Source organism: Enterobacter cloacae complex sp. 2024EL-00227 (assembly GCF_043945315.1).
Classification (GTDB): domain Bacteria; phylum Pseudomonadota; class Gammaproteobacteria; order Enterobacterales; family Enterobacteriaceae; genus Enterobacter; species Enterobacter roggenkampii.
Map to the genome: position 1 here is coordinate 1 of NZ_JBIMQP010000015.1, position 93,707 is coordinate 93,707.

The following is a 93,707-nucleotide window of genomic DNA, read 5'->3' on the forward strand; positions in this document are numbered from 1 at the left end:
TGCCGAACTCAGAAGTGAAACGCCGTAGCGCCGATGGTAGTGTGGGGTCTCCCCATGTGAGAGTAGGGAACTGCCAGGCATCAATTAGAAGAACCCCGTACCGAAAGGTGCGGGGTTTTTTGCTTTTATCTCCATCCTGGCCTTTCTCTTAATCCCTTATCCTGCTAATGGAATGTGTGATCCCTGTCGCAATGTTATTTATAACAAAATTATAACATTTCATTTACGAAGTTATTGAGCCTTCTGGCTCAATACGCCGCAGTTTATGGCAGGAGAATAATCACAATGACAGAAAGCATGACATCACACGGGACGCTGGCTCACAGTGATACCCGAAGAAGGGTATGGGCAATCATCAGCGCCTCTTCAGGGAATCTGGTTGAATGGTTCGACTTTTACGTCTACTCATTCTGTTCACTCTACTTCGCACATATTTTCTTCCCATCCGGCAACACCACTACACAGCTGCTACAAACGGCTGGGGTTTTTGCCGCAGGATTTTTAATGCGACCCATCGGGGGCTGGCTGTTCGGCCGTATTGCGGATCGTCGAGGGCGTAAGGCCTCGATGCTGATCTCGGTGTGTATGATGTGCTTTGGCTCGCTGGTGATCGCCTGCTTACCGGGATATGAATCGATTGGCACCTGGGCACCGGCGCTACTTTTGCTGGCACGCTTATTTCAGGGATTATCGGTGGGCGGTGAATACGGTACCAGTGCGACCTACATGAGCGAAATTGCACTGGAAGGCCGTAAAGGTTTTTACGCCTCATTCCAGTACGTCACGCTGATTGGCGGTCAACTGCTGGCCATTCTAGTGGTGGTGATCCTGCAGCAGATTTTGACGGACGAACAACTTCATGCCTGGGGATGGCGAATTCCTTTCGCAATGGGGGCAGTGCTGGCGATTGTCGCACTTTGGCTACGCCGTCAGTTAGATGAAACCTCTCAGAAAGAGGTCCGGATGCTGAAGGAGGCGGGAACATTCAAAGGGTTATGGCGTAACCGCAAAGCTTTCCTCATGGTGCTGGGCTTCACTGCGGGCGGCTCTCTCAGTTTTTATACTTTCACCACCTATATGCAAAAGTACCTGGTGAATACCACCGGCATGCACGCAAACGTCGCCAGTGTGGTCATGACCGCGGCGCTGTTTGTCTTTATGCTCATACAGCCGATCGTCGGTGCGCTCTCGGACAAAATTGGCCGACGTACCTCAATGCTCATTTTTGGCGGATTATCGGCATTATGTACCGTTCCCATTCTGACAGCGCTTCAGCATGTCTCTTCACCGTATGCCGCCTTTGCGCTGGTGATGGTGGCGATGGTGATTGTCAGTTTCTATACCTCCATCAGTGGGATATTGAAAGCCGAGATGTTCCCGGCGCAGGTACGTGCGTTAGGGGTAGGGCTCTCTTATGCGGTAGCCAACGCGGTGTTTGGCGGATCGGCGGAGTACGTCGCGCTGTCGCTTAAATCATGGGGAAGCGAAACGACATTCTTCTGGTACGTAACGGGAATGGGGGCACTGGCGTTTGTTGTCTCCCTGATGCTGCATCGCAAAGGGAAAGGCATTCGACTTTAATAGCGCGCCATCTGCCATACGGCATAGCCGGTCGTTGCGCCGGCGACATCCCAGGCGAAATCTTTCCAGCTCCAGCCGCTCCCTGCGGGGCGGCTATCCCACAGTTCTTTTGATGCCCCAAGACCTACTGAGAACATTAACCCGATCGCCGCGCTACGATCCCGGCTGTATCCCTGGTGCTGGACATATTCATTACCGGCTGCGGACAACATCGCGGAAGCGAGGAAATGCTGTGCTTTGTCCTGTCCGGACCAGCTATCGTTAGCCATATGGCTACAGCCACTCAGGAAGAGCACACTCAGTACCAGAGGAATACGCATCAACGGGCTCCATAAAAAAGCCCTGCGGGTGACAGGGCCTGGATATTACAGAATACGGCTGATAAGTCGGTCGATACGGATACGACGTAAGCGGCGAATAAGCTTGCGAACTTTTACCGGATAATCGGCAATGCTCTGCAGTTCGCGGTAGTGATTCACGACGGTCGTATGGGTGCGAATCAGCTCCAGCTCGCGTTCACGTTGGGCGGCTAACTCATGCTGCGGGTCATGAATCAGGATAGCGTTTTCCAGATCCAGTCGCCATGCGCGCGGGTTCAGGTTGTTACCTGTCAGCAGCATCCACTCATCGTCGACCCACATGCCTTTGAGATGGTAACTATTGTCTTCATCTTTCCAGAGACGCACAACCAGCTGGTCAGTGTTGACGTAATACTGTAAGCGGCTCAGGAAACGACGCAGGTTAATCTCATAGAGATAAGGCAGCGCACCAATGATTTTGAACGGCTGATCTTCGGGAATGAAGAAGTCATTTGCCGTTTTATCACCCACGATGATTTCCACTTTTTTACCCTCGCGCAGCAGCTGAATGATATTACGCACCAGCACGGCAGGAAGGTTGAAATACGGCGTGCAGATAGTCAGTTTCTGCTCCGCGCACGGCATCAGATGGAAAATCGTTTTGTTCAGCAGGCTTGATTTGCCGAGCCCTACCAGCGGGGTAACGGATAACTCTTCGTTGTTCGCATCGCCTTGGAAATGATAGACCGCATCGCGCAGCTCCTGGCGGAAGGCGCGAACATCGTTTTTGATCTCCGGGCTTTTCGGACGCTCGGGATCGTCAAGACGATTAACGCCACGGCCATGAACCAGATTTTTATCAACCCAGTTGAACATGATATCGGCCATCTGCGGATTACGGATCAGATGGTAGCGGTCATAGCGATATTTATCGAGCTGATGAAGGTAGACATCATTAAGGCTGGCGCCGCTGTAAAGCACGCTGTCATCAATGATGAACCCCTTGAAATGAAGAACGCCGAGCGCTTCACGGGTATTCACCGGGACGCCATAAACAGGCACGTCAACGCCAGGATTTTCCTGCGCCGTGCGGCAATACCAGTCAGCATTGGTGTTTGATGCGGCAGCGCCAATACGTCCACGCTGAGCGCGATGCCAGTCTACCAGCACGCGAACATCCAGTTCCGGACGCTGACGTTTGGCTTCATAGAGCGCGTTCAGGATCGCGCGCCCGCCTTCATCCTGTTCAAGATACAGTGCCACAATGCAAATGCGTCGCGTGGCGCTGGCTATCTTTTCCAGAAGCGTCTCCCGAAAATGAGCGGGAGCGTAAAAGAACTCTACATCATCAACTGACTGAGAAATCTTCGGTAGTTGAGCAAGGTGTTGTTGATGTTTATTACGCTTAAATTTTGACAACATCACAGTGCGTTTCTTCTCTGTTCATTGAAGGGTTGTCTGTACTATGCAAACAACATAAGCGGACAATGATACCACCAGTCCCGTCCAAAGTGGGTAACATTTCCAGTAGCTTACTCGCGTTTGTCTGCTGATGTCAGACTGAGGGATAAGGCAACAATACCTTCGTCCAGCTGAATATCAACGTCAAACCCAAGTTTTCGCGCCAGGGTCACCATACCGCGATTGTTAGGCATAGTAATGCCATTAAGGCGTAACAATCCGTGATCTCGCGTATAACTGATGAGTTTTTCCAGCAGTCGTCTTCCCAGGCCCAGACCTTTAAGATCGGAGCGCACCAGCACGGCAAACTCCGCATCGACGTTATCCGGGTCAGAAATCGCACGCGTGACGCCGAGGATCTCATCACCCTTATCGGCGCGACGAACGGCAACAAACGCCATTTCTCGATCGTAGTCGATCTGGGTCATATTGGCTAAATCATCGTGGGTAAATTCGTTGATTTCGCTAAAATAGCGATAATAAAGATCCTCTTTCGTGACCTGAGAGATAAAGGCCCGCAGCTGGGGCTCATCTTCCGGCAGAATAGGGCGGAACAAGGCGCGTTCCCCATTTTTCATCTCAACCCACTCCTCTAGCTGCAGAGGGTACGGGCGGATCGCCAGACGGCTCTCGCTGTCTCCTTCGAATGGCGCGATATCCAGGGTCACGTCCAGCGCCGTAAACTCATTGCCGGAGGCGAGCAGCGGATGAATGTCCAGCCGCTGGATCTCGGCACAATCCACAATCAGGTTAGAGACCTGTACCAGGAACTGACTTAGCCCGGCAATATCAAGCGGACGCAGCGCGCTCCGGCCGCGGATCTTTTTGCTTTTAATCGCCTGGATGATCAGATAACGCGCCAGGTTCATGTTCAGCGGCGGTAACGCCACCACGGCCTGCTCCTCCGGGCGCCACTCCACGCCGCCTTCACCCAGCATGATGAGCGGGCCGAAAACGGGATCGTGTTCGACCACCACGCGTAACTCCTGAGCGCCTGCGCGGTTAGCCATGCTTTGCACCAGCAAGCCGTGGATCCTTGCCTGCGGCCAGGCCATTTTGACCCGATCGAAGATGGCATCGGCTGCCTGCTGCACCTCTGCCGCCGTCCGCAGGTAGAGCATCACCCCCTGAACGTCAGACTTATGCGGGATATCCGGCGAACGCAGCTTCAGGGCAACCGGATAGCCAATCTGCTCGGCAATATGCACGGCCTCAGCGCTGTCGCTGGCGATCCAGGTCGGCAGGGTCTGCATCCCGTAGCTGCCCAGAATGGGCTGGACCTCATGCGTATCCAGCGACGTCGCGCCTTCTTCAATCGCCTGCTGCAACAGCCGGTGAACGTCAACGGTATTGGCCGTCAAATTCCCGGGCAACGCCGGCGTCTCGCGGAGCTGTTTCTGGTTGCGGCGATATTCCACCATATGCATAAACGCGGTTATGGTGCCTTCCGGCGTGCGGTAGGTTGGCAGTCCGGCTTCGCTGAACAGGCGTCGCGCCTCCTGCGAAGAAAACTCACCGCACCAGTTGGTGAGCAGGGTGACATATTTGCCTCGCGGATGGTTGCGCACGGCCTCAATGAGCGCGCGCGCGCTTTCGCTGCCCGGCGCGACCGCGCTGGGGGAGTGGATAATCATCAGCGCATCGAAATCCTGGCTATCTAGCAAAATGGAAATGGCCTTGATATAGCGCTCGCTGCTGGCATCATCGCGTAAATCAAGCGGATTGCCGGGCGTCACGCTGGTCGGAAGCGCATCTTTCAGGAGCTGCAGCGTCTCTTCACTCAGCGTGGCCAGCTTGCCGAAGCGCCGCCACAGCTCATCCAGCGCGAGTGCGGCAGGGGCGGCGCCGTTACTGACAATCATTAACTTCTCGCCGCGCAACGGGCGCATATGGCTTAACGTCTCAACGGCGGAAAAAAGCTCGTGCGTATCCTGTACCCGCAGCAAACCCGCGCGCTGAATAGCGGCGTCCCAGGCGGGATCCATGCCGGAATGCGACTGCAGCAGACGCTGAGCCGCAGGGCTGCGCCCGCTTTTGATTACCAGGATCGGCTTATTGCGCGACGCGCTTCGCGACGCCGAGACAAAACGACGCGCGTCGCTGAGGTGCTCAAGATAAAGCAGGATCGCACTGGTTTTACCGTCGCGTGCCAGAAAATCCAGCAGCTCATCAACGTCGATATCCAGACTGTCGCCGAGAGCAATGAAGTAGGAGAATCCCATTTCACGCTGCTGCGCCCAGTCGAGGATAGTGTTCGATACCGCTGCCGACTGCGAGATAAACGCGAGCTTGCCTTTGCGGATCGGAACCGGAGAGAAACTGGCATTTAAGCCCTGCCAGGGGGCGAGCAGGCCCAGACTGTTTGGCCCCAGAATGCGCATTTGATAGCGGCTGGCGCAGGCCAGAAGCTCGGCTTTCTGTTCAGGCGGAGACGAGAGAATAATGCAGGTTTTACAGCCTTTCTTGCCGAGTGATTCCAGCAGTTCCGGGTTCCGTTTCGCGTTTGTACAAAGTACGGCCAGATCCGGTACGAAAGGCAGGCTCTGTACATCAGGCCATGCAAGCACTCCCTGAACTGCCTTATACGCGGGCGTGACGGGCATGACGGGCCCATTAAATCCTCCGGCCAGCAGGTTGCGCATCATCAGATAGCCAGCACGATCCGGTTTCATTGATGCGCCGATGACGGCAATGGATTTAGGACGAAGTAGCGCTTCTAACCCTCGCTGGCTCATGCAGGCCTCCTGTGAATGCAAGCGACCTGATGATTTTAAACGCTTTCCGTCTCGGCTGCTGTGACGCTGCCCTTATGAACGGTTTTTCCCGCCAGATAGCGTTCCCGGAAACAGGAGAAATGGTTGCCCAGGGCGCCAGCCGCAGCGGTATCACCCGCCAGATCCAGAAGCGCAATGGCCACTTCGGCGGTGCAGTATTGCCCGTCAGCATGCGCTTCACGCAGGCGGTAGGCGGAGACGCGGGAAAGATCGACAGAAATCACCGGCAGTGCGTCGAGATACGGGCTTTTGCGAAACATTTTTCGCGCTTCGGTCCAGGTGCCGTCCAGCATAATAAACAACGGCGGTTTACCGGATGGCGGCGTCGAAAGCACCTGGCGATCGACACCTGCATATGACGCAGGGAAAACGACCATCGGCTGATAGTCCGGGCTTGCCACTAAGTCGAGCAGGGCCTGAGGGGGCTCCGTGCGGGACCACTGAAACGCCGCGGTATCCGGCAGAATATCGGCAATCAGGCGACCGGTATTGCTGGGCTTCATCGGCTCGGTATCAAACATGACCAGACAAAAACGGCTCTGTGCCGAACTCGGGGCCAGCGTCTCGCACAGGCAAACCTTCAGCGGCAGCAGGCAACGCTGGCAGCGGCGAATACGGTTTCCGCGCGCGAGAAACGGACGGGTGGCGCGCGCAAGGCGTTCGGCGCGTAATTGAAGAACAGCGTTATCAGTCATGGGCGAAATGCAGGAAAAACCCTATTTTCGCAGAGGCGGGAACGGGGCACAAGATGTGCCCCGTGAATGTTACAGTGATTCGTTAAGCCAGCTATCAAACGGGGCTTTAGGCACCGCACCGTTGAGCATGTCGACCACTTCACCCTTTTTGAAAATCATAATCGTCGGGATGCTGCGAATGCGAAAACGGGCGCTCAGTTCAGGTTCAGCTTCAGTATTGACCTTAACGAAACGTATTTTCCCGCTGCGTTCTTCGGCCACGTCTTCGAAGATTGGCGCGAAGCTTCGGCATGGGCCGCACCAGGGCGCCCAGAAATCCACTACGACAGGCAGATCGTCCTTGAGGAGTTTGTCCAGCGTAGCACCCGTCGCGTTAATGACATCGCCATCAAACAATTCATGGCCACAACGTCCGCATTTCGCACCATCTTCAATCCGATCGTCCGGAATGCGGTTAAGAGCCTGACAGTTGGCACATACGGTATTCATAACTAACCTCTGATAGAGCCGTGGGACAGCGGCAATACGCCGATAATGTTTCTAATATGTTACATATTATCAATGAGCCTGTTTGAAACAACAATGCGTTTTATTCAATGAGAACAATAGTCACAGGCTTTTGTACGAAATTATGGCTATGCGCTGGCACATCGGGTAATCTGCGCGCTTCGCGCAGCGCTGGTGGAGAAAAGCATGAACGACGAAATGAAAAACAAAAGCGGCAAGGTCAAAGTGATGTATGTCCGCAGTGATGATGACTCTGATAAACGCACCCAAAATCCGCGTACCGGAAAAGGTGGCGGGCGTCCGGCGTCTTCTCGTGCAGACGGTGGCCGTCGCCCCGCCCGCGATGACAGAAACAACCGCGGTGATGACCGCAAACGTGATGACCGCAAGCGTGACGATCGCAAACGCGATGACCGTCCGCGGGATGACTTCTCACGTGATAACGCCTCCCCGTGGCGCACCGTTTCTCGTGCCCCTGGCGACGAAACGCCAGAAAAGGCCGATCACGGCGGTATCAGCGGTAAAAGCTTTATCGACCCGGAAGTGCTGCGCCGTCAGCGTGCGGAAGAGACCCGCGTGTATGGCGAGAACGCCTGCCAGGCGCTGTTCCAGAGCCGTCCTGAATGTATCGTCCGCGCCTGGTTTATTCAGAGCGTAACCCCGCGCTTTAAAGAAGCGCTGCGCTGGATGGCGGCAAACCGCAAAGCCTACCACGTGGTTGATGATGCCGAGCTGACCAAAGCATCCGGTACCGAACACCACGGCGGCGTCTGCTTCCTGATCAAAAAACGTAACGGAACGACCGTTCAGCAGTGGGTCAGTCAGGCGGATGCCGATGACTGCGTGCTGGCGCTGGAAGATGTGGGCAACCCGCATAACCTGGGCGCAATGATGCGTAGCTGCGCGCACTTTGGCGTGAAAGGCGTGCTGCTGCAGGATGCCGCGCTGCTGGAATCCGGCGCTGCGATCCGTACTGCGGAAGGCGGAGCCGAGCACGTACAGCCGATCACCGGCGATAGCGTGCTGGATGCCCTTGAGCAGTTCCGTAAAGCGGGTTATTCCATCGTGACCACCTCGAGCCATGCCGGTACGCCGCTGTTTAAAGCGACGCTGCCACGCAAGATGGTGCTGGTGCTGGGTCAGGAACGCGATGGTCTGTCTGATGCGGCGCTCTCCAGTGCGGATCTGAGCGTCTCAATCGATGGGACAGGCAATGTGGAAAGTCTGAACGTATCCGTTGCAACCGGCGTACTGCTGGCCGAATGGTGGCGTCAGAATAAGGCATAAGCCTCTTCATGTGCCGGGCCTGACCCGGCACATTCAAATACTACTCGCTCTCTGCCGGTAACACAGGCATCCAGTCAATTGGCGTTTCGCCACGTTTTTCCAGCCATTCGTTCGCCAGAACAAAATGATTACTGCCAAAGAAACCGCGATGTGCAGACAGCGGTGACGGGTGCGGCGCTTTCAACACGTGATGACGCTGGCGGTCAATAATCGCCCCTTTCTTCTGCGCATGCGATCCCCAGAGTAAAAACACGACCCCTTCACGGTGTTCGTTGATCAGGCTGATGACTTTATCGGTGAACGTCTCCCAGCCCAGGCTGGCATGCGAGTGCGCCTGGCCGGCCCGCACGGTGAGTACAGTGTTCAATAACAGCACGCCCTGGCGCGCCCAGCTTTCCAGGTAGCCGTGGTTTGGTCGGGTAAACCCGGGCACGGTTCCTTCAAGCTCTTTATACATATTGAGCAGAGAAGGGGGGATCGCCACGCCCGGACGTACGGAAAATGCCAGCCCATGCGCCTGGCCCGGACCGTGATAGGGATCCTGGCCCAGAATGACCACTTTCACATCACTCAGTTCGGTGTAGCGAAAGGCGTTGAACACATCTTTCTGCGGTGGGTAAATCGTCTGTCCAGACTGACGCTCAGCCGCAACGGTGTTGAGCGTATGGATAAAATAGGGCTGCTGCTTTTCTTCTGCCAGCACGTCGTGCCAGGTTAAAGGTGTCGTCATCTCGCTCTCCTGCGAATCTCAATCTCTGACTAGCTTACCTGCTAAAGCCCGGTGAGCAAAATTCCAGGCCGAAATGTGCGCTAAGTAGCTAAATTTATGTTGAAAATGTGCAGGATAAATTGAATTGGTAAGGTTATAAAATTGATCTAAAGCAATAAATTCAAACCACACTCTTTATGTGGTTGGTGTTTTTGTTGATTTAAATCAATAAATCACCGGGGTGTGAATGATATATATACACACAAGAAACAATGGTTTTACCAATTGGCCGCGAGAGGCCGACATCAGTTAATGTAGCCTAAGGGAGGCAACACATGATTACAGGTATCCAGATTACTAAAGCTGCAAATGACGATCTGCTCAACTCTTTCTGGCTGCTGGACAGCGAGAAAAACGAAGCGCGCTGTGTCGTCGCGAAAGCGGGTTTTGCTGAAGATGAAATCGTGCCGGTGAGCAAACTGGGCGAAATCGAGTACCGTGAAATTCCAATGGAAGTGAAGCCAGAAGTGCGCGTGGAAGGTGGTCAGCACCTGAACGTAAACGTACTGCGCCGCGAAACGCTGATGGACGCGGTTGAGCATCCAGAAAAATACCCGCAGCTGACCATTCGCGTGTCCGGCTATGCGGTACGCTTCAACTCTCTGACCCCAGAACAGCAGCGCGACGTTATCGCGCGTACCTTTACTGAAAGCCTGTAAGGCTTCAGCTACGGGGGTGAATAAAAAAGCCGGGGATTGTCCCCGGCTTTTTTTACTCTTCTGTTTTTGTCTCTGATGCGGCAGAGCTTGGCTTACGGCGTTTACCAATATTTTTGGTATCGCGGTGACGCTGCTTCACGCGCGGTTTCTCTTTTTCTTTCTCTTTTCTCTCAGCACGTTTCGCAAGCGCTTTCTTGGACGGTTTACCCGTCATTTTTTCACTCGGCGCACGTGTGGTTGGGCGCAAGCCATCAATAACCCGCGCTTTCAGCGGCTCATCAACATAGCGGCCAATTTTCTGCAGCAGCAGGTAATCATGCGCTTCGACCAGTGAAATCGCAATACCTTTGCGGCCCGCGCGGCCGGTACGGCCAATACGGTGCAGATAGGTATCGCCGCTGCGCGGCATATCGAAGTTAATGACGTGGCTGACGTCCGGAATGTCGATCCCGCGAGCGGCCACGTCTGTGGCAACCAGCACGTTAACGCGACCGTCGGTCAGACGCTTAATGCCTTCGGTACGCTTGATCTGCGCCATCTCGCCTTCGAGATAGCAGTTGTTGATCCCGGCGTTACGCAGCATCTCTGCCAGCTCGTGCACGCGCTCGCGCTTACGCACAAACACGATTGTGCGCAGCGCATCTTCCTGCTTCAGCAGGTGTTTCAGCAATTCGACCTTGTGCTCAAGGTTGTCTGCGCGGTAGTACCACTGGTGGATCTTCTTACGCTCACGGGTAGACGGCGTGGCTGATACTTCCACCGGATCTTCCAGCAGACGCTCTGCGAAGTCTTTAATCGCTTCCCCTTCAAGGGTGGCAGAGAACAGCATGGTCTGGTTACGCCAGCGCGTTTCACCCGCAATATGCTCGATATCCTGTGCGAAGCCCATGTCCAGCATGCGGTCGGCTTCGTCGAGGATCAGCGTTTCAACCGCGCGGCAGTCGAAGTTTTCTTCTTTAATGTACTGCAGCAGGCGGCCCGTCGTCGCAACGACGATGTCCTGGTTTTCGCTGAACACTTCGGCGTGGTTCATATACGCAACGCCGCCGGTGATGGTGGCGATATCCAGATGGGTATTTGCCGCGAGTTCACGCGCGTGATCGGCCACCTGCATGGCCAGTTCGCGCGTCGGCGTCAGGATTAAAATACGCGGCGGGCCAGATTTTTTGCGTGGGAAGTCGAGCAGATGCTGCAACACAGGCAGCAAATAGGCTGCAGTCTTCCCCGTACCGGTTGGCGCAGAACCGAGCACATCGCGGCCCTCAAGCGCAGGCGGAATGGCCGCTGCCTGAATGGCGGTCGGGCGTGTGAAGCCTTTGCTCTCAAGTGCATTGAGCAGGCTTTCATCGAGTTCAAGTTCGGAAAAAGTCGTTACAGTCATGTTCTACCTCTGTGTGGGGCGCTGATTATAGACGTTACGGCTGTAATCTTCATCTGTTTGTATGGATATCGCTTTTCGGCCACTTCGCTTTCCCCTATGCTACTCCAGTTTCACTAAGAAGGTTGCCCCGACATGTCTCAACTCAAAGCGCAACTGCGCCGCGATGGTTTTACGTTTAAACAATTTTTTGTCGCTCACGATCGCTGTGCCATGAAGGTCGGTACAGACGGTATTTTACTGGGAGCGTGGGCGCCTGTCGCAGGGGTTAAACGTATTCTTGATATCGGCACCGGCAGCGGGCTGGTGGCATTGATGCTGGCGCAGCGCACGGAAGAGCATGTCACCATTGATGCCGTCGAACTGGACGCGCAGGCGGCAGAGCAGGCGAGTGAAAATGTGGCCGAATCCCCCTGGGCAGCCCGCATGAAAGTGGAATGCGCGGATGTGCTGGCCTGGGCGCCTGAACAAACCGCGCGTTACGACCTGATCGTCAGCAACCCTCCCTACTACGAGCCCGGCGTTGAGTGCGGCACACCCGAGCGTGAACAGGCGCGTTATACCGGTTCCCTCGATCATAAAGCGCTGCTCACCAGTGCGGCCGAACTCATCTCCGAAGAAGGATTTTTCTGCGTGGTCCTGCCAGAGAGTACCGGCAACACGTTCATCGGTATCGCGCAGGAGATTGGCTGGACGTTGCGTCTGCGTACCGATATTTCGGATACCGAAGGCCGACTGCCGCACCGCGTGCTGCTGGCGCTCTCGCCGAAAGAGGGTGAATGCTTTAACGATCGAATGGTGATCCGTGGGCCAGACCAGCGTTATTCCGAAGATTACACTGCCCTGACCCAGGCGTTTTATCTGTTTATGTAAAGCTGCGGGGCGAGGATCGACGGGCCGGATTCAGCAAGCTGATCCGGGTAGTCCAGGGTATAGTGCAACCCCCGGCTCTCTTTACGCATCATCGCGCAGCGAACGATTAGCTCGGCAACCTGCACCAGGTTGCGCAGCTCCAGCAGATTATTCGATACGCGGAAATTGGCATAATACTCGTCAATTTCCTGCTGCAGCATAGTGATGCGGCGCAACGCGCGTTCAAGACGTTTCGTGGTGCGCACAATCCCGACGTAATCCCACATGAACAACCGTAGCTCATGCCAGTTATGCTGGATCACGACCAGTTCGTCCGGATTTTCCACACGGCTTTCATCCCAGGCAGGCAGGCGCTCTGTTTCGCGGGCGTAGGGCATGCGTTTCGTGATGTCTTCTGCGGCAGACCAGCCGTAGACCAGGCACTCCAGCAGCGAGTTAGAGGCCATACGGTTCGCGCCGTGAAGTCCGGTATAGCTGACCTCACCAATAGCATAAAGACCATCCACATCGGTACGCCCATGATCGTCAACCATCACCCCACCGCAGGTGTAGTGGGCGGCTGGCACAATGGGTACCGGATCGCGGGTTAAATCGATGCCAAGGTTGAGCAGTTTTTCGTAAATCATCGGGAAGTGCTGACGAATAAACTCTGCTGGCTTGTGGCTGATATCAAGATACATGCAGTCCACGCCAAGACGCTTCATTTCATGGTCGATGGCGCGGGCAACGATATCGCGCGGGGCCAGTTCTCCACGGGCGTCAAAGTCCGGCATAAAGCGGGTGCCGTCAGGGCGTTTCAGATAGGCGCCTTCGCCGCGCAGGGCTTCAGTCAGCAGGAAGTTGCGCGCCTGAGGATGGAACAGGGCGGTTGGGTGAAACTGATTGAACTCAAGGTTCGCCACCCGGCAGCCGGCGCGCCAGGCCATCGCGATACCGTCTCCGGAGGCAATGTCCGGGTTCGTGGTGTACTGATACACTTTAGAGGCGCCGCCCGTAGCCAGCACCACAGCCTTCGCCTGGCAGGTTTCCACCTTCTCTTTATTGCGGTTCCACACCCAGGCGCCCACCACGCGACGCGTGCCCGGCAGGCCAATCTTGTCGGAGATAATCAGATCAACGGCATTGCTTCGTTCAAGCACCCGAATATTAGGATGGCTCAGCGCCTTGCCGACCAGCGTAGTCTCCACTTCTTTTCCGGTGGCATCCGCTGCGTGCAGGATGCGGCGGTGGCTATGGCCGCCTTCGCGCGTCAGGTGGTAGCTCTCTTCACCGTTGGGTTGAACCTGCGTATCGAATAAGACGCCCTGGTCGATGAGCCACTGCACGCAATGGCGGGCATTGCTGGCGACAAACTCTGCGGCGTGCGCATCCACGATCCCGGCCCCGGCAATCAGCGTATCGTCGACGTGGGAGGCAATGCTGTCTGTCTCATCAAACACGGCGGCAATCCCGCCCTGGGCATAAAACGTGGAACCCTCGCTTATCGGCCCTTTACTCAGAACGATAACGTTTTGATGCTCCGCCAGGCGTAGCGCCAGAGAGAGACCGGCAGCGCCGCTGCCGATGATCAGTACATCACAATGGAGTTCAGGTGTTGTGTTCATGATTGTTGTTTAATTTACTAAACAGTGTTGGCTCAGAATAGCACCTGAATGCGATTTATCGCACGTTTTTTTTAACGGGTGTTGCAATGGCTAAACGCGTAAGCGGAGGTAAACGGAGGGTAAATGAGTGAAATTATTTTGCGAAGCAGATCGTTAGCGTCAGATTTTGTGATGAAATAAAGACTGGGTTGCGTTACTCTTCTGGCGGGAAAAAGATGTTTCTTGTCAGAAAGTGGTGCGTATCGTGAACAGACTTATAATGAGAGAAAATGAACAGTCTGCGGCGCGATGAACAAAAACAAAGGCGTTACGGAACTTATTGAAGATCAGACACTCTAATTCGGTGCTTGCTCAAAGTGCGGTATTTTTAGAGTGGCGTTTCGATAACGCGTGGAATTTAGGTTTGGGGAGACATTACCTCGGATGAGCGAGCAGTTAACGGACCAGGTCCTGGTTGAACGGGTCCAGAAGGGAGATCAGAAAGCCTTTAACTTACTGGTGGTGCGCTACCAGCATAAGGTGGCGAGCCTGGTTTCCCGCTATGTACCGTCAGGTGATGTGCCTGATGTGGTGCAAGAGTCTTTTATTAAGGCCTATCGCGCGCTGGATTCGTTCCGGGGAGATAGTGCTTTTTATACCTGGCTGTACCGTATTGCGGTCAATACGGCAAAGAATTATCTGGTCGCTCAGGGCCGTCGTCCGCCTTCTAGTGATGTGGACGCAATCGACGCCGAAAACTTCGAAAGTGGCGGCGCATTGAAAGAAATTTCGAACCCTGAGAACTTAATGTTGTCAGAAGAACTGAGACAAATCGTTTTTCGCACGATCGAGTCGCTCCCGGAAGATTTACGCATGGCAATTACGTTACGGGAGCTGGATGGTCTGAGCTATGAAGAGATAGCCGCTATCATGGATTGTCCGGTCGGCACGGTACGTTCACGAATTTTCCGTGCGCGAGAAGCTATTGATAATAAAGTTCAACCGCTTATCAGGCGTTGACGATAGCGGGATACTGGAAAAGGTATTAGGCATGCAGAAAGAAAAACTTTCCGCTTTAATGGATGGTGAAACGGTGGATAGTGAGCTGCTCAACGAGCTGTCTCATTCTCCCGAAATGCAAGAGACCTGGGAGAGTTACCATCTCATTCGTGACACCCTTCGCGGTGACACCGGCGAGGTTCTCCATTTCGATATCTCAGCCCGTGTCATGGCGGCGATTGAGAATGAGCCTGTTCATCAGACCACTCCGCTGATTCCTGAAGCTCAACCCGCACCTCACCAGTGGCAGAAAATGCCATTCTGGCAAAAGGTGCGTCCGTGGGCCAGCCAGCTTACCCAAATGGGTGTGGCTGCATGCGTATCGCTTGCAGTTATCGTTGGCGTCCAGCACTATAATACTCAGTCTGAAACTAATCAGCAGCCAGAAGCGCCAGTGTTTAACACACTGCCGATGATGGGCAAAGCCAGCCCGGTAAGCCTGGGCGTACCGGCTGATGCTTCCGCCAGCGGCGGCCAGCAACAGCAGGTTCAGGAGCAGCGCCGTCGCATTAATGCGATGTTGCAGGATTACGAGTTGCAGCGTCGTCTGCACTCTGAACAGCTTCAGTTTGAGCAGGCGCAGACACAGCAAGCTGCTGTGCAGGTGCCCGGAAACCAAACTTTAGGAACGCAATCGCAGTAATGAAGCAACTTTGGTTCGCCATGTCTCTGATGGCGGGTAGCCTGTTCTTCTCTGCCAACGCCTCGGCTGATGTATCATCCGGGGCGTTGTTGCAGCAAATGAATCTGGCCAGCCAGTCACTCAATTACGAGTTGGCATTTATCAGCATCAATAAGCAGGGCGTCGAGTCGTTACGCTATCGCCATGCCCGTCTTGATAATCAGCCGCTCGCCCAGCTTTTACAGATGGATGGCCCGCGTCGGGAAGTTGTCCAGCGTGGTAACGAAATCAGCTATTTCGAACCCGGCCTGGAGCCTTTCACGCTGAATGGCGACTATATCGTTGATTCCCTGCCGTCACTCATTTACACCGACTTCAAACGGCTTGCCCCTTACTACGATTTTATTTCGGTAGGGCGTACGCGTATTGCGGACAGACTGTGTGAGGTGATCCGCGTTGTCGCCCGGGATGGAACGCGCTACAGCTATATTGTCTGGATTGACGCGGAAACCAAACTCCCCATGCGTGTAGACCTGCTTGACCGTGACGGTGAAACGCTGGAACAGTTCCGCGTTATCTCCTTTAGCGTGAATAACCAGGTTGGCAACAGCATGCAGAATCTGGCTAAGGCCAGCCTGCCGCCGCTGCTTTCCGTTCCGGCAGGCGATTCCGTTAATTTCAACTGGGTACCTGCCTGGATCCCGCAAGGATTTAGCGAAGTGTCCAGCAGCCGTCGCCAGCTGCCAACGATTGAAACGCCGGTGGAATCACGCCTCTATTCCGATGGTTTGTTCAGCTTCTCGGTGAATATCAATCGCGCAACGGCAAACAGCACTGAACAAATTCTGCGTACCGGGCGCCGTACGGTGAGCACAACGGTACGCGATAATGCAGAGATCACCATTGTGGGGGAACTTCCTCCGCAAACGGCGAAGCGCATCTCCGACAGCATTAAATTCAGGGCCGCACAATGATCAAAGAATGGGCGACGGTAGTCTCGTGGCAAAACGGCATTGCGCTGGTGAGTTGCGATGTAAAAGCCTCATGCAATAGCTGCGCATCCCGAGCCGGTTGCGGCAGCCGCGTGCTGAATAAGCTCGGGCCGCAAACCTCGCACACGATTTCTGTGCCGAGCGAACAGCCGCTGATGGCCGGGCAGAAAGTTGAACTCGGCATCGCGGAAGGCAGTCTGCTCAGCTCCGCCATGCTGGTCTACCTCTCTCCGCTGCTCGGGCTGTTTATCATGGGCGGCGTTTTCCAGATGCTGTTTGGCACCGACGGTGCCGCCATGTGCGGTGCCGCATTAGGTGGTCTGGGGGGATTCTGGCTTGCCAAAGGCCTCTCCCCGACGCTTGCCGCGCGCGAGGAGTGGCAGCCTGTCATTCTCAGCGTTGGGCTGGCGCCAGACCAGCTTCGCGTTGAGACGCTCTCTTCTGAGGCCCGGTGATTCATCGGGCTTTGTCATTTTTACGTCTTAAAACAGAAAACGTCCTTTCTTCACGCTATACCTGGCGCTAAGTCCATTTCCAGGTAGCGGAGATGTAGTGTAGAATGCTGCGTTTTCGCACTGAAAAACGTCAGGCTAAGAACAGCGGCCTCCAGGAATTCGTAAGGCATAATTATTTAACTATATGAAGAACATACGTAACTTTTCGATCATTGCTCACATTGACCACGGTAAGTCGACGCTGTCTGACCGTATTATCCAGATTTGCGGTGGCCTGTCTGATCGTGAAATGGAAGCCCAGGTTCTGGACTCCATGGACCTGGAACGCGAACGCGGTATCACCATCAAGGCGCAGAGCGTCACGCTGGATTACAAGGCGGCTGATGGCGAAACCTATCAGCTGAACTTTATCGACACCCCAGGCCACGTTGACTTCTCCTATGAGGTTTCACGCTCGCTCGCGGCCTGTGAAGGCGCGCTGCTGGTAGTCGATGCCGGGCAGGGCGTAGAAGCCCAGACCCTGGCAAACTGCTACACCGCGATGGAAATGGATCTCGAAGTTGTGCCGGTTCTGAACAAGATTGACCTGCCAGCCGCCGATCCTGAGCGCGTCGCGGAAGAGATTGAAGATATTGTCGGCATTGACGCGACCGATGCCGTGCGCTGCTCTGCGAAAACCGGCGTCGGCGTGACTGACGTTCTGGAACGTCTGGTACGTGATATTCCGGCCCCGGAAGGCGATCCGGATGCCCCGCTGCAGGCGCTGATTATCGACTCCTGGTTCGATAACTATCTGGGCGTTGTCTCCCTGGTGCGTATCAAAAACGGCACTATGCGCAAAGGCGACAAAATCAAGGTTATGAGTACCGGGCAGGTCTATAACGCCGACCGTCTGGGTATCTTCACGCCAAAACAGGTTGACCGTACCGAGCTGACATGCGGCGAGGTAGGCTGGCTGGTATGCGCCATCAAAGACATCCTCGGTGCGCCGGTGGGCGATACCCTGACCGGTGCGCGTAACCCGGCAGAAAAAGCGCTGCCAGGCTTTAAAAAGGTGAAACCGCAGGTTTACGCGGGCCTGTTCCCGGTCAGCTCTGACGACTATGAAAACTTCCGTGATGCGCTTGGCAAACTGAGCCTGAACGATGCCTCCCTGTTCTACGAGCCAGAAAGCTCAACGGCGCTGGGCTTCGGCTTCCGCTGCGGCTTCCTCGGCCTGCTGCACATGGAGATCATTCAGGAACGTCTGGAGCGTGAATACGATCTGGACCTGATTACCACCGCGCCGACGGTAGTGTATGAAGTTGAAACCACCTCGAAAGAAGTGATCTACGTCGACAGCCCGTCCAAGCTGCCGCCGCTGAACAATATTCACGAGCTGCGTGAGCCTATTGCCGAATGTCACATGCTGCTGCCGCAGGAATTCCTCGGTAACGTCATTACGCTGTGTATTGAGAAGCGCGGCGTGCAGACCAATATGGTTTACCACGGTAACCAGGTGGCGCTGACCTACGAAATCCCGATGGCGGAAGTGGTACTCGACTTCTTCGACCGTCTGAAGTCCACCTCCCGTGGCTATGCGTCACTGGATTACAACTTCAAACGCTTCCAGGCCTCCAACATGGTGCGTGTGGACGTGCTGATCAACGGCGAGCGTGTGGATGCGCTGGCGCTGATCACCCACAACGACAATGCGCCATACCGTGGCCGCGAGCTGGTTGAGAAGATGAAAGATCTGATCCCGCGTCAGCAGTTCGATATCGCGATTCAGGCGGCCATTGGCAACCACATTATCGCGCGTTCTACCGTGAAACAGCTGCGTAAAAACGTTCTGGCGAAGTGCTATGGCGGTGACGTCAGCCGTAAGAAAAAGCTGCTGCAGAAGCAGAAAGAAGGTAAGAAGCGTATGAAGCAGGTCGGTAACGTCGAGCTGCCGCAGGAAGCATTCCTTGCCATCCTTCATGTTGGTAAAGACGGCAAATAACCCTAAGGAGTTGGCATGGCGAACATGTTTGCCCTGATCCTGGTCATTGCTACCCTGGTGACAGGTCTGCTGTGGTGTCTGGATAAGTTTATCTTCGCCCCAAAACGTCGTGAACGTCAGGCTGCCGCACAGGTAGCCACTGGCGATGGTATTGACGCGAAAACCCTGAAGAAAGTCGGTCCGAAACCGGGCTGGCTGGAAACGGGCGCCTCGGTGTTTCCGGTGCTGGCGATTGTGCTGGTGGTACGTTCGTTTATTTACGAACCGTTCCAGATCCCATCAGGTTCAATGATGCCAACGCTGCTGATTGGTGATTTTATTCTGGTAGAGAAGTTTGCCTACGGCATTAAAGATCCGATCTACCAGAAAACGCTGATCGAGACCGGTCATCCGAAACGTGGCGACATCGTGGTGTTCAAATATCCGGAAGATCCGCGCCTGGACTACATCAAGCGCGCGGTAGGTCTGCCGGGTGACAAAGTGACTTACGATCCGGTTGCGAAAGAAGTCACCGTTCAGCCAGGCTGCAGCTCCGGTACCGCATGTGAAAACGCGCTGCCAATCACTTACTCGAACGTTGAGCCAAGTGATTTTGTGCAGACCTTTGCCCGTCAAAACGGCGGCGAAGCGAGCAGCGGATTCTTCCAGGTACCGAAAGGCGAAACCAAAGATAACGGTATTCGTCTGGTTGAGCGCAAAGAGACGCTGGGTGACGTGACGCACCGTATCCTCACCGTGCCAATCGCGCAGGATCAAGTGGGTATGTACTATCGTCAGCCGGGCCAGCAGCTGGCAAGCTGGATTGTACCGCCAGGCCATTACTTCATGATGGGTGACAACCGCGATAATTCTGCGGACAGCCGTTACTGGGGCTTTGTGCCGGAAGCGAATCTGGTCGGTAAAGCGACCGCAATCTGGATGAGTTTTGAGAAGCAGGAAGGTGAATGGCCGACCGGCGTACGCCTGAATCGTATTGGCGGAATCCATTAATTCTCACTAAATGAACGTGTAGCCGCGAATTAACGCGGCTACATGAATTATTTCACCGATAAATCTCTTCGAACTAACGACATCCCCTGTCGTTGTGTATAGAATATTCCCCCGAAGTTTAAGGTTGGCCCTGCAAGGGTGCCACGGCACACGAAACCGCGTTGGTTTTCTCAGGTCGGTTTCGTGTGCTGCATTTTTGACGCATTCATTTATTGGTATCGCATGAACCCCATCGTAATTAATCGGCTTCAACGGAAGCTGGGCTACACTTTTCATCATCAGGAGTTGTTGCAACAGGCATTAACCCACCGCAGTGCCAGCAGCAAACATAATGAGCGTCTCGAGTTTTTAGGCGACTCTATTTTAAGTTTCGTGATTGCGAATGCGCTTTATCATCGTTTCCCGCGCGTGGATGAAGGTGATATGAGCCGCATGCGTGCCACGCTGGTTCGGGGTAATACCCTTGCGGAAATCGCGCGCGAATTTGAGCTGGGCGAATGTCTGCGTCTTGGGCCGGGCGAACTGAAAAGCGGCGGCTTCCGTCGTGAATCTATTCTTGCCGATACGGTCGAAGCATTAATTGGTGGTGTGTTCCTGGACAGCGATATCCAGACCGTCGAAAAGCTGATCCTGAACTGGTATCAGACCCGTCTGGACGAAATCAGCCCGGGCGATAAACAAAAAGATCCCAAAACGCGTCTGCAGGAATATTTGCAGGGCCGTCATCTGCCGCTGCCATCTTATCTGGTGGTGCAGGTTCGTGGCGAAGCGCACGATCAGGAATTTACCATTCATTGCCAGGTCAGTGGCCTGAGTGAACCGGTGGTGGGCACAGGTTCAAGCCGTCGTAAGGCTGAACAGGCTGCCGCCGAACAGGCGTTAAAAATGCTGGAGCTGGAATGAGCGAAGAAAAGACCTATTGCGGATTTATTGCCATCGTCGGACGTCCGAACGTCGGCAAATCCACCCTGTTGAATAATCTGCTTGGGCAGAAGATTTCTATCACCTCGCGTAAGGCGCAGACCACGCGTCACCGCATCGTCGGTATCCATACTGAAGGCGCGTATCAGGCGATCTACGTCGATACCCCGGGCCTGCACATGGAAGAGAAGCGTGCCATCAACCGTCTGATGAACAAGGCGGCGAGCAGCTCGATTGGCGACGTGGAGCTGGTGATTTTCGTTGTGGAAGGCACCCGCTGGACGCCGGACGACGAGATGGTGCTGAACAAGCTGCGCGACGGCAAAACGCCGGTCATCCTCGCCGTCAACAAAGTTGACAACGTGCAGGAAAAGGCAGATCTGCTGCCGCATCTGCAGTGGCTCGGTAGCCAGATGAACTTCCTCGACATCGTTCCGCTGTCTGCGGAGACGGGGCTGAACGTGGATACCATCGCGGGCATCGTGCGCAAACATCTGCCGGAAGCGATTCATCACTTCCCGGAAGAGTACATCACCGATCGCTCTCAGCGCTTTATGGCGTCTGAAATCATCCGTGAAAAGCTGATGCGTTTCCTGGGCGCTGAACTGCCGTACTCTGTGACGGTGGAGATCGAGCGTTTCCAGAGCAACGAGCGTGGCGGCTACGACATCAACGGCCTGATCCTCGTTGAGCGTGAAGGGCAGAAGAAGATGGTGATCGGCAATAAAGGCGCCAAGATCAAAACCATCGGCATCGAAGCCCGAAAGGACATGCAGGAGATGTTCGAAGCGCCGGTTCACCTTGAACTGTGGGTGAAAGTGAAATCTGGCTGGGCCGATGATGAGCGTGCTCTGCGCAGCCTCGGTTACGGCGAAGACCAGTAACACAAGACGACGAGCATATGGATGGATGGCAGCGCGCCTTTGTCCTGCATAGTCGTCCCTGGAGCGAAACCAGCCTGATGCTGGACGTCTTCACGGAAGAGTCGGGCCGCGTGCGCCTTGTTGCAAAAGGCGCACGTTCCAAACGTTCTAACCTGAAAGGTGCCTTACAGCCTTTCACGCCGTTGCTGGTCCGCTTTGGTGGGCGAGGGGAAGTCAAAACCCTGCGCAGCGCCGAAGCCGTCTCCCTGGCGCTTCCTCTCTCAGGCATCACGCTCTACAGCGGTCTGTATGTCAATGAACTCATCTCACGCGTTCTTGAACATGAGACCCGCTTCTCTGAACTTTTCTTTGATTATCTGCACTGTATCCAGGCGCTGGCTGGCGCAACCGGTACGCCCGAGCCTGCGCTGCGGCGTTTTGAGCTGGCGCTGTTGGGCCATCTTGGGTACGGGGTCGATTTTCTGCACTGTGCGGGCAGCGGTGACGAAGTGGAAGACACCATGACCTACCGCTACCGCGAAGAAAAAGGCTTCATTGCCAGCGTCGTGATTGACAACAGCACCTTTACCGGGCGTCAGCTCCGGGCGCTTTATGAGCGCGAGTTTCCCGATCAGGATACCCTGCGCGCAGCAAAACGCTTTACCCGGATTGCCCTCAAGCCGTATCTTGGCGGCAAGCCCTTAAAGAGCCGCGAATTATTCAGGCAGTTTGTGCCGAAACGTTAACGTTTTTCCCCCTCACCCCAGCCCTCTCCCGGAGGGAGAGGGGGAGGGAAATGAACCAAAATACCGAGGATTGTCATGGCTGAATTACTGTTAGGCGTCAACATCGATCACATCGCCACGCTGCGTAATGCGCGCGGCACGGCGTATCCCGATCCGGTTCAGGCGGCGTTTATCGCTGAACAGGCTGGCGCCGACGGCATTACCGTTCACCTGCGTGAAGACCGTCGCCACATCACTGACCGCGACGTTCGCATTCTGCGTCAGACGCTGGACACCCGTATGAATCTGGAGATGGCGGTCACCGAAGAGATGCTCGCCATTGCCTGCGAGACCCAGCCGCACTTCTGCTGCCTGGTGCCGGAAAAACGCCAGGAAGTCACGACCGAAGGCGGTCTGGACGTGGCCGGCCAGCTCGACAAAATGCGCGATGCCTGCAAGCGCCTGGCTGATGCCGGTATCCTGGTTTCGCTGTTTATTGACGCCGACTTCACCCAGATTAAAGCGGCAGCCGACGTGGGCGCGCCGTATATCGAAATTCACACCGGCTGCTATGCCGATGCCAAAAACGATGCCGAGCAGGCGAAAGAGCTGGAGCGTATTGCTAAAGCGGCCACCTACGCGGCGAGCCTGGGTCTGAAGGTCAATGCCGGTCACGGCCTGACCTACCATAACGTGAAGGCGATTGCCGCCATCCCGGAAATGCACGAGCTGAACATCGGTCACGCGATCATTGGGCGCGCGGTGATGAGCGGCCTGAAAGAGGCGGTCGCAGAAATGAAACGCCTGATGCTGGAAGCGCGTCAGTAATGGCCATTCTGGGCTTAGGCACCGATATCGTTGAAATAGCCCGCATTGAAGCGGTGATCGCCCGCAGCGGCGATCGCCTCGCAAGGCGCGTGCTGAGCGATAACGAATGGGCCATCTGGGAAGCGCATCAGCAGCCGGTGCGTTTTCTGGCGAAGCGTTTTGCGGTAAAAGAGGCGGCCGCCAAAGCCTTCGGGACCGGCATTCGTAACGGTCTGGCGTTCAACCAGTTTGAAGTGTTTAACGATGAGCTGGGTAAGCCAAGCCTGCGCTTATGGGGCGAGGCGCAAAAGCTGGCCGAGAAGCTGGGCGTGAATCACATGCACGTGACGATCGCGGATGAGCGTCACTATGCCAGCGCAACGGTGATCATCGAAAGTTAAAGTTTGTCCGCGTGGTGCATCAGGACAAACTTATCCCACAGCTGCTCTTCGCTCTCGACGTGTGCCGGATCCTTCAGGATGGTATTGGGGATCGGGCACACTTTCTGACAGGTCGGCGTCTCATAGTGGCCGATGCATTCCGTGCAGCGGTCACTGTTAATCTCATAAATGCTGTCGCCCATCGAAATGGCCTGGTTCGGGCATTCGGGCTCGCACATATCGCAATTAATGCATTTTTTGGTAATTAACAGCGCCATCAGGAAATTCTCAGAAACAACACAAACTGGGCGGGCATTATACGCGTCAAACCAGTTTCTTTACCAGTTCTTCGCTGTGGCGAATGCGCTCGGGCGCACGCTCCAGATCCTGCTGCACCAGTGCCATAAACAGCAGGTCCGTCAGCATCATTTGTGCGCTGGTGGACGAGATAGCCGCGCTGCGCGTGGCCTGTTCCTCGGCAATGGTATATAAACAGCGCGTGGCCCGCTGCTGTAGGGCATTCGGCGTAAAACCGGTGATCGCCAGAATTTTACCGCCGACGCGCAGGACTTCGTCGGTGGCCATGTTGATCTCACGGCGCTCGCCGGAATAGGAGATCGCCAGCAGCAGATCGTCAGGATCCATCGCCTGTACGGTCGCCAGCAGGGCGTGCATATCCTGCTCGACGATGGCGTTAAGGCCAATTTTTGTCAGCTTCCAGCCAAAGTTACGCGCCACAAGTCCGGACGCGCCGATGCCGGTCAGAACGATCCGCCGCGCGCCGCGCAGCATCGCCACGCTCTCCAGCAGCTTCTCTTCCGTATTCACATCGAGCGTCGCATGCATGGCCGCCACGTTCTCTTTGATCAGCTTTTCACCGACCAGCCGCATCGGATCGTCTCCGCGGATCTGATTATGCACCGGCATGGACTGCGGGTTAGGGTTACTGACCAGCGCTTCACTGATCGCCAGCTTGAGGGCGGGGAATCCCTTAAAGCCAATCTTCTGCGCAAATTTCACCACGCTGGACTGGCTCACCCCGGCTTCACTCGCCAACTGCTGCGAGCTGAGATGGCGCGCGTGGTCGGGTTGAGAAAGCAGAAAATCCGCCAGCTTCTTGTCGCTTTGGGCAAAGCCTGCGTAGCGCTGACGAATGCGAATTAAACAGTTCATACGGTCTCCTGGCGAAAATGTGATTATCTGCGCAAATACGGATTTTGCTCGCCTGAATGAATTTTATATTCCATTATAGTGTGATTATTATGAATTAAAAATTCTTGAGGTACAAAAATGAATCTTGGCTCACTTGTTTCTGAAACACGTAACCCGCAAACCATGGATCTGGATGCGCTCTCCACCCTGGAGCTGGTTAACCGCTTTAATCAACAGGATACGCTGGTCGCGCAGGCAGTGAAAGAGACATTACCCGAGGTGGCGAAAGCGGTCGATGCGGCTGCGGACGCCCTCAAGGCCGGTGGACGCATTATTTACATGGGGGCGGGGACCAGCGGGCGTTTAGGGGTCCTGGACGCGTCAGAATGTCCGCCAACCTTTGGGGTCCCGCATGGACTGGTAGTTGGGCTGATCGCCGGTGGCCCCGGTGCGCTGCTGAAAGCCGTTGAAGGGGCGGAAGACAACAAACAGCTGGGCGAGGATGACCTGAAGGATCTTAATCTGACCGCGAAGGATCTGGTGGTCGGGCTGGCGGCATCCGGGCGTACGCCGTACGTGATTGGCGGGCTGGAATACGCCAACCAGACCGGCTGCACGACGGTCGCCATCTCCTGCAACCCTGGCTCACCGATTGCGCAGGTGGCCGCTATTGCTATCTCGCCAGTTGTCGGGCCGGAAGCGCTCACCGGCTCCACGCGCCTGAAATCCGGGACCGCGCAAAAGCTGGTGCTCAATATGATCTCCACCGGCGCGATGGTGAAGTTCGGCAAGGTGTATCAGAACCTGATGGTGGATATGCAGGCCACCAACGTCAAGCTGGTGGACAGAGCCTGCCGCATGGTGATGGAGGCGACGGGCGCAGGCCGCGAAGAGGCGGAAGCGGTACTCAAACAGACCGATCACGATGTTAAACCGGCCATTTTGATGATCTTAAGCGGGCTGGATGCGGCGGCCGCAAGAGCCAAACTCGATGCGCATAACGGTTTCTTACGGGCGGCATTAGAACACTAACAGAGGCGTGTATGGACAAAACAGCAGCGCTCGCCAGCGGCATCCTGCAGGGGATTGGTGGGGAACAAAATATTCAGCGTCTCGAAAACTGCATGACGCGCGTGCGCGTCGAGGTGCATGACGACGACCAGCTTGACGTGCCGCGTCTGAAGCAGCTTTCCGGCGTCAGCGGCTACGTGAAGCAGGGGCAGCAGCACCAGCTGATCGTCGGCCCAGGGAAAGCGGCGCAGGTTGTCGATGCCATGCGCGCGCTGATGGGCGTGAGTGCGAGCGTATCGATTGACGATGCTGAGCGCACCAAAGCCCAGGCAAAGGCGAAATACAAAGCCCCCATGAGCGATGCGCTGCGACAGCTGGCAAACGTCTTTATTCCGCTGATCCCGGCGTTTATTGCCTCAGGCCTGATCACCGGGATCATCAATATCCTCAAGCGCCCGGATATTGTGGGGGATTTCGCCACGCAGTATCCGAACCTGCTGGGAATTCTCGGGATCTTCGGCAGCGCGGTGTTCGCCATCATGAACATTCTGGTCGGGGTGAATACCGCGAAGGTGTTTGGCGGATCGCTGGCGATGGGCGGGGTGATGGCGGGCATCTTGTCCAGCCCGCAGCTGGCGCAAATTACGCTGTTTGGTGAGGCGCTCCAGCCGGGCCGCGGCGGGGTGATCGCGGTGCTGCTGGTGGTCATCCTGATGTGCTGGATCGAGAAACGGCTGCGCGCGGTTCTGCCAGGCTCTATCGAGCTGATTCTCAACCCGCTGCTGACCACGCTGATTACCGGTAGCGTAGCGATTGTGGCACTCCAGCCGTTAGGCGGGTGGATCTCTGAGGCCATTGCCCACGGTGCGTCGCTGGCGATTGACCGCGGCGGCCTGTTAGTGGGCGCGGTGCTGTCGGGTACTTTCCTGCCGCTGGTGCTGACCGGCCTGCATCAGGGGCTGGTACCGATCCACGTCGAGCTGGTGCAGGCGCACGGCTATAACGCGCTGCTGCCTATCCTGTCGATGGCGGGTGTAGGGCAGGTCGGCGCGGCAATTGCGGTACTGATGAAAACCCGCAACGCGCGTCTGAAAAAAATGATTAAAGGCGCACTCCCGGTCGGACTGCTCGGCATTGGCGAGCCGCTGATTTTCGGTGTTACGCTGCCGCTGGGTAAACCGTTCCTCGCGGCCTGTCTGGGCGGCGCGGTAGGCGGGGCGCTGATCAGCTACTGGAAAGTTGCAACCGTCATCACCTTTGGTCTCTCGGGGTTACCGCTGGCATTAACCATCGTGACCGGAAAAGTGGTGCTCTATCTGTTAGGCTATTTAGTAGCGGTGATCGCCGGGTTCCTGTTTACCTGGCTGTTAGGTTTCAACGACCCAGAGGAGTAAGGTTTGGCAAATCACGGGCGTCGCGTTGTCTTTTTCGACCTGGATGGCACGCTGCATCAGCAGGATATGTTTGGTACGTTTATGCGTTACCTGCTGCGGCGTCAGCCTCTGAATGCGCTGCTCGTGCTACCGCTCTTACCTGTTATTGGGATCGCGCTGCTGGTGAAGGGCCGTGCGGCGCGATGGCCGATGAGCCTGCTGCTGTGGGGATGTACGTTTGGGCACAGCGAAGCGCGCCTCAAACAGCTCGAGCAGGATTTTGCGCAGTGGTTCCGCGGCCACGTTGCCGCATTCCCGGTGGTGCAGGCGCGCCTGACCGGCTACCTCGACGCGAACGATGCCGACATCTGGCTGATTACCGGCTCCCCGCAGACGCTGGTGGAGCAGGTCTACTTTGATACCCCCTGGCTTCCGCGCGTGAATCTTATCGCCACGCAAATTGCCCGCGGTTACGGCGGTTGGGTGCTGACGATGCGCTGCCTGGGTCATGAAAAAGTGGTCCAGCTGGAAAAACGTATCGGCACGCCACTGCGCCTGTACAGCGGCTACAGCGACAGCAAGCAGGACAACCCGCTGCTCTATTTTTGCCAGCACCGCTGGCGCGTCACGCCATCAGGTGAACTTCAGCAACTCGAATAGTCTTATCCATAAGGGGTGTGTATAATGCCGCCCGCTTTTCGACTGGAGTATCAACCGTTGTCCAACCCTGAATTCTCGCATGAATACTGGATGCGCCACGCGCTAACGCTCGCTCAGCGTGCCTGGGACGAGGGCGAAGTGCCCGTGGGCGCCGTGCTGGTCCACAATAACCAGGTGATTGGTGAAGGGTGGAACCGTCCCATTGGCCGCCACGATCCGACGGCGCACGCCGAAATCATGGCGCTTCGTCAGGGCGGTCTGGTGCTGCAAAACTATCGCCTGCTTGATACCACGCTGTATGTGACGCTGGAGCCGTGCGTGATGTGCTCCGGGGCGATGGTACACAGCCGGATCGGAACTCTGGTCTTCGGTGCGCGAGATGAAAAAACCGGCGCGGCCGGTTCGCTGATGGACGTGCTGGGTCACCCGGGGATGAACCACCAGGTAAAGACTATCGGCGGGGTGCTTGCACCAGAGTGTTCGGGGCTATTAAGCGATTTCTTTCGAATGCGCCGTCAGCAGAAAAAGCAGCAAAAGGCAGAATTGAAGCCGACGGACGGTTAAGCTCGTCCGGCGCCACGACAGGGTAACTTTGAGCCAGCCGTTTGGCCTCTGTCGCCTCTTTCTCTTTCTCCAGCAGATACCCGACCAGGCTAATCTGATATTTACGGATATTTTCCACGTAGGCGTAGGCTTCATGCCCGCGCGCGTAGCCGTACGTCAGCTTGTTATACCATGGCTTCTGGCTCAGCAGCGGCAGCCGCTGTTTTACGTCTGACCAGCTGTCCGGGTTGCCTTTCGTTTTGGCCGTCAGCGCTCGCGCATCCAGCATATGCGCATAGCCCATATTGTAGGCCGCCAGCGCGAACCAGATCCGCTCCTCTTCCGGCACCGTTTCCGGGACTTTGGCCATCATATCCTGCAGGTAGCGCGCGCCGCCGCTGATGCTCTGTTCCGCGTCGGTACGGTCATTGACGCCCAGGCTCAGCGCGGTATTTTTGGTTAACATCATCAAACCACGTACGCCAGTCGGAGACGTGGCCTGGGTATCCCAGTGGGATTCCTGATAAGAAATAGCCGCCAGCAGTTTCCAGTCAATTTCCTGGGCGTATTTTTCGAACAGCGGCTGCAGGTCCGGCAGGACGCTGTCTACCGCACGCAGGAAGCTGCGGGTATCAACGTAGTCAAAGTCATCACCATGCCCGAGGTACTTCTCCTCCAGGCGCGCCAGCGTACCGTCTTCATTCATGGTGTTGAAGAAATCGAGCATCGCGGCAGAGAGGGTCTGATCGTCGTCGAGCTGAGTAAACCAGGTCACTGGCTGCTCGTCGGTGACGTCCAGCGCCACGGCGATTTCAGGATGCACCCGCTGGAACAGGCTGATCGCGACCGAATCGGCGATGGTGTAGGGGACTTTCTGATCTTTTACCTGCTCCAGCAGCTCCGTCGTGCCGAGTTTCGCATCCACCGTCCAGCTCAGGTCGGGATATTTCTTCTCCTTGAGCTCGCGCAGATCGTCAATCACCACGTGGCCGGGGGCAATCGTCAGCTGCCGATCGTTAATCGACGCCAGCGAGCGCGGGCGCAGGCTCCCGACGCGATAAACCAGCTGCTGCGAAACGGAGTAGTAGGTCGGGCCCGGCTGATAGTTTTTGCTGCGCTCGCTGTTATACACCAGCCCGGCGGCCAGCATATCGGCATCGTCGTTATCGAGGTCGTCAAACAGCTGGTTGATATTCTGGCGGACGGTGATTTTTAGCTTCACGCCAAGATAATCGGCGAACTGTTGTGCCAGTTCATAATCCAGACCAATGATTTTGCCGTTGATGTCGCTGTAAATCAGCGGAGAGTTAAGGGTACTGACGCGCAATTCCCCCCGCTCCTGAATGGCGGCGATACGGTTTTCGGCTTTGCCGATCCAGGGGATGGAAGGCCAGAGGGCCACTGCCAACAGCAACGTTACAATGCCGATGAGCAGATAATTAATCTTTAATTTTTTCAATTAGTTAATTCTCTGCGACGCCGGTTGCCTCAGTCTGCTGTAGCCATGTTAACAATAAGGTTTGCCATTGAATGAGCGGCATTTTGCGTAAACTTGCGCCACTTGGCAACCAATTAGAGAGACAGGTCACATCTATTGTTAAATCTCTTTGCCAATTTTATTTCGACGCAAACGGTTTCGTCGGCGCTCAGGATTCTCTATAATGACGCCCGTTTTCCCCCCTTGCGCACACTGTAAGCGCCCCGGCGCTTCGAAGACGAGAGACTTATGATGGAAATTCTGCGTGGTTCGCCTGCACTGTCTGCCTTCCGTATTACCAAACTGCTGGCACGTTTTCAGGCGGCCGACCTTCCGGTAAGCAATATTTACGCTGAGTATGTCCATTTTGCTGACCTGAATGCCCCCCTGAATGCAGAGGAGCGCGTACAGCTGGAACGCCTGCTCAAGTATGGCCCAAGCCTCAGCAGCCATACGCCAACCGGCAAACTGATCCTTGCGACGCCGCGTCCGGGCACCATCTCCCCCTGGTCTTCCAAAGCCACCGACATCGCCCACAACTGTGGCCTGAGCCAGATTAACCGTCTGGAGCGCGGCGTGGCGTACTACGTGGAAGCCTCTACCCTGAGCGACGCGCAGTGGCAGGCGGTTGCGGCTGAACTGCACGACCGCATGATGGAGAGCGTATTTGCCTCTCTCGATGACGCGCAGAAGCTTTTCTCCCACCATCAGCCTGCGCCGGTACAGAGCGTGGACCTGCTGGGGCAGGGCCGTCAGGCACTGATTGACGCCAACCTGCGTCTCGGCCTGGCGCTGGCAGAAGACGAAATCGACTACCTGCAGGATGCGTTCGTTAAGCTCAACCGTAACCCGAACGACATTGAACTCTACATGTTCGCGCAGGCGAACTCGGAGCACTGCCGCCACAAGATTTTCAATGCCGACTGGATTATTGACGGCGAACAGCAGCCAAAGTCGCTGTTCAAAATGATCAAAAATACCATGGAGCAAACCCCTGACCACGTGCTGTCTGCCTATAAAGACAACGCCGCGGTGATGGAAGGTTCCGAGGTGGGCCGCTTCTTCGCCGATCGCGAAGCAGGGCGCTATGACTTCCATCAGGAGCCCGCGCATATCCTGATGAAGGTTGAAACCCACAACCACCCGACGGCGATCTCCCCGTGGCCGGGTGCGGCGACCGGCTCCGGCGGTGAAATCCGTGACGAAGGGGCGACCGGTCGTGGTGCAAAACCAAAAGCGGGTCTGGTCGGTTTCTCCGTCTCCAACCTGCGTATCCCGGGCTTTGAACAGCCGTGGGAAGAAGATTTCGGCAAGCCAGAGCGCATTGTGACCGCGCTGGATATCATGACCGAAGGCCCGCTGGGCGGCGCGGCGTTTAACAACGAATTTGGTCGTCCGGCGCTGAACGGTTACTTCCGTACCTATGAAGAGAAAGTGGACAGCCACAACGGCGAAGAGCTGCGCGGCTACCACAAACCGATCATGCTGGCGGGCGGGATCGGCAACATCCGTGCCGATCACGTGCAGAAAGGCGAGATCGTCGTCGGCGCGAAGCTGATCGTGCTCGGCGGCCCGGCGATGAACATCGGTCTGGGAGGCGGTGCGGCCTCTTCGATGGCCTCCGGCCAGTCTGATGCGGATCTTGACTTCGCGTCCGTGCAGCGTGACAACCCGGAGATGGAGCGTCGCTGTCAGGAAGTGATCGACCGCTGCTGGCAGCTGGGCGATGCTAACCCGATCCTCTTCATCCATGACGTCGGTGCGGGCGGTTTGTCCAACGCCATGCCGGAGCTGGTGAGCGACGGCGGCCGCGGTGGTCGTTTCAACCTGCGCGACATCCTGAGCGATGAGCCAGGCATGAGCCCGCTGGAAATCTGGTGTAACGAATCCCAGGAGCGCTACGTGCTGGCCGTTGCGGCGGATCAGCTGCCGCTGTTTGACGAGCTGTGCCGCCGCGAGCGCGCGCCGTATGCCGTCATCGGTGAAGCGACCGAAGAGCAGCACCTGACTCTGAGTGACACCCATTTCGACAACCAGCCGATCGATCTGCCGCTCGACGTCCTGCTCGGTAAAACGCCGAAGATGACCCGCGACGTGCAGACCCGTAAAGCGGCGGGCAAAGCGCTGGATCGCCAGGGCATTACCGTGGCTGAAGCCGTTAATCGCGTGCTGCACCTGCCAGCTGTTGCTGAGAAAACCTTCCTGGTGACCATCGGCGACCGTACCGTGACCGGTATGGTATCCCGCGACCAGATGGTCGGCCCGTGGCAGATCCCGGTGGCGAACTGCGCCGTGACCACCGCGAGCCTCGACAGCTACTACGGCGAAGCGATGGCGCTGGGTGAACGCACCCCGGTCGCGCTGCTGGACTTCGCGGCCTCTGCCCGTCTGGCCGTCGGTGAAGCGCTGACCAACATCGCCGCGACGCAGATTGGCGACATCAAACGTATTAAGCTCTCCGCCAACTGGATGGCCGCTGCCGGCCACCCTGGCGAAGACGCGGGCCTGTATGAAGCCGTGAAGGCGGTGGGTGAGGAGCTGTGTCCTGCCCTCGGCCTGACTATTCCGGTGGGTAAAGACTCCATGTCGATGAAAACCCGCTGGCAGGAAGGTAACGAGCAGCGCGAGATGACCTCTCCGCTGTCGCTGGTGATCACCGCGTTTGCCCGCGTGGAAGACGTGCGCCACACCGTTACGCCGCAACTGGCCACCGAAGACAACGCCCTGCTGCTGATTGACCTGGGCAAAGGCCACAATGCGCTGGGCGCCACCGCGCTGGCGCAGGTTTACCGTCAGCTCGGCGACAAGCCAGCCGACGTGCGCGACGTGGTGCAGCTGAAAGGCTTCTACGACGCGATTCAGGCGCTGGTGGCGCAGCGCAAGCTGCTGGCCTACCACGACCGCTCCGACGGCGGCCTGCTGGTGACGCTGGCAGAGATGGCCTTCACCGGCCACTGCGGCGTGGAAGCGAACATTGCCACCCTTGGCGAAGACCGCCTGGCGGCGCTGTTCAACGAAGAGCTGGGCGCGGTGATTCAGGTTCGTGCGGCGGATCGCGATGCGGTTGAAGCGCTGCTGGCGCAGCATGGCCTGGCTGACTGCGTGCACTATCTGGGTAAAGCCGTTCAGGGTGACCGCTTTGTCATTGAAGCTGACGGTCACGCCGTGTTCAGCGAAAGCCGCACCACGCTGCGCATGTGGTGGGCGGAAACCACCTGGCAGATGCAGCGCCTGCGTGATAACCCGGAATGTGCCGATCAGGAGCACAACGCGAAGGCCAATGATCAGGATCCAGGCCTGAACGTGAAGCTCTCCTTCGACATCAACGAAGACATCGCCGCGCCGTACATTGCGACCGGTGCGCGTCCGAAAGTGGCCGTGCTGCGCGAGCAGGGCGTTAACTCCCACGTTGAGATGGCGGCTGCCTTCCACCGCGCGGGCTTTGACGCTATCGACGTCCACATGAGCGATCTGCTGGCCGGACGTACCGGTCTGGAAGATTTCCAGGCGCTGGTGGCGTGCGGCGGCTTCTCCTACGGCGACGTGCTGGGCGCGGGCGAAGGCTGGGCGAAGTCCATTCTGTTCAACAGCCGCGTGCGCGACGAGTTCGAAACCTTCTTCCACCGTCCGCAGACGCTGGCGCTGGGCGTGTGTAACGGCTGCCAGATGATGTCTAACCTGCGCGAGCTTATCCCGGGCAGCGAAGCCTGGCCGCGCTTTGTGCGTAACCAGTCTGACCGCTTCGAAGCACGCTTCAGCCTGGTGGAAGTGACCCAGAGCCCGTCTCTGCTGCTGCAGGGTATGGTCGGTTCACAGATGCCAATCGCCGTTTCCCACGGTGAAGGTCAGGTAGAGGTGCGTGATGCTGCGCATCTGGCTCAGCTGGAGAGCAAAGGTCTGGTAGCGCTGCGCTTTGTCGATAACTTCGGCAAGGTGACAGAAACCTACCCGGCTAACCCGAACGGCTCCGTCAACGGTATTACGGCGGTGACCAGCGAAAGCGGTCGTGCCACCATCATGATGCCGCATCCGGAACGCGTGTTCCGCACCGTGAGCAACTCCTGGCACCCGGAAAACTGGGGCGAGGACAGCCCGTGGATGCGCATCTTCCGCAACGCCCGTAAACAGCTGGGTTAAGTTTCAGCATCCTGACTGTAGGCCCGGTAGGCGCGAGCGCCACCGGGCTTTTTTGTCTCTGTCGCAAAATCGCGACAACCCTCTGGTTTGGGTGTCTCCAAAAGGAGACATTTAACCTGTTGATTTATATACGGTAGAAAAGGTTCCCGTTAAGGTGTTGCTGAACAGCGACACTTAGCCTGGAAATCATTCAACCGATAATGAACGGGTTAAGTGAGTAAAAATCATATATTTCAATGTGTTAATATTTTGTTTTGCATTTTGGCATGGGTGTTGCATAATATTAACCAGTGGCTCATTCACCTTCTTATGTCAGCCCCTTCGGGACGTGCTACATAAACTTCGAATGACGCACAAAAAGGTGCCTGCCGTCCAACTACTGATCATAGCGATGCTTTATCAGGCCAGGGCGAAACGTCGAGTTAGGCACCGCCTCATTCCATGACAAAGCCGGGTTTTTACCCGGCTTTGTTGTATCTGAAGGGCAGACTCAGTTACGCTCTGCGTATATCCCCATTAAGAGAGTAATGCGTTGAAACGCTGGCCCGTTTTTCCCCGTTCCCTGCGACAGCTCGTGATGATGGCCTTCCTGCTGATCCTGCTGCCGTTGCTGATCCTTGCCTGGCAGGCCTGGCAAAGCCTGAACGCGTTGAGTGCCCAGGCGGCACTGACGAACCGCACGACGCTTATTGACGCAAGACGCAGTGAAGCCATGACCAACGCCGCGCTTGAGATGGAGCGTAGCTATCGTCAATACTGCGTGCTTGACGATCGCACGCTGGAAAAGGTGTACCAGAGTCAGCGCAAGCGCTATAGCGAAATGCTGGACGCCCACGCCGGCGTATTGCCTGACGACAAGCTGTATCAGGCGTTACGTCAGGATCTGAACGATCTTGCGCAGCTGCAGTGCCACAACAGTGGACCCGATGCCGCCGCCGCCGCGCGTCTTGAAGCCTTCGCCAACGCCAATACCGAGATGGTGCAGTCAACCCGCACGGTAATTTTCTCTCGCGGCCAGCAGCTTCAGCAGGAGATTGCCGAGCGCGGCCAGTTCTTCGGCTGGCAGGCGCTGGTGCTGTTCCTCGTGAGCCTCGGGCTGGTGCTGCTCTTTACCCGCATGATCATCGGCCCGGTGAAGGGTATCCAGCGGATGATCAATCGCCTGGGGGAGGGGAAATCGCTCGGGGATACGGTCGCTTTTAAAGGTCCCCGCGAATTGCGTTCCGTCGGTCAGCGTATTATCTGGCTGTCCGAGCGCCTGGCGTGGCTTGAATCACAGCGTCATCAGTTCCTGCGCCATATCTCCCATGAGCTTAAAACGCCGCTGGCCAGCATGCGCGAAGGGACGGAGCTGCTGGCGGACGAAGTGGCTGGGCCGCTTACGCCCGAACAGAAAGAAATTGTCGAGATCCTGGATAACAGCAGCCGCAATCTGCAGAAGCTGATTGAGCAGCTGCTGGATTACAACCGCAAGCTGGCTGACGGGGCGGTCGTACTGGAAAACGTCGACATTGAACCGCTGGTGGATATGGTGATCTCCGCCCATAGCCTGCCAGCAAGAGCTAAAATGATGCATACCGGTGTAGAGCTGAATGCGCCGACCTGTCTTGCTGAACCCATGCTGTTAATGAGCGTGCTGGATAATCTTTATTCCAATGCGGTGCACTATGGTACTGAATCCGGTAACATTTATATCCGAAGCTATACGAAGGGTTCCCGGGTGTTTATAGACGTCGCTAACACCGGCACCCCGATCCCCGATGACGAAAAAACCATGATCTTCGAGCCCTTTTTCCAAGGGAGTCATCAGCGGAAAGGTGCGGTGAAAGGCAGTGGTCTGGGCTTAAGCATCGCCCGGGACTGCATACGACGCATGCAGGGTGAGCTTAACATCGCCACGGACGAACGTTCGGATGTTTGCTTCCGTATTGAACTGCCCCTGAGCCGGAAAAATCAATAAAATGAATCTATGTCTGGTGAGTATGTCACACGTCTTTTCCCGCGCCGTACGCGCGGTGTTTTCCCGCAGCACGCTTCGCCTGAGCCTGCCCTGTTTATTTCTGGCAGGGTGTGTTTCCCATGTGCCGCAAAGTGCGATTAGCGATAAACAAGAAGATAAATGGCCCGATAACCAGCTGGCTGATTTCCTCTCAACCCGCTGTGACGACATCTGGAACCTCTCAGGCCATGACGTCGAAACTAACCCGCTGTTCTGGCTGCGCGGGATAGATTGCGCCCAGCGTCTGGCGCCGGTTGATGCCCGCGCGAAAGCGGCGATGCTGGATGATGATACCTGGCAGGACGCGTTCAAGCGTGGGATTTTGCTGGCGGATGCGAAAATCACTCCCGTCGAACGCCGCACCAACGTGACCCGGCTGGACACGTTTGTCGTCAATCTTCCGGTACAGATCCGCCCGGTATACCAGCTCTGGCGCGAGGGACAGACGCTACAGCTTCAGCTTTCTGAAGAGCGCTCCCGCTACAGCAAGCTGCAACAGTCAACCGACAGCGAGCTGGATACGCTGCGTCAACAGCAGCAACATTTACGTACCCAGCTGGATACCACGACGCGCAAGCTGGAGAATCTGACCGATATCGAAAGACAGCTCTCGTCGCGTAAATATCAGCCGGGGAGTTCATCCGCTGCGCCGGACAGCGATACGCCGAAACAAGAGGATGTGAAGCATGACGAGCCGTAAACCAGCCCATCTCTTACTGGTGGATGACGATCCCGGGCTGTTAAAGCTGCTGGGAATGCGTCTGGTGAGTGAAGGCTATAGCGTCGTGACCGCGGAAAGCGGGCTGGAGGGGCTGAAAATTCTCAGCCGCGAGAAAATCGATCTGGTGATAAGCGACCTGCGGATGGATGAAATGGACGGCCTGCAGCTGTTCGCGGAGATCCAGAAGCAGCAGCCGGGTATGCCCGTGATTATCCTGACCGCGCACGGGTCGATCCCGGATGCGGTTGCCGCGACGCAGCAGGGGGTGTTCAGCTTCCTGACCAAGCCGGTGGACAAAGACGCACTGTATAAGGCTATCGACAGCGCGCTGGAACATGCCGCTCCGGCGGGGGATGAAGCCTGGCGGGAATCTATCGTCACGCGCAGCCCCGTGATGCTGCGTCTGCTGGAACAGGCGAGGATGGTGGCGCAGTCGGACGTCAGCGTGCTTATCAACGGCCAGAGCGGAACCGGAAAAGAGATCCTCGCGCAGGCGATTCATAACGCCAGCCCGCGCAGCAAGAACGCCTTTATTGCGATTAACTGCGGCGCGCTCCCGGAGCAGCTGCTTGAATCCGAACTGTTTGGTCATGCCCGCGGCGCATTCACCGGTGCGGTAAGCAGCCGTGAAGGGTTGTTCCAGGCGGCGGAAGGCGGCACGCTGTTCCTGGACGAGATTGGCGACATGCCCGCGCCGCTGCAGGTCAAGCTGCTGCGCGTGCTGCAGGAGCGCAAAGTGCGCCCGCTGGGCAGCAACCGCGATATCGATATTAACGTGCGAATTATCTCCGCTACCCACCGCGATCTGCCAAAAGTGATGGCCCGCAACGAGTTCCGCGAAGATCTCTACTACCGCCTGAACGTGGTCAACCTGAAGATCCCGGCGCTGGCCGAACGTGCGGAAGACATTCCGCTGCTGGCGAACCATCTTTTGCGCCAGGCGGCCGATCGCCATAAACCGTTCGTGCGCGCGTTTTCAACCGATGCGATGAAGCGGCTGATGGCCGCAAGCTGGCCGGGTAACGTCCGTCAGCTGGTCAACGTGATTGAGCAGTGCGTGGCGCTGACCTCCTCACCGGTCATCAGCGACGCGCTGGTGGAGCAGGCGCTGGAAGGGGAAAACACGGCCTTGCCGACGTTTGCCGAAGCGCGTAACCAGTTCGAGCTGAACTATCTGCGCAAGCTATTGCAGATCACCAAAGGCAACGTGACCCACGCGGCGCGCATGGCCGGACGCAACCGCACCGAGTTTTATAAACTGCTGTCACGCCATGAGCTGGAAGCAAACGATTTTAAAGAGTAATGCCGTATGGTACTGTGAGCAACCGATTACGAAGCAGCTTACAGGCAAGAGTTTAAGGACCCACCATGAAAAAGATTGATGCGATTATTAAACCTTTCAAACTGGATGATGTACGTGAAGCGCTGGCGGAAGTCGGCATCACCGGGATGACCGTGACGGAAGTGAAAGGTTTTGGTCGTCAGAAAGGCCACACCGAGCTTTACCGTGGCGCAGAGTACATGGTGGACTTTCTGCCGAAAGTGAAAATTGAAATCGTGGTCAGCGACGATATCGTCGACACCTGTGTGGACACCATTATCCGCACGGCGCAGACCGGCAAGATTGGCGATGGTAAAATCTTCGTCTTTGACGTGGCGCGCGTGATCCGTATCCGTACCGGCGAAGAAGACGACGCCGCGATTTAAGCATTTTCCAGGCCGGGTAAGGCGCAGCCGCCACCCGACGGAAAAAAGCCCCTCAAACGAGGGGCTTTTTGCATTACAGCACCTTATGCGGCCCGAAACATTCGTAATGAATGTTGTCTTTGTTCACGCCCAGCTCAACCAGCTGCTTCGCGGCATACTGCATAAACGCCACCGGTCCACAGACGTAGAACTGCATGTCCGGTGCGCTGAACGCACCTTCATGCTGGCTTAAATCCATCAACCCTTCGCTGTCAAATTGCGCGGCAGCGCGATCCGCTTCCGTCGGCAGACGATACCAGGTATGCGCGGTGAAACGCGGCAGGGAGGCTCCGAGCGTTTTCACCTCATCCGCAAAGGCGTGCACGTCGCCGTTTTCGGCGGCATGGAACCAGTTAACCTGCGCACCGTGGTGTGATTTTGCCAGCGTATCGAGCATGGCCAGCATTGGCGTCTGGCCGACACCCGCAGAGATCAGCGTCACCGGGGTATTCGCTTCAACGGCCATGAAGAAGTCGCCCGCTGGCGCGGCCAGATGGACCACGTCGCCCACGTTAGCTTCGTTGTGCAGCCAGCTGGAAACCTGACCGCCGTCCTCACGCTTCACCGCAATGCGGTAGGCTTTGCCGTTTGGCTTGCGGGTAAGAGAATACTGGCGGATCTCCTGATGCGGGAAACCTTCAGGCTTCAGCCACACGCCCAGATACTGTCCTGGCTGGTAATCGGCCACCGGTTTACCGTCCACCGGCTCAAACTCGAAGCTGGTGATTAACGCGCTGCGCGGGGTTTTCTCAACGATGCGGAACGCGCGGGTGCCTTCCCAGCCGCCGTTCTTGCTGGCGTTTTCGCTGTAAATCTGCGCTTCACGGTTGATAAACACGTTTGCCAGCACGCCGTAGGCTTTACCCCACGCGTCCAGCACCTCCTGACCCGGGCTGAACATTTCGTCCAGCGTCGCCAGCAGGTGAGTGCCGACGATGTTGTACTGCTCGGGTTGGATCTGGAAGCTGGTATGTTTCTGCGCGATTTTTTCCACCGCGGGCAGCAGCGCAGCCAGGTTTTCAATATTGCTGGCGTAAGCCGCGATGGCGTTGAACAGCGCTTCACGCTGATCGCCGTTACGCTGGTTGCTCATGTTGAAAATCTCTTTGAGCTCCGGGTTGTGCGTGAACATGCGGTCGTAGAAATGGGCGGTGAGTTTAGGGCCGGTTTCCACCAGCAGGGGAATAGTGGCTTTTACGGTAGCGATGGTTTGAGCGTCGAGCATGAGCGCGTCCTTCTGATGTCATTTTAATGATGTATTTTAAATGCATCTTATAAAAAATACCCCTGCGTTGTAAATGGTTCTTTGCAAGATGAAAAATATGCATCACAAACCTGAAAAGAAATCCGCTTGAAAGGGCGAGCGCTTTATTCCTCAAACCCTTGCGTGGCGGGTAGGAAAACGTTTGCGTAAAATCGTTTGTCAAGACCTGTTATCACAGAACTAATCAGTTATACTGTTGCCCGTCGTCCAACAGGACTGCCTTTTCAGGCCAAAATTTACTTGTTAGCTGAGTCAGGAGATGCGGATGTTAAAGCGTGAAATGAACATTGCCGATTATGATGCCGAACTGTGGCAGGCTATGGAGCAGGAAAAAGTACGTCAGGAAGAGCACATCGAACTGATCGCCTCCGAAAACTACACCAGCCCGCGCGTGATGCAGGCGCAGGGGTCTCAGCTGACCAACAAATACGCTGAAGGTTACCCGGGCAAACGCTATTACGGCGGTTGCGAGTACGTTGATATCGTTGAGCAGCTGGCTATCGATCGTGCGAAAGAACTTTTTGGCGCTGACTATGCAAACGTCCAGCCGCACTCTGGCTCTCAGGCTAACTTCGCGGTCTACACCGCACTGCTGCAGCCGGGCGATACCGTTCTGGGTATGAACCTGGCGCAGGGCGGCCACCTGACTCACGGCTCCCCGGTTAACTTCTCCGGCAAACTGTACAACATCATCCCTTACGGTATTGATGAGTCCGGTAAAATTGACTACGAAGACATGGCGAAGCAGGCTAAAGAGCACAAGCCGAAGATGATCATCGGTGGCTTCTCTGCTTACTCCGGTATCGTTGACTGGGCAAAAATGCGCGAAATCGCAGACAGCATCGGCGCGTACCTGTTCGTTGACATGGCGCACGTAGCGGGCCTGATTGCCGCAGGCGTTTACCCTAACCCGGTTCCACACGCTCACGTTGTGACCACCACTACCCACAAAACCCTGGCGGGTCCACGCGGTGGCCTGATCCTGGCGAAAGGCGGTGACGAAGAGCTGTACAAAAAACTGAACTCCGCGGTGTTCCCAAGCGCGCAGGGCGGCCCGCTGATGCACGTTATCGCGGCAAAAGCGGTCGCGCTGAAAGAAGCGATGGAGCCAGAGTTCAAGGTTTACCAGCAGCAGGTTGCTAAGAACGCCAAAGCGATGGTGGAAGTGTTCCTGAACCGTGGCTACAAAGTGGTATCCGGCGGGACTGAAAACCACCTCTTCCTGCTGGATCTGGTTGATAAGAACCTGACCGGTAAAGAAGCTGACGCTGCCCTGGGCCGCGCCAACATCACCGTGAACAAAAACAGCGTGCCAAACGATCCGAAGAGCCCGTTCGTGACCTCCGGTATCCGTATCGGTTCTCCGGCCGTGACTCGCCGCGGCTTCAAAGAAGCGGAAGTAAAAGAGCTGGCTGGCTGGATGTGTGACGTTCTGGACAACATCAATGACGAAGCGGTTATCGAGCGCGTCAAAGGTAAAGTTCTGGATATCTGCGCACGCTTCCCGGTATACGCATAATTCCTCTGCTTTGCAGAAATAAAAAAGGCCGCGCATGCGGCCTTTTTTTATGGCTTAACGCCGGTCCAGGGAGATGGCGCCAGGTCCGACAATCGCCAGCAAAATAAAGGCGCCAGCAATACTGACGTTCTTGTAGAAATTAATCATATTTGGTACGACTGCATCACCGGTCATATCCCAGTAGTGATGCCCAATCACCGCCGTTCCGAGGGTATAGAACACAAACAGTACCGCGAGAGGACGGGTGAAAAAGCCCAGTACGATTAGGATCGCAGCAGGCACTTCCATCACCACCGCAATAATGGCCGCCAGCATGGGCATCGGCGTGCCCAGCGAGGTCATGTATTGTACGGTACCGCTAAACCCCGTCAGTTTCGGGTAACCAAAGATAATAAACAGCACGACAAGCGCGATGCGGCCAATGAGCAGCAGCAGATGACGCGACTGACCAAAATCGAGATAACGTAGTGAGTTCATGGCAGAAATACCTCTGCAAGTGGAGTAATTTAAACGTAATACACATTTTCATTCCCTGCCATAAGCCAGACGACTGCACAAAATGTTAATTTTTCGTTAATTTATAGCAGGCTATCTACTTGCTTAATTTTTATATTCTCGCCAGACTATGGCCTCGATTTCGGGAGGGATTCATGGTCTTGCATTCCACGCGCTGGCTGGCGCTCAGTTATTTCACCTATTTCTTTAGCTACGGCATTTTTCTGCCTTTCTGGAGCGTCTGGCTTAAGGGTATCGGCCTGACGCCTGAGACCATCGGCGTCCTGCTGGGGGCCGGGCTGGTGGCGCGTTTCCTCGGCAGCCTGCTGATCGCCCCGCGCGTCAGCGATCCCTCCTTATTGATCAAGGCCGTACGCATTCTGGCTCTGCTGACCCTGATCTTTGTGACCTGCTTCTGGGTCAGCCACCAGTTTGCCTGGCTGATGGTGGTGATGGTCGGCTTTAACCTGTTCTTCTCACCGCTGGTGCCGCTGACGGATGCCCTGGCGAACACCTGGCAGAAACAGATCACCATGGACTACGGTCGCGTGCGCCTGTGGGGCTCTATCGCCTTTGTGATTGGCTCGGCGCTGGTGGGCAAACTGGTCAGCCTTTACGATTACCGCGCGATTCTTGCCCTGCTGAGCATCGGTATTGCCTCGATGCTGCTGGGTATGCTGCTGCGACCGTCGGTGATGCCGCAAGGGGAAAGTCGCCATCAGGAGAGCGCGGGCTGGCCCGCATGGCGGAGTCTGGTCGCACAGAGTTGGCGTTTTCTGGCGTGCGTATGCCTCCTTCAGGGGGCACACGCGGCGTACTATGGTTTCAGCGCCATCTACTGGCAAGGCGCAGGTTATTCCGCTTCCGCCGTGGGCTATCTGTGGTCGCTGGGCGTGGTGGCCGAAGTCATTATCTTTGCCCTGAGCAAAAAACTGTTCCGCCGCTTTGGCGCGCGTGACCTGCTGCTGCTTTCCGCCGTGTGCGGCGTGGCGCGCTGGGGGATTATGGGCTGGACGACCGATCTGCCGTGGCTGATTGTGGCGCAAATTCTTCACTGCGGCACCTTTACCGTGTGCCATCTGGCGGCCATGCGCTATATCGCTGCGCGCGAGGGCGGGGACGTGATTCGCCTGCAGGCCGTCTATTCGGCAGTGGCGATGGGGGGCAGTATCGCGATCATGACGGTCTTTGCAGGGTTCCTTTACCAGCACCTGGGGCACGGCGTCTTCTGGGTGATGGCGCTGGTCGCCTTGCCCGCCATTGTTGTTCGCCCTAAAGTGGCCGCCCGCGCGTCGCTATGATTCCAGCATGGCGCGAATATGTTCTTGCTGCTGCGCGTTCAGTGTCTCAACGGCATGGATCAGCGGCGGCGAGAACAGCGGCAGGGCCGTCGGGTAGGGGGTGATAACCAGCGCGGCTTCGCGCGGCGCCCCCTCTTTCTGAAAAGCCTGCAGCGTCAGGTAGCGTATGTTGAGCGGCAGCAGCGTCAGCTCGCGAAGCTGCTGTTCGATCTGCTCCTCACTGGCTTTATCGTCTCCCGTCAGCAGGATCACCTGTTTTTCATGCAGATCGGTCTCCTGCATCAGCCAGGCACCGAAAATTACCGCCACCAGGCTCATCTCTTCGTCGGAAAAACGCAGCCCGAATTCCGCCTCCAGCTCAAACAGCGCCTCTTTCGTGGTACGTAACAGCCGGGGATAAAGGCGATGGATCTCCTCCGGCAGGCTGTTGTCGATGCCGATCTCAAACAGCGAACGGTCCAGCGCCTGAGCCAGATGGATATACAGCTGATCGGTCAGCCCCTGCTCATCGCTGAAGTTCATTCCGGTCTGCGAGCGAAAACGGGCCACCATGCGCACGATGGCCCGGCGTAGACGCTGATCCTGCTGGTGCTTATCGAGCACCGGATCGGGCGTGCGGAGCATCATAAACAGCAGCGCCAGAAACAGCTGTTCATCCACGTGCGCGCCCTGCGGCACGCGCCGCTTCCAGTGGCGGACAATCTCCTGCGCCGTAAAATACTCTCCCCGCGACTGGGTCCAGCTGCGCTGGGCATGCGAAAACTGCGGCGTATTCCCGAGCTGGTGCTGAATAAGACAATATTGCAGATAGAGCTGTAAAAACTGCACATCGCGGCATTCAAACTGGCGCTGCAGCTTGCGTGAGCAGAAGCCGATCAGCGCCCGCAGGTTCGCATCGTCGTAAAGCGGGCGCGCGATGCCGAGTTGTTTAAGCGCGGTTTTTAATGCGGGGGTAAACTGGTGCGAGACAAACTGCGGGCAGAGCCGCAGCGCCCGGCGCAGCCAGTGCAGCAGGCATAAACGCTGATTCAGGGCTGTGCCTTCAATCCGGTAGCAGCCGTCGTGGTGCGTGACGATATCCAGCCGGTGATAGCGCTGGATTTCATCGCGCGTCTCGGCTATATCTTGCCGTGCCATCGCGTCGTCCACGCCGTTGGCAGCGATTATGCTCTGTGCGGTGACGGCAGCATCGGGCAGGTAAAGCATCAAAAGCACCTGGCAGCGGCGCTGCGAACTGGAAAGCACAGATGGAATTTCAAGCGTCGTCATCATCTGTCGGGTATCCAGTGTGAATGTTTGATAAGAATAGCTAAAGGATGGGCGCTGAAAAGCGCGCCGGCAGGCCTTTCACTCAGGATTGCTGGGGAACATCACAGAATTTTTGACGTGAGGAATTGATGCAGACAGTTAAACAAAATGCGATGGCGTTATTTTTGGCGGTTATCACCTTTACCGCCAGCGCGCATCCTCACAGTTTTATCAGCCTGAAAACCGAGCTGGTCACCGACGGCACGCAACTGAGCGGCCTGAAAATGCGCTGGACGATGGATGAAATCACCTCGGCGGATCTGCTTTATGATGCGGGCAACGCGAAGCCCGGCGACGACATCTGGAAAAAGCTGGCGGCGGAAGTGATGGCCAACGTGCTGGGTCAGCACTACTTCACCGAGTTCTGGCATAACGGACAAAAGGTGAAGTTCCTCAATCGCCCGACAGAATACGGCATGTCCCGCGACGGGCATCAGGCGGTGCTGACGTTCGTGCTTCCGCTGGCGCATCCTCAGCTGCTGGCGGGGCAAACGTACCGCTTTTCCACTTTTGACCCTACCTACTATGTCGACATGCGCTATGACAAAGACAGCGACGTACGGCTGCCGGACGCGCTGCAAAAAAGCTGCAAAATTGGCGTGCACACCCCGAAACCCAGCGAAGAGACGCTGAACTTTGCGATCTCGCTGGATAAAGCAGATGCCCCGCCTGAGGACATGGAGCTGGGTAAACAGTTCGCGCAGGAGGTGACGTTACAATGTCAGTGATCTCCTCTCCAGTTCGGAAGTCTCGCCGCTGGCTACACCTCTGGCCGCTGGCGCTCTTTTTGCTGTTCGCGGTTTGCGGGGCGCTGTGGCTGTGGCAGGCCTGGCCGCAGGTGATGATGAAAAGCATTATCTGGCAGCGTGAGGTCAACCAGCAGATGAGCGGACTGCTAAAGGCGGTGGCCGAGAACCCGGCCAAAGCGGGCGGCTCGCTGCTGGCGTTCAGTTTTGTCTATGGCGTTCTGCATGCGCTGGGGCCGGGGCACGGCAAAATCGTCATCACCACCTGGCTTGCCACCCATCCGTCGAAGCTGAAATCGAGCATCGGCCTGACGCTGGCCTCTTCGCTGCTTCAGGGCGGCGTGGCGATTGCGCTGGTCGTGGTGGTGCTTTCGCTGTTACAGCTTCCGGCGCGCAAGCTGCACATGAGCAGCTTCTGGCTGGAGAAGGGCAGCTATGCGCTGGTGGGCGTGCTGGGGCTGATCCTCTGCTGGCGGGCGCTGAAAAAACTGCGCGCGCTGCTGAAAAAGCCCACGTTCAAATCCTTTACGCCGCACCACGTTCATGATGAACACTGCGGCTGCGGTCATCAGCATCTGCCCACGCAGGAACAATTACAGAACGGCGACGACTGGCGCGCCCGGCTGATGATTATTCTCTCGATGGGGATGCGCCCGTGCTCGGGTGCCATTATGGTGCTGCTGTTCAGTAAGATAATAGGTGTCTTTGGCTGGGGAATGCTCTCGGCGCTGGCGATGGCGGCAGGAACCTCTCTCACCATTTCGTCTTTAGCGCTGCTGGTTCACAGCTTCCGTCAGCTGGCGGTCAAACTCAGCGGCAGTAAAACGCCGGTGCTGTGGCGACAGATAGGGTGGACAACGCTTGCGCTGGCGGGGGGAGTGATTCTGCTGGTGGCGGCGGTGACGATGTGGATGAGCGCGGTGCCGGTGGGAAGGGGATTGCGGCCTTTCTAGCGTACTGAGGGATTTTGTAGGCCCGGTAAGCGTAGCGCCACCGGGCTTAACAAACTGGATTAACGCTTCAGCGCATCGCTCAGTTCATCACGCATGTTGGCCAGCATGGCTTTAACAACGCGTGGGTTACCCGCAACAATGTTGCCGGTAGACATATAGTTATGGCCTCCGGTGAAGTCACACACAATGGCGCCTGCTTCACGCGCGATCAGTTCGCCCGCTGCAAAATCCCATGGCTTCAGTGAGAGTTCGAAGTAACCGTCAACGCGGCCGGTGGCAACGTAGGCCAGATCCAGCGCAGCAGAACCGGTGCGACGGAAGTCCGCGCATTCAGTGAACAGTTTGCCGAGGATATTCATATAGGTGGTCGCGTGCTGTTTCGCCTTGAACGGGAAACCGGTCGCCAGGATGGTGCCGTCCAGATCGCGTGCGTTGCTGCAGCGCAGACGGTAGCCGTTCAGCTGTGCGCCCTGACCGCGGGTCGCGGTGAACAGTTCGTTACGCATTGGATCGTACACAACGGCGACTTCAGTACGGCCTTTAATGCGTACGGCGATAGACACAGAGAAGTGTGGCAGGCGTTTGACGAAGTTGGTGGTGCCATCCAGTGGATCGATAACCCATTGAACATCCTGATCGGTACCTTCATGTTCACCGCTTTCTTCGGTGATGATGGTGTGCTGTGGGTAAGATTTGCGGATCGTTTCGATAATAATCGCTTCTGCGGCTTTATCGACGTTCGTCACGAAATCATTGCTGCCTTTCTGGCTGGTTTCTACGGAGTCTGGCGTTTCGTAGTGTTTGGCAATTACATTACCCGCCTTGCGCGCTGCGCGCACGGCGATGGTCAGCATCGGATGCATCGGTCTCTCTCACTGGATGTTAAAGAACAGGAAAATCGGCGCAGAGTATAGCAGCGGGATCGGATTATGTCTCCCGTTTATGATAATATGCCCGAATATTCTTCAGACACTGAATCCAGACATTAAAAATTATGCTGCAAAACATTCGAATCGTGCTGGTCGAAACATCGCACACCGGCAACATGGGCTCCGTTGCCCGCGCTATGAAAACCATGGGCTTAACGAACCTGTGGCTGGTTAACCCGCTGGTGAAGCCAGACTCGCAGGCCATCGCCCTGGCGGCCGGAGCCAGCGACGTGATCGGCAACGCCCAGATCGTCGATACCCTTGACGAAGCGCTGGCCGGCTGCAGCCTCGTTGTCGGTACCAGCGCGCGTTCGCGCACGCTGCCGTGGCCAATGCTCGATCCGCGTGAATGCGGCCTGAAAAGTGTCTCTGAGGCTGAACAAGCACCGGTTGCGCTGGTGTTCGGCCGCGAGCGCGTTGGCCTGACCAACGACGAGCTGCAGAAGTGTCATTATCACGTGGCGATTGCGGCAAACCCGGAGTACAGCTCGCTGAACCTGGCGATGGCGGTGCAGGTTATCGCCTATGAAGTGCGTATGGCGTGGCTGGCAACGCAGGAAAAAGAGGTTGAGCCTAAAGAAGAGACGGCTTACCCGCTGGTGGACGACCTTGAGCGTTTCTACGGTCACCTGGAGCAGACGCTGCTCTCGACCGGCTTTATCCGCGAAGGCCACCCGGGTCAGGTGATGAACAAGCTGCGCCGTCTGTTCACCCGCGCGCGTCCGGAAAGCCAGGAGCTGAACATCCTGCGCGGGATCCTGGCGTCGATTGAGCAGAAAAATAAAGAGTAGTGTCGTCTGTTCGCCGGGTGGCGCTTCGCTTACCCGGCCTACAAAACCGCAGGTCGGGTAAGCGAAGCGCCACCCGACAAAAAACGGCACAGAAGGTTAAATACCTGACTAAAACAGTCAAGTAAATAGTTGACCATTTTAGTCAGGAATGTCAGACTTGGCCCTGCTATGCAATACCCCATTTTACAATAAAAAACCCCGGGCAGGGGCGAGTTTGAGGTTAAGTAAGACATGAGACTGACATCTAAAGGGCGTTATGCCGTGACCGCGATGCTGGACGTTGCGCTCAACTCCGAAGCGGGCCCGGTTCCGTTGGCTGATATTTCTGAACGACAGGGGATCTCCCTCTCTTATCTGGAACAGCTGTTCTCCAGACTGCGTAAAAATGGACTGGTTTCCAGCGTTCGTGGCCCAGGCGGCGGTTATCTGCTGGGTAAAGACGCGGGCAGTATTGCAGTTGGCGAAGTGATCAGCGCCGTTGACGAATCCGTTGACGCGACCCGTTGTCAGGGTAAAGGCGGCTGCCAGGGCGGCGATAAATGCCTGACCCACGCGCTGTGGCGCGATCTGAGCGACCGTCTGACCGGCTTCCTGAACAACATCACCCTCGGTGAGCTGGTGAATAACCAGGAAGTTCTGGATGTTTCGGGGCGTCAGCACAGCCATGATTCCCAACGCAGCACCCGCGCGCAGGACGCTATCGACGTCAAATTACGCGCGTAATAAAACGATAAGTATTTCAGAATCAGGCCGGGGCGTAGACTCGCCCCGTGTACTCGGTCGTACATCCAGCCGGTTGCCTGATTCCTTGCATTGAAGCGATGTACGGAGTTTATAGAGCAATGAAATTACCGATTTATCTCGACTACTCCGCAACCACGCCGGTGGACCCGCGTGTTGCCGAGAAAATGATGCAGTGTCTGACCCTGGACGGAAACTTTGGTAACCCAGCTTCCCGTTCTCACCGTTTTGGCTGGCATGCTGAAGAGGCGGTTGATATCGCCCGTAATCAGATTGCTGACCTGGTAGGTGCCGACCCGCGTGAGATTGTTTTCACCTCCGGTGCGACCGAATCCGACAACCTGGCGATCAAAGGTGCAGCCAACTTTTATCAGAAAAAAGGCAAGCACATCATCACCAGCAAAACCGAACACAAAGCCGTGCTGGACACCTGCCGCCAGCTGGAGCGTGAAGGGTTCGAAGTCACCTATCTGGCGCCACAGAGCAACGGCATCATCGATCTGAAAGAGCTCGAAGCGGCCATGCGTGATGACACCATTCTGGTTTCCATCATGCACGTCAACAACGAAATCGGCGTGGTACAAGACATCGCGACCATTGGCGAAATGTGCCGCGCGCGCGGTATCATCTATCACGTTGATGCGACCCAGAGCGTGGGCAAACTGCCTATCGACCTGAGCCAGCTGAAAGTGGACCTGATGTCCTTCTCCGGCCACAAAATCTATGGCCCGAAAGGGATTGGCGCACTGTACGTTCGTCGTAAACCACGTATCCGCATCGAAGCACAGATGCACGGCGGCGGTCACGAGCGCGGCATGCGTTCCGGTACGCTGCCTGTTCACCAGATCGTGGGCATGGGCGAAGCCTACCGCATTGCAAAAGAAGAGATGGAAACCGAGATGGCACGCCTGCGCACGCTGCGTAACCGTCTGTGGGACGGCGTGAAAGATATGGAAGAAGTGTATCTGAACGGCGATCTCGAGCAGGGCGCACCGAACATCCTCAACGTCAGCTTCAACTATGTTGAAGGCGAGTCGTTGATCATGGCGCTGAAAGACCTGGCGGTTTCTTCCGGTTCTGCCTGTACGTCTGCAAGCCTTGAGCCATCCTACGTGCTGCGCGCGCTGGGTATGACTGACGAGCTGGCACACAGCTCTATCCGTTTCTCTTTAGGTCGTTTCACTACCGAAGAAGAGATTGACTACACCATCAAGCTGGTTCGCAACTCCATTGGCCGTCTGCGCGACCTTTCTCCACTGTGGGAAATGTTCAAACAGGGCGTGGATCTGAACAGCATTGAATGGTCACATCACTAATCGGTACATAAGGAGAATTCAATCATGGCATACAGCGAAAAAGTCATCGATCATTACGAAAACCCACGCAACGTTGGCTCTTTTGACAACAGCGACGAATCTGTTGGTAGCGGCATGGTCGGTGCGCCAGCGTGTGGCGACGTGATGAAGTTGCAGATTAAAGTCAACAATGAAGGTATCATTGAAGACGCGCGCTTCAAGACCTACGGCTGCGGTTCTGCTATCGCGTCCAGCTCCCTCGTCACCGAATGGGTGAAGGGCAAGTCTCTGGACGAAGCACAGGCAATCAAGAACACGGATATTGCTGAAGAACTCGAACTGCCACCGGTGAAAATTCACTGCTCAATTCTGGCAGAAGACGCGATCAAAGCCGCCATTGCGGATTACAAAAGCAAACGTGAAGCAAAATAATTGAGGTTTGAGTATGTCGATTACCCTTAGCGACAGCGCTGCCGCGCGAGTAAGCTCTTTTCTGGCGAACCGTGGTAAAGGCTTTGGCCTGCGACTGGGCGTACGTACCTCCGGCTGTTCTGGTATGGCTTACGTACTGGAGTTTGTTGACGAGCCGGCGTCTGACGACATCGTGTTTGAAGACAAGGGCGTGAAGGTGGTGGTCGATGGCAAAAGCCTGCAATTCCTCAACGGCACTCAGCTGGACTTCGTCAAAGAAGGCCTGAACGAAGGGTTCAAATTTACGAACCCGAACGTCAAAGACGAGTGTGGTTGCGGCGAAAGCTTCCACGTTTAACCGCGCGTCATCCGAAACCCCACCGTGGCGTTATCCGCTACGCGTGGGGTTTGTTCTAACAGGCTACCCCTGAGATTGTTATGGATTACTTCACTCTCTTCGGACTACCCGCTCAATACCCGATCGATCTTCAGGCGCTGACGATCCGTTTTCAGGATCTGCAGCGTCAGTACCATCCGGACAAATTCGCGAGCGGTACTCAGGCAGAGCAGCTGGCTGCGGTGTCGCAATCCGCGACGATCAACCAGGCCTGGCAGACGTTGCGCCATCCGCTGGCGCGCGCTGAGTATCTGCTCTCGCTCCACGGTTTTGATCTGGCGAGCGAACAGCACACCGTGCGCGACACGGCGTTTCTGATGGAGCAGCTGGAGCTGCGCGAAGAGCTGGATGAGATTGAACAGGCCAAAGACGAAGCGCGTCTGGAAAGCTTCATCACGCGCGTGAAGGGCATGTTCGATACCCGCCATCAGCAGATGGTGGAGCAACTGAACAACGAGACCTGGGACGTGGCGGCAGATACTGTGCGCAAACTCCGTTTTCTCGATAAACTGCGAAGCAGTGCTGAACAACTCGAAGAAAAGCTGCTCGATTTTTAATTTCGGAAGCAATTATGGCCTTATTACAAATTAGTGAGCCTGGCTTAAGTGCCGCACCACACCAGCGTCGTCTGGCGGTGGGTATCGATCTGGGCACCACCAATTCCCTCGTGGCGACCGTGCGCAGCGGCCAGGCGGAAACGCTGGCTGACGAGCAGGGCCGCCATCTGCTGCCTTCCGTGGTCCACTACCAGCAGCAGGGTCACGCGGTCGGCTATGACGCCCGCGCTAACGCCGCGCGCGATCCGGCAAACACCATCAGCTCCGTCAAGCGCATGATGGGCCGCTCGCTGGCCGATATTCAGACCCGCTACCCGCATCTGCCGTATCAGCTGCAGGCCAGTGAAAACGGCCTGCCGATGATTGCGACCGCGGCCGGTCTGCTGAACCCGATTCGTGTTTCTGCTGACATCCTCAAAGCGCTGGCGGAGCGTGCTACGGCGACGCTCGGCGGCGATCTGGACGGCGTGGTGATCACCGTTCCTGCCTACTTTGATGATGCACAGCGTCAGGGCACCAAAGACGCCGCGCGTCTGGCGGGCCTGCACGTGCTGCGTCTGCTGAACGAACCGACGGCGGCGGCGATTGCCTACGGCCTCGATTCCGGTCAGGAAGGGGTGATCGCGGTTTACGATCTCGGCGGCGGGACGTTTGATATCTCTATCCTGCGCCTGAGCCGCGGGGTATTTGAAGTGCTGGCGACCGGCGGGGATTCCGCGCTGGGCGGCGATGACTTCGACCATCTGCTGGCGGACTACATCCGCGAGCAGGCAGGCATCAGCGATCGCAGCGATGCGCGCGTACAGCGTGAACTGCTGGATGCGGCCATCGACGCCAAAATTGCCCTGAGCGATGCGCAGAGCGTCACCGTCAATGTTGCGGGCTGGCAGGGTGACATCACCCGCGACCAGTTTAACGAACTGATTGCCCCGCTGGTGAAACGCACCTTACTGGCCTGCCGTCGCGCATTGAAAGATGCCGGCGTTGAGGCGAACGAGGTGCTGGAAGTGGTCATGGTGGGCGGTTCGACCCGCGTGCCGCTGGTGCGCGAGCGCGTGGGCGAATTCTTTGGTCGCACGCCGCTGACCTCCATCGACCCGGACAAAGTGGTTGCCGTGGGCGCCGCGATCCAGGCCGATATTCTGGTTGGCAACAAGCCGGACAGCGAAATGCTGCTGCTGGACGTCATCCCGCTGTCGCTGGGTTTAGAAACCATGGGCGGCCTGGTGGAGAAAGTGATCCCGCGTAACACCACCATTCCGGTGGCGCGCGCGCAGGAGTTCACCACCTTTAAAGACGGCCAGACCGCGATGTCCATCCACGTGATGCAGGGCGAACGCGAGCTGGTGCAGGACTGCCGCTCTCTGGCGCGCTTTGCGCTGCGCGGAATTCCAGCGCTGCCGGCGGGCGGGGCGCATATTCGCGTCACCTTCCAGGTGGACGCGGACGGCCTGCTGAGCGTCACGGCGATGGAAAAATCCACCGGCGTGGAATCGTCCATTCAGGTGAAGCCGTCCTACGGCCTGACCGATGGCGAAATCGCCTCCATGATTCAGGACTCAATGAGCTACGCCGAGCAGGATGTGAAGGCGCGTATGCTGGCTGAACAAAAAGTTGAAGCCGCCCGCGTGCTGGAGAGCCTGAACGGCGCGCTCGCTGCCGATGCCGCGCTGTTAAGCGCCGCTGAGCGCCAGGTGATTGACGACGCTGCCGCGCGCTTAAGCGCTGTCGCAGTAGGCGATGACGCTGACGCAATAGAAGAAGCCATTAAAAACGTTGATAAACAAACCCAGGACTTCGCTGCTCGCCGCATGGACAAATCTGTCCGCGTCGCGCTGAAAGGCCAGTCCGTGGACGAGGTTTAATATGCCAAAGATTGTAATTTTGCCTCATGCGGACCTCTGTCCGGATGGTGCTGTTCTGGAAGCGAAGACCGGTGAAACCATTCTCGATGTTGCCCTGCGTGCAGGTATCGAAGTGGAACACGCCTGTGAAAAATCCTGTGCCTGCACCACCTGCCACTGCATCGTGCGTGAAGGTTTTGACTCTCTTGCCGAGAGCACCGAAGACGAAGACGACATGCTGGATAAAGCATGGGGTCTGGAGCCAGACAGCCGCTTAAGCTGCCAGGCCGCGGTGACCGATGAAGATCTGGTCGTGGAGTTCCCACGCTACACCATCAACCACGCACGCGAGCATTAATATGGGACTGAAGTGGACAGACAGCCGTGAAATCGGCGAAGCGCTCTACGACGCGAACCCGGATCTCGATCCGAAGACCGTACGATTCACCGATATGCATCAGTGGATCTGCGATTTAGAGGATTTCGACGACGATCCAAACGCATCCAATGAAAAAATTCTGGAGGCGATTCTGTTAGTCTGGTTAGATGAAGCAGAATAAATAACAAAACGGGCTGCCTTCAGGCGGCCCGTTTGCTAGTTGCTAATAAGGAAAAATAAAATGACCGAAGCGATGAAGATTACGCTCTCGAATCAGCCTGCCGACGCGCGCTGGGGCGAGAAAGCCACCTACAGCATTAATAACGACGGTATTACCCTGCACCTGACGGGCAATGATGATTTGGGCCTGATCCAGCGCGCCGCGCGTAAAATTGACGGTCTGGGCATTAAGCATGTCTCGCTGGAAGGCGAAGGGTGGGACACCGACCGCAGCTGGGCGTTCTGGGCGGGCTATAAAGGGCCGAAAGGCACCCGCAAAATTGAGTGGGCGAACCTCGACGAAGCCGGTCAGAAAGAGCTGGAAAGCCGCCTCAACATCATCGACTGGGTACGCGACACCATCAACGCCCCGGCGGAAGAGTTAGGCCCTGAGCAGCTGGCGCAGCGCGCCGTTGATCTCCTGTGCGGCGTGGCGGGCGACAAGATGTCCTATCGCATCACCAAGGGAGAAGACCTGCGCGAGCAGAACTACATGGGTATCCACACCGTGGGCCGCGGCTCCGAGCGTCCTCCGGTGCTGCTGGCGCTGGACTACAACCCAACCGGCGATAAAGACGCCCCTGTCTTTGCCTGCCTGGTAGGTAAAGGCATCACCTTCGACACCGGCGGCTACAGCCTGAAGCAGAGCGCGTTCATGGACTCCATGAAGTCCGACATGGGCGGCGCGGCCACCATCACCGGCGCGCTGGCGTTTGCCATCACCCGCGGTCTGAAAAAGCGCGTGAAGCTGTACCTGTGCTGCGCGGACAACATGGTCAGCGGTAACGCCTTCAAGCTGGGCGACATCATTCGCTACCGTAACGGCAAAAACGTTGAGGTGATGAACACTGACGCCGAAGGCCGTCTGGTGCTGGCCGATGGCCTGATCGACGCATCTGCCCAGAAGCCTGAGCTGATCATCGACATGGCGACTCTGACCGGTGCGGCGAAAACCGCGCTGGGTAACGACTACCACGCGCTGTTCAGCTTTGACGACAAGCTGGCCGCACGCCTGCTGGCGAGCGCCGCGGCGGAAAACGAACCGTTCTGGCGTCTGCCGCTGGCCGAGTTCCACCGTAGCCAGTTGCCGTCTAACTTTGCCGAGCTGAACAACACCGCCAGCGCGGCGTACCCGGCGGGGGCAAGCACCGCAGCAGGGTTCCTGTCTCACTTTGTTGAGAACTACCACGAGGGCTGGCTGCACATTGACTGCTCCGCGACGTACCGTAAAGCGGCGGTAGAGCAGTGGTCCGCGGGCGCGACCGGTCTGGGCGTGCGTACCGTGGCGAACCTGCTGACGGCTGAGTAATCTTTTTTGCCGGGTGGCGCTACGCTTACCCGGCCTACAAAACCCGTAGGCCCGTGCAAGCGTAGCGCCGCCGGGCAAGTGTGAAGTAGCCAAACTATGTCAGATACCAAAAACGAATTAGAAACCCTGCTGGAGCAGGCGGCGACCGAGCCCGCCCACCGTCCGGCCTTTTTCCGCACGCTGCTGGAATCCACCGTCTGGGTGCCGGGCACTGCGGCTGAAGGTGAACAGGTCGTAGAAGACAGCGCGCTGGATCTGCTGCACTGGGAGAAAGACGACGGCACGTCGGTGATCCCGTTCTTCACCTCGCTGGAAGCGCTGCAGAAAGCGGTAGAAGATGAACAGGCGTTCGTGGTGATGCCGGTGCGTACCCTGTTTGAAATGACGCTCGGCCAGACGCTGTTCCTGAACGCGAAGCTGCCGATCGGGAAAGAGTTTACGCCACGTGAAATCAGCCACCTGATTGGCGAAGAGGGCAACCCGCTCAGCACGCAGGAAGTGCTGGAAGGGGGCGAAACGCTGCTGCTCTCTGAAGTGGCCGAGCCACCCGCGCAGATGATTGATTCCCTGACGACGCTGTTCAAAACGCTCAAGCCCGTCAGGCGCGCGTTTCTCTGCTCCATTAAAGAGCGCGCGGACGAAAAGCCGGTGCTGCTGATCGGGATTGAAGCCGATGGCGATATCGACGACATCATTCAGGCGGCGGGAAGCGTGGCGACCGACACGCTGCCGGGTGATGAACCGATCGATATCTGTCAGGTGAAGAACGGTGAGAAGGGCATCAGCCACTTTATTACCGAGCACATCCCCCCGTTCTACGAGCGCCGCTGGGGCGGCTTCCTGCGCGATCTCAAAACTAACCGCATCATCTGATGACAGCGGGGTGAATGTCACCCCGTTGCTTCCAGCAGCAGTAAATCCATCAGCAGCACCAGATTCGACTCAAACGACGTCACCCCTGCGGCTTCGGCGGCGAAGTGTACCGCTTCGTCATAGAGCGCAAAATGCACGTCCGCCATCTCCGCCAGCGTGTTGGCCGAGGCGCGGGTAAACGCGACGATCGTCATGCCGACGTTTTTGGCTATCCGCGCTTTATCCAGCACCTGCTCCGTTTCGCCGCTGCGCGAGACGGCAATAAACACCTGATAGCGGGCGGCATTGCTGAGAAAAATGTTCCGGCTGTCGCCCGGTCCGGAGATAAACGCCGTTTTGCCCATTACCTGTAGCTTCTTGGTCAGGTACTCCGCAAACAGATAAGAAAACCCGGCCCCGTAGAGAAAGAAGCTCTCTTTCTGGCGCAGCAGGTCGGAAAACTGCTGGCGTTTGTCCTGGGTAACCCACTGAAAGGTGTGCTGATAGTTGGCGATAAACTGGTTAAACAGCACCGGGAGTTCAGGACGCGACTGCGCCTGAGCGGCAATATGCGGCGTGTCGGAGAGCAGCTGCTTGCAGTGCCAGATGAATTCGCTAAAGCCGCTGAACCCCAGCTTCTGGCACAGCCGCATGATGGTGGCGGTAGAAACGAACGTCGCCTGTGCCAGCTCGCGAACCGTGATATTGCCCACCAGCAGCGGATGCTCCGTCAGGTGGGCGAGAACGCGATACTCCGCGCGGGTCAATGACGCCCCGCGCGTTAACAGCGTGGCCAGGCGGTTATCCATTATTTCGCGGGTTCAACCGGCAGGTCGTCACGCGCGCCCCATTCACTCCAGGCACCGTCGTAGAGCGTGACGTCGCTTACGCCGAGCGTGGCGAGCGCCAGAATGACCACGCAGGCCGTTACGCCGGAACCGCAGCTGGCGATAATCGGACGATGCAAATCCACGCCCTGACGTTCAAAAATAGCGCGCAGCTCGTCGGTGGTTTTCAGCTCGCCCTCAAACACCAGGTCGCCCCACGGCACGTTCAGCGCGCCCGGAATATGTCCACGCTTCAGCCCCGGACGCGGTTCATCCGCTTCGGCATTAAAGCGCGGAGCAGGACGGGCATCGACGATTTGCGCCGTTTTTTCATGGCTCACGACCAGCACGTCGGTCAGGCGTTTTACCACGTGGGCGTCAAAGGTCGCATCGAATTCGCCTTCCGGCAGCGTGACGTCACCCTGCTGAAGCGGCAGCTCGTCACGTTTCCAGCCCGCGAGGCCGCCCGCCAGAATCGAGACTTTTTCCACGCCGAAGTTTTTCAGCATCCACCACGCGCGCGGCGCGGAAAAGAGGTTACCTTCATCATAGACAACGAGGTGTTTGTCTTTGCTGACGCCCAGCTCGCGCATCGCCACGGAAAACGCTTCCGGGCGCGGCAGCATGTGCGGCAGGGGAGAGGTATGATCGGAGAGGGCTTCGATATCAAAAAATACCGCGCCAGGCAGATGCCCTGCGCGGTATTCACCGGGCACGTCACGATGCTCTTGTCCCGGAGGGGCCATACGCGCGTCAATAATCTGGACTTCCGGATCGTCGCCGTGCTCAATCAGCCAGTCGGCGGCGACAAAATATGAGGTGGACATGGGTTGCCTCCATTCTTTTCCGTAAAAAAGGATTGTCGGTGTTTTTTCTGACACCGACAAGCAAACCACGTTCAACTCGCGAGCAAGCCCCTATTTTTTCACCGGTTCGCCGTCCTGCCAGGCTTTTTGCAGCGCTGGCCAGTAGTCGCGGTTGGCCTCAATCATCTCATCCAGAATCGCTTTTGCATGTTCCATGGTCGGCACGGTGCGGTTCAGGGTAAATGCCTGCAACGCTTTTTCATAGCTGCCTTCGATAGTCGCCTCCACCAGCAGCTGTTCAGACGCGAGCTGCTGTTGTAAAAGGGTCTGATGGAACAGCGGCACCTGGCCGACGCGAATCGGTTCCGGGCCTTCGGCGGTGATATAAGCGGGAACTTCCACCACCGCATCGTACGGCAGGTTGGTAATCGCCCCGCGGTTTTCCACCATCACCAGATGGCGGCTTCGCAGGTTGAACGCCAGCGAACAGGCGACGTCAACGATAAATTCACCGTGGACGCCCACGTGGAAGGCATCCGGTAAAATTCCGGTGCGTTGATATTCTTCGGCGGCGGCGAACAGCTTTTTCTCGCGCCCGTTCATCACTTCGTTGGCGCGGGTATAGTCCGGGTTCTGATGCGCCACAATCTGGTTCGGCATCAGGTAATACTGCAGATACGGGTTCGGCAGATACTCGGGGAAGTTGTCCATGATCGGCTTGATATTGCGCCAGGTTTTCACCCACGACGGATCCGAGTGCTGCGGGTCGGTTTTAGCCGCATCTTCCGTCAGCAGGCCAAACTTCGCGATATGCTTACGCAGCGCCGGGAGCTTGTCTTCGCCGTCCACCAGCACGCGGGTAAACCAGCCGAAGTGGTTCAGGCCGAAGTAGTCCACTTCCAGTTTATGACGATCAACGCCCAGAATGGCGCCCATATTGCGCATCGCGGCAACCGGCATATCGCAGATGTTCAGCACCCTTGCGTTCGGGCGCAGGCGGCGCACGCCTTCCGCGACGATCGCGGCAGGGTTGGAGTAATTCACGATCCAGGCTTTCTGGTGCGCGTAGCGATCGACCAGATCGATAAGCTCCACCATCGGCAGGATCGTGCGCAGGCCGTAAGCCAGCCCGCCGGGGCCGCAGGTTTCCTGGCCCACCACGCCGTGACGCAGCGGGATCTTCTCATCCTGCTCACGCATTTTGTACTGGCCGACGCGCATCTGGGCGAAGACAAAATGCGCGCCGCTAAAGGCCACTTCCGGGTCACTGGTGACGGTAAATGTGATGCTCTGACTGTGGTCGCGAATGACCTTCTCGACGACCGGCGCAATGGTGTTCTGACGCGCCTCGTCGATATCGTACAGGCGAATTTCGGCCAGCGGGAAATCCTGCAGGCGCACCATCAGGCTTTTCACAATGCCCGGCGTGTAGGTGCTGCCGCCGCCGGCAATCGACAGAATGAATGGGGGTGTTAACATCTTTAGCTCCTTTCAGAGAAACGTCTCAACGGCTTCTCGCATTTTTTTGACATGCAGCCCGTAGACCACCTGAACGTTGTTACCTTGTTTGATAATCCCTTTCGCGCCAGTCGCCTTCAGGCGCGGCTCGTCGATGATGGCGACGTCCTTCACCGTGACGCGCAAGCGGGTGTAGCAGTTGTCCACCACTTCAATGTTTTCCCGACCGCCCAGCCCCACCACGATGGACTCGCCCAGACCGTCGTTATTGCCCTTCGCCTGGTACTCCTGCTTGCTGTAGAGGCGCGTCTCCTGGTCCTCATCTTCGCGGCCCGGCGTTTTCATGTTGAAGCGCAGGATCAGGAAGCGGAACACCACGTAGTAGAGGGCGAACATGATCAGCCCGACCAGGATGTACATCGGCCAGTTGGACTTGGCCGTGCCGAGCGGCAGGTTGTAAAGGATGAAGTCGATAATCCCGTTGGCGCCGATGGCGTGAACGCCCAGCAGCGAGAACAGCATCATGCCGATGCCGGTCAGCACCGCGTGCACCACGAACAGCAGCGGGGCGACAAACAGGAAGGAGAACTCAATCGGCTCGGTCACACCGACCAGCAGCGAAGTCAGTGCCGCCGGGATCAGAATCGCTTTCGCCGCCGCTTTACGCTCTGGCCTGGCGGTCATATACATCGCCAGCGCCGCGGCAGGCAGGCCAAACATTTTGCTGATGCCGCGGGCGTCCCACACCACGGTGCTGCTGAGCTGCTTCACGTCCGGGCAGGCCATCTCGGCAAAGTAGATATTGCGCGCGCCCTGATAGGTTGCGCCGCATACCTCCTGCGTGCCGCCCAGCTCGGTATAGAGGAACGGCGTATAAACCAGATGGTGCAGGCCGGTGGGGACCAGAATGCGTTCCAGGAAACCGTAGATGGCTACGCCAAACGGCCCGGAACCTTTGATGGCCAGCGCCAGGGCGCTGATGCCGTGCTGGGCAAAGGGCCACAGTTCGCTCATCACCACGCCGAGCAGCATGGAGACAGGCAGCATCACAATGGCGACAAAACAGTGGCCGGAGTAAATCGCCATCGCGCCGTTAAACTGTACGCCGGAGTATTTGTTGTACAGATAGCCGGAAAGCGCTCCGGTCAGTATCCCGGCAAAGACCCCCATCTCCAGCACCTGCACGCCCAGTACCATCGTCTGTCCGGCCGCTTTCATCTGCGCCGCTGGCGCCAGCGCGCCCTGCAGCTGCAGCGTGACGTTCATGGCGTTGATGAATACGACAAAGGTGACCAGGCCAATCAGCGCGGCATAGCCTTTATCGCGCGTTGCCAGGCCAATCGGAATACCGACGGCAAACACCAGCGCCAGGTTAACCAGCACCGACACGGCAGATTTTGCGATCAACTGACCAAGATGCTGAATCAGCGGATGACCGAGAAACGGCAGGTACTCGGCGAGATTACCGTTACCCAGCACGTTACCAAAGGCGATAAACAGACCGACGATCGGTAAGATAAGCACCGGTCCGTACAATGATTTTCCGAAATTTTGTAGGGCGTTCACGGCTCGTTTCATGGCTTTCTCTCTTTTTGAACCGCGCACTCGGGGTGCGTCATGGTCATAAAACTAGCAGTCTTCAGATGTGTTTATCCAGCTATCCTCTTGTTTTAAAAACAAATGACGTGAAAGGTAACATGTGACGTTTAGGGCTGTGATCGCGGTTCCATCACGGCGTAGCGGCGTGATGCCATTCTGCGAGGCGCTTTCCAGATTCTAAAATTGGACTTTTTGAATTAATGAAACTTGCGGATAATACTTATCCGGACGACGACCAACAGGCCCCCTCTGGGCCAGGGACAAAGGATGAAACCGTTTCGCTTAGCCGCGCTCTCTCTTGCGCTGCTTACCACGTTTACGCTTGTCGGCTGTGATAACAGCGACGATAAACCTCAGGCTGCGGCTCCCGCGGCATCCACCGCATCCACACCAAAAGCCGCGGAAAAGCCAAATGCTGAAACGCTGGCTAAGCTAGCCGCCCAGAGTCAGGGAAAAGCGCTGACCCTGCTGGATGCCTCTGAAGTTCAGCTCGACGGTGCCGCCACGCTGGTGGTGACATTCTCGGTTCCGCTGAATCCCGATCAGGATTTCGCGAAAACCGTGCATGTCGTGGACAAAAAAAGCGGCAAAGTTGACGGGGCGTGGGAACTTGCGCCTAACCTGAAAGAGCTTCGCCTGCGCCATCTGGAGCCCAACCGCAACCTGGTCGTCACCGTTGAACGGGGCCTGCAGGCGCTGAACAAGGCGACGTTCGGCATTGATTATGAAAAAGCCCTCACCACCCGGGACGTCGAGCCTACCGTCGGGTTTGCCAGCCGCGGCTCGCTGCTGCCGGGCAAGGTGGTGGAAGGGTTGCCGGTGATGGCGCTTAACGTCAACAACGTGGACGTCAATTTCTACCGCGTGAAGCCGGAATCGCTGGCCTCTTTTGTCAGCCAGTGGGAATACCGCAACTCCCTCACCAACTGGGAATCCGACAACCTGCTAAAGATGGCGGAGCTGGTTTACACCGGTCGCTTCGATCTTAATCCGGCGCGCAACACGCGCGAAAAATTGTTGTTGCCCCTGAAGGATATTAAACCGCTCCAGCAGTCTGGCGTTTACATCGCGGTCATGAACCAGGCCGGGCACTATAACTACAGCAACGCCGCGACGCTCTTTACCTTAAGCGATATTGGCCTGTCCGCTCACCGTTATCATAATCGCCTGGACATCTTCACCCAGAGTCTGGAGAACGGTGCGGCGCAGTCCGGGGTTACCGTTACCCTGCTGAATGACAAAGGGCAGACCCTTGCCGAAGCGAAAAGCGACGGCGATGGCCACGCAAAGCTTGAGACCGACAAAGAGGCTGCCCTGATTCTGGCCAGTAAAGACGGCCAGACCACGCTGCTTGACCTCAAGCTGCCGGCCCTCGACCTGGCGGAGTTTGATATCGCCGGGAGTCCGGGCTACAGCAAGCAGTTCTTCATGTTTGGCCCACGCGATCTCTATCGCCCGGGTGAAACGGTGATCCTCAACGGCCTGCTGCGCGACAGTGACGGTAAGCCGCTTCCCGATCAGCCCGTGAAGCTTGACGTGCTGCGCCCTGACGGTCAGGTGGCTCGCTCGATCGTTGTTCAGCCTGAAAACGGTCTCTACCGATTCAACTACCCGCTGGACAGCGGGGCGCAGACCGGCATGTGGCATATTCGCGCCAACACGGGCGATAACCTGCAGCGCCTGTGGGACTTCCACGTCGAAGACTTCATGCCAGAGCGCATGGCGCTCAACCTGAGTGGACAAAAAACGCCGGTTTCACCGCAGGATAACGTCGACTTTAACGTGGTCGGCTATTACCTGTATGGCGCACCGGCCAACGGTAACTCTCTGCAGGGCCAGCTCTTCCTGCGTCCGCTGCGTGACGCGGTGGCCGCGCTGCCGGGCTTCCAGTTTGGTGATATCGCCGAAGATAACCTGAGCCGCAGCCTGGATGAAGTTCAGCTTACGCTGGACGAGCAGGGGCGTGGGCAGGTTTCTACCGAAAGCCAGTGGAAAGACGTGCACTCTCCGCTGCAGCTGATCCTGCAGGCCAGCCTGCTGGAATCAGGTGGTCGTCCGGTGACGCGTCGCGCTGAGCAGGCTATCTGGCCGGCGGCTGAGCTGCCGGGTATTCGCCCTCAGTTCGCCAGTAAAGCCGTTTACGACTACCGCACCGATACGACCGTCAACCAGCCGATTGTTGATGAGAACGGCAACGCCAGCTTCGACATCGTTTATGCCGATGCCAGCGGAGCCAAAAAGGCCGTTTCCGGATTACAGGTACGACTGATTCGCGAGCGTCGTGACTACTTCTGGAACTGGTCTGAGAGCGAAGGCTGGCAGTCTCAGTTCGATCAGAAAGACCTGGTCGAAGGCGAGCAGGCGCTGACGCTTAAGGCCGATGAAACGGGTAAAGTTACCTTCCCGGTAGAGTGGGGCTCTTATCGTCTGGAGGTGAAAGCGCCTGATGATATGGTGAGCAGCGTGCGCTTCTGGGCAGGCTACAGCTGGCAGGATAACAGCGACGGCACCGGAGCCGCGCGCCCTGACCGCGTGACGCTGAAACTGGATAAGCCAGCTTATCAGCCAGGCGACACCATCCAATTGCACATCGCCGCGCCGGCCGCAGGCAAGGGCTATGCGATGATCGAATCCAGCGAAGGGCCGCTGTGGTGGAAAGAGATCGACGTGCCGGCAAACGGTCTCGATCTCTCCATTCCGGTGGATAAAGCCTGGAAACGTCACGATCTTTACCTCAGCACGCTGGTGGTGCGTCCGGGCGATAAATCCAAATCCGCCACGCCGAAACGCGCGGTCGGTCTGCTGCATCTGCCGATGGGCGATGAAAATCGCCGTCTGAATATTGCGCTCGATAACCCGCAGAAAATGCGTCCAAATCAGACGCTCTCGGTGAAGGTGAAAGCCAGCGTGAAAGAGGGAGCCGTGCCGCAGAAGGTGAACGTGCTGGTCTCGGCGGTGGACAGCGGCGTGCTGAACATTACCGATTACGTCACGCCGGATCCGTGGCAGGCTTTCTTTGGCCAGAAGCGTTACGGTGCGGATATCTACGATATATACGGCCAGGTCATTGAAGGGCAGGGCCGTCTGGCCGCGCTGCGCTTCGGTGGCGATGGGGATGAACTGAAGCGCGGCGGCAAACCGCCGGTGAACCACGTCACCATCATTGCCCAGCAGGCACAGCCGGTTAAGCTGGATGCCAACGGGGAAGGCACGATTACGCTGCCGATTGGTGATTTCAACGGCGAACTGCGTCTGATGGCGCAGGCCTGGACGGAAGACGATTTCGGCAGCAGCGAAAGCAAGGTTGTGGTGGCCGCACCGGTTATTACCGAGCTCAACACGCCGCGCTTCCTGTCAAGTGGAGACACCTCACGCCTGACGCTGGATCTCACCAACCTGACCGACCAGCCGCAAACGCTGAACGTTGCCCTGACCGCGACAGGCAAACTGTCGCTGGAAGGTGGACAGCCGCAGCCGGTTCAGCTGCCTCCGGGGGCGCGGACCACCCTGTTTATTCCGGTGCGTGCGCTGGAGGGGGATGGTGACGGAGAGGTAACAGCACAGGTTACCGGCCTGCAGCTTCCGGGCGAGACCTTTGCACCACAGCAGAAGAGCTGGAAAATCGGCGTGCGTCCGGCATTCCCGGCACAGACGGTGAATACCGGTGCCATGCTCAACCCTGGCGAATCCTGGACCGCACCGGCGCAGCACAGTAACGGTTTCTCTCCTGCCACCCTGCAGGGGCAACTGCTGCTGAGCGGCAAACCACCGCTCAACCTGGCGCGCTATATTCGCGAACTGCAGGCCTATCCGTATGGCTGCCTGGAGCAGACCACCAGCGGCCTGTTCCCGTCGCTCTACACCAACGCGGCGCAGCTGACGGCGCTTGGTATCAAAGGTGATACGGACGATAAACGCCGTGCCGCCATTGATATCGGTATTTCCCGTCTGCTGCAGATGCAGCGTGAAGACGGTGGGTTCGCGCTGTGGGATAAAAACGGTCCGGAAGAGTACTGGCTGACGGCCTACGTGACCGACCTCCTGGTGCGGGCGGGCGAGCAGGGCTATAGCGTGCCTGCCGATGCGGTGAATAACGCCAATAGCCGTCTGCTGCGCTACCTGCAGGACCCGGGCATGATGTCCATTCGCTATAGCGATGATACTCAGGCCAGTAAATTCGCCGTTCAGGCCTATGCCGCGCTGGTGCTGGCTCGTCAGCAAAAAGCGCCGCTGGGCGCGCTGCGTGAAATCTGGGATCGTCACGCTCAGGCGGCGTCCGGCCTGCCGCTGATGCAGCTGGGCATGGCGCTCAGGCTGATGGGCGATGCCCCGCGCAGCCAGCAGGCGCTGGATCTGGCGCTCAAAACGCCGCGCAACGACAGCAAAACCTGGATGGCCGATTACGGCAGCCAGCTTCGCGATGACGCGCTGATGCTCTCCCTGCTGGAGGAGTACAAACTGCTGCCGGATGCGCAAAATACGCTGCTGAATGCCCTGTCTGAACAGGCCTTCAGCCAGCGCTGGTTGTCCACTCAGGAGAGCAACGCGCTGTTCCTGGCCGGACGTTCGCTGCAAACTCTGTCCGGTGCATGGCAGGCGAAAACCTCCCTGTCAGATTCCGCATCAGGTGGCGATAAAGCGCAGGTACAAAACGTGAGCGGCGACCAGCTTGGCGCGCTGCAGGTAACCAATACCGGAACGACACCGCTCTGGGTACGTTTGGACAGCACCGGCTATCCGGAATATGCCCCTCAGCCGAGCACGAACGTGTTGCAGGTCGAACGTCATATCCTGGCAACCGACGGCAGTACGAAATCACTCTCTTCGCTGAAGAGCGGCGAGTTGGTGCTGGTGTGGCTGGAAGTTAAAGCCAGCCAGAACGTGCCGGACGCGCTGGTGGTAGATCTCCTGCCTGCGGGGCTGGAGCTGGAAAACCAGAACCTGGCAAGCAGCAGCGCCAGCCTGCAGGACAGCGGCAGTGAGGTGCAGAACCTGCTCAGCCAGATGCAGCAGGCGGACATTCAGCATATGGAGTTCCGTGACGATCGCTTTGTGGCGGCCGTGCCGGTAAATGAAGGTCAGCCGGTCACGCTGGTTTATCTGGCGCGCGCCGTGACGCCGGGAACCTACCAGGTCCCGGTGCCGATGGTCGAGTCTATGTATGTGCCGCAGTGGCGGGCAACGGGTGCGGCCAGCGGCCCGCTGATTGTTGTTCCGTAATATGCGAATGGCACGTCTGACACGCTCCCGCTGGCTGTGGCTGGCGGGAGCGCTTCTCATTTTAGGGGGGCTGATTATCGCTGCCGACCGCCTGTGGCCGTTGCCGCTGAAAGAGGTTAACCCCGCGCGGGTGGTGGTGGATGAGAAGGGCACGCCGCTCTGGCGTTTTGCCGATAGCGACGGGATCTGGCGCTATCCGGTGACGATCGAAGAGGTCTCTCCCCGTTATCTTGAGGCGCTGATCCAGTACGAAGATCGCTGGTTCTGGGATCACCCCGGCGTAAACCCACTCTCTGTCCTGCGCGCCGCCTGGCAGGATCTCAGTTCCGGGAAAGTCATCTCTGGCGGAAGCACGCTCACCATGCAGGTCGCGCGACTGCTGGACCCGCATCCGCGCACCTTTGGCGGCAAAATTCGCCAGCTCTGGCGTGCCATGCAGCTGGAGTGGCATCTTTCCAAACGCGAAATCCTGACGCTCTATCTCAATCGCGCCCCCTTTGGCGGTACGCTGCAGGGCGTGGGAGCGGCAAGCTGGACGTATCTGGGCAAGCCGCCGTCGCAGCTCAGCTATTCCGACGCGGCGCTGCTGGCGGTGCTGCCGCAGGCGCCGAGTCGATTACGCCCGGACCGCTGGCCTGAACGGGCCGAAGCGGCGCGCAATAAAGTGCTCGACCGCATGGCGACGCAGGGCGTCTGGTCCGCAAAGCAGGTCAAAGAGTCCCGTGAAGAATCAGTATGGCTGGCGCCCCGGCAGATGCCGCAGCTGGCGCCGCTCTTTGCTCGGATGATGCTCGGCAAAAGTCGTGACACGAAAATTGTCACCACGCTGGATGCCGGACTGCAGCGGCAGCTGGAAGAGCTGGCGATGAACTGGAAATCGCGTCTGCCGGCCCGCAGCTCGCTGGCGATGATCGTGGTCGATCATACCGATATGAAAGTGCGCGGTTGGGTTGGATCGGTGGATATCAACGATGACACGCGTTTTAGCCATGTGGATATGGTCAATGCGATCCGATCCCCGGGATCGGTGTTAAAACCCTTTATCTACGGCATGGCGCTGGATGATGGCCTGATCCATCCCGCCTCGCTGCTTCAGGATGTGCCAAGAAAAACCGGTGATTATCGTCCCGGGAATTTTGACAGCGGGTTCCATGGGCCGGTCAGCATGAGTGAAGCGCTGGTCCGCTCCCTCAACCTGCCGGCCGTTCAGGTGCTGGAAGCCTACGGACCAAAACGATTTGCCGGGATGCTAAGCAACGCAGGCTTGCCGCTGATCCTGCCTGCGGGGGCACAGCCGAATCTGTCTCTGATCCTCGGCGGGGCGGGCGCGCGGCTGGCAGATATCGCTGCGGCCTATAGTGCCTTTGCCCGACACGGTAAGGCGGGAAGGCTGCGGTTACAGCCGGGCGATCCGCTGACTGAACGCCCGCTGTTATCGCCAGGCTCGGCGTGGATTATTCGCCGTATTCTGGCCAATGAAGCGCAGCCGCTGCCGGATAATGCGCTGCCGCAGGTTGCGCCGCTGGCGTGGAAAACCGGCACCAGCTACGGGTACCGTGATGCCTGGGCCATCGGTCTGAATGCCCGTTATGTGATAGGCATCTGGACCGGACGACCGGACGGCACGCCCGTGGCGGGACAGTTTGGATTTGCCAGCGCGGTTCCGCTGTTAAACCAGGTCAATAATCTGCTTCAGTCACGTTCAACGGTAGACGAAGCCCGCCTGCCGCGCGATCCGCGTCCGGAGAGCGTCGGGCGGGGCGTGATCTGCTGGCCGGGCGGCCAGTCGCTACCGGAAGGCAGTGAAAACTGTCGACGTCGCCTGTCGACCTGGCTGCTGGAAGGGAGTGAGCCGCCCACGCTGCTTCTCCCTGAACAGGAGGGCATACGCGGCATTCGTTTCCCGGTCTGGCTGGATAAAACCGGCAAACGCGTGGCCGCAGATTGTCCGGATGCTACTGAAAAAGTCCTGGATGTCTGGCCGCTGCCGCTGGAGCCGTGGCTGCCCGCTGCGGAAAAAAGAGCTGCGCGTCTCCCGGCAGCATCAACAGTTTGCCCGCCTCTGGATAACAGCAATATCGCGCCGCTTATGCTGTCAGGGGTCAGAGAGGGGGCCGTCATCAAGCGTCTTCCGGGTGAGACAACTATAACGCTTTCTCTCTCAACCAGCGGTGGAGAAGGGCAGCGATGGTGGTTTTTAAATGGCGAGCCTTTAGAGGGGCATGAATATAAATATTCACTGAAATTATATTTGCCGGGTGAATATCAATTAATGGTAATGGATGAAACCGGCCAAATAGCGACGGTGAATTTCGAAATGGCTTATTAAAATAATCCAGAAGGGTTAGCTTGATAATTATCAATGTTCGGTTCTGCAAAAAAACGAGAATGCGTTTTTATTTGAAGGAACGAGCAATGAAAAAAAATAAGAAACTGAGAGAGAGTCTTAATCCCGCTCTCTCCCGGCGTCACTTTATTCAGGCCGGGTCCGCGCTTGCCGCTCTGCCGTTTGTGGTAAAAGGCGGAAAAGCGCAGGCGGCGACAATGCCTGCGGCAGTGAACGAACCCGAAGAAAAAGTCATTCAAACCTGCAGCACTTTTGACTGTGGCGGGAAATGCGATATTCGGGCGCACGTCAGCGACGGCGTGGTCACACGCATCTCTACGCGTCCGGATGATGAACTGGATCCTCAAATGCCGGTGATGCGCGCCTGCGTTCGTGGACGCGCGTATCGGAAATTTGTTTATCATCCCGATCGGCTTAAATATCCAATGAAACGCGTGGGTAAACGTGGCGAAGGAAAATTCGAACGTATTACCTGGGATGAAGCCACAACGCTTATTGCGAATCAATTAAAAACCATTACGCAAAAATACGGTGCTGCTTCGCGCTATGTGCATGTTGGCACCGCAGTTTCGGGAGGAACGTTCTCCGGCGATAAAATGGTTCGTCGTCTGCTTAATTTAACGGGTGGGTATCTCGAAAGCTATCACTCGGTCAGTATGGGCAACACCGCAGCGGCAACGCCCTATACCTACGGCACCGCCGCCAGCGGCAGCTCGCTGGACACGCTGCTGGACACCAAGCTGGTCATCCTCTGGGGACATAACCCGACGGAAACGATTTTTGGTCACAGCAACTACTTCTTCCAGAAGATGAAGCAAAACGGCACCCGCTTCATCGTTGTCGATCCGCGCTATTCAGATACGGTGTCCTCCCTTGCTGACCAGTGGATCCCGCTGCTGCCAACAACCGATAACGCCCTGATGGACGCCATGATGTACGTGATCGTCACGGAGAACTTGCACGATCGCGACTTTATTCTGCGCTATACCCTGGGCTTTGATGAAGACGCTATGCCGGAAGGCGTTCCGGCCAATGAATCCCTGATGGCTTACCTGAACGGGGCAAAAGATGGCGTCGCAAAAACGCCTGAGTGGGCAGAGAAGATCACCCACGTGCCTGCGCAGACCATTCGTCAGCTGGCGCGCGACTACGCAACCACCAAACCCGCCGCGCTGATCCAGGGCTGGGGACCGCAGCGCCATAACTGCGGCGAGCGCACCGCGCGCGGCTCAACGATACTGGCCACGCTGACGGGTAACGTTGGGGTGAAAGGCGGCTGGGCGGCTGGCTATGGCGGCTGTGCTAACCGTAAATTTGCCGCAGGCCCGGAGATGCCGGATAACCCGGTGAAAGCCAAAATATCGGTGATGAACTGGGTGCAGGCCGCCGACGATGCCTCTAAGGTCACTGCGGACGTCGGCCTGAAGGATGCCGAAAAGCTGGACAGCAATATCCGCATCCTCTTCTCGCTGGCGGGCAATTATCTGGCTAACCAGAACCCGGATCTTCATCAGGCAACCCGCGTGCTGGAAGACGAGTCGAAAATCCAGTTTATCGTCGCGAGCGATCTGTTTATGACGCCGAGCGCCCGATACGCCGATCTTCTCCTGCCGGAAACCAGCTTTATGGAACGCTGGAATATCGGCGAAACCTGGGGTACCGCAAGCTATCTGATCCTGTCGGAAAAGCTGATTGAGCCTGAATTTGAGCGCCGTTCAGACTACGACTGGCTGCGGGAGGTCGCTGCTAAGCTTGGCGTCGAACCGGCATTCAGCGAAGGGCGTGACGAAAAGGCGTGGATTGAGCACATCTGGGAGCAGACAAAGCTGTCGATGCCGGAGGAAAACCTGCCAGACTTCGCGACGCTGCAAAAGACGCGTCAGCATCTCTTCAAAAGCGCGCCGTTTGTCGCCTTTGAAGACAATATTCGCGACCCGCAAAATCATCCGTTCCCGACGCCGTCCGGGAAAATTGAGATCTTCTCAAAGCGTCTGTACGACATGCAGCACCCGGAAATTCCGGCGCTGTCGCACTACGTGCCTGCCCACGAAGGGCCGGAAGACGAACTGGCAAAAACCTTCCCGCTGCAGCTGATCACCTGGAAAGGGAAAAACCGCGCTAACTCAACCCAGTACGCCAACCCGTGGCTGATTGAGGCGCAGCAGCAAAAGCTGTGGATTAACCCTCAGGACGCGCAGAAGCGCGGTATTGCGCAGGGAGATACCGTGCGTATCCATAACGCACGCGGCATTTGTGAGATCCCGGCGGAGGTTACGCCGCGCATCATTCCTGGGGTGGTAGCCATGCAGGCAGGTGCCTGGTGGCAGCCGGATGAGAAGGGCATTGATAAAGGCGGCTGCGCGAACGTGCTCAGTTCGGCTCGTATTACCGCGCTTGCGAAAGGGAATTCACATCAAACCATGCTGGTGGAGGTGGCAAAAGCATGAGTCAGTTTAAACACTACGCGCCGGTGAGCGACAAACAGCTGGGCTTTTATATCGACTCTTCACGCTGCTCAGGGTGTAAAGCCTGCCAGGTGGCATGCAAAGATAAAAACAACCTTGAGGTCGGACGTCGTTTCCGTCGCGTGTACGAAGTCAACGGCGGGAATTTCATCCCCACCGGGCAGGGCGGCGTCAGCAACAATGTGTTTGCCTACACGCTCTCTATTTCCTGTAACCACTGTGCAGACCCCATCTGCACTAAAAACTGTCCGACCACGGCGATGCACAAGCGTCCGGGAGACGGCATTGTGCGCGTTGATACAGATAAGTGCGTCGGCTGCGGCTACTGTGCGTGGTCATGCCCTTACGGCGCACCACAGCTCAACGAGCAGACCGGGCAAATGTCAAAATGCGATTTCTGCGTGGATCTCCAGGCGAAGGGGGAGCAGCCCGTCTGTGTGGCAACCTGTCCACTCGAAGCGATTAAATTCGGGCCGATTGATGAACTGCGGGCGAAGTATGGTGCGGTCTGTGACGTGAAAGGCTTGCCTGATTCTTCCATCACAAAACCGAATCTGGTGATCAAAGCGCATCAGGGTGCAGAGAAAGAGGGCAAACGCCATGCATGAGTTACCGCTGCTGATTTTTACGCTGTTCCTGCAGGGCTCGGTAGGCGTGACGCTCTGGCTGGCGTTCGGGGGGGCGCATGCTTCGCAGCGTAGCGCGCTTCTGCCTGCTGCCGGGGCGTTTGTGCTCGCAAGCCTCGGATTGCTCGCCTCGGCGCTGCACATGGGCTATCCGCTCAATGCTCTCAACGCGCTGCGCCATGTCTCCAGCTCCTGGCTGAGCCGTGAGATTATCTTTGCCAGCCTTTACCTGGCGGCGCTGGGTCTCGCGACGCTGCTGATGTTCGCCAAAAAGCCAGGCTGGAAGCTGCTTCTGGCGGCGGCGGGCCTTGTCGGGCTGGTGGATGTGTTCTGCATGGCGCAGATCTACATGCATGCGTCCGTGGTGACGTGGCAGCATATCAACACGCTGGTGCTGTTTATCGGCTCGGTGGGTATTATTGGTTCAGCCTGCATGGCGGTTGGGATGCGTTCCCGGGCTACTCTGCGTGCGGCGGTGGTCATTATCACGCTGCTGGTGCTTGTGCGTCTGGTGATGCAGCCCGTCTGGCTGGCCGACATCTCGGCTATGGACAACACCGTGGTGACGTTCCCTCATGCGCCGTTACAGATGCTGCAACAACTGCGCACCGTGCATCTGCTGAGCTGGTGTGTGTCTGTCGTGGGTATGCTGTGCTTTGCTGCAGGCGGGTTAAAAGCGGCGCGAGGCACAATGCTGCTGGGCAGCGCCTTGCTGATTGCGGGTGAGCTGATGCTGCGCTTCGTTTTCTTCAGTATTGGCTGATGGGCAGATTGACGTTTGGCCCGGCGATGGACGTGACGCATGCGTGCGTCCGTCGCCGTTTTCGCCATGCTTCCTGTTGTGCCTGCGCTGACGTTTGTCCCGTGCAGGCTTTTTCTTTTACGGACGCAGATATCTCGGTTGATGAGAACCGCTGTATTGAATGCGGTGACTGCCTGTTTGTTTGCCCCACTGAGGCCATCACCGGCATCACGCCGCGAAAACGCTTTTTGTGTGGCGATACGCTTGTCGGGCCTTTTATTGAACGTGCGCCGGATGTAAATGAACTGCTGCTCTGGCATGCACAGCACCATGTTCGTTTTATCAGTATCGACGTGGAGCAGTATCCTGACTGGCTGCTGGCGATTGCCCGGCTTAATCTTGTGCTTCGTCGACGTGGTGAAGCGGCATGGGCGTTTAAACTTTTACCCGTCAACGAGGTTAATATCGCCCGCCGTGCGCTGATGCACGTTCCCCGTGAGGATGTCCGGACCTGTAGCGTCGTGCCCGGTCAGCGTGAACTGCGCAGAGCGTTTTCTGGGGTTAGTGAGGCAGAGATAGCTCTCGACGCCGGAACGTGCGTATTGTGCGGCGCGTGCTGGCGGAGTTGTACGGAAAACGCGATTCGGTTTGAGAACGCTGAACTGGTCGTCGAAACCGGACGTTGTACCGGTTGCGGTGGCTGCGAAGCGGTATGCCAGCATGCGGCGATAAAAGTGACGCGAACAGAAGGAACAGCGAAAAACGTGGCCATACTGGCATATGAAGCCGTTTGCCTGAAGTGCCACCGTCATTTCTGGTCATTTACGCCTGATGAAAAGCAGTGTCCGCTCTGTTTTCACCATCAACACGATATGCGAAACCCGGACTGTTGCTAATCTTCGTCTCATTTTAAAAAAATGTTATGCAGAACCATAGGCAATAGCGCTATAGCTCTTTATAATCCGCGCCACACCATACTCAGGTATGCAAAACAACAGAACATTGACAGAGGTTATCATGGCTATTGAACGTACTTTTTCCATCATCAAACCAAACGCGGTGGCAAAAAACGTTATTGGCAGCATCTTCGCTCGCTTTGAATCTGCAGGGTTCAAAATTGTTGGTACCAAAATGCTGCACCTGACCGTTGAGCAGGCGCGCGGCTTCTACGCTGAGCACGAAGGTCGCCCATTCTTTGACGGCCTGGTGGAGTTCATGACCTCCGGTCCAATCGTGGTATCCGTACTGGAAGGCGAAAACGCCGTACAGCGTCACCGCGACCTGCTGGGCGCAACCAACCCGGACAACGCGCTGGCAGGTACTCTGCGCGCTGACTACGCTGACAGCTTCACCGAGAACGGTACCCACGGTTCTGACTCTGTTGAATCTGCTGCACGCGAAATCGCTTTCTTCTTCGCAGAAGGCGAAGTGTGTCCACGTACCCGTTAATTTAACGGTTTCGTTTACACATTATTTTCGTAAATGCCGCGTCCAGACGTGGCATCCCTGCGCCAGACTTTGTACAATGCAACGCCCCGGACGAGCAGACCGCTTTCCGGGGCGTTTCTATTCAACCCTCCATGGGCCATAACGTGTAACAACGAGGCCGGTAAATATTATGTCTGAATTAGTGAATACCTCCGAAGTCGCCATTCCTGCGGTTCCCAATAAAAATGGAAAAATCAACCTGCTGGATCTGAACCGTCAGCAGATGCGCGAGTTCTTCAAAGAGATGGGCGAAAAGCCGTTTCGTGCCGATCAGGTCATGAAGTGGATGTACCATTACTGCAGCGACAATTTTGATGACATGACTGACATCAACAAGGTCCTGCGCAATAAGCTCAAAGAAGTGGCTGAAATCCGCGCCCCGGAAGTGGTGGAAGAGCAGCGCTCCGCGGATGGCACCATCAAATGGGCGATTGCGGTGGGCGATCAGCGCGTTGAAACCGTCTACATTCCGGAAGAAGATCGCGCGACGCTGTGCGTCTCCTCTCAGGTGGGCTGTGCGCTGGAGTGCAAATTCTGCTCAACCGCGCAGCAAGGCTTTAACCGTAACCTGCGTGTTTCAGAAATTATCGGCCAGGTCTGGCGTGCTGCGAAAATCGTAGGCGCGGCAAAAGTGACCGGCACTCGCCCAATCACCAACGTGGTGATGATGGGGATGGGTGAGCCGCTGCTGAACCTGACCAACGTCGTTCCGGCGATGGAAATCATGCTGGATGACTTCGGCTTTGGTCTGTCCAAGCGTCGCGTCACGCTGTCGACCTCAGGCGTTGTGCCTGCGCTGGACAAGCTCGGCGATATGATTGACGTCGCGCTGGCGATCTCCCTGCACGCGCCAAACGATGAAATTCGTGACGAAATTGTGCCAATCAACAAAAAGTACAATATCGAAACCTTCCTCGCTGCCGTACGTCGCTATCTGGAGAAATCCAACGCCAACCAGGGTCGCGTCACCATCGAGTACGTGATGCTGGACCACGTCAACGACGGTACCGAACATGCGCATCAGCTGGCTGAACTGCTGAAAGATACGCCATGTAAAATCAACCTGATCCCGTGGAACCCGTTCCCGGGCGCGCCGTATGGCCGTAGCTCGAACAGCCGTATCGACCGTTTCTCCAAGGTGCTGATGGAGTATGGTTTCACCACCATCGTGCGTAAAACGCGTGGTGATGATATTGATGCCGCATGTGGACAGCTGGCTGGTGATGTTATTGACCGTACCAAGCGTACCCTGCGTAAACGCATGCAGGGCGAGACGATCGCGGTTAAAGCTGTTTGATTATTATGCACTCACGGCGCATTATCTGCGCCGTGAGACATAACCTTACTGAATAATCAGTCAGATTCGTGAAGACTGATCAATAATTACGGTGCGTTTCATCCGACTTTCGGGCAGTATGTAACGACGTAACAACAGTTTAGCCGTACGGGCAGGGCTGTACTGTCATCTCCGGGCTGACAGTCTTATACTCTGTGTTCAAGGTTAACTGACCAGAAGTTTCGCGGTGCGGGTGGCATTGTGACTCACCGGCGCCTGAACCCTTTTTTTCACGTACCAGTAGTTGTAGCGAATGAATACTGAAGCCACTCACGACCAACATGAAGCACTCTCCACTGGCGTTCGTCTTCGCAACGCCCGTGAACAACTCGGACTCAGCCAGCAAGCCGTCGCAGAACGCTTGTGCCTGAAGGTTTCCACGGTTCGCGATATTGAAGAAGATAAGGCACCCGCCGATCTGGCTTCAACGTTCTTGCGCGGTTATATCCGCTCTTACGCAAAACTGGTGCACATCCCCGAAAACGAATTACTGCCAATGATGGAGAAGCAGGCGCCGGTCCGTGCAGCAAAAGTTGCGCCGATGCAGACCTTCTCCCTGGGGAAACGTCGTAAAAAACGTGATGGCTGGCTGATGAGCTTTACCTGGCTGGTGCTGTTTGTGGTGGTCGGTCTGACCGGTGCGTGGTGGTGGCAAAACCACAAGGCGCAGCAGGAAGAGATCACCACTATGGCCGATCAATCCTCCGCCGAACTCAACCAGGCCGGAACGGATAACGCCCAGAGCGTGCCGCTGAATACCGACGGTGCAGCGACTTCCAGCGAGCCACAGACCGCAGCGCCAGATGCGACAGCGACCAATGCTGCGCAGGCTCCGGCAGCAACGGCTAACACCGCTGCGCCTCAGGCTCAGGATCAAAACGCGGTGGTTGCCCCTTCTCAGGCGAATGTTGATACTGCGGCGAACGCGCCTGCGGCTACTCAGCCTGCAGACAATACCGCAGCGTCTCTGCCAACCAGCCCGGCGGGTACGGCGACACCCGCAGCCGATCCTAACGCGCTGGTAATGAACTTCAGCGCCGACTGCTGGCTGGAAGTGACTGACGCGACAGGTAAAAAACTGTTCAGCGGCCTGCAGCGCAAAGATGGCACGTTAAACCTAACGGGCCAGGCGCCTTATAAACTTAAAATCGGCGCTCCGGCAGCGGTACAGATCCAGTATCAAGGAAAACCTGTCGACCTGAGCCGCTTTATCAGAACTAACCAGGTTGCACGTCTTACCGTTAATGCCGAACAATCAGCAGCACAGTAACAGACGGGCAACGCGGGAGATTTTTCATGCATAACCAGGCTCCGATTCAACGTAGAAAATCGAAACGGATTTACGTTGGGAATGTGCCAATCGGCGATGGGGCACCTATCGCCGTTCAGTCGATGACCAATACGCGCACCACCGATGTGGAAGCGACGGTCAATCAAATCAAAGCATTAGAACGTGTCGGCGCGGATATTGTTCGCGTCTCCGTCCCGACCATGGATGCGGCTGAGGCGTTCAAACTGATCAAACAGCAGGTCAGCGTTCCGCTGGTGGCGGATATTCACTTCGACTACCGCATCGCACTGAAAGTGGCCGAGTACGGCGTCGATTGCCTGCGTATTAACCCGGGCAACATCGGTAACGAAGAGCGTATCCGCATGGTCGTGGACTGCGCCCGCGATAAAAATATTCCTATCCGTATCGGCGTTAACGCCGGTTCCCTGGAAAAAGATCTGCAGGAAAAATACGGTGAGCCTACGCCGCAGGCGCTGCTCGAATCCGCGATGCGTCACGTCGATCATCTCGATCGCCTTAACTTCGATCAGTTCAAAGTCAGCGTAAAAGCGTCCGACGTGTTCCTGGCCGTAGAATCTTATCGCCTGCTGGCAAGGCAGATCGATCAGCCTCTGCACCTCGGGATCACCGAAGCGGGCGGCCTGCGTAGCGGCTCGGTAAAATCCGCGATCGGTCTGGGGCTGCTGCTCTCTGAAGGGATCGGTGACACCCTGCGCGTCTCGCTGGCGGCGGATCCTGTCGAAGAGATCAAGGTCGGCTTCGATATCCTGAAATCACTGCGTATTCGCGCGCGTGGGATCAACTTCATTGCCTGCCCAACCTGTTCACGTCAGGAGTTCGATGTGATCGGTACGGTGAATGCCCTGGAGCAACGTCTGGAAGACATTATCACCCCGATGGACGTCTCCATCATCGGCTGCGTGGTGAACGGTCCGGGTGAAGCCCTGGTGTCAACCCTGGGCGTGACCGGCGGTAACAAGAAAAGTGGTCTCTATGAAGATGGCGTTCGAAAAGATCGTCTGGATAATAGCGACATGATCGACCAGCTTGAAGCCCGCATCCGCGCCAAAGCCGCCATGATGGACGAGACACAGCGTATCAACGTTCAGCAGGTTGAAAAATAACGTGATGGGAAGCCGTGAGCTTCCCATGTATGATTGAACCCATTCTTTGGGTTTTTTTTGTATATAGAAAGAGAATAAACGTGGCAAAAAACATTCAAGCCATCCGCGGCATGAACGATTATCTGCCTGGCGAAACCGCCATCTGGCAGCGCATTGAAGGCACGCTGAAGCAGGTGCTCGGCAGCTACGGTTACAGCGAAATTCGTTTGCCGATTGTAGAGCAGACCCCGTTATTCAAACGCGCGATCGGTGAAGTGACCGACGTGGTTGAAAAAGAGATGTACACCTTTGAGGACCGCAACGGCGACAGCCTGACCCTGCGTCCGGAAGGGACGGCGGGCTGCGTACGCGCCGGCATCGAACATGGTCTTCTGTACAATCAGGAGCAGCGTCTGTGGTATATCGGCCCGATGTTCCGCCACGAACGTCCGCAGAAAGGGCGTTATCGCCAGTTCAATCAGCTGGGTGTGGAAGTCTTTGGCCTGCAGGGCCCGGACATCGACGCTGAACTGATTATGCTGACCGCCCGCTGGTGGCGTGCGCTCGGTATCGCCGATCACGTTTCCCTCGAGCTGAACTCTATCGGTTCTCTGGAAGCGCGTGCGAACTACCGCGATGCGCTGGTGGCGTTCCTGGAACAGCATAAAGAGAAACTGGACGAAGACTGCAAACGTCGCATGTACAGCAACCCGCTGCGCGTTCTGGATTCCAAAAACGCCGATGTTCAGGCACTGCTGAACGATGCGCCTGCGCTGGGTGATTACCTGGATGAAGAATCTCGCGAACACTTCGCGGGCCTGTGCAAGCTGCTTGAAGCGGCTGGCATCGCCTACACCGTAAACCAGCGTCTGGTGCGCGGTCTGGACTACTACAACCGTACCGTGTTTGAGTGGGTCACCACCAGCCTCGGCTCTCAGGGCACCGTGTGCGCGGGCGGCCGTTACGACGGTCTGGTTGAGCAACTTGGCGGTCGCGCTGCGCCTGCGGTTGGCTTCGCGATGGGTCTTGAGCGACTTGTTTTGCTGGTTCAGGCAGTTAATCCGGAATTTAAAGCAGATTCCGTTGTCGATATATACCTGGTGGCCTCAGGTGCGGAAACGCAGTCTGCGGCGATGCAGCTTGCCGAACGCGTGCGCGATGCGCTGCCGGGCGTTAAGCTGATGACCAACCATGGCGGCGGCAACTTCAAAAAACAGTTTGCTCGTGCCGATAAGTGGGGCGCAAGTATCGCACTGGTGCTGGGTGAGTCCGAAGTGGCCAACGGCGAAGTGGTGGTGAAAGACCTGCGCTCTGGTGAGCAGACAACAGTAACGCAGGACGGCGTTGCGGCGCACTTGCGCACTCTATTGGGCTAAGGAGAAGGACTGCGTGGAAATTTACGAGAACGAACACGATCAGGTCGACGCGATTAAACGCTTCTTTGCTGAAAACGGCAAAGCGCTGGTTGTTGGGGTTATTTTAGGTGTCGGTGCGCTGGTAGGCTGGCGTTACTGGAACAATCATCAGGCGGATTCCGCGCGCGGCGCGTCCCTGTCCTATGAAAATACCGTGAGCGCAATTCGTGCCGATCAGCCGCAAACGCTGACGGCGGCAGAAAAATTTGCGGCTGACAACAAAAACACCTACGGTGCACTGGCTGCGCTGGAAGTGGCTCAGCAGTACGTTGATAAGAACGAACTGGATAAAGCCGTTGCTCAGCTGTCTCAGGGCCTTGCTGCTGCCAGTGATGAAAATCTGAAAGCGGTGATCAATCTGCGCCTGGCACGTATTCAGGTTCAGCAGAAAAAAGCTGACGATGCGCTGAAAACGCTCGATACCATCAAAGGCGAAGGTTTTGCTGCCATCGTTGCCGATCTGCGCGGTGAAGCACTGCTGAGCAAAGGTGACAAAGCGGGCGCGCGTAAAGCGTGGCAAGCTGGCGTAGAGAGCAATGCCTCACCTGCGCTGAGCGAAATGATGCAGATGAAAATAAATAATTTGTCCGTCTGAGAGGGACCCGATGCAATTGCGTAAATTACTTCTGCCAGGACTGCTTTCTGTTACGTTATTGAGTGGTTGTTCACTGTTCAGTGGCGAAGAAGACGTTGTGAAAATGTCCCCACTGCCGACGGTTGAAAACCAGTTTACCCCATCCACCGCGTGGGATGTCTCCGTGGGCAATGGGATTGGTGATTTCTACTCCAACCTTCATCCTGCGTATGCAGACAGCGTTGTCTATGCGGCCGATCGCAAAGGTACCGTGAAAGCGGTAAACGCGGATGACGGAAAAGAAGTGTGGTCCGTTAACCTGGCGGAAAAAGACGGCTGGTTCTCCCGTAAGCCTGCACTGCTGTCTGGCGGCCTGACCGTTGCCGGTGGCCACGTCTACGTGGGCAGCGAAAAAGCGCAGGTGTATGCCCTGAACAGCAGCGACGGTTCCATTGCCTGGCAAACGACCGTGGCGGGGGAATCCCTCTCTCGTCCGGTGGTGAGCGATGGCCTGGTGCTGATTCATACCAGCAACGGCCAGCTGCAGGCGCTGAACGAAGCGGACGGCCTGGTGAAATGGACCGTTAACCTGGATATGCCTGCGCTCTCTCTGCGTGGCGAATCTGCCCCGGCTACCGCATTTGGTGCTGCCATTGTCGGCGGCGACAACGGTCGCGTAAGCGCCGTACTGATGCAGCAGGGCCAGATGATCTGGCAGCAGCGTATCTCTCAGGCCACTGGCTCAACGGAAATTGACCGTCTGAGCGACGTGGACACAACGCCGGTCATCGTTAACGGTGTGGTTTACGCGCTGGCCTACAACGGCAACCTGACCGCGCTGGATCTGCGCAGCGGCCAGATCATGTGGAAACGTGAGCTGGGCTCGGTGAATGATTTCATCGTTGAAGGTAACCGTATCTATATGGTTGACCAGAACGACCGTCTGCTGGCCCTGAGCACCGAAGGCGGCGTGACGCTGTGGACGCAAAGCGACCTGCTGCACCGTCTGCTGACTGCGCCAGCGCTGTACAACGGTAGCCTGGTTGTGGGCGACAGCGAAGGGTATATGCACTGGATCGATCCGGATAACGGCCGCTTTGTTGCGCAGCAAAAAGTCGACAGCTCCGGTTTCCTGACCGACCCGGTTGTGGCCGACGGCAAACTGCTGATTCAGGCAAAAGACGGCACGCTGTACGCGATCACGCGTTAATTACCCGGCGGTTGTAGTATACTAAACGGCTCCTGTTCACTCAGGAGCCGTTTTGACATTTTTAAAAACGCCGCGAAAGCGACGTTATTTTGAATTTTATGAGGCTTCAAACATGGTACCTGTGGTCGCGCTTGTCGGGCGCCCTAACGTTGGAAAATCCACTCTTTTTAACCGTTTAACACGCACCCGTGATGCGCTGGTTGCGGATTTCCCGGGGCTGACGCGTGACCGTAAGTACGGTCGTGCAGAGGTGGAAGGACGCGAGTTCATCTGTATTGATACCGGTGGTATTGACGGCACAGAAGACGGCGTGGAAACCCGCATGGCGGAACAGTCGCTGCTGGCGATTGAAGAAGCGGACGTGGTGTTGTTCATGGTGGACGCGCGCGCTGGCCTGATGCCGGCGGACTCCGCTATCGCTAAACACCTGCGTTCACGCGAAAAGCCAACCTTCCTGGTGGCGAACAAAACCGACGGCATCGATGCCGATCAGGCCATCGCAGATTTCTGGTCACTGGGTCTGGGTGAGATCTACCCTATCGCGGCATCGCATGGCCGTGGCGTCACCAGCCTGCTGGAAACCGTTCTGCTGCCGTGGGTTGACGAAGTGAACCCGCCGGAAGAGGTGGACGAAGACGCGGAATACTGGGCGCAGTTTGAAGACGGCGAAGCGGGCGAAGAAGAAGAGCCTGAAGACGACTTCAACCCGCAGGATCTGCCGATCAAGCTGGCCATCGTGGGCCGTCCAAACGTAGGTAAGTCTACACTTACTAACCGTATTCTGGGTGAAGAGCGCGTGGTCGTTTACGATATGCCGGGCACCACCCGCGACAGTATCTACATCCCGATGCAGCGCGATGAGCGTGAGTATGTCCTCATCGACACCGCCGGGGTGCGTAAGCGCGGGAAAATCACCGATGTGGTGGAAAAATTCTCCGTTATCAAAACCCTGCAGGCGATTGAAGATGCCAACGTCGTGCTGCTGGTTATCGACGCGCGCGAAGGGATCTCCGATCAGGACCTCTCTCTTCTCGGCTTTATCCTCAATAGTGGGCGCTCACTGGTTATCGTGGTCAACAAATGGGATGGCCTGAGCAATGAAGTGCGTGAGCAGGTGAAAGAGACCCTCGACTTCCGTCTGGGCTTTATCGACTTTGCTCGCGTACACTTCATCTCTGCGCTGCACGGCAGCGGCGTGGGTAACCTGTTCGAATCCGTGCGCGAAGCGTACGACAGCTCCACCCGTCGTCAGAGCACCGCCATGCTGACCCGTATCATGAATATGGCTGCGGAAGACCATCAGCCGCCGCTGGTGCGCGGCCGTCGCGTGAAGCTGAAATACGCCCACGCCGGTGGTTATAACCCGCCAATCGTGGTGATCCACGGCAACCAGGTGAAAGACCTGCCGGATTCCTACAAGCGCTATCTGATGAACTACTTCCGTAAGTCGCTGGACGTGATGGGCACGCCTATCCGTATCCAGTTCAAGGAAGGGGAAAACCCGTTCGCCAACAAGCGCAACACCCTGACGCCGAACCAGATGCGCAAGCGTAAACGTCTGATTAAGCACATTAAGAAAAGCAAATAAGCTTTGCTGAACGCACGAAAGCCCGCGACTATCGCGGGCTTTTTTTTGCCCATTCATACCGCCGGTTTTCTCTGTGTGAAGTCAATCACTATTCACTTTTAACCAAGTTTAAATCTAAGAAAGTAGACAATCGTCGAATTTTCATCTTAAAGTCCAGGGTCCGGTACTAGACAAAACTAGCGCCTGGTTATCAAATGGTTAACCAACTTTTCGCCGCATGTAAAAAATCGGCCAGATACGTAACTGGCCGGCGTACCTGCTGGTGTTTACAAGCACGACGACATACCTTTCGGGAGAATTATGCAATCCTCTGTTAATCAAAAAGAAAGCCGAACGTTCTTCGGCCATCCGTATCCGCTCGGTTCCCTGTTCTTCACCGAGATGTGGGAGCGTTTCTCGTTTTACGGCATTCGTCCGTTACTGATCCTGTTTATGGCCGCCACCGTCTATGACGGCGGGATGGGCCTGGCGCGTGAAAACGCCTCGGCGATTGTCGGTATCTTTGCCGGCACCATGTACCTGGCCGCGCTGCCGGGCGGCTGGCTGGCGGATAACTGGCTCGGCCAGCAGAGAGCCGTCTGGTACGGTTCGATCCTGATTGCGCTCGGTCACCTGTCGATTGCGCTCTCGGCCATCATGGGCAATAACCTGTTCTTTATCGGCCTGATGTTCATCGTGCTTGGCTCCGGGCTGTTTAAGACCTGTATCTCGGTAATGGTCGGTACCCTGTATAAAAAAGGCGACGCGCGCCGTGACGGCGGTTTCTCGCTGTTCTATATGGGCATCAACATGGGCTCGTTCATTGCCCCGCTGATTTCCGGCTGGCTGATCAAAACCCACGGCTGGCACTGGGGCTTTGGTATTGGCGGTATCGGGATGCTGGTGGCGCTGATTATCTTCCGCGTGTTTGCCGTTCCGGCAATGAAACGCTATGACGGCGAAGTCGGCCTCGACTCCACCTGGAACAGCCCGGTGGTGAAGCGTAACGGCGTGGGCGCCTGGCTGCTGGCGCTGGCGGCAGGCGTGGCAACGATCGTGACGCTGATTGCGCAGGGTGTGATTGTGATTAACCCGGTCGCGGTAGCCAGCGTGCTGGTCTACGTGATTGCGGCATCCGTTGCCCTCTACTTTATTTATCTGTTTGTTTTTGCAGGACTGAACCGTAAAGAGCGCGCCAGACTGCTGGTCTGCTTTATTCTGCTGATCTCCGCGGCGTTCTTCTGGTCCGCGTTCGAGCAGAAGCCAACCTCGTTCAACCTGTTTGCCAACGACTACACTAACCGCATGATCGGCGATTTCGAAATCCCGGCGGTGTGGTTCCAGTCAATCAACGCCCTGTTCATCATCCTGCTGGCACCGGTGTTCAGCTGGGCGTGGCCGAAGCTGGCGAGCATGAACATTCGTCCGAGCAGCATCACCAAGTTTGTTATCGGTATCCTGTGTGCCGCAGCGGGCTTTGGCCTGATGATGCTGGCGGCACAGAACGTGCTGAGCAGCGGTGGGGCGGGCGTATCGCCGTTCTGGCTGGTGGGCAGTATCCTGATGCTGACGCTCGGCGAGCTGTGTCTCAGCCCGATTGGCCTGGCGACCATGACGCTGCTGGCGCCGGAGAGAATGCGCGGCCAGATGATGGGGCTGTGGTTCTGTGCGAGCGCGCTGGGTAACCTGGCGGCGGGTCTGATTGGCGGCCACGTGAAGGCCGACCAGCTGGATATGCTGCCGAATCTCTTTGCGCGCTGCTCCGTCGCGCTGCTGATTTGTGCCGCGGTACTGATCGTCCTCATTGTTCCGGTACGTCGCATGCTGGAAAATGCGCAGACTAAACCGGCAGCTAACGCCTCATAAACCTCAGAATGCCGGGGCAGGCGTTATGCCCCGGCATCGATTCCCTGAGGTGAAACTATGCAGTTAGGATTTGTCGGTCTTGGTGCGGTCGTGGAAACCGCGTATCTGCCCGCGTTACGTCGCCTTTTTGGTCACGCGGTTCATTGTTTTGGATTTGATGTTCTCCCCACCAGGCAGCCTGAAGGCGTCACGCGCTGCGCTTCGCTTACGGAACTTCTCGCCGTACCGCTTGATACTCTCTTTATTACCACCGCATCGCTGCACCACCTCGAGGTGCTGGAACAGGCCATAGCCTCGGCCGTTCCGCGGATTGTGATTGAAAAACCGATCGTCGCCACGCTTCCCCAAATCAAAATGCTCAACGCGCTGCTGGTAAACCCCGACGCTGCTTCCCGCGTGCTGGCGCTCGATCACTGGATGGCGCGCATCGAAACGGTAAAGCGGTCGTTGGTTGGCAGCGTCTCTGACATCGTCAAAATCGACGGCTTTTTGCAGGAGCCAAGCGGATATAACGCCGCAGGGGAACCCATCGCGCTTAACTTTGCCACCGGCGAGCCGGACACCCGAACGCTTCGCCACCCGGACGGCGTAATCCTGGATATCGGTACGCACGTGCTGGCGATGCTGCGCGAAACGGTGCGTTATCTGGGCGGAAGTGATGATATGACCCTGCAGGTCGTCACGGCTAAAGACCGCCTGGGCCGCGCTATCGCAAAAGGCGACCTGTCCACGGCGGAGGGCGAGGCGCATCTCCAGGGCCGCATCAGCGGCGTGCCGGTGAATATCTGGCTTAACAAATACGCGGGACCCGCGGGCGGGCAAAAAGGATTACGGCTCTGTTTGCGCGACGGGCGCATCATCAGCCACGACCGGCGCGGCGCGGAGGATGTGCTTGAGCTGAGTGAGGGTAAGGATATTCAGCGCTGGCATATCCCCGGGACACTCTACGAGCACTGTCTTGCCGGGCACATTCTGGGCACCAACAGTCTTTTTGAACGGGATCCGCACGAGGTGAGCCGCACGACGCGTCGCCGAGTCGAGGAAGTTGAGCTGCTGCTGACCTTGCAGCAACAGCTGCGTGGCCCGCACTGAACGCGACGTGGTAAAATGATCGCAGACCAGAATGCTTTTAAGGAGTCACCATGACGATTACCTGCCCGGATTGCCAGGCACCGCTTGAGCCCCTGAACGGGATGGCACACTGCGAGAGCTGTAATAAGGATATTGCGCTTGAAGCCCGCTGCCCGGAGTGCCATCAGCCACTCCAGGTCTTAAAAGCCTGCGGGGCGGTGGATTATTTCTGCCAGAAAGGCCACGGCCTTATCTCCAAAAAACGCGTGGAGTTTGTTCGGGCCGAAGGTTAATCGCACACGCAGCCTTCGCCTTTCTGCCACAGCTCGACCAGCGACTCGGGTGCTTCCTGCTCCGGCACCAGCACGATGATATCGGCATAGTGCGCCTGATTTTGCCCGGTCCAGATAATCTGGATGCGGAAATAGCGCTGGTCGCCGCTGCCGGGTGACGAGGCCTGTCCCGGCGGCTGACCGCGCGGAAAGGCCTGCTCCAGGATGCTGACCAGGCGCTGGCGCTGCGCCTCATTGAGCGAGGAGAGCGCGATGGTGCGCTGGCCGCTCAGCTTGGGAATATAAGCGACGCCGCCTTCCCGGGCCAGCTCAACCACGGCGTCATCCGTCAGTTCCGGAACCTGCATTTACAACACTCCCACCTGTTCCCAGGCTTGTTTTATGGCCGCCCCAACGTCACCGCCGGAGCGTTTTTCTCCGTGTGCTACCGTCAGTTTTGCGAAGGCCTCAAAATCCGCATCCTGCGCCAGATTGCGATCGCAAACCGTGTCGTACCAGGCATAACCCGCTTTTTCCCAGGCGTAACCGCCGATCGCCGTCGCGGCCAGATAAAATGCCCGGTTGGGGATGCCGGAGTTCAGGTGCACGCCGCCGTTATCCTCACGCGTTTTGATGAAATCCTTCATGTGTGCAGGCTGCGGGTCTTTGCCGAGCAGCGGATCGTTGTAGGCGGTGCCCGGTTCAGACATCGAGCGCAGCCCTTTGCCGTTGATGCCTTTTGCCAGCAGCCCTTCACCAATCAGCCAGTCTGCTTTATCGGCGGTTTGCTTCAGACGGTACTGCTTCACCAGCGAGCCAAACACGTCCGACAGCGACTCGTTCAGCGCGCCGGACTGCTCAAAGTAGATAAGCCCGGCTTCGGTCTCGGTCACGCCGTGGCTCAGCTCATGCGCCACGACGTCTATGGCGATGGTAAAGCGGTTAAATATTTCCCCGTCGCCGTCGCCAAATACCATCTGCTGACCGTTCCAGAAGGCGTTCTGATATTCCCGACCGTAGTGAACGGTGCCGGTTAAAATAAGCCCTTTGTTATCGAGCGAATCGCGCTGATATTCCTTCCAGAAGAAATCATGGGTAATACCCAAATACTCGTACGCTTCGTCTACCGCCACATCGCCGTTCGACGGCTGACCTTCATAACGCACCTGCGTACCCGGCAGCTCCTGGGTCTGCTTCGCGTCGTAGATATCACGCTCCAGCTGTCCGGCTTTATTCACGTGCGGCGCGGCGGGTTTGCCCGGCATATGGGCCATCAGCGTCTGGACGTGGGTTAAGGTCTGGCGGGCACAGCGCTGCTGCGGTTCGGAACCGCTTTCGATAATACGACGAAGAATATACGGGGGAATAACGCTATGAAGATGGGGCATGCTGCTCTCCTTATTAAAAAAGGGAATAGCAGCAGTATAGTAAGTAACCGGCGAAGAATTATCCGGTTTTACGCTGACGCGTCTTTTTCACCGGTTTAATTGATTTCACTTCGCTTTCTACCCAGCCGTCCGACAGACGCGTCGTCAGCACATCACCGGTACTCACCTGTTTGGTTTGCTTCAGCACCTTGCCGTCCGTTGCCGTCGTCACGCTATAGCCGCGCGCCAGCGTGGAGAGAGGGCTGACCGCTTCAAGGTGGGTCACCGCATTGCCAAAGCGTTCCCGGGTGGCGCTCAGTCGCGCACGGAGAGTTTCCGCCAGGCGGTACTCAAGCTGCTGAATCCGCGTGTGCGCACGATAAATTTTCGGCTGCGGGTTCTGCTGGTTCAGACGCTGCGTCACGCGCTGCTGGCGCGACACCGCGCGCTTGATCTGGGTGTCCACCGCCACGTTCATGCGCTGGCGCAGGCGCTCCAGTACGGTCTGCTGACGCGCCAGGCGCAGCTGCGGGTGCTGCTGCTGTAGACGGTGATGAAGCTGGGTAAAGCGCCGGGTCCGGTTGGCGAGGTAGTAATCCATCGCCATTTCAAGACGCTGCTGGCCGCTCTGGATCTGACGCAGCAGCTCCAGCTGGTTGCGGCTGACCACCTCTGCCGCCGCGGACGGCGTCGGCGCGCGGAGATCCGCGACAAAATCGGCGATCGTCACGTCCGTTTCGTGGCCGACGGCGCTCACCACGGGGATAAGGCTGGCAAAGATTGCCCGCGCCACGCGCTCGTCGTTAAAGCTCCACAAGTCTTCCAGCGAGCCGCCGCCGCGTCCGACGATTAAGACGTCGCACTCCTGACGCGCGTTCGCCAGCGCAATGGCGCGCACAATCTGCCCCGGCGCATCGTCACCCTGCACGGCGGTCGGGTAGATAATGACGGGGAGGGAAGGGTCGCGACGCTTCAGAACGTGCAAAATATCGTGCAGTGCCGCACCGGTTTTCGAGGTGATGACCCCCACGCAGTGGGCAGGCGAGGGCAGCGGCTTTTTGAACTGCTGGTCGAAAAGTCCCTCTTCCGAGAGCTTAGCCTTTAACTGTTCGTACTTCTGCTGCAGCAGACCTTCGCCCGCAGGCTGCATGCTCTCGACGATAATCTGATAATCACCGCGCGGCTCATAGAGGGTGATATTGGCGCGCACCAGAACCTGCTGGCCGTGCTGTGGACGGAACGTCACGCGGCGGTTGCTGTTGCGGAACATCGCGCAGCGCACCTGGGCGGTGTCGTCTTTTAAGGTAAAATACCAGTGTCCGGAGGAGGGCTGCGTGAAGTTAGAGATCTCACCGCTGATCCAGACCTGCCCCATTTCCTGCTCAAGCAGCAAACGCACCGTCTGATTAAGGCGGCTGACGGTATAAATTGAGGGGGATTGAGAGGATAACATGTGAGCGGGATCAAATTCTAAATCAGCAAGTTATTCAGTCGATAGTAACCTGCTGAGAGGCAATCGCAAGCTTTTTTATAAAAAAGTGTAGATGCAATCGGTTACGCTCTGTATAATGCCACGGCAATATTTAACCACCCAGGTCAGAGATATTGCCCATGCTACGTATCGCTAAAGAAGCACTGACGTTTGACGACGTCCTCCTCGTTCCCGCTCATTCCACCGTTCTGCCGAATACTGCCGATCTCAGCACGCAGTTGACGAAAACCATTCGCCTGAACATTCCTATGCTCTCTGCGGCAATGGACACCGTGACTGAAGCGCGCCTGGCAATTGCCCTGGCACAGGAAGGTGGCATTGGCTTTATTCACAAAAACATGTCTATCGAACGTCAGGCGGAAGAAGTTCGCCGCGTGAAGAAACATGAATCCGGCATCGTGTCCGATCCACAGACCGTTCTGCCAACCACCACCCTGCACGAAGTGAAAGCCCTGACCGAGCGTAACGGCTTCGCCGGTTACCCGGTGGTGACCGAAGAGAACGAGCTGGTGGGCATCATCACCGGTCGTGACGTGCGTTTCGTGACTGACCTGAACCAGCCTGTCAGCGTGTACATGACGCCAAAAGAGCGTCTGGTTACCGTTCGCGAAGGTGAAACCCGCGACGTGGTGCTGGCAAAAATGCACGAAAAACGCGTTGAAAAAGCGCTGGTTGTTGACAGCAACTTCCACCTGCGCGGTATGATCACCGTTAAAGATTTCCAGAAAGCAGAACGTAAGCCTAACGCCTGTAAAGACGAGCATGGCCGTCTGCGCGTAGGCGCTGCGGTTGGCGCAGGTGCCGGTAACGAAGAGCGCGTTGACGCGCTGGTTGCCGCGGGCGTTGACGTCCTGCTGATTGACTCCTCTCACGGCCACTCCGAAGGCGTTCTGCAGCGTATCCGTGATACCCGTGCCAAATACCCTGACCTGCAGATCATCGGCGGTAACGTAGCTACTGGCGCAGGCGCTCGTGCGCTGGCTGACGCTGGCTGCAGCGCGGTGAAAGTGGGTATCGGTCCTGGCTCTATCTGTACCACGCGTATCGTGACCGGCGTGGGCGTTCCGCAGATCACCGCGGTGTCTGACGCGGTTGAAGCGCTGGAAGGCACCGGTATTCCAGTTATTGCTGACGGCGGTATCCGCTTCTCTGGCGACATCGCGAAAGCGATCGCTGCGGGCGCAGCGGCGGTGATGGTAGGCTCCATGCTGGCCGGTACCGAAGAATCCCCGGGTGAAATCGAACTCTACCAGGGCCGTTCTTACAAATCTTACCGCGGTATGGGCTCCCTGGGCGCGATGTCCAAAGGTTCCTCTGACCGTTACTTCCAGACCGATAATGCCGCTGACAAACTGGTGCCGGAAGGTATCGAAGGTCGCGTTGCCTATAAAGGCCGTCTGAAAGAGATCATCCACCAGCAGATGGGCGGCCTGCGCTCCTGTATGGGTCTGACCGGCTGTGGTACCATTGACCTGCTGCGTACTAAAGCGGAATTCGTACGCATCAGCGGTGCGGGTATCCAGGAGAGCCACGTTCACGACGTGACGATCACCAAAGAGTCCCCGAACTACCGTCTGGGCTCCTGATTAATTTCCGCGCCCGGCTTCTGCCGGGCGCTCTGTTTTTGTTTCACTTGCCTCGGAATTAGCGTCAATGACGGAAAACATTCATAAACATCGCATTCTCATCCTGGACTTTGGTTCTCAGTACACTCAGCTGGTGGCGCGTCGCGTGCGTGAACTGGGCGTTTACTGTGAGCTGTGGGCGTGGGATGTCACGGAAGCACAGATTCGCGAATTCAATCCAAGCGGCATCATCCTGTCCGGCGGCCCGGAAAGCACCACCGAAGAAAACAGCCCGCGCGCGCCGCAGTACGTATTCGAAGCTGGCGTGCCGGTATTCGGCGTTTGCTACGGTATGCAGACCATGGCCATGCAGCTGGGCGGCCACGTAGAAGGCTCCAGCGAGCGCGAGTTCGGCTATGCGCAGGTTGAAGTGGTTAACGACAGCGCGCTGGTGCGCGGTATCGAAGACTCCCTGACCGCAGACGGCAAACCGCTGCTGGACGTGTGGATGAGCCACGGCGACAAAGTCACCGCTATCCCGTCTGACTTCGTGACCGTTGCCAGCACCGAAAGCTGCCCGTTTGCCATCATGGCGAACGAAGAAAAACGCTTCTACGGCGTGCAGTTCCACCCGGAAGTAACCCACACCCGTCAGGGTATGCGCATGCTGGAGCGCTTCGTGCGCGACATCTGCCAGTGTGAAGCCCTGTGGACCCCGGCAAAAATTATCGACGACGCCGTTGAGCGTATCCGCCAGCAGGTTGGCGATGACAAAGTGATCCTCGGCCTCTCCGGCGGCGTGGACTCCTCCGTGACCGCGATGCTGCTGCACCGCGCCATCGGCAAAAACCTGACCTGCGTCTTCGTGGACAACGGTCTGCTGCGTCTGAACGAAGCCCAGCAGGTTATGGACATGTTTGGCGACCACTTCGGTCTGAACATCGTTCACGTGGAAGGCGAGCAGCGCTTCCTGGACGCGCTGAAAGGCGAGAACGATCCGGAAGCAAAACGTAAGATCATCGGTCGCGTGTTCGTGGAAGTGTTCGACGAAGAAGCGCTGAAGCTGGACGACGTGAAGTGGCTGGCGCAGGGCACCATCTATCCGGACGTGATCGAGTCTGCGGCTTCCGCTACCGGTAAAGCGCACGTCATCAAATCTCACCACAACGTGGGCGGCCTGCCGAAAGAGATGAAGATGGGCCTGGTTGAACCGCTGCGCGAGCTGTTCAAAGACGAAGTGCGTAAGATCGGTCTGGAACTGGGTCTACCGTACGACATGCTCTACCGTCACCCGTTCCCGGGGCCGGGTCTGGGCGTGCGCGTGCTGGGCGAAGTGAAGAAAGAGTACTGTGACCTGCTGCGTCGCGCGGACGCGATCTTCATTGAAGAGCTGCACAAAGCTGACCTGTACAACAAGGTAAGCCAGGCGTTCACCGTGTTCCTGCCGGTTCGCTCCGTCGGCGTCATGGGCGATGGCCGCAAGTACGACTGGGTTGTTTCCCTGCGTGCGGTGGAAACCATCGACTTCATGACCGCGCACTGGGCGCACCTGCCGTATGACTTCCTGGGCCGCGTGTCTAACCGCATTATCAACGAAGTGAACGGCATTTCCCGCGTGGTGTATGACATCAGCGGTAAGCCACCGGCTACGATTGAGTGGGAATGATGTATAGCTAGTTCATAGCACATCATATCTATTCAATATCATCACTAACCCTCTGTAATTGCAGAGGGTTTTTGTTTATATCTACTCATATCTATTCACTCTACACCACATTTTTCGACGGTACAGGTGACGGTATTACCCGAAAGGTATACTCTCGTACCGACAAAAACATGGATGCATTACGGGTGAATTGTGCTTACCGATACCAAACTGAAAAACCTGAAGCCGCAGGAGAAACTGTACAAGGTTTCCGACCGTGACGGGCTGTATGTCGCCGTGCTCACGTCAGGCTCTGTCTCGTTCCGCTATGACTACCGCATTAACGGCCGCCGGGAAACGCTGGTGATCGGCCAGTACGGTCGTGACGGTATCAGCCTGGCGGAAGCGCGCGAGGAACTCATTGCCGCCAAAAAGCTGCTGAAGTCAGGCCAGTCGCCTGCTGCAGCGAAACGTGACGGTATCAGGCAGATCGCCGGGGCCGAAACATTCGCGGTATATACCGACGCCTACATGAAATATGTCACCCTGGCTGACAGCACCCGCGCCATGAAGCAGGCAGTGATCGACAGGGATATCCTCCCGGCGCTCGGCAACAAGATGATGACTGAGATAACCACCAGAGTGGTGCGCGACCTTTGCGATCGTATCGTCGAGCGTGGCGGCCGGGCAACGGCGATTCAGGTCAGGGAGATAATCAGCAGCGTATACCGGTACGCCAACGACCGTGGGCACGGCCTGTTCAATCCTGCGGCCGACATTAAGCCATCATCCATTGCCATGTTTAAGCCGCGCGAGCGGACGCTGTCTCCTGAGGAGATCGGCATATTCTTCCGTGCGCTGGATGACGTCGGTGCGATGGGCACCATGAAGATGGCGCTTAAGCTGGTACTGCTGACGCTGGTTCGCAAAAGCGAATTCACTTACGCGACGTGGCAGGAGATCGATTTCAGGAACTGGACATGGACGATCCCCGCCGACCGAATGAAGGCCAGGCGCGCACATGTGATTTATCTGCCGAAGCAGACGCAGGATCTGCTGGTGGGGTTGCAGATGTGTGCTGGCGGCAGTGAATACCTGGTTCCCGGGCGCTACAACTTCCGCAAGCCATTATCGAATGCCGCACTGAACTCGCTGATAGACCGGACCGTGGATGCCATAAACAAAGACGGCGAGAAAATTCAGGACTTCACCGTGCATGACCTGCGCCGGACGGCCAGCACGCTGCTGCACGAAGCGGATTATCCGTCAGACTGGATAGAGAAGGCGCAGGCGCATGAGCAGAAGGGCGTGCGCGCGGTATACAACAAAGCGGAGTATGCCCGGCAGCGCGCCTATATGTTGCAGCAGTGGGCAGATATGGTTGATGCCTGGATTAACGGGGAGCACACCGATCTGGTGCCGTTCTCCCCGTCGAAGTTTGAGAGGTGGATGGAAGGGAAGGATTAAGCAGCTATTCAAGCTTAACACCAGGGATGTCACCTGCAGCTATAGCGTCGTAAATTGCCTCCGCTGTCTTGCTGGCATCCTTTACCAATAAGCAAGCTGCATCGATGGCGCTTATCGCTGCATAACGCTTCCTATCTGCTTCTGTGCGGATAGGGCGGAATTCATCAGCCCAGAACGGACGCGTTGTCTTGCAGTCAAATACGAGCGCTTCCTTCCATGCTACTGCATCACTATGCCCTTCAGGCGGATCAGTATAGGCAACCGTGGCCTCTACCCATTCTCCGCCGGAATTGGCCTCTACGCGACACCCAACCTGAGGCAATCCCTCGCCATCCTATTCTGTAATATTTTTCATTCCGCACGCTCCCGGCCCTGGTTGTCTGTTAGTGACAACGGAGCATTTGCGAATGCCCGCGTCAACCCGGCGATATCCAGCGCGTAGCCAGGGCGCAACTGCACCGCCGGGCCTTCGCACTGGTTTCCCCATACGTCGAAACCATGCGAAGACTGGCGGGCGAAAAGCTCAATGCGCGGTACGTCGCCAAGCAACTGCACCAGTTTTTCGCGGATTAAATCAGGCTTGCGCGAGTTCTCCAGGCGTGGCGCCGTGACGTGCTGGCAAATTGATGCGTCCATTCGCGCCGGCAGCTTTCCGCGTACCGCAAACAGGCAGTCTTCACTGTTCGCCCGGGTCATGTGGCCCATGCCGATCGCGCTGTTGCCCTTGTGCTTGTTCGTCTTGTGCCAGGTGAATCCCTTCATGGTCATCAGTTTGAAACCCCATGCTTCGACAACCTTCAGCGCTTCAACTGGTTGCGTCGGTACCCACCACATCGCCAGCAGGCAATCTTCTGCAGCCAGATCCCAAACCGGCAGGCGGCAGATATCAAGGACGTTCATGACCGGGTATTTAAATCCGGCGCCGCGGTTGCCGTCTGCTGCTTTGTCACGGTATACCCACGGCGGATCTGGATTGGCCCCTATATTTCCATACACTTTTTATCACTTAACCCATTACTGGTTCGCCGCCGCAGATATTCCCGTGGCGAACGATACCCCAGTGCACTATGCGGATGCCATTCGTTGTAATGTTCG

83 protein-coding genes are annotated in these 93,707 nt (G+C 57.0%); 60 read left to right on the forward strand and 23 right to left on the reverse strand.

Going from position 1 to position 93,707, the window contains the following annotated elements; translation table 11 throughout:
- The first annotated feature begins 285 nt into the window (after positions 1-285).
- Positions 286-1,581, forward strand: a complete 1,296-nt coding sequence (locus tag ACHH0Z_RS20810; protein WP_008502198.1) for an MFS transporter — start codon at positions 286-288, stop codon at positions 1,579-1,581.
- Here ACHH0Z_RS20810 and ACHH0Z_RS20815 read toward each other — a convergent pair.
- From ACHH0Z_RS20815 to trxC, 5 genes are all read right to left on the reverse strand, one after another.
- A complete protein-coding gene (locus ACHH0Z_RS20815) occupies positions 1,578-1,901 on the reverse strand; it encodes a YfiM family lipoprotein (protein WP_045406017.1) in 324 nt (107 codons plus the stop codon). The two genes, ACHH0Z_RS20810 and ACHH0Z_RS20815, sit on opposite strands and share 4 nt — an antisense overlap.
- 45 nt (positions 1,902-1,946) lie before the next feature.
- Positions 1,947-3,302, reverse strand: coding sequence for a CDP-diacylglycerol--serine O-phosphatidyltransferase (pssA, locus tag ACHH0Z_RS20820; protein ID WP_023294337.1), 1,356 nt, complete (start codon positions 3,300-3,302; stop codon positions 1,947-1,949).
- 110 nt (positions 3,303-3,412) lie between these two features.
- Complete coding sequence (gene pat / locus ACHH0Z_RS20825; RefSeq protein ID WP_045406019.1) at positions 3,413-6,076, reverse strand: protein lysine acetyltransferase; 2,664 nt, start codon at positions 6,074-6,076, stop codon at positions 3,413-3,415.
- Between the two features lie 35 nt (positions 6,077-6,111).
- Positions 6,112-6,810: a tRNA-uridine aminocarboxypropyltransferase gene (gene tapT, locus ACHH0Z_RS20830; RefSeq protein ID WP_045406021.1), complete on the reverse strand. Its 699-nt coding sequence runs from the start codon at positions 6,808-6,810 to the stop codon at positions 6,112-6,114.
- Between the two features lie 69 nt (positions 6,811-6,879).
- Positions 6,880-7,299, reverse strand: a complete 420-nt coding sequence (trxC, locus tag ACHH0Z_RS20835) for a thioredoxin TrxC (RefSeq protein ID WP_021241886.1) — start codon at positions 7,297-7,299, stop codon at positions 6,880-6,882.
- 204 nt (positions 7,300-7,503) lie between these two features.
- On the opposite strand from trxC, the gene ACHH0Z_RS20840 reads away from it, so the two are divergent.
- The gene (locus ACHH0Z_RS20840; protein WP_008502192.1) at positions 7,504-8,604 is read left to right on the forward strand and encodes a tRNA/rRNA methyltransferase; all 1,101 of its coding nucleotides are present in this window, start codon (positions 7,504-7,506) and stop codon (positions 8,602-8,604) included.
- 40 nt (positions 8,605-8,644) lie between these two features.
- Here the strand turns inward: ACHH0Z_RS20840 and ung are convergent, their stop codons facing one another.
- Positions 8,645-9,334, reverse strand: a complete 690-nt coding sequence (gene ung / locus ACHH0Z_RS20845; protein WP_045406024.1) for a uracil-DNA glycosylase — start codon at positions 9,332-9,334, stop codon at positions 8,645-8,647.
- A 314-nt stretch (positions 9,335-9,648) separates the two neighbouring features.
- Here ung and grcA point away from each other — a divergent pair, with 314 nt between their 5' ends.
- Positions 9,649-10,032: an autonomous glycyl radical cofactor GrcA gene (grcA, locus tag ACHH0Z_RS20850; RefSeq protein WP_008502190.1), complete on the forward strand. Its 384-nt coding sequence runs from the start codon at positions 9,649-9,651 to the stop codon at positions 10,030-10,032.
- 52 nt (positions 10,033-10,084) lie between these two features.
- Here the strand turns inward: grcA and srmB are convergent, their stop codons facing one another.
- Positions 10,085-11,413: an ATP-dependent RNA helicase SrmB gene (gene srmB, locus ACHH0Z_RS20855; RefSeq protein ID WP_008502189.1), complete on the reverse strand. Its 1,329-nt coding sequence runs from the start codon at positions 11,411-11,413 to the stop codon at positions 10,085-10,087.
- 132 nt (positions 11,414-11,545) lie between these two features.
- Here srmB and ACHH0Z_RS20860 point away from each other — a divergent pair, with 132 nt between their 5' ends.
- A complete protein-coding gene (locus ACHH0Z_RS20860; protein ID WP_045406026.1) occupies positions 11,546-12,283 on the forward strand; it encodes a tRNA1(Val) (adenine(37)-N6)-methyltransferase in 738 nt (245 codons plus the stop codon).
- Here ACHH0Z_RS20860 and nadB read toward each other — a convergent pair.
- Complete coding sequence (gene nadB, locus ACHH0Z_RS20865) at positions 12,268-13,887, reverse strand: L-aspartate oxidase (RefSeq protein ID WP_023294332.1); 1,620 nt, start codon at positions 13,885-13,887, stop codon at positions 12,268-12,270. The two genes, ACHH0Z_RS20860 and nadB, sit on opposite strands and share 16 nt — an antisense overlap.
- Before the next feature lie 343 nt (positions 13,888-14,230).
- Here nadB and rseD point away from each other — a divergent pair, with 343 nt between their 5' ends.
- The 12 genes from rseD to acpS all read left to right on the forward strand — a co-directional run bounded on the left by rseD (position 14,231) and on the right by acpS (position 23,685).
- Positions 14,231-14,314 carry a rpoE leader peptide RseD gene (gene rseD / locus ACHH0Z_RS20870; RefSeq protein ID WP_223605340.1) on the forward strand — a complete coding sequence of 28 codons (84 nt, stop codon included), beginning with the start codon at positions 14,231-14,233 and terminating at the stop codon, positions 14,312-14,314.
- Positions 14,311-14,886 (forward strand): RNA polymerase sigma factor RpoE, encoded by a 576-nt coding sequence (gene rpoE, locus ACHH0Z_RS20875; protein ID WP_006176728.1) that lies wholly within the window; start codon positions 14,311-14,313, stop codon positions 14,884-14,886. The genes rseD and rpoE overlap by 4 nt, the downstream gene beginning before the upstream one ends.
- Positions 14,887-14,917: 31 nt before the next feature.
- Complete coding sequence (rseA, locus tag ACHH0Z_RS20880; protein WP_008502186.1) at positions 14,918-15,568, forward strand: anti-sigma-E factor RseA; 651 nt, start codon at positions 14,918-14,920, stop codon at positions 15,566-15,568.
- Entirely contained in the window at positions 15,568-16,521 is a 954-nt protein-coding gene (gene rseB, locus ACHH0Z_RS20885) for a sigma-E factor regulatory protein RseB (RefSeq protein ID WP_008502185.1), read from the forward strand. The genes rseA and rseB overlap by 1 nt, the downstream gene beginning before the upstream one ends.
- Positions 16,518-16,994, forward strand: coding sequence for a SoxR-reducing system protein RseC (gene rseC, locus ACHH0Z_RS20890; RefSeq protein WP_008502184.1), 477 nt, complete (start codon positions 16,518-16,520; stop codon positions 16,992-16,994). The genes rseB and rseC overlap by 4 nt, the downstream gene beginning before the upstream one ends.
- 184 nt (positions 16,995-17,178) lie before the next feature.
- Positions 17,179-18,978: a translation elongation factor 4 gene (gene lepA, locus ACHH0Z_RS20895; protein ID WP_008502183.1), complete on the forward strand. Its 1,800-nt coding sequence runs from the start codon at positions 17,179-17,181 to the stop codon at positions 18,976-18,978.
- A gap of 15 nt (positions 18,979-18,993) precedes the next feature.
- The gene (gene lepB / locus ACHH0Z_RS20900) at positions 18,994-19,968 is read left to right on the forward strand and encodes a signal peptidase I (protein ID WP_044597786.1); all 975 of its coding nucleotides are present in this window, start codon (positions 18,994-18,996) and stop codon (positions 19,966-19,968) included.
- A gap of 222 nt (positions 19,969-20,190) precedes the next feature.
- Positions 20,191-20,871, forward strand: a complete 681-nt coding sequence (gene rnc / locus ACHH0Z_RS20905; RefSeq protein WP_003860711.1) for a ribonuclease III — start codon at positions 20,191-20,193, stop codon at positions 20,869-20,871.
- A complete protein-coding gene (gene era / locus ACHH0Z_RS20910; protein ID WP_008502181.1) occupies positions 20,868-21,773 on the forward strand; it encodes a GTPase Era in 906 nt (301 codons plus the stop codon). Before rnc ends, era begins: the two co-directional genes overlap by 4 nt.
- 17 nt (positions 21,774-21,790) lie before the next feature.
- Positions 21,791-22,498: a DNA repair protein RecO gene (recO, locus tag ACHH0Z_RS20915; RefSeq protein WP_008502180.1), complete on the forward strand. Its 708-nt coding sequence runs from the start codon at positions 21,791-21,793 to the stop codon at positions 22,496-22,498.
- Positions 22,499-22,573: 75 nt separating this feature from the next.
- On the forward strand, positions 22,574-23,305 hold the full coding sequence (gene pdxJ / locus ACHH0Z_RS20920) for a pyridoxine 5'-phosphate synthase (protein WP_008502179.1): 732 nt from the start codon (positions 22,574-22,576) through the stop codon (positions 23,303-23,305).
- On the forward strand, positions 23,305-23,685 hold the full coding sequence (gene acpS / locus ACHH0Z_RS20925) for a holo-ACP synthase (RefSeq protein WP_023294331.1): 381 nt from the start codon (positions 23,305-23,307) through the stop codon (positions 23,683-23,685). Before pdxJ ends, acpS begins: the two co-directional genes overlap by 1 nt.
- Here the strand turns inward: acpS and ACHH0Z_RS20930 are convergent.
- Together ACHH0Z_RS20930 and ACHH0Z_RS20935 are read right to left on the reverse strand one after the other, a co-directional pair.
- Positions 23,682-23,942: a YfhL family 4Fe-4S dicluster ferredoxin gene (locus ACHH0Z_RS20930; RefSeq protein WP_008502177.1), complete on the reverse strand. Its 261-nt coding sequence runs from the start codon at positions 23,940-23,942 to the stop codon at positions 23,682-23,684. The genes acpS and ACHH0Z_RS20930 overlap by 4 nt on opposite strands.
- A 46-nt stretch (positions 23,943-23,988) precedes the next feature.
- A complete protein-coding gene (locus ACHH0Z_RS20935) occupies positions 23,989-24,837 on the reverse strand; it encodes a MurR/RpiR family transcriptional regulator (RefSeq protein WP_023294330.1) in 849 nt (282 codons plus the stop codon).
- Positions 24,838-24,954: 117 nt separating this feature from the next.
- Between ACHH0Z_RS20935 and murQ the strand changes: the two genes are divergently transcribed.
- From murQ to tadA, 4 genes are read left to right on the forward strand one after another with little or no spacing between them, the layout of a single operon-like run.
- Positions 24,955-25,848 (forward strand): N-acetylmuramic acid 6-phosphate etherase, encoded by an 894-nt coding sequence (gene murQ / locus ACHH0Z_RS20940; RefSeq protein ID WP_045406029.1) that lies wholly within the window; start codon positions 24,955-24,957, stop codon positions 25,846-25,848.
- Between the two features lie 11 nt (positions 25,849-25,859).
- Positions 25,860-27,221: a PTS transporter subunit EIIC gene (locus ACHH0Z_RS20945; protein ID WP_008502174.1), complete on the forward strand. Its 1,362-nt coding sequence runs from the start codon at positions 25,860-25,862 to the stop codon at positions 27,219-27,221.
- A gap of 3 nt (positions 27,222-27,224) precedes the next feature.
- Positions 27,225-27,860 (forward strand): phosphatidylglycerophosphatase C, encoded by a 636-nt coding sequence (gene yfhb / locus ACHH0Z_RS20950; protein WP_021241877.1) that lies wholly within the window; start codon positions 27,225-27,227, stop codon positions 27,858-27,860.
- Positions 27,861-27,884: 24 nt separating this feature from the next.
- Positions 27,885-28,424: a tRNA adenosine(34) deaminase TadA gene (gene tadA / locus ACHH0Z_RS20955; RefSeq protein WP_008502172.1), complete on the forward strand. Its 540-nt coding sequence runs from the start codon at positions 27,885-27,887 to the stop codon at positions 28,422-28,424.
- Here the strand turns inward: tadA and mltF are convergent.
- Positions 28,312-29,862 carry a membrane-bound lytic murein transglycosylase MltF gene (gene mltF, locus ACHH0Z_RS20960; protein ID WP_021241875.1) on the reverse strand — a complete coding sequence of 517 codons (1,551 nt, stop codon included), beginning with the start codon at positions 29,860-29,862 and terminating at the stop codon, positions 28,312-28,314. The genes tadA and mltF overlap by 113 nt on opposite strands.
- Positions 29,863-30,129: 267 nt before the next feature.
- On the opposite strand from mltF, the gene purL reads away from it, so the two are divergent.
- The 5 genes from purL (at position 30,130) to glnB (ending at position 38,444) form a co-directional block, all read left to right on the forward strand.
- Positions 30,130-34,017, forward strand: coding sequence for a phosphoribosylformylglycinamidine synthase (gene purL / locus ACHH0Z_RS20965; RefSeq protein WP_045406030.1), 3,888 nt, complete (start codon positions 30,130-30,132; stop codon positions 34,015-34,017).
- 532 nt (positions 34,018-34,549) lie between these two features.
- Complete coding sequence (gene qseE / locus ACHH0Z_RS20970) at positions 34,550-35,977, forward strand: two component system sensor histidine kinase QseE/GlrK (RefSeq protein ID WP_021241873.1); 1,428 nt, start codon at positions 34,550-34,552, stop codon at positions 35,975-35,977.
- A 1-nt stretch (position 35,978) separates the two neighbouring features.
- Positions 35,979-36,716, forward strand: a complete 738-nt coding sequence (qseG, locus tag ACHH0Z_RS20975; protein WP_045406033.1) for a two-component system QseEF-associated lipoprotein QseG — start codon at positions 35,979-35,981, stop codon at positions 36,714-36,716.
- Positions 36,703-38,040 carry a two-component system response regulator GlrR gene (gene glrR, locus ACHH0Z_RS20980; RefSeq protein ID WP_021241871.1) on the forward strand — a complete coding sequence of 446 codons (1,338 nt, stop codon included), beginning with the start codon at positions 36,703-36,705 and terminating at the stop codon, positions 38,038-38,040. Before qseG ends, glrR begins: the two co-directional genes overlap by 14 nt.
- A 65-nt stretch (positions 38,041-38,105) precedes the next feature.
- The gene (glnB, locus tag ACHH0Z_RS20985) at positions 38,106-38,444 is read left to right on the forward strand and encodes a nitrogen regulatory protein P-II (protein WP_003860685.1); all 339 of its coding nucleotides are present in this window, start codon (positions 38,106-38,108) and stop codon (positions 38,442-38,444) included.
- Between the two features lie 73 nt (positions 38,445-38,517).
- Here glnB and hmpA read toward each other — a convergent pair whose 3' ends face one another.
- Positions 38,518-39,708, reverse strand: coding sequence for an NO-inducible flavohemoprotein (gene hmpA / locus ACHH0Z_RS20990; protein WP_045406034.1), 1,191 nt, complete (start codon positions 39,706-39,708; stop codon positions 38,518-38,520).
- 304 nt (positions 39,709-40,012) lie between these two features.
- Here hmpA and glyA point away from each other — a divergent pair, with 304 nt between their 5' ends.
- Entirely contained in the window at positions 40,013-41,266 is a 1,254-nt protein-coding gene (glyA, locus tag ACHH0Z_RS20995; protein ID WP_008502165.1) for a serine hydroxymethyltransferase, read from the forward strand.
- Positions 41,267-41,320: 54 nt separating this feature from the next.
- On the opposite strand, the gene ACHH0Z_RS21000 is transcribed toward glyA, so the two are convergent.
- A complete protein-coding gene (locus tag ACHH0Z_RS21000) occupies positions 41,321-41,743 on the reverse strand; it encodes a DoxX family protein (RefSeq protein ID WP_008502164.1) in 423 nt (140 codons plus the stop codon).
- A 173-nt stretch (positions 41,744-41,916) separates the two neighbouring features.
- Here ACHH0Z_RS21000 and ACHH0Z_RS21005 point away from each other — a divergent pair, with 173 nt between their 5' ends.
- The gene (locus tag ACHH0Z_RS21005) at positions 41,917-43,062 is read left to right on the forward strand and encodes a 3-phenylpropionate MFS transporter (RefSeq protein ID WP_032675343.1); all 1,146 of its coding nucleotides are present in this window, start codon (positions 41,917-41,919) and stop codon (positions 43,060-43,062) included.
- Here ACHH0Z_RS21005 and csiE read toward each other — a convergent pair.
- On the reverse strand, positions 43,057-44,334 hold the full coding sequence (csiE, locus tag ACHH0Z_RS21010; RefSeq protein ID WP_008502162.1) for a stationary phase inducible protein CsiE: 1,278 nt from the start codon (positions 44,332-44,334) through the stop codon (positions 43,057-43,059). The genes ACHH0Z_RS21005 and csiE overlap by 6 nt on opposite strands.
- 125 nt (positions 44,335-44,459) lie before the next feature.
- Here csiE and ACHH0Z_RS21015 point away from each other — a divergent pair, with 125 nt between their 5' ends.
- Together ACHH0Z_RS21015 and ACHH0Z_RS21020 are read left to right on the forward strand one after the other, a co-directional pair.
- Positions 44,460-45,098, forward strand: coding sequence for a DUF1007 family protein (locus ACHH0Z_RS21015; RefSeq protein ID WP_045406035.1), 639 nt, complete (start codon positions 44,460-44,462; stop codon positions 45,096-45,098).
- Positions 45,089-46,069 (forward strand): nickel/cobalt transporter, encoded by a 981-nt coding sequence (locus tag ACHH0Z_RS21020; protein WP_045406036.1) that lies wholly within the window; start codon positions 45,089-45,091, stop codon positions 46,067-46,069. The genes ACHH0Z_RS21015 and ACHH0Z_RS21020 overlap by 10 nt, the downstream gene beginning before the upstream one ends.
- Before the next feature lie 59 nt (positions 46,070-46,128).
- On the opposite strand, the gene suhB is transcribed toward ACHH0Z_RS21020, so the two are convergent.
- The gene (suhB, locus tag ACHH0Z_RS21025; RefSeq protein WP_003860668.1) at positions 46,129-46,932 is read right to left on the reverse strand and encodes an inositol-1-monophosphatase; all 804 of its coding nucleotides are present in this window, start codon (positions 46,930-46,932) and stop codon (positions 46,129-46,131) included.
- Between the two features lie 131 nt (positions 46,933-47,063).
- Between suhB and trmJ the strand changes: the two genes are divergently transcribed.
- The 11 genes from trmJ to sseB all read left to right on the forward strand — a co-directional run bounded on the left by trmJ (position 47,064) and on the right by sseB (position 55,814).
- Positions 47,064-47,789 (forward strand): tRNA (cytosine(32)/uridine(32)-2'-O)-methyltransferase TrmJ, encoded by a 726-nt coding sequence (gene trmJ / locus ACHH0Z_RS21030; RefSeq protein WP_008502159.1) that lies wholly within the window; start codon positions 47,064-47,066, stop codon positions 47,787-47,789.
- Between the two features lie 231 nt (positions 47,790-48,020).
- Positions 48,021-48,512, forward strand: a complete 492-nt coding sequence (gene iscR / locus ACHH0Z_RS21035) for a Fe-S cluster assembly transcriptional regulator IscR (RefSeq protein ID WP_008502158.1) — start codon at positions 48,021-48,023, stop codon at positions 48,510-48,512.
- A 119-nt stretch (positions 48,513-48,631) separates the two neighbouring features.
- The gene (gene iscS, locus ACHH0Z_RS21040) at positions 48,632-49,846 is read left to right on the forward strand and encodes a cysteine desulfurase (protein WP_003860663.1); all 1,215 of its coding nucleotides are present in this window, start codon (positions 48,632-48,634) and stop codon (positions 49,844-49,846) included.
- 24 nt (positions 49,847-49,870) lie between these two features.
- Positions 49,871-50,257 (forward strand): Fe-S cluster assembly scaffold IscU, encoded by a 387-nt coding sequence (iscU, locus tag ACHH0Z_RS21045; protein WP_003860661.1) that lies wholly within the window; start codon positions 49,871-49,873, stop codon positions 50,255-50,257.
- A gap of 13 nt (positions 50,258-50,270) precedes the next feature.
- Positions 50,271-50,594 (forward strand): iron-sulfur cluster assembly protein IscA, encoded by a 324-nt coding sequence (iscA, locus tag ACHH0Z_RS21050; RefSeq protein ID WP_008502156.1) that lies wholly within the window; start codon positions 50,271-50,273, stop codon positions 50,592-50,594.
- 80 nt (positions 50,595-50,674) lie between these two features.
- On the forward strand, positions 50,675-51,190 hold the full coding sequence (gene hscB, locus ACHH0Z_RS21055; protein ID WP_008502155.1) for a co-chaperone HscB: 516 nt from the start codon (positions 50,675-50,677) through the stop codon (positions 51,188-51,190).
- Positions 51,191-51,204: 14 nt separating this feature from the next.
- Entirely contained in the window at positions 51,205-53,055 is a 1,851-nt protein-coding gene (gene hscA / locus ACHH0Z_RS21060) for a Fe-S protein assembly chaperone HscA (protein ID WP_045406037.1), read from the forward strand.
- A gap of 1 nt (position 53,056) precedes the next feature.
- Complete coding sequence (fdx, locus tag ACHH0Z_RS21065) at positions 53,057-53,392, forward strand: ISC system 2Fe-2S type ferredoxin (protein WP_003860652.1); 336 nt, start codon at positions 53,057-53,059, stop codon at positions 53,390-53,392.
- 1 nt (position 53,393) lies between these two features.
- Complete coding sequence (gene iscX, locus ACHH0Z_RS21070) at positions 53,394-53,594, forward strand: Fe-S cluster assembly protein IscX (RefSeq protein WP_003860650.1); 201 nt, start codon at positions 53,394-53,396, stop codon at positions 53,592-53,594.
- A 60-nt stretch (positions 53,595-53,654) separates the two neighbouring features.
- The gene (gene pepB / locus ACHH0Z_RS21075; protein WP_032663032.1) at positions 53,655-54,941 is read left to right on the forward strand and encodes an aminopeptidase PepB; all 1,287 of its coding nucleotides are present in this window, start codon (positions 53,655-53,657) and stop codon (positions 54,939-54,941) included.
- A gap of 96 nt (positions 54,942-55,037) precedes the next feature.
- Positions 55,038-55,814, forward strand: a complete 777-nt coding sequence (gene sseB / locus ACHH0Z_RS21080; RefSeq protein WP_045406039.1) for an enhanced serine sensitivity protein SseB — start codon at positions 55,038-55,040, stop codon at positions 55,812-55,814.
- A gap of 17 nt (positions 55,815-55,831) precedes the next feature.
- Here the strand turns inward: sseB and ACHH0Z_RS21085 are convergent, their stop codons facing one another.
- The 4 genes from ACHH0Z_RS21085 to ACHH0Z_RS21100 form a co-directional block, all read right to left on the reverse strand.
- Positions 55,832-56,602, reverse strand: a complete 771-nt coding sequence (locus tag ACHH0Z_RS21085; protein ID WP_021241864.1) for a MurR/RpiR family transcriptional regulator — start codon at positions 56,600-56,602, stop codon at positions 55,832-55,834.
- Entirely contained in the window at positions 56,602-57,447 is an 846-nt protein-coding gene (gene sseA, locus ACHH0Z_RS21090) for a 3-mercaptopyruvate sulfurtransferase (protein WP_045406041.1), read from the reverse strand. The genes ACHH0Z_RS21085 and sseA overlap by 1 nt, the downstream gene beginning before the upstream one ends.
- A gap of 90 nt (positions 57,448-57,537) precedes the next feature.
- Positions 57,538-58,905 (reverse strand): 6-phospho-alpha-glucosidase, encoded by a 1,368-nt coding sequence (locus ACHH0Z_RS21095; RefSeq protein WP_045406043.1) that lies wholly within the window; start codon positions 58,903-58,905, stop codon positions 57,538-57,540.
- A gap of 12 nt (positions 58,906-58,917) precedes the next feature.
- Positions 58,918-60,462, reverse strand: a complete 1,545-nt coding sequence (locus ACHH0Z_RS21100) for a PTS transporter subunit EIIC (protein ID WP_045406045.1) — start codon at positions 60,460-60,462, stop codon at positions 58,918-58,920.
- Between the two features lie 288 nt (positions 60,463-60,750).
- Between ACHH0Z_RS21100 and ACHH0Z_RS21105 the strand changes: the two genes are divergently transcribed.
- From ACHH0Z_RS21105 to ACHH0Z_RS21185, 17 genes are all read left to right on the forward strand, one after another.
- Positions 60,751-65,703 (forward strand): alpha-2-macroglobulin, encoded by a 4,953-nt coding sequence (locus ACHH0Z_RS21105; protein WP_045406047.1) that lies wholly within the window; start codon positions 60,751-60,753, stop codon positions 65,701-65,703.
- 1 nt (position 65,704) lies between these two features.
- Entirely contained in the window at positions 65,705-68,032 is a 2,328-nt protein-coding gene (gene pbpC, locus ACHH0Z_RS21110; protein ID WP_045406049.1) for a peptidoglycan glycosyltransferase PbpC, read from the forward strand.
- A gap of 86 nt (positions 68,033-68,118) precedes the next feature.
- The gene (locus tag ACHH0Z_RS21115; protein WP_045406052.1) at positions 68,119-70,497 is read left to right on the forward strand and encodes a DMSO/selenate family reductase complex A subunit; all 2,379 of its coding nucleotides are present in this window, start codon (positions 68,119-68,121) and stop codon (positions 70,495-70,497) included.
- A complete protein-coding gene (locus tag ACHH0Z_RS21120; protein ID WP_003860631.1) occupies positions 70,494-71,123 on the forward strand; it encodes a DMSO/selenate family reductase complex B subunit in 630 nt (209 codons plus the stop codon). Before ACHH0Z_RS21115 ends, ACHH0Z_RS21120 begins: the two co-directional genes overlap by 4 nt.
- Positions 71,116-71,904, forward strand: coding sequence for a DmsC/YnfH family molybdoenzyme membrane anchor subunit (locus tag ACHH0Z_RS21125; protein WP_008502142.1), 789 nt, complete (start codon positions 71,116-71,118; stop codon positions 71,902-71,904). The genes ACHH0Z_RS21120 and ACHH0Z_RS21125 overlap by 8 nt, the downstream gene beginning before the upstream one ends.
- The gene (locus tag ACHH0Z_RS21130) at positions 71,904-72,779 is read left to right on the forward strand and encodes a 4Fe-4S binding protein (protein WP_045406054.1); all 876 of its coding nucleotides are present in this window, start codon (positions 71,904-71,906) and stop codon (positions 72,777-72,779) included. Before ACHH0Z_RS21125 ends, ACHH0Z_RS21130 begins: the two co-directional genes overlap by 1 nt.
- A 121-nt stretch (positions 72,780-72,900) precedes the next feature.
- Positions 72,901-73,332, forward strand: coding sequence for a nucleoside-diphosphate kinase (gene ndk, locus ACHH0Z_RS21135; protein WP_003860625.1), 432 nt, complete (start codon positions 72,901-72,903; stop codon positions 73,330-73,332).
- A 169-nt stretch (positions 73,333-73,501) separates the two neighbouring features.
- The gene (locus ACHH0Z_RS21140; protein WP_014171168.1) at positions 73,502-74,668 is read left to right on the forward strand and encodes a bifunctional tRNA (adenosine(37)-C2)-methyltransferase TrmG/ribosomal RNA large subunit methyltransferase RlmN; all 1,167 of its coding nucleotides are present in this window, start codon (positions 73,502-73,504) and stop codon (positions 74,666-74,668) included.
- A 292-nt stretch (positions 74,669-74,960) separates the two neighbouring features.
- Positions 74,961-75,977, forward strand: coding sequence for a cytoskeleton protein RodZ (gene rodZ / locus ACHH0Z_RS21145; protein ID WP_023325867.1), 1,017 nt, complete (start codon positions 74,961-74,963; stop codon positions 75,975-75,977).
- Between the two features lie 26 nt (positions 75,978-76,003).
- Positions 76,004-77,122, forward strand: coding sequence for a flavodoxin-dependent (E)-4-hydroxy-3-methylbut-2-enyl-diphosphate synthase (gene ispG / locus ACHH0Z_RS21150; RefSeq protein ID WP_045406057.1), 1,119 nt, complete (start codon positions 76,004-76,006; stop codon positions 77,120-77,122).
- Positions 77,123-77,202: 80 nt separating this feature from the next.
- Positions 77,203-78,477 (forward strand): histidine--tRNA ligase, encoded by a 1,275-nt coding sequence (gene hisS / locus ACHH0Z_RS21155; protein ID WP_032622984.1) that lies wholly within the window; start codon positions 77,203-77,205, stop codon positions 78,475-78,477.
- Positions 78,478-78,490: 13 nt separating this feature from the next.
- A complete protein-coding gene (locus ACHH0Z_RS21160) occupies positions 78,491-79,111 on the forward strand; it encodes a YfgM family protein (RefSeq protein WP_008502136.1) in 621 nt (206 codons plus the stop codon).
- Between the two features lie 10 nt (positions 79,112-79,121).
- Entirely contained in the window at positions 79,122-80,300 is a 1,179-nt protein-coding gene (gene bamB, locus ACHH0Z_RS21165) for an outer membrane protein assembly factor BamB (RefSeq protein WP_008502135.1), read from the forward strand.
- Between the two features lie 112 nt (positions 80,301-80,412).
- The gene (der, locus tag ACHH0Z_RS21170) at positions 80,413-81,888 is read left to right on the forward strand and encodes a ribosome biogenesis GTPase Der (protein WP_008502134.1); all 1,476 of its coding nucleotides are present in this window, start codon (positions 80,413-80,415) and stop codon (positions 81,886-81,888) included.
- Between the two features lie 300 nt (positions 81,889-82,188).
- Entirely contained in the window at positions 82,189-83,733 is a 1,545-nt protein-coding gene (locus ACHH0Z_RS21175) for a peptide MFS transporter (protein ID WP_045406059.1), read from the forward strand.
- A gap of 57 nt (positions 83,734-83,790) precedes the next feature.
- Complete coding sequence (locus ACHH0Z_RS21180; protein WP_045406061.1) at positions 83,791-84,825, forward strand: oxidoreductase; 1,035 nt, start codon at positions 83,791-83,793, stop codon at positions 84,823-84,825.
- Positions 84,826-84,875: 50 nt separating this feature from the next.
- Positions 84,876-85,097 (forward strand): zinc ribbon domain-containing protein, encoded by a 222-nt coding sequence (locus tag ACHH0Z_RS21185; RefSeq protein ID WP_045406064.1) that lies wholly within the window; start codon positions 84,876-84,878, stop codon positions 85,095-85,097.
- Here ACHH0Z_RS21185 and ACHH0Z_RS21190 read toward each other — a convergent pair.
- Genes ACHH0Z_RS21190 through xseA form a run of 3 tightly spaced genes read right to left on the reverse strand, consistent with a single transcriptional unit; the run spans position 85,094 to position 87,896 of the window.
- Positions 85,094-85,444 carry a protealysin inhibitor emfourin gene (locus ACHH0Z_RS21190; protein WP_023617312.1) on the reverse strand — a complete coding sequence of 117 codons (351 nt, stop codon included), beginning with the start codon at positions 85,442-85,444 and terminating at the stop codon, positions 85,094-85,096. The two genes, ACHH0Z_RS21185 and ACHH0Z_RS21190, sit on opposite strands and share 4 nt — an antisense overlap.
- Entirely contained in the window at positions 85,445-86,464 is a 1,020-nt protein-coding gene (locus ACHH0Z_RS21195) for a M4 family metallopeptidase (protein ID WP_032663055.1), read from the reverse strand.
- 58 nt (positions 86,465-86,522) lie between these two features.
- A complete protein-coding gene (xseA, locus tag ACHH0Z_RS21200; RefSeq protein ID WP_045406066.1) occupies positions 86,523-87,896 on the reverse strand; it encodes an exodeoxyribonuclease VII large subunit in 1,374 nt (457 codons plus the stop codon).
- A 158-nt stretch (positions 87,897-88,054) separates the two neighbouring features.
- Between xseA and guaB the strand changes: the two genes are divergently transcribed.
- The 3 genes from guaB (at position 88,055) to ACHH0Z_RS21215 (ending at position 92,612) form a co-directional block, all read left to right on the forward strand.
- On the forward strand, positions 88,055-89,521 hold the full coding sequence (gene guaB / locus ACHH0Z_RS21205; RefSeq protein WP_008502128.1) for an IMP dehydrogenase: 1,467 nt from the start codon (positions 88,055-88,057) through the stop codon (positions 89,519-89,521).
- A 67-nt stretch (positions 89,522-89,588) separates the two neighbouring features.
- Positions 89,589-91,166 carry a glutamine-hydrolyzing GMP synthase gene (gene guaA / locus ACHH0Z_RS21210; protein ID WP_008502126.1) on the forward strand — a complete coding sequence of 526 codons (1,578 nt, stop codon included), beginning with the start codon at positions 89,589-89,591 and terminating at the stop codon, positions 91,164-91,166.
- A gap of 192 nt (positions 91,167-91,358) precedes the next feature.
- The gene (locus tag ACHH0Z_RS21215) at positions 91,359-92,612 is read left to right on the forward strand and encodes a tyrosine-type recombinase/integrase (RefSeq protein ID WP_395149561.1); all 1,254 of its coding nucleotides are present in this window, start codon (positions 91,359-91,361) and stop codon (positions 92,610-92,612) included.
- Positions 92,613-92,963: 351 nt separating this feature from the next.
- Here ACHH0Z_RS21215 and ACHH0Z_RS21220 read toward each other — a convergent pair whose 3' ends face one another.
- Positions 92,964-93,608 (reverse strand): MT-A70 family methyltransferase, encoded by a 645-nt coding sequence (locus ACHH0Z_RS21220; protein ID WP_395149562.1) that lies wholly within the window; start codon positions 93,606-93,608, stop codon positions 92,964-92,966.
- Positions 93,609-93,707: the final 99 nt, after the last annotated feature.

Coding starts and splice junctions, on each gene's coding strand:
- lepA (WP_008502183.1), top strand. CDS start 17,179: ATGAAGAACATACGTAACTTTTCGATCATTGCTCACATTGACCACGGT.
- ACHH0Z_RS20810 (WP_008502198.1), top strand. CDS start 286: ATGACAGAAAGCATGACATCACACGGGACGCTGGCTCACAGTGATACC.
- ACHH0Z_RS21000 (WP_008502164.1), bottom strand. CDS start 41,743: ATGAACTCACTACGTTATCTCGATTTTGGTCAGTCGCGTCATCTGCTG.
- tapT (WP_045406021.1), bottom strand. CDS start 6,810: ATGACTGATAACGCTGTTCTTCAATTACGCGCCGAACGCCTTGCGCGC.
- ACHH0Z_RS21115 (WP_045406052.1), top strand. CDS start 68,119: ATGAAAAAAAATAAGAAACTGAGAGAGAGTCTTAATCCCGCTCTCTCC.
- pat (WP_045406019.1), bottom strand. CDS start 6,076: ATGAGCCAGCGAGGGTTAGAAGCGCTACTTCGTCCTAAATCCATTGCC.
- ACHH0Z_RS21175 (WP_045406059.1), top strand. CDS start 82,189: ATGCAATCCTCTGTTAATCAAAAAGAAAGCCGAACGTTCTTCGGCCAT.
- pepB (WP_032663032.1), top strand. CDS start 53,655: ATGACCGAAGCGATGAAGATTACGCTCTCGAATCAGCCTGCCGACGCG.
- purL (WP_045406030.1), top strand. CDS start 30,130: ATGATGGAAATTCTGCGTGGTTCGCCTGCACTGTCTGCCTTCCGTATT.
- iscA (WP_008502156.1), top strand. CDS start 50,271: ATGTCGATTACCCTTAGCGACAGCGCTGCCGCGCGAGTAAGCTCTTTT.
- qseG (WP_045406033.1), top strand. CDS start 35,979: ATGAATCTATGTCTGGTGAGTATGTCACACGTCTTTTCCCGCGCCGTA.
- sseA (WP_045406041.1), bottom strand. CDS start 57,447: ATGTCCACCTCATATTTTGTCGCCGCCGACTGGCTGATTGAGCACGGC.
- ACHH0Z_RS20945 (WP_008502174.1), top strand. CDS start 25,860: ATGGACAAAACAGCAGCGCTCGCCAGCGGCATCCTGCAGGGGATTGGT.
- tadA (WP_008502172.1), top strand. CDS start 27,885: ATGCCGCCCGCTTTTCGACTGGAGTATCAACCGTTGTCCAACCCTGAA.
- ACHH0Z_RS21180 (WP_045406061.1), top strand. CDS start 83,791: ATGCAGTTAGGATTTGTCGGTCTTGGTGCGGTCGTGGAAACCGCGTAT.
- acpS (WP_023294331.1), top strand. CDS start 23,305: ATGGCCATTCTGGGCTTAGGCACCGATATCGTTGAAATAGCCCGCATT.
- xseA (WP_045406066.1), bottom strand. CDS start 87,896: ATGTTATCCTCTCAATCCCCCTCAATTTATACCGTCAGCCGCCTTAAT.
- pssA (WP_023294337.1), bottom strand. CDS start 3,302: ATGTTGTCAAAATTTAAGCGTAATAAACATCAACAACACCTTGCTCAA.
- der (WP_008502134.1), top strand. CDS start 80,413: ATGGTACCTGTGGTCGCGCTTGTCGGGCGCCCTAACGTTGGAAAATCC.
- hmpA (WP_045406034.1), bottom strand. CDS start 39,708: ATGCTCGACGCTCAAACCATCGCTACCGTAAAAGCCACTATTCCCCTG.
- ndk (WP_003860625.1), top strand. CDS start 72,901: ATGGCTATTGAACGTACTTTTTCCATCATCAAACCAAACGCGGTGGCA.
- csiE (WP_008502162.1), bottom strand. CDS start 44,334: ATGATGACGACGCTTGAAATTCCATCTGTGCTTTCCAGTTCGCAGCGC.
- ACHH0Z_RS21015 (WP_045406035.1), top strand. CDS start 44,460: ATGCAGACAGTTAAACAAAATGCGATGGCGTTATTTTTGGCGGTTATC.
- rpoE (WP_006176728.1), top strand. CDS start 14,311: ATGAGCGAGCAGTTAACGGACCAGGTCCTGGTTGAACGGGTCCAGAAG.
- iscX (WP_003860650.1), top strand. CDS start 53,394: ATGGGACTGAAGTGGACAGACAGCCGTGAAATCGGCGAAGCGCTCTAC.
- ACHH0Z_RS21020 (WP_045406036.1), top strand. CDS start 45,089: ATGTCAGTGATCTCCTCTCCAGTTCGGAAGTCTCGCCGCTGGCTACAC.
- sseB (WP_045406039.1), top strand. CDS start 55,038: ATGTCAGATACCAAAAACGAATTAGAAACCCTGCTGGAGCAGGCGGCG.
- rseA (WP_008502186.1), top strand. CDS start 14,918: ATGCAGAAAGAAAAACTTTCCGCTTTAATGGATGGTGAAACGGTGGAT.
- iscS (WP_003860663.1), top strand. CDS start 48,632: ATGAAATTACCGATTTATCTCGACTACTCCGCAACCACGCCGGTGGAC.
- rnc (WP_003860711.1), top strand. CDS start 20,191: ATGAACCCCATCGTAATTAATCGGCTTCAACGGAAGCTGGGCTACACT.
- glrR (WP_021241871.1), top strand. CDS start 36,703: ATGACGAGCCGTAAACCAGCCCATCTCTTACTGGTGGATGACGATCCC.
- ACHH0Z_RS21140 (WP_014171168.1), top strand. CDS start 73,502: ATGTCTGAATTAGTGAATACCTCCGAAGTCGCCATTCCTGCGGTTCCC.
- murQ (WP_045406029.1), top strand. CDS start 24,955: ATGAATCTTGGCTCACTTGTTTCTGAAACACGTAACCCGCAAACCATG.
- hscB (WP_008502155.1), top strand. CDS start 50,675: ATGGATTACTTCACTCTCTTCGGACTACCCGCTCAATACCCGATCGAT.
- ACHH0Z_RS20840 (WP_008502192.1), top strand. CDS start 7,504: ATGAACGACGAAATGAAAAACAAAAGCGGCAAGGTCAAAGTGATGTAT.
- guaB (WP_008502128.1), top strand. CDS start 88,055: ATGCTACGTATCGCTAAAGAAGCACTGACGTTTGACGACGTCCTCCTC.
- nadB (WP_023294332.1), bottom strand. CDS start 13,887: ATGAACACAACACCTGAACTCCATTGTGATGTACTGATCATCGGCAGC.
- grcA (WP_008502190.1), top strand. CDS start 9,649: ATGATTACAGGTATCCAGATTACTAAAGCTGCAAATGACGATCTGCTC.
- ACHH0Z_RS21125 (WP_008502142.1), top strand. CDS start 71,116: ATGCATGAGTTACCGCTGCTGATTTTTACGCTGTTCCTGCAGGGCTCG.
- ACHH0Z_RS20935 (WP_023294330.1), bottom strand. CDS start 24,837: ATGAACTGTTTAATTCGCATTCGTCAGCGCTACGCAGGCTTTGCCCAA.
- ACHH0Z_RS20815 (WP_045406017.1), bottom strand. CDS start 1,901: ATGCGTATTCCTCTGGTACTGAGTGTGCTCTTCCTGAGTGGCTGTAGC.
- guaA (WP_008502126.1), top strand. CDS start 89,589: ATGACGGAAAACATTCATAAACATCGCATTCTCATCCTGGACTTTGGT.
- rodZ (WP_023325867.1), top strand. CDS start 74,961: ATGAATACTGAAGCCACTCACGACCAACATGAAGCACTCTCCACTGGC.
- hscA (WP_045406037.1), top strand. CDS start 51,205: ATGGCCTTATTACAAATTAGTGAGCCTGGCTTAAGTGCCGCACCACAC.
- srmB (WP_008502189.1), bottom strand. CDS start 11,413: ATGACTGTAACGACTTTTTCCGAACTTGAACTCGATGAAAGCCTGCTC.
- lepB (WP_044597786.1), top strand. CDS start 18,994: ATGGCGAACATGTTTGCCCTGATCCTGGTCATTGCTACCCTGGTGACA.
- recO (WP_008502180.1), top strand. CDS start 21,791: ATGGATGGATGGCAGCGCGCCTTTGTCCTGCATAGTCGTCCCTGGAGC.
- ispG (WP_045406057.1), top strand. CDS start 76,004: ATGCATAACCAGGCTCCGATTCAACGTAGAAAATCGAAACGGATTTAC.
- rseB (WP_008502185.1), top strand. CDS start 15,568: ATGAAGCAACTTTGGTTCGCCATGTCTCTGATGGCGGGTAGCCTGTTC.
- ACHH0Z_RS21185 (WP_045406064.1), top strand. CDS start 84,876: ATGACGATTACCTGCCCGGATTGCCAGGCACCGCTTGAGCCCCTGAAC.
- ACHH0Z_RS21085 (WP_021241864.1), bottom strand. CDS start 56,602: ATGGATAACCGCCTGGCCACGCTGTTAACGCGCGGGGCGTCATTGACC.
- iscU (WP_003860661.1), top strand. CDS start 49,871: ATGGCATACAGCGAAAAAGTCATCGATCATTACGAAAACCCACGCAAC.
- trxC (WP_021241886.1), bottom strand. CDS start 7,299: ATGAATACCGTATGTGCCAACTGTCAGGCTCTTAACCGCATTCCGGAC.
- era (WP_008502181.1), top strand. CDS start 20,868: ATGAGCGAAGAAAAGACCTATTGCGGATTTATTGCCATCGTCGGACGT.
- pdxJ (WP_008502179.1), top strand. CDS start 22,574: ATGGCTGAATTACTGTTAGGCGTCAACATCGATCACATCGCCACGCTG.
- ACHH0Z_RS20930 (WP_008502177.1), bottom strand. CDS start 23,942: ATGGCGCTGTTAATTACCAAAAAATGCATTAATTGCGATATGTGCGAG.
- ACHH0Z_RS21190 (WP_023617312.1), bottom strand. CDS start 85,444: ATGCAGGTTCCGGAACTGACGGATGACGCCGTGGTTGAGCTGGCCCGG.
- fdx (WP_003860652.1), top strand. CDS start 53,057: ATGCCAAAGATTGTAATTTTGCCTCATGCGGACCTCTGTCCGGATGGT.
- bamB (WP_008502135.1), top strand. CDS start 79,122: ATGCAATTGCGTAAATTACTTCTGCCAGGACTGCTTTCTGTTACGTTA.
- ACHH0Z_RS21005 (WP_032675343.1), top strand. CDS start 41,917: ATGGTCTTGCATTCCACGCGCTGGCTGGCGCTCAGTTATTTCACCTAT.
- ung (WP_045406024.1), bottom strand. CDS start 9,334: ATGACGACACCTTTAACCTGGCACGACGTGCTGGCAGAAGAAAAGCAG.
- pbpC (WP_045406049.1), top strand. CDS start 65,705: ATGCGAATGGCACGTCTGACACGCTCCCGCTGGCTGTGGCTGGCGGGA.
- glnB (WP_003860685.1), top strand. CDS start 38,106: ATGAAAAAGATTGATGCGATTATTAAACCTTTCAAACTGGATGATGTA.
- rseC (WP_008502184.1), top strand. CDS start 16,518: ATGATCAAAGAATGGGCGACGGTAGTCTCGTGGCAAAACGGCATTGCG.
- ACHH0Z_RS21195 (WP_032663055.1), bottom strand. CDS start 86,464: ATGCCCCATCTTCATAGCGTTATTCCCCCGTATATTCTTCGTCGTATT.
- glyA (WP_008502165.1), top strand. CDS start 40,013: ATGTTAAAGCGTGAAATGAACATTGCCGATTATGATGCCGAACTGTGG.
- ACHH0Z_RS21105 (WP_045406047.1), top strand. CDS start 60,751: ATGAAACCGTTTCGCTTAGCCGCGCTCTCTCTTGCGCTGCTTACCACG.
- ACHH0Z_RS21095 (WP_045406043.1), bottom strand. CDS start 58,905: ATGTTAACACCCCCATTCATTCTGTCGATTGCCGGCGGCGGCAGCACC.
- ACHH0Z_RS21100 (WP_045406045.1), bottom strand. CDS start 60,462: ATGAAACGAGCCGTGAACGCCCTACAAAATTTCGGAAAATCATTGTAC.
- trmJ (WP_008502159.1), top strand. CDS start 47,064: ATGCTGCAAAACATTCGAATCGTGCTGGTCGAAACATCGCACACCGGC.
- iscR (WP_008502158.1), top strand. CDS start 48,021: ATGAGACTGACATCTAAAGGGCGTTATGCCGTGACCGCGATGCTGGAC.
- ACHH0Z_RS21130 (WP_045406054.1), top strand. CDS start 71,904: ATGGGCAGATTGACGTTTGGCCCGGCGATGGACGTGACGCATGCGTGC.
- ACHH0Z_RS21120 (WP_003860631.1), top strand. CDS start 70,494: ATGAGTCAGTTTAAACACTACGCGCCGGTGAGCGACAAACAGCTGGGC.
- suhB (WP_003860668.1), bottom strand. CDS start 46,932: ATGCATCCGATGCTGACCATCGCCGTGCGCGCAGCGCGCAAGGCGGGT.
- ACHH0Z_RS20860 (WP_045406026.1), top strand. CDS start 11,546: ATGTCTCAACTCAAAGCGCAACTGCGCCGCGATGGTTTTACGTTTAAA.